At 67.9% G+C, this 114,491-nt stretch carries 112 protein-coding genes and 1 tRNA gene (1 of these 113 only partly in view); 54 read left to right on the top strand and 59 right to left on the bottom strand.

Going from position 1 to position 114,491, the window contains the following annotated elements; translation table 11 throughout:
* Positions 1-31 precede the first annotated feature (31 nt).
* Positions 32-526: a MarR family winged helix-turn-helix transcriptional regulator gene (locus tag LQD00_RS05155; RefSeq protein WP_232715966.1), complete on the top strand. Its 495-nt coding sequence runs from the start codon at positions 32-34 to the stop codon at positions 524-526.
* Positions 527-587: 61 nt separating this feature from the next.
* Positions 588-2,135: a DHA2 family efflux MFS transporter permease subunit gene (locus LQD00_RS05160; protein ID WP_232715967.1), complete on the top strand. Its 1,548-nt coding sequence runs from the start codon at positions 588-590 to the stop codon at positions 2,133-2,135.
* A 66-nt stretch (positions 2,136-2,201) separates the two neighbouring features.
* Here LQD00_RS05160 and LQD00_RS05165 read toward each other — a convergent pair whose 3' ends face one another.
* Positions 2,202-4,349, bottom strand: a complete 2,148-nt coding sequence (locus tag LQD00_RS05165) for a S9 family peptidase (protein ID WP_232715968.1) — start codon at positions 4,347-4,349, stop codon at positions 2,202-2,204.
* On the bottom strand, positions 4,346-5,245 hold the full coding sequence (locus LQD00_RS05170; RefSeq protein ID WP_232715969.1) for a phosphoribosylaminoimidazolesuccinocarboxamide synthase: 900 nt from the start codon (positions 5,243-5,245) through the stop codon (positions 4,346-4,348). The genes LQD00_RS05165 and LQD00_RS05170 overlap by 4 nt, the downstream gene beginning before the upstream one ends.
* 61 nt (positions 5,246-5,306) lie before the next feature.
* Between LQD00_RS05170 and LQD00_RS05175 the strand changes: the two genes are divergently transcribed.
* The gene (locus tag LQD00_RS05175; protein ID WP_006358387.1) at positions 5,307-5,594 is read left to right on the top strand and encodes a SelT/SelW/SelH family protein; all 288 of its coding nucleotides are present in this window, start codon (positions 5,307-5,309) and stop codon (positions 5,592-5,594) included.
* Between the two features lie 200 nt (positions 5,595-5,794).
* Here LQD00_RS05175 and purB read toward each other — a convergent pair whose 3' ends face one another.
* The 3 genes from purB to LQD00_RS05190 all read right to left on the bottom strand — a co-directional run bounded on the left by purB (position 5,795) and on the right by LQD00_RS05190 (position 8,324).
* Complete coding sequence (gene purB / locus LQD00_RS05180) at positions 5,795-7,222, bottom strand: adenylosuccinate lyase (RefSeq protein WP_232715970.1); 1,428 nt, start codon at positions 7,220-7,222, stop codon at positions 5,795-5,797.
* A 63-nt stretch (positions 7,223-7,285) separates the two neighbouring features.
* A complete protein-coding gene (locus LQD00_RS05185) occupies positions 7,286-7,687 on the bottom strand; it encodes a hypothetical protein (RefSeq protein WP_232715971.1) in 402 nt (133 codons plus the stop codon).
* A gap of 43 nt (positions 7,688-7,730) precedes the next feature.
* A complete protein-coding gene (locus LQD00_RS05190) occupies positions 7,731-8,324 on the bottom strand; it encodes a TetR/AcrR family transcriptional regulator (protein ID WP_232716083.1) in 594 nt (197 codons plus the stop codon).
* Between the two features lie 235 nt (positions 8,325-8,559).
* Between LQD00_RS05190 and LQD00_RS22725 the strand changes: the two genes are divergently transcribed.
* The 4 genes from LQD00_RS22725 to LQD00_RS05205 all read left to right on the top strand — a co-directional run bounded on the left by LQD00_RS22725 (position 8,560) and on the right by LQD00_RS05205 (position 10,519).
* A complete protein-coding gene (locus tag LQD00_RS22725; protein ID WP_269784665.1) occupies positions 8,560-8,685 on the top strand; it encodes a hypothetical protein in 126 nt (41 codons plus the stop codon).
* Between the two features lie 95 nt (positions 8,686-8,780).
* Positions 8,781-9,050 (top strand): metal-sensitive transcriptional regulator, encoded by a 270-nt coding sequence (locus LQD00_RS05195; protein WP_154884638.1) that lies wholly within the window; start codon positions 8,781-8,783, stop codon positions 9,048-9,050.
* A gap of 31 nt (positions 9,051-9,081) precedes the next feature.
* Positions 9,082-9,477: a DUF302 domain-containing protein gene (locus LQD00_RS05200; RefSeq protein ID WP_006867209.1), complete on the top strand. Its 396-nt coding sequence runs from the start codon at positions 9,082-9,084 to the stop codon at positions 9,475-9,477.
* Between the two features lie 94 nt (positions 9,478-9,571).
* Entirely contained in the window at positions 9,572-10,519 is a 948-nt protein-coding gene (locus LQD00_RS05205; protein ID WP_232715972.1) for an alpha/beta hydrolase, read from the top strand.
* An 87-nt stretch (positions 10,520-10,606) separates the two neighbouring features.
* Here the strand turns inward: LQD00_RS05205 and purD are convergent, their stop codons facing one another.
* Entirely contained in the window at positions 10,607-11,860 is a 1,254-nt protein-coding gene (gene purD, locus LQD00_RS05210; protein ID WP_232715973.1) for a phosphoribosylamine--glycine ligase, read from the bottom strand.
* Positions 11,861-11,926: 66 nt separating this feature from the next.
* On the opposite strand from purD, the gene LQD00_RS05215 reads away from it, so the two are divergent.
* Positions 11,927-14,038 (top strand): RecQ family ATP-dependent DNA helicase, encoded by a 2,112-nt coding sequence (locus tag LQD00_RS05215; protein ID WP_232715974.1) that lies wholly within the window; start codon positions 11,927-11,929, stop codon positions 14,036-14,038.
* A 47-nt stretch (positions 14,039-14,085) separates the two neighbouring features.
* On the opposite strand, the gene LQD00_RS05220 is transcribed toward LQD00_RS05215, so the two are convergent.
* Entirely contained in the window at positions 14,086-14,511 is a 426-nt protein-coding gene (locus LQD00_RS05220; protein WP_232715975.1) for an HIT family protein, read from the bottom strand.
* 90 nt (positions 14,512-14,601) lie between these two features.
* Between LQD00_RS05220 and LQD00_RS05225 the strand changes: the two genes are divergently transcribed.
* Positions 14,602-15,702 (top strand): DNA adenine methylase, encoded by a 1,101-nt coding sequence (locus LQD00_RS05225; RefSeq protein ID WP_454771245.1) that lies wholly within the window; start codon positions 14,602-14,604, stop codon positions 15,700-15,702.
* 10 nt (positions 15,703-15,712) lie between these two features.
* Complete coding sequence (locus tag LQD00_RS05230; protein ID WP_232715976.1) at positions 15,713-16,552, top strand: hypothetical protein; 840 nt, start codon at positions 15,713-15,715, stop codon at positions 16,550-16,552.
* 251 nt (positions 16,553-16,803) lie between these two features.
* Here LQD00_RS05230 and LQD00_RS05235 read toward each other — a convergent pair whose 3' ends face one another.
* The 4 genes from LQD00_RS05235 to LQD00_RS05250 form a co-directional block, all read right to left on the bottom strand.
* Positions 16,804-18,252, bottom strand: coding sequence for a sensor histidine kinase (locus LQD00_RS05235; protein ID WP_232715977.1), 1,449 nt, complete (start codon positions 18,250-18,252; stop codon positions 16,804-16,806).
* On the bottom strand, positions 18,252-18,974 hold the full coding sequence (locus tag LQD00_RS05240; protein ID WP_232715978.1) for a response regulator transcription factor: 723 nt from the start codon (positions 18,972-18,974) through the stop codon (positions 18,252-18,254). Before LQD00_RS05240 ends, LQD00_RS05235 begins: the two co-directional genes overlap by 1 nt.
* Positions 18,975-19,065: 91 nt before the next feature.
* Positions 19,066-19,752, bottom strand: coding sequence for a DUF899 domain-containing protein (locus LQD00_RS05245; RefSeq protein WP_232715979.1), 687 nt, complete (start codon positions 19,750-19,752; stop codon positions 19,066-19,068).
* A 75-nt stretch (positions 19,753-19,827) separates the two neighbouring features.
* A complete protein-coding gene (locus tag LQD00_RS05250; RefSeq protein ID WP_232715980.1) occupies positions 19,828-21,009 on the bottom strand; it encodes a winged helix DNA-binding domain-containing protein in 1,182 nt (393 codons plus the stop codon).
* Between the two features lie 492 nt (positions 21,010-21,501).
* Here LQD00_RS05250 and LQD00_RS05255 point away from each other — a divergent pair, with 492 nt between their 5' ends.
* Positions 21,502-25,254, top strand: a complete 3,753-nt coding sequence (locus LQD00_RS05255) for an nSTAND1 domain-containing NTPase (protein ID WP_232715981.1) — start codon at positions 21,502-21,504, stop codon at positions 25,252-25,254.
* Between the two features lie 3 nt (positions 25,255-25,257).
* Here LQD00_RS05255 and LQD00_RS05260 read toward each other — a convergent pair whose 3' ends face one another.
* Positions 25,258-26,889 (bottom strand): carboxylesterase/lipase family protein, encoded by a 1,632-nt coding sequence (locus LQD00_RS05260; protein ID WP_232715982.1) that lies wholly within the window; start codon positions 26,887-26,889, stop codon positions 25,258-25,260.
* Positions 26,890-26,975: 86 nt separating this feature from the next.
* Between LQD00_RS05260 and LQD00_RS05265 the strand changes: the two genes are divergently transcribed.
* A complete protein-coding gene (locus LQD00_RS05265; RefSeq protein ID WP_006867225.1) occupies positions 26,976-27,329 on the top strand; it encodes a hypothetical protein in 354 nt (117 codons plus the stop codon).
* Here the strand turns inward: LQD00_RS05265 and LQD00_RS05270 are convergent.
* The 3 genes from LQD00_RS05270 to LQD00_RS05280 all read right to left on the bottom strand — a co-directional run bounded on the left by LQD00_RS05270 (position 27,319) and on the right by LQD00_RS05280 (position 28,433).
* Positions 27,319-27,771, bottom strand: a complete 453-nt coding sequence (locus tag LQD00_RS05270; RefSeq protein WP_232715983.1) for a hypothetical protein — start codon at positions 27,769-27,771, stop codon at positions 27,319-27,321. The two genes, LQD00_RS05265 and LQD00_RS05270, sit on opposite strands and share 11 nt — an antisense overlap.
* Positions 27,772-27,920: 149 nt before the next feature.
* Positions 27,921-27,995, bottom strand: a tRNA-Thr gene (locus tag LQD00_RS05275).
* Between the two features lie 51 nt (positions 27,996-28,046).
* Positions 28,047-28,433, bottom strand: coding sequence for a RidA family protein (locus LQD00_RS05280; protein WP_232715984.1), 387 nt, complete (start codon positions 28,431-28,433; stop codon positions 28,047-28,049).
* A 167-nt stretch (positions 28,434-28,600) separates the two neighbouring features.
* On the opposite strand from LQD00_RS05280, the gene LQD00_RS05285 reads away from it, so the two are divergent.
* The 4 genes from LQD00_RS05285 to otsB all read left to right on the top strand — a co-directional run bounded on the left by LQD00_RS05285 (position 28,601) and on the right by otsB (position 32,698).
* Positions 28,601-30,082 carry a threonine/serine exporter family protein gene (locus tag LQD00_RS05285; protein WP_232715985.1) on the top strand — a complete coding sequence of 494 codons (1,482 nt, stop codon included), beginning with the start codon at positions 28,601-28,603 and terminating at the stop codon, positions 30,080-30,082.
* 108 nt (positions 30,083-30,190) lie between these two features.
* Positions 30,191-30,352 (top strand): hypothetical protein, encoded by a 162-nt coding sequence (locus tag LQD00_RS05290; RefSeq protein ID WP_005200235.1) that lies wholly within the window; start codon positions 30,191-30,193, stop codon positions 30,350-30,352.
* A gap of 4 nt (positions 30,353-30,356) precedes the next feature.
* Positions 30,357-31,916, top strand: coding sequence for an alpha,alpha-trehalose-phosphate synthase (UDP-forming) (locus tag LQD00_RS05295; protein WP_308195925.1), 1,560 nt, complete (start codon positions 30,357-30,359; stop codon positions 31,914-31,916).
* Complete coding sequence (gene otsB / locus LQD00_RS05300) at positions 31,913-32,698, top strand: trehalose-phosphatase (RefSeq protein WP_232715986.1); 786 nt, start codon at positions 31,913-31,915, stop codon at positions 32,696-32,698. The genes LQD00_RS05295 and otsB overlap by 4 nt, the downstream gene beginning before the upstream one ends.
* Before the next feature lie 6 nt (positions 32,699-32,704).
* On the opposite strand, the gene LQD00_RS05305 is transcribed toward otsB, so the two are convergent.
* Positions 32,705-33,514: a transglutaminase-like domain-containing protein gene (locus tag LQD00_RS05305; protein ID WP_232715987.1), complete on the bottom strand. Its 810-nt coding sequence runs from the start codon at positions 33,512-33,514 to the stop codon at positions 32,705-32,707.
* A 68-nt stretch (positions 33,515-33,582) separates the two neighbouring features.
* Positions 33,583-34,710, bottom strand: a complete 1,128-nt coding sequence (locus LQD00_RS05310) for an ROK family transcriptional regulator (protein ID WP_232715988.1) — start codon at positions 34,708-34,710, stop codon at positions 33,583-33,585.
* An 86-nt stretch (positions 34,711-34,796) separates the two neighbouring features.
* Between LQD00_RS05310 and LQD00_RS05315 the strand changes: the two genes are divergently transcribed.
* On the top strand, positions 34,797-35,561 hold the full coding sequence (locus LQD00_RS05315; RefSeq protein ID WP_232715989.1) for an SDR family NAD(P)-dependent oxidoreductase: 765 nt from the start codon (positions 34,797-34,799) through the stop codon (positions 35,559-35,561).
* Here the strand turns inward: LQD00_RS05315 and LQD00_RS05320 are convergent.
* Both LQD00_RS05320 and LQD00_RS05325 read right to left on the bottom strand, forming a co-directional pair.
* Complete coding sequence (locus LQD00_RS05320) at positions 35,558-36,817, bottom strand: L,D-transpeptidase (RefSeq protein WP_232716086.1); 1,260 nt, start codon at positions 36,815-36,817, stop codon at positions 35,558-35,560. The two genes, LQD00_RS05315 and LQD00_RS05320, sit on opposite strands and share 4 nt — an antisense overlap.
* Positions 36,818-36,867: 50 nt before the next feature.
* Positions 36,868-37,455, bottom strand: coding sequence for a helix-turn-helix domain-containing protein (locus LQD00_RS05325; protein WP_232715990.1), 588 nt, complete (start codon positions 37,453-37,455; stop codon positions 36,868-36,870).
* A gap of 48 nt (positions 37,456-37,503) precedes the next feature.
* Here LQD00_RS05325 and LQD00_RS22865 point away from each other — a divergent pair, with 48 nt between their 5' ends.
* A complete protein-coding gene (locus LQD00_RS22865; RefSeq protein ID WP_406566960.1) occupies positions 37,504-39,291 on the top strand; it encodes an FAD-dependent oxidoreductase in 1,788 nt (595 codons plus the stop codon).
* Here the strand turns inward: LQD00_RS22865 and deoC are convergent.
* On the bottom strand, positions 39,256-40,002 hold the full coding sequence (deoC, locus tag LQD00_RS05340; protein WP_269784667.1) for a deoxyribose-phosphate aldolase: 747 nt from the start codon (positions 40,000-40,002) through the stop codon (positions 39,256-39,258). The two genes, LQD00_RS22865 and deoC, sit on opposite strands and share 36 nt — an antisense overlap.
* Here deoC and purU point away from each other — a divergent pair.
* Positions 39,961-40,854, top strand: a complete 894-nt coding sequence (purU, locus tag LQD00_RS05345) for a formyltetrahydrofolate deformylase (RefSeq protein WP_232715992.1) — start codon at positions 39,961-39,963, stop codon at positions 40,852-40,854. The two genes, deoC and purU, sit on opposite strands and share 42 nt — an antisense overlap.
* On the opposite strand, the gene LQD00_RS05350 is transcribed toward purU, so the two are convergent.
* The 3 genes from LQD00_RS05350 to LQD00_RS05360 all read right to left on the bottom strand — a co-directional run bounded on the left by LQD00_RS05350 (position 40,851) and on the right by LQD00_RS05360 (position 46,128).
* On the bottom strand, positions 40,851-41,843 hold the full coding sequence (locus LQD00_RS05350) for an alpha/beta hydrolase (RefSeq protein WP_232715993.1): 993 nt from the start codon (positions 41,841-41,843) through the stop codon (positions 40,851-40,853). The genes purU and LQD00_RS05350 overlap by 4 nt on opposite strands.
* A 744-nt stretch (positions 41,844-42,587) precedes the next feature.
* Entirely contained in the window at positions 42,588-44,372 is a 1,785-nt protein-coding gene (locus LQD00_RS05355) for an ABC transporter ATP-binding protein (RefSeq protein WP_232715994.1), read from the bottom strand.
* Positions 44,365-46,128: an ABC transporter ATP-binding protein gene (locus LQD00_RS05360; RefSeq protein WP_232715995.1), complete on the bottom strand. Its 1,764-nt coding sequence runs from the start codon at positions 46,126-46,128 to the stop codon at positions 44,365-44,367. The genes LQD00_RS05355 and LQD00_RS05360 overlap by 8 nt, the downstream gene beginning before the upstream one ends.
* A gap of 198 nt (positions 46,129-46,326) precedes the next feature.
* Here LQD00_RS05360 and LQD00_RS05365 point away from each other — a divergent pair, with 198 nt between their 5' ends.
* Positions 46,327-46,917 (top strand): hypothetical protein, encoded by a 591-nt coding sequence (locus LQD00_RS05365; RefSeq protein WP_232715996.1) that lies wholly within the window; start codon positions 46,327-46,329, stop codon positions 46,915-46,917.
* 37 nt (positions 46,918-46,954) lie between these two features.
* On the opposite strand, the gene LQD00_RS05370 is transcribed toward LQD00_RS05365, so the two are convergent.
* The 5 genes from LQD00_RS05370 to LQD00_RS05390 are packed head-to-tail and all read right to left on the bottom strand — an operon-like array spanning position 46,955 to position 50,886.
* Entirely contained in the window at positions 46,955-48,130 is a 1,176-nt protein-coding gene (locus LQD00_RS05370; RefSeq protein ID WP_232715997.1) for a hypothetical protein, read from the bottom strand.
* Positions 48,127-49,002 carry a carbon-nitrogen hydrolase family protein gene (locus tag LQD00_RS05375; RefSeq protein ID WP_232715998.1) on the bottom strand — a complete coding sequence of 292 codons (876 nt, stop codon included), beginning with the start codon at positions 49,000-49,002 and terminating at the stop codon, positions 48,127-48,129. The genes LQD00_RS05370 and LQD00_RS05375 overlap by 4 nt, the downstream gene beginning before the upstream one ends.
* Positions 49,003-49,053: 51 nt before the next feature.
* Positions 49,054-49,803, bottom strand: a complete 750-nt coding sequence (locus tag LQD00_RS05380) for a class I SAM-dependent methyltransferase (protein WP_232715999.1) — start codon at positions 49,801-49,803, stop codon at positions 49,054-49,056.
* A 56-nt stretch (positions 49,804-49,859) separates the two neighbouring features.
* Entirely contained in the window at positions 49,860-50,369 is a 510-nt protein-coding gene (locus tag LQD00_RS05385) for a DUF2505 domain-containing protein (RefSeq protein WP_232716000.1), read from the bottom strand.
* A gap of 10 nt (positions 50,370-50,379) precedes the next feature.
* Positions 50,380-50,886, bottom strand: coding sequence for a DUF2505 domain-containing protein (locus LQD00_RS05390; RefSeq protein ID WP_232716001.1), 507 nt, complete (start codon positions 50,884-50,886; stop codon positions 50,380-50,382).
* Positions 50,887-50,924: 38 nt separating this feature from the next.
* Here LQD00_RS05390 and LQD00_RS05395 point away from each other — a divergent pair, with 38 nt between their 5' ends.
* On the top strand, positions 50,925-52,037 hold the full coding sequence (locus LQD00_RS05395; RefSeq protein ID WP_232716002.1) for a UDP-N-acetylmuramate dehydrogenase: 1,113 nt from the start codon (positions 50,925-50,927) through the stop codon (positions 52,035-52,037).
* 21 nt (positions 52,038-52,058) lie between these two features.
* On the opposite strand, the gene LQD00_RS05400 is transcribed toward LQD00_RS05395, so the two are convergent.
* From LQD00_RS05400 to LQD00_RS05425, 6 genes are all read right to left on the bottom strand, one after another.
* Entirely contained in the window at positions 52,059-53,150 is a 1,092-nt protein-coding gene (locus tag LQD00_RS05400) for an alpha/beta fold hydrolase (RefSeq protein WP_232716003.1), read from the bottom strand.
* Positions 53,151-53,208: 58 nt separating this feature from the next.
* A complete protein-coding gene (locus LQD00_RS05405; protein ID WP_232716004.1) occupies positions 53,209-54,036 on the bottom strand; it encodes a MerR family transcriptional regulator in 828 nt (275 codons plus the stop codon).
* A 6-nt stretch (positions 54,037-54,042) separates the two neighbouring features.
* Positions 54,043-54,366, bottom strand: a complete 324-nt coding sequence (locus tag LQD00_RS05410) for a DUF2516 family protein (protein ID WP_005200278.1) — start codon at positions 54,364-54,366, stop codon at positions 54,043-54,045.
* Between the two features lie 71 nt (positions 54,367-54,437).
* Positions 54,438-55,553 carry a heparin-binding hemagglutinin gene (locus tag LQD00_RS05415; RefSeq protein ID WP_232716005.1) on the bottom strand — a complete coding sequence of 372 codons (1,116 nt, stop codon included), beginning with the start codon at positions 55,551-55,553 and terminating at the stop codon, positions 54,438-54,440.
* 14 nt (positions 55,554-55,567) lie between these two features.
* Positions 55,568-56,101, bottom strand: coding sequence for a helix-turn-helix domain-containing protein (locus LQD00_RS05420; protein WP_269784668.1), 534 nt, complete (start codon positions 56,099-56,101; stop codon positions 55,568-55,570).
* 115 nt (positions 56,102-56,216) lie between these two features.
* Positions 56,217-57,557: a DUF445 domain-containing protein gene (locus LQD00_RS05425; RefSeq protein WP_232716006.1), complete on the bottom strand. Its 1,341-nt coding sequence runs from the start codon at positions 57,555-57,557 to the stop codon at positions 56,217-56,219.
* Positions 57,558-57,598: 41 nt separating this feature from the next.
* Between LQD00_RS05425 and LQD00_RS05430 the strand changes: the two genes are divergently transcribed.
* From LQD00_RS05430 to LQD00_RS05440, 3 genes are read left to right on the top strand one after another with little or no spacing between them, the layout of a single operon-like run.
* The gene (locus LQD00_RS05430) at positions 57,599-58,399 is read left to right on the top strand and encodes a TetR/AcrR family transcriptional regulator (protein WP_232716088.1); all 801 of its coding nucleotides are present in this window, start codon (positions 57,599-57,601) and stop codon (positions 58,397-58,399) included.
* A complete protein-coding gene (locus LQD00_RS05435; RefSeq protein ID WP_232716007.1) occupies positions 58,396-59,223 on the top strand; it encodes an SDR family NAD(P)-dependent oxidoreductase in 828 nt (275 codons plus the stop codon). Before LQD00_RS05430 ends, LQD00_RS05435 begins: the two co-directional genes overlap by 4 nt.
* Positions 59,220-60,071, top strand: a complete 852-nt coding sequence (locus LQD00_RS05440) for a polyphosphate kinase 2 family protein (RefSeq protein WP_232716008.1) — start codon at positions 59,220-59,222, stop codon at positions 60,069-60,071. The genes LQD00_RS05435 and LQD00_RS05440 overlap by 4 nt, the downstream gene beginning before the upstream one ends.
* Before the next feature lie 47 nt (positions 60,072-60,118).
* Here LQD00_RS05440 and LQD00_RS05445 read toward each other — a convergent pair whose 3' ends face one another.
* Complete coding sequence (locus LQD00_RS05445; RefSeq protein WP_232716009.1) at positions 60,119-61,318, bottom strand: benzoate/H(+) symporter BenE family transporter; 1,200 nt, start codon at positions 61,316-61,318, stop codon at positions 60,119-60,121.
* A 61-nt stretch (positions 61,319-61,379) separates the two neighbouring features.
* Between LQD00_RS05445 and LQD00_RS05450 the strand changes: the two genes are divergently transcribed.
* Positions 61,380-61,910, top strand: a complete 531-nt coding sequence (locus tag LQD00_RS05450; RefSeq protein WP_232716010.1) for a helix-turn-helix domain-containing protein — start codon at positions 61,380-61,382, stop codon at positions 61,908-61,910.
* A gap of 148 nt (positions 61,911-62,058) precedes the next feature.
* Positions 62,059-63,012, top strand: coding sequence for a type IV toxin-antitoxin system AbiEi family antitoxin domain-containing protein (locus LQD00_RS05455; RefSeq protein ID WP_232716011.1), 954 nt, complete (start codon positions 62,059-62,061; stop codon positions 63,010-63,012).
* Positions 63,013-63,161: 149 nt separating this feature from the next.
* Here LQD00_RS05455 and LQD00_RS05460 read toward each other — a convergent pair whose 3' ends face one another.
* From LQD00_RS05460 to LQD00_RS05475, 4 genes are all read right to left on the bottom strand, one after another.
* Positions 63,162-63,923: a heparin-binding hemagglutinin gene (locus LQD00_RS05460; RefSeq protein ID WP_232716012.1), complete on the bottom strand. Its 762-nt coding sequence runs from the start codon at positions 63,921-63,923 to the stop codon at positions 63,162-63,164.
* A gap of 245 nt (positions 63,924-64,168) precedes the next feature.
* Positions 64,169-65,056: a 3-hydroxybutyryl-CoA dehydrogenase gene (locus LQD00_RS05465; protein WP_232716013.1), complete on the bottom strand. Its 888-nt coding sequence runs from the start codon at positions 65,054-65,056 to the stop codon at positions 64,169-64,171.
* Positions 65,057-65,218: 162 nt separating this feature from the next.
* Positions 65,219-66,514, bottom strand: a complete 1,296-nt coding sequence (aceA, locus tag LQD00_RS05470) for an isocitrate lyase (protein ID WP_119031200.1) — start codon at positions 66,512-66,514, stop codon at positions 65,219-65,221.
* A gap of 472 nt (positions 66,515-66,986) precedes the next feature.
* A complete protein-coding gene (locus LQD00_RS05475) occupies positions 66,987-67,763 on the bottom strand; it encodes a hypothetical protein (protein WP_232716014.1) in 777 nt (258 codons plus the stop codon).
* Positions 67,764-67,823: 60 nt separating this feature from the next.
* Between LQD00_RS05475 and ramB the strand changes: the two genes are divergently transcribed.
* Entirely contained in the window at positions 67,824-69,254 is a 1,431-nt protein-coding gene (gene ramB / locus LQD00_RS05480; protein ID WP_232716015.1) for an acetate metabolism transcriptional regulator RamB, read from the top strand.
* A 3-nt stretch (positions 69,255-69,257) separates the two neighbouring features.
* On the opposite strand, the gene LQD00_RS05485 is transcribed toward ramB, so the two are convergent.
* A complete protein-coding gene (locus tag LQD00_RS05485) occupies positions 69,258-70,667 on the bottom strand; it encodes a lipase family protein (RefSeq protein WP_232716089.1) in 1,410 nt (469 codons plus the stop codon).
* A gap of 404 nt (positions 70,668-71,071) precedes the next feature.
* Here LQD00_RS05485 and LQD00_RS05490 point away from each other — a divergent pair, with 404 nt between their 5' ends.
* Positions 71,072-72,361, top strand: coding sequence for a lipase family protein (locus tag LQD00_RS05490; RefSeq protein ID WP_308195928.1), 1,290 nt, complete (start codon positions 71,072-71,074; stop codon positions 72,359-72,361).
* Between the two features lie 31 nt (positions 72,362-72,392).
* Here LQD00_RS05490 and LQD00_RS05495 read toward each other — a convergent pair whose 3' ends face one another.
* On the bottom strand, positions 72,393-72,857 hold the full coding sequence (locus LQD00_RS05495; protein WP_005200306.1) for a MaoC family dehydratase: 465 nt from the start codon (positions 72,855-72,857) through the stop codon (positions 72,393-72,395).
* Between the two features lie 25 nt (positions 72,858-72,882).
* Between LQD00_RS05495 and LQD00_RS05500 the strand changes: the two genes are divergently transcribed.
* The 8 genes from LQD00_RS05500 to LQD00_RS05535 all read left to right on the top strand — a co-directional run bounded on the left by LQD00_RS05500 (position 72,883) and on the right by LQD00_RS05535 (position 78,154).
* Positions 72,883-73,419 carry a carboxymuconolactone decarboxylase family protein gene (locus tag LQD00_RS05500; protein ID WP_232716016.1) on the top strand — a complete coding sequence of 179 codons (537 nt, stop codon included), beginning with the start codon at positions 72,883-72,885 and terminating at the stop codon, positions 73,417-73,419.
* A gap of 13 nt (positions 73,420-73,432) precedes the next feature.
* Positions 73,433-74,101 carry a class I SAM-dependent methyltransferase gene (locus LQD00_RS05505; protein WP_232716017.1) on the top strand — a complete coding sequence of 223 codons (669 nt, stop codon included), beginning with the start codon at positions 73,433-73,435 and terminating at the stop codon, positions 74,099-74,101.
* A gap of 28 nt (positions 74,102-74,129) precedes the next feature.
* A complete protein-coding gene (locus LQD00_RS05510) occupies positions 74,130-74,948 on the top strand; it encodes a class I SAM-dependent methyltransferase (protein WP_232716018.1) in 819 nt (272 codons plus the stop codon).
* On the top strand, positions 74,945-75,289 hold the full coding sequence (locus LQD00_RS05515) for a cupin domain-containing protein (RefSeq protein WP_232716019.1): 345 nt from the start codon (positions 74,945-74,947) through the stop codon (positions 75,287-75,289). The genes LQD00_RS05510 and LQD00_RS05515 overlap by 4 nt, the downstream gene beginning before the upstream one ends.
* Positions 75,290-75,325: 36 nt before the next feature.
* A complete protein-coding gene (locus LQD00_RS05520; RefSeq protein ID WP_232716020.1) occupies positions 75,326-75,991 on the top strand; it encodes an ArsR family transcriptional regulator in 666 nt (221 codons plus the stop codon).
* A gap of 83 nt (positions 75,992-76,074) precedes the next feature.
* Positions 76,075-76,554, top strand: coding sequence for a hypothetical protein (locus LQD00_RS05525; RefSeq protein ID WP_232716021.1), 480 nt, complete (start codon positions 76,075-76,077; stop codon positions 76,552-76,554).
* 8 nt (positions 76,555-76,562) lie between these two features.
* A complete protein-coding gene (locus tag LQD00_RS05530; RefSeq protein WP_232716022.1) occupies positions 76,563-77,282 on the top strand; it encodes an ABC transporter ATP-binding protein in 720 nt (239 codons plus the stop codon).
* On the top strand, positions 77,279-78,154 hold the full coding sequence (locus tag LQD00_RS05535) for an ABC transporter permease (protein WP_232716023.1): 876 nt from the start codon (positions 77,279-77,281) through the stop codon (positions 78,152-78,154). Before LQD00_RS05530 ends, LQD00_RS05535 begins: the two co-directional genes overlap by 4 nt.
* Here the strand turns inward: LQD00_RS05535 and LQD00_RS05540 are convergent.
* From LQD00_RS05540 to lpdA, 3 genes are all read right to left on the bottom strand, one after another.
* The gene (locus LQD00_RS05540) at positions 78,075-78,959 is read right to left on the bottom strand and encodes a DNA-3-methyladenine glycosylase family protein (RefSeq protein ID WP_232716024.1); all 885 of its coding nucleotides are present in this window, start codon (positions 78,957-78,959) and stop codon (positions 78,075-78,077) included. The genes LQD00_RS05535 and LQD00_RS05540 overlap by 80 nt on opposite strands.
* A gap of 197 nt (positions 78,960-79,156) precedes the next feature.
* Positions 79,157-80,395 (bottom strand): metal-dependent hydrolase family protein, encoded by a 1,239-nt coding sequence (locus tag LQD00_RS05545; RefSeq protein WP_232716025.1) that lies wholly within the window; start codon positions 80,393-80,395, stop codon positions 79,157-79,159.
* Positions 80,396-80,584: 189 nt separating this feature from the next.
* Positions 80,585-81,970, bottom strand: coding sequence for a dihydrolipoyl dehydrogenase (lpdA, locus tag LQD00_RS05550; RefSeq protein WP_232716026.1), 1,386 nt, complete (start codon positions 81,968-81,970; stop codon positions 80,585-80,587).
* Positions 81,971-82,090: 120 nt separating this feature from the next.
* Here lpdA and LQD00_RS05555 point away from each other — a divergent pair, with 120 nt between their 5' ends.
* Both LQD00_RS05555 and LQD00_RS05560 read left to right on the top strand, forming a co-directional pair.
* On the top strand, positions 82,091-82,684 hold the full coding sequence (locus LQD00_RS05555) for a TetR/AcrR family transcriptional regulator (RefSeq protein WP_232716027.1): 594 nt from the start codon (positions 82,091-82,093) through the stop codon (positions 82,682-82,684).
* A gap of 79 nt (positions 82,685-82,763) precedes the next feature.
* Entirely contained in the window at positions 82,764-84,044 is a 1,281-nt protein-coding gene (locus LQD00_RS05560; RefSeq protein WP_308195926.1) for an NADH:flavin oxidoreductase, read from the top strand.
* A gap of 58 nt (positions 84,045-84,102) precedes the next feature.
* On the opposite strand, the gene LQD00_RS05565 is transcribed toward LQD00_RS05560, so the two are convergent.
* On the bottom strand, positions 84,103-85,695 hold the full coding sequence (locus LQD00_RS05565; RefSeq protein WP_232716091.1) for a serine hydrolase: 1,593 nt from the start codon (positions 85,693-85,695) through the stop codon (positions 84,103-84,105).
* A gap of 253 nt (positions 85,696-85,948) precedes the next feature.
* Here LQD00_RS05565 and LQD00_RS05570 point away from each other — a divergent pair, with 253 nt between their 5' ends.
* From LQD00_RS05570 to LQD00_RS05585, 4 genes are all read left to right on the top strand, one after another.
* Positions 85,949-88,006 (top strand): prolyl oligopeptidase family serine peptidase, encoded by a 2,058-nt coding sequence (locus LQD00_RS05570; RefSeq protein ID WP_232716029.1) that lies wholly within the window; start codon positions 85,949-85,951, stop codon positions 88,004-88,006.
* 77 nt (positions 88,007-88,083) lie between these two features.
* Complete coding sequence (locus tag LQD00_RS05575) at positions 88,084-88,767, top strand: TerD family protein (RefSeq protein WP_006867280.1); 684 nt, start codon at positions 88,084-88,086, stop codon at positions 88,765-88,767.
* Positions 88,768-88,831: 64 nt separating this feature from the next.
* On the top strand, positions 88,832-89,611 hold the full coding sequence (locus tag LQD00_RS05580) for a cyclase family protein (RefSeq protein ID WP_006867281.1): 780 nt from the start codon (positions 88,832-88,834) through the stop codon (positions 89,609-89,611).
* 5 nt (positions 89,612-89,616) lie between these two features.
* Positions 89,617-91,293, top strand: coding sequence for a thiamine pyrophosphate-binding protein (locus tag LQD00_RS05585; RefSeq protein WP_232716030.1), 1,677 nt, complete (start codon positions 89,617-89,619; stop codon positions 91,291-91,293).
* Positions 91,294-91,304: 11 nt separating this feature from the next.
* Here LQD00_RS05585 and LQD00_RS05590 read toward each other — a convergent pair whose 3' ends face one another.
* The 7 genes from LQD00_RS05590 to LQD00_RS05620 form a co-directional block, all read right to left on the bottom strand.
* The gene (locus tag LQD00_RS05590) at positions 91,305-92,405 is read right to left on the bottom strand and encodes an LLM class flavin-dependent oxidoreductase (protein ID WP_232716031.1); all 1,101 of its coding nucleotides are present in this window, start codon (positions 92,403-92,405) and stop codon (positions 91,305-91,307) included.
* A 42-nt stretch (positions 92,406-92,447) separates the two neighbouring features.
* Positions 92,448-93,242, bottom strand: coding sequence for a hypothetical protein (locus tag LQD00_RS05595; RefSeq protein WP_232716092.1), 795 nt, complete (start codon positions 93,240-93,242; stop codon positions 92,448-92,450).
* 65 nt (positions 93,243-93,307) lie between these two features.
* Positions 93,308-94,258, bottom strand: a complete 951-nt coding sequence (ppk2, locus tag LQD00_RS05600; protein ID WP_040536449.1) for a polyphosphate kinase 2 — start codon at positions 94,256-94,258, stop codon at positions 93,308-93,310.
* A 103-nt stretch (positions 94,259-94,361) separates the two neighbouring features.
* Positions 94,362-94,880 carry a DUF6764 family protein gene (locus LQD00_RS05605; RefSeq protein ID WP_006867286.1) on the bottom strand — a complete coding sequence of 173 codons (519 nt, stop codon included), beginning with the start codon at positions 94,878-94,880 and terminating at the stop codon, positions 94,362-94,364.
* Between the two features lie 133 nt (positions 94,881-95,013).
* Positions 95,014-95,454 (bottom strand): SRPBCC family protein, encoded by a 441-nt coding sequence (locus tag LQD00_RS05610; RefSeq protein ID WP_006867287.1) that lies wholly within the window; start codon positions 95,452-95,454, stop codon positions 95,014-95,016.
* Between the two features lie 109 nt (positions 95,455-95,563).
* Complete coding sequence (locus LQD00_RS05615) at positions 95,564-96,241, bottom strand: DUF4166 domain-containing protein (RefSeq protein ID WP_154884575.1); 678 nt, start codon at positions 96,239-96,241, stop codon at positions 95,564-95,566.
* Positions 96,242-96,360: 119 nt separating this feature from the next.
* Positions 96,361-96,966 carry a TetR/AcrR family transcriptional regulator gene (locus tag LQD00_RS05620; protein ID WP_154884576.1) on the bottom strand — a complete coding sequence of 202 codons (606 nt, stop codon included), beginning with the start codon at positions 96,964-96,966 and terminating at the stop codon, positions 96,361-96,363.
* Between the two features lie 108 nt (positions 96,967-97,074).
* Here LQD00_RS05620 and LQD00_RS05625 point away from each other — a divergent pair, with 108 nt between their 5' ends.
* Positions 97,075-97,554: a PaaI family thioesterase gene (locus tag LQD00_RS05625; protein WP_232716032.1), complete on the top strand. Its 480-nt coding sequence runs from the start codon at positions 97,075-97,077 to the stop codon at positions 97,552-97,554.
* A 6-nt stretch (positions 97,555-97,560) separates the two neighbouring features.
* On the opposite strand, the gene LQD00_RS05630 is transcribed toward LQD00_RS05625, so the two are convergent.
* The 5 genes from LQD00_RS05630 to groL form a co-directional block, all read right to left on the bottom strand.
* Positions 97,561-98,373 (bottom strand): tyrosine-protein phosphatase, encoded by an 813-nt coding sequence (locus LQD00_RS05630; RefSeq protein ID WP_232716033.1) that lies wholly within the window; start codon positions 98,371-98,373, stop codon positions 97,561-97,563.
* A 50-nt stretch (positions 98,374-98,423) separates the two neighbouring features.
* Positions 98,424-99,443 (bottom strand): alpha/beta hydrolase, encoded by a 1,020-nt coding sequence (locus tag LQD00_RS05635; protein WP_232716034.1) that lies wholly within the window; start codon positions 99,441-99,443, stop codon positions 98,424-98,426.
* Between the two features lie 350 nt (positions 99,444-99,793).
* Positions 99,794-100,696, bottom strand: a complete 903-nt coding sequence (locus LQD00_RS05640) for an MSMEG_6728 family protein (RefSeq protein ID WP_232716035.1) — start codon at positions 100,694-100,696, stop codon at positions 99,794-99,796.
* 41 nt (positions 100,697-100,737) lie between these two features.
* On the bottom strand, positions 100,738-101,382 hold the full coding sequence (locus LQD00_RS05645) for a DsbA family oxidoreductase (RefSeq protein ID WP_154884580.1): 645 nt from the start codon (positions 101,380-101,382) through the stop codon (positions 100,738-100,740).
* A 133-nt stretch (positions 101,383-101,515) separates the two neighbouring features.
* Positions 101,516-103,141 carry a chaperonin GroEL gene (gene groL / locus LQD00_RS05650; protein WP_006867295.1) on the bottom strand — a complete coding sequence of 542 codons (1,626 nt, stop codon included), beginning with the start codon at positions 103,139-103,141 and terminating at the stop codon, positions 101,516-101,518.
* 236 nt (positions 103,142-103,377) lie between these two features.
* Here groL and LQD00_RS05655 point away from each other — a divergent pair, with 236 nt between their 5' ends.
* From LQD00_RS05655 to LQD00_RS05685, 7 genes are all read left to right on the top strand, one after another.
* Positions 103,378-104,286, top strand: coding sequence for a TIGR03621 family F420-dependent LLM class oxidoreductase (locus LQD00_RS05655; RefSeq protein ID WP_232716036.1), 909 nt, complete (start codon positions 103,378-103,380; stop codon positions 104,284-104,286).
* Between the two features lie 64 nt (positions 104,287-104,350).
* A complete protein-coding gene (locus LQD00_RS05660; protein WP_006867297.1) occupies positions 104,351-104,986 on the top strand; it encodes a DUF4178 domain-containing protein in 636 nt (211 codons plus the stop codon).
* 22 nt (positions 104,987-105,008) lie between these two features.
* Positions 105,009-105,545, top strand: coding sequence for a DUF2617 family protein (locus tag LQD00_RS05665; RefSeq protein ID WP_232716037.1), 537 nt, complete (start codon positions 105,009-105,011; stop codon positions 105,543-105,545).
* The gene (locus LQD00_RS05670) at positions 105,542-106,075 is read left to right on the top strand and encodes a DUF4247 domain-containing protein (protein ID WP_232716038.1); all 534 of its coding nucleotides are present in this window, start codon (positions 105,542-105,544) and stop codon (positions 106,073-106,075) included. Before LQD00_RS05665 ends, LQD00_RS05670 begins: the two co-directional genes overlap by 4 nt.
* A gap of 69 nt (positions 106,076-106,144) precedes the next feature.
* Positions 106,145-106,570 carry a DUF350 domain-containing protein gene (locus tag LQD00_RS05675; RefSeq protein ID WP_006867300.1) on the top strand — a complete coding sequence of 142 codons (426 nt, stop codon included), beginning with the start codon at positions 106,145-106,147 and terminating at the stop codon, positions 106,568-106,570.
* 29 nt (positions 106,571-106,599) lie between these two features.
* Positions 106,600-108,165 (top strand): polyamine aminopropyltransferase, encoded by a 1,566-nt coding sequence (locus LQD00_RS05680; RefSeq protein ID WP_232716039.1) that lies wholly within the window; start codon positions 106,600-106,602, stop codon positions 108,163-108,165.
* Positions 108,166-108,289: 124 nt separating this feature from the next.
* A complete protein-coding gene (locus LQD00_RS05685) occupies positions 108,290-109,480 on the top strand; it encodes a sensor histidine kinase (RefSeq protein ID WP_232716040.1) in 1,191 nt (396 codons plus the stop codon).
* A gap of 3 nt (positions 109,481-109,483) precedes the next feature.
* On the opposite strand, the gene LQD00_RS05690 is transcribed toward LQD00_RS05685, so the two are convergent.
* Together LQD00_RS05690 and LQD00_RS05695 are read right to left on the bottom strand one after the other, a co-directional pair.
* Positions 109,484-110,470, bottom strand: coding sequence for an inorganic phosphate transporter (locus LQD00_RS05690; RefSeq protein WP_006867303.1), 987 nt, complete (start codon positions 110,468-110,470; stop codon positions 109,484-109,486).
* 7 nt (positions 110,471-110,477) lie between these two features.
* Positions 110,478-111,095, bottom strand: coding sequence for a DUF47 domain-containing protein (locus tag LQD00_RS05695; protein WP_232716041.1), 618 nt, complete (start codon positions 111,093-111,095; stop codon positions 110,478-110,480).
* A 289-nt stretch (positions 111,096-111,384) separates the two neighbouring features.
* On the opposite strand from LQD00_RS05695, the gene LQD00_RS05700 reads away from it, so the two are divergent.
* The 4 genes from LQD00_RS05700 to LQD00_RS05715 form a co-directional block, all read left to right on the top strand.
* Positions 111,385-112,203, top strand: a complete 819-nt coding sequence (locus LQD00_RS05700) for a LytR/AlgR family response regulator transcription factor (RefSeq protein WP_232716042.1) — start codon at positions 111,385-111,387, stop codon at positions 112,201-112,203.
* Positions 112,196-112,585, top strand: coding sequence for a DUF485 domain-containing protein (locus tag LQD00_RS05705; RefSeq protein WP_232716043.1), 390 nt, complete (start codon positions 112,196-112,198; stop codon positions 112,583-112,585). Before LQD00_RS05700 ends, LQD00_RS05705 begins: the two co-directional genes overlap by 8 nt.
* Positions 112,582-114,321, top strand: a complete 1,740-nt coding sequence (locus LQD00_RS05710) for a sodium/solute symporter (RefSeq protein ID WP_232716044.1) — start codon at positions 112,582-112,584, stop codon at positions 114,319-114,321. Before LQD00_RS05705 ends, LQD00_RS05710 begins: the two co-directional genes overlap by 4 nt.
* A gap of 169 nt (positions 114,322-114,490) precedes the next feature.
* Position 114,491: a 1-nt sliver of a DUF485 domain-containing protein gene (locus LQD00_RS05715; protein ID WP_006867308.1), read on the top strand. It continues 359 nt past the right edge of the window; a 1-nt sliver of its 360-nt coding sequence is all that appears in the window; only part of the start codon is in view: it crosses the right edge, with 1 base visible at position 114,491; its stop codon lies off the right edge, out of view.

A 114,491-nucleotide genomic window follows, 5' to 3' on the forward strand; every position in this document is an offset into this window, starting at 1 on the left:
GCAATAGTTGCGCCGGAGTTACTATTTCCGGGTGTCTGAGGAAACCCCGTGCGCAACGAGCGCCGACAAGTCGATCGAGTCCGCTTCGGCGGCCCTCGTCGCATTCCTCGACCGGCTCATCGAGATCGGGCGCCCCGAGACCATGGAGAGTCTCGCGGCCACCGAGGTCACCTTTTCGCAGCTCCGGGTGCTGTGCGCGCTCGGCAGCCACGACGGGCCGATGCCGGTCAACGCCATCGCCGACCAGGTCCAGCTGTCCCTCGCGGCCGCGGGCCGGACGGTCGACAAACTGGTCAGCCTCGGTCTCGCCGATCGCCGTGAGGACTCGACGGACCGTCGCATCAAGCGCGTCTCGCTCACCGAGGACGGCATGCGCTACCTCGAGACGCACCTGGCACTGCAGCACGACACCGTACGACGGTTCGTGGCCGGCCTCCCCGCCGAACTCCGGGACAACCTGTGTTCGGCGCTGCAACCCATCGTCGACGACGCCGTCGACCATTTCTGCAATCTGGTCACCCGTTGACCGCGAACACCTACCGACACCTACTTCTCAGTCGCATTTCGACCGATAGGAAAAACACCGCATGACACCCTCCACCGGAGGCCATCTCCACGAAGGTCCACCCGACACCAAGCTGGACAAGAACGTTCTGCTGGTCGCCGGTGTGGTCGTGCTCGGCGCGATCATGTCGATCCTCGACGTCACCGTGGTCGGCGTCGCCCAGAACACCTTCCAGCAGGAGTTCAACACCGACGCCGCGGGTGCCGCGTGGACCGCGACCGGTTACACCCTCGCTCTCGCCGCGGTGATCCCGCTGGCCAGCTGGGCCGCATCGCGCTTCGGCACCAAGCGGGTCTACCTGACCTCGCTGGTGCTGTTCACCCTCGGTTCGATCCTCTGCGCCTTCGCCCCGAACATCGGCATGCTGGTCGCATTCCGCGTGGTCCAGGGCCTCGGCGGTGGTCTGCTGATGCCCATCGGCATGATGATGCTGACCAAGGCGGCCGGTCCCGAACGCGTCGGCTCGGTCATGGCCGTCCTCGGTATCCCGATGCTCCTCGGCCCGATCTCGGGTCCGATCCTCGGCGGCGTGCTCATCGAGCAGCTCAGCTGGCACTGGATCTTCCTGATCAACGTCCCGATCGGCATCATCGCCTTCATCTACGCGTGGATCGTCCTGCGTGACGACGCCGAGACCAAGAAGTCGTCCATCGACGTCATCGGCCTCCTGCTGCTGTCGCCGGGTCTCGCGCTGTTCCTGTTCGGTATCTCCTCGAGCGCCGAACACCGCACCTTCGTCACCGGTTCGGTGCTGATCCCGACGATCATCGGTGCGCTTCTCATCGCCGCGTTCATCTTCCATGCGCTGCGAGCGAAGAAGCCGCTGCTCGACCTGCGTCTGTTCAAGAACAAGACGCTGAGCGTCGCGGTGGCCACGATGGTGCTGTTCATGATCGCGTTCTTCGGTGCCGCGCTGCTGTTCCCGCAGTACTTCATCGGCGTCCGCGGTGAGTCCACGCTGACCGCCGGTCTGCTGCTCGCTCCGCAGGGCCTGGGCGCGATGCTGACCATGCCGATCGCCGGCAAGCTCACCGACAAGATGGGGCCCGGAAAGTTCGTGCTCGGCGGCATCGTGCTGATCCTGATCGGCCTGTCGACGTTCACGATGCTCGGTGCGGACACCTCGTACTGGCTGATCTGCGGCTCGCTGTTCGTCCAGGGCCTCGGTATGGGCATGACGATGATGCCGATCATGTCCGCTGCCCTCGCCACCTTGAGCAACCCCCAGGTGCCGGACGGTTCGACGCTGATGAACGCCATCCAGCAGGCGGCGACCTCGATCGGCACCGCGGTCATCTCGGTGATCCTGGCCAGCAGCCTGGCGAGCAAGCCGGAGGCCGGTCTCGCGATCATGGCGAACACCTCCGACAAGCCGCTGCCCCCGGGTGTCCCGGACCCGTTGCCGGAATCGTTCTTCGAGACCGCCGCCGACGTGTTCTCCAACACCTTCGTGGTCTCGGTCGTGCTGATCTGCCTCACCGTGATCCCGGCGTTCTTCCTGCCGCGCAAGAAGATCGCCTCGCCTCTCGTCGAAGAGGACATGGATCGCGGCCCGATCATGATGCACTGATCGACCCGGCTCGAAAACAAAGAGCCCCACCGCCCGCGAGGGTGGTGGGGCTCTTCGGTTTCGAGGTCAGCTCTCCAACGCGCCGGACTGTTGCAGAATCCAGGCGATCTCAAAAGCGACTTCCTCCCACTGCTTGTAGCGTCCGCTGACGCCGCCGTGGCCGGCCGTCATCTCCGTCTTCAGCAGGATCGGGTTGCCCGAGGTCGACTTCTCCTGGAGCCGCGCGACCCATTTCGCCGCCTCGGTGTACAGCACCCGGGTGTCGTTGAGCGAGGTCAACGCGAGGATCGGCGGATACGGCTTCGCGTCGACGTTCTCGTACGGCGTGTAGGTCTTCATGTACTCGTAGACCTTCGGGTCGTGCAGCGGGTCGCCCCACTCGTCCCACTCGATGACCGTCAGCGGCAGCGACGGGTCGAGGATCGAGTTCAGTGCGTCGACGAACGGCACCGACGCCAGGATGCCGTTGAACAGTTCCGGCGCGAGGTTGGCCACCGCACCCATCAGGAGTCCGCCGGCCGAGCCGCCCTCGGCGACCATCTGCTGCGGCGTCGTCCATCCCGTCTCGACGAGATGGCGTCCGGCCGCGACGAAGTCGGTGAAGGTGTTCTTCTTGCTGAGTTCCTTGCCGTTCTCGTACCAGTAGCGGCCCATCTCGCCACCGCCGCGGATGTGGGCGAGGACGAAGACCATGCCGCGATCGAGCATGGACAGCCGGGACACCGAGAAGTAGGGGTCGATGCTGGCCTCGTACGAGCCGTACCCGTACAGCAGCAGCGGGGCCGGCCTCGCGGCGTCGGTCTCCTTGCGGCGCACCACCGACAGCGGGATCCGGGTGCCGTCGTCGGCCACCGCCCATTCACGGGACTGGACGTAGTCGGCGGGGTCGTAGCCGCCGAGCACCGGCTGCCGCTTCAGCAGGGTGCGTTCGCCGGTGGCGACGTCGAGTTCGAACAACTCCGCGGGTTCGATGAAGCTGCCGTAACCGATGCGCAGCTTCGGCGACCACCATTCGGGGTTGCCGCCGAGTCCGGCCGCACTCAGTTCCTGATCGAATTCGACCTCGTGGAAGTCTGATTCGGCCGGGATTCCGTCGATCCGGCGGAGATCTGCGATGGCCAGCCGCGGCAACGCCTCTCGCCGGTAAGACAGCACCAGGTAGTCGGCGAATGCGTCGAGATCCTCGATGCGGCGGGCCGGATCGTGCGCGATCAGCGGACGTCGGTCCGACGGGTTGTCCACCGGCGCGATGTCGATGGCGAAGTTCTCCGCCTTCTCGCCGTCGACGACCTCGTTGTGCACGATGACGAAGTGGTCGTCCCCGCCGATGACGGCATGCTCGACGCTGTACTCGACGCCGTCGACGCGCGGTACGACGCTGCGGAACTCACCGGTCGGGTTGTCGGCCTCGAGAACGTAGCTCTCCGAGGTGATCTTGGAGCCGACACCGATGACGAGGTACTTGTCGCTGCGGGTGGTGCCCATGCCGACCCAGAACCGCTCGTCGGGTTCGTGGAAGACCTTGACGTCCTCGGTGCCCGCACCGATGTCGTGACGCCACACCGTGTCCGGACGCCACGCGGCGTCGACCGTCGAATAGAAGACGTGGCGGGCGTTGGCCGACCACACCGCACTGCCCGAGGTGTCGGTGACGACGTCGTCGAGGACCTCACCGGTACGAAGGTCCTTGATGCGCAGCGTGTATCGCTCGTCGCCGACGACGTCGGTGCTGTAGGCCAGCCAGTTGCCGTCGTCGCTGACGGTCAGCGCGCCGAGACTGAAGAAGTCGTGTCCCTCGGCCTCGACGTTGCTGTCGAGCAGGACCTCCTCGCCGGGCAACTCGACACCGTCGTCGACCTTCGGCGCCGTCCAGTCGTCGTCGCCGGCGATCGGGCACCGGCAGGACGTCGAATACTGCTTGCCCTCTTGTGTTCTGGCGTAATACCAGAAGCGTCCGCGCCGGACCGGCACCGACATGTCGGTTTCCTTGGTGCGGCGCTTGATCTCGTCGAAGATCTGCTTGCGCAGATCCGCCAGGTGACCGGTGTGCGCCTCGGTGAACGCGTTCTGCGCCTCGAGGTAGGCGGTCACCTCCGGATCGTCCTTGTCGCGCAACCACTCGTAGTCGTCGACGAAGGTGTCGCCGTGGTGGGTGCGTTCCTTCGGGACCTTCTTGGCGACCGGCGGTGTCGCCGCGTTGCGCTCGTCGGTCACGAGGACACCTCCGCGGTGGGCCAGTCGGCGAAGGACTTGCGCGAGATCCATTCGTAGGCATCGATGTAGCGCTGACGAGTCTTCTCGACGACGTCGTCGGGCAGTGACGGCGGGGCGACATCGGAGGCCCGGTCCCAGCCGGATTCGGCGCTGGTGAGCCAGTTCCGGACGATCTGCTTGTCGAAGCTCGGCTGGACCTTGCCCGGTTCGTAGGTCGCGGCCTCCCAGTACCGGGACGAGTCGGGGGTCAGGACCTCGTCGGCGAGCACCAGCTCACCGTCGGGGCCGCGACCGAACTCGAACTTGGTGTCCGCCAGAATGATTCCACGGTCGGCAGCAACCGCTGCACCGCGTCCGTAGATGTCGAGGGTCGCCGACCGCAGCGCCTCGGCCAGCTCCGCGCCTTCCTGCTCGACGACGCGCTCGAAGCTGATGTTCTCGTCGTGCTCACCCTGCTCGGCCTTCGTGGCCGGGGTGAAGATCGGCTCCGGCAGCTTGGACGCCTCGGACAGGCCGGCGGGCAGTTCGACACCGCACACCGCACCGGTCGCCTGGTAGTCGAGCAGACCCGAACCGGTCAGGTACCCGCGCGCGACACATTCGACCTGCACCATCGGCAGGCGCTTGACCACCATCGACCGACCGACGACCTCACCCGGGATGCGCTCGTCGGTCGGACCGCCGGCGAGATGGTTGGGGACGCCGAGCTCGTCGAACCAGAAGAAACTCATCGCCGTCAGGATGCGTCCCTTGTCGGGGATCGCGGGACTCAGGATGTGATCGTAGGCCGAGATCCGGTCGGAGGCCACCAACAGCAGGGTGTCGGCGTCGATCTCGTAGATCTCACGGACCTTTCCCGACGCCAGATGCCGGTAGGACTGCAGTTCAGGACGCATGGACTCGACCCTAGAGGTTCGGCGTGCGACACGGGACGGCAGGCTCTGACATTCTTTACCGATGACCGCACCCCACATCACCATCACCTACTGCACCCAGTGCAACTGGCTGCTGCGGGCGTCGTGGATGGCGTCGGAGCTGCTGAACACCTTCGGCACCGAGATCGGTTCGGTGACGCTCGTCCCCGGGACCGGTGGCGTGTTCCACATCGACGTCGACGGCACGCAGATCTGGGAACGCAAACGCGACGGCGGGTTCCCCGGGGCACCCGAACTCAAGCGTCTCGTGCGCGACGTCGCGTTGCCCGACTGGAAGCTCGGACACGCCGACGCCTCCGCTCCGGAGTGACCTCGATACGCGCGGTCCTCGCTGCGCTCGGTCCTCGCTACTCGGCCAGCGGACATCCGCCCGTCGATCCGCTCGGCCAGCGGACATCCGCCCGTCGATCCGCTCGGCCAGCGGACATCCGCCCGTCGATCCGCTCGGTTAACGGAAATCCGCTGGTTGAGTAGGCGAGGAGCTTGCGACGAGCCGTATCGAAACCAGCCCTAGAGGATCGGGGCGGGTGTGTAGGCCGCGGCCTCCGGGTACTGGCCGATGATCTTCTCCGCGGCGGCGATGACATCGGCCACCTGCTGTTCGGCGGCACCGACGAAGACCGACTTGTCGGCGAGCAGCCCCTCGAGCTGGGCCCGGTCGAGCGGGATGCGGTCGTCGGCGGCGAGACGGTCGAGCAGGTCCGGCTCGCGACCCTCCTCACGCATCGCCAGGGCCACCGCGACGGCGTTCTCCTTGATCGCCTCGTGCGCGGTCTCGCGACCGACACCCGCACGCACCGACGCCATCAGCACCTTGGTGGTCGCGAGGAACGGCAGGTAGCGGTCGAGCTCGTTGGCGATGACCGCGGGGTACGCGCCGAACTCGGCGAGAACGGTCAGGAAGGTCTCCATCAGACCGTCGATGGCGAAGAAGGCATCGGGCAATGCGACGCGGCGGACCACCGAGCAGAAGACGTCGCCCTCGTTCCACTGGGCGCCGGCGAGTTCGGCGGCCATCGAGCCGTAGCCCCGCAGGACCACGGCGAGACCGTTGACGCGCTCGCAGCTTCGGGTATTCATCTTGTGCGGCATCGCCGAGCTGCCGACCTGGCCGGGCTGGAAGCCCTCGGTCACCAGCTCGTGGCCGGCCATCAACCGGATGGTGTGGGCCAGCGACGACGGCGCGGCGGCGACCTGCACCAGCGCGGACACGACGTCGTGGTCCAGCGACCGCGGGTAGATCTGGCCAACGGAGGTGAACGACCGCGCGAAACCGAGGTGGTCGGCGACGCGCGCCTCGAGGTCGGCGAGCTTGGTGGCGTCGCCGCCGAGGAGGTCGAGCATGTCCTGCGAGGTGCCCATCGGGCCCTTGATGCCGCGCAGCGGGTAGCGGTCGATCAGCTCACGAAGCCGGGTGAGCGCGATCATGAGTTCGTCGGCGGCCGAGGCGAAACGCTTGCCGAGCGTCGTGGCCTGCGCGGCGACGTTGTGGCTGCGGCCGGCCATGACGACCGAGGAGTACTGGGCGGCACGTTCGACGATGCGGGCCAGGACGGCGACACCGTGGGCGTGCACATGCTCGAGAGAACGGAGGATCTGCAGCTGCTCGACGTTCTCGGTGAGATCACGGCTGGTCATGCCCTTGTGGATCTGCTCGTGACCGGCGAGGGCGTTGAACTCCTCGATGCGGGCCTTGACGTCGTGGCGGGTGACGCGCTCACGGTCGGCGATCGAGGCGAGGTCGACCTGGTCGACGACGCGCTCGTAGTCGGCGATGGCCTCGGCCGGGACGTCGATCCCGAGGTCGGCCTGTGCCTTCAGCACCGCGATCCACAGTCGCCGTTCGAGGGCGATCTTGGTGGTGGCCGACCACAGCTCGGCGAGGTCGGTGGAGGCATAGCGGCTGGCCAGGACGTTGGCAATGGCGGGCTTCGACACCCGCTCAGTGTAGGTCGATCGCGAGCGGATCCCGAATTCCTCTGGTGCCGGCCCTCGCGCCGCTCAGAACGCGAAGCAGGTCCCGTTGGACCCGTAGCCCTGGCGCACCTTGACGAGGGTGGGCTGCGAGGCCTTGCCGTTCTGGACGGCGTAGAGGTACTTGTCGCCGATGCGACGGGGTACCCAGGTGACCGAGGCGAGTGCACCCGAGGGGAGATCGCGGCCGATGAAACGAGCCGGCAGACCCGGCTTGACCTCCCAGAACTCGACCCAGCCGGACGAGTTGACCGGGACGGTCACGGGGTAGGTACACCCGGTTCCGTAGACCACCGACGACAACGGGACACCGGCGTCCACGCGACCGGCCGGAGCGGCCTGCGCACCGGGGGCGACGAACATCGTGACCCCGAAGACCATGGACAGGAACGCGGCGGCGACACCCATGCGGGTACGGCGCCTGCTCATCGAATCCCCCGACATCCGATCCCTTCTCTCTCTTCCGCTGCGATCACGCCCGCGGTGCCAGGACGTCGATCACCTCGAGCAGGGCGTCGCGCACCGCGTCGATGGGCCGGACGCCGTTCTGTCCGAGGGCGCCGACGATGGCGCCGTCCTCGATCCCGATCAATTGGGCGATGTGGGCGGGGTCGGCGACCCGGCCGGATTTGGTGAGGACATCGAGATGGCACATGGACAGCGCCTGCCACCGGTCGCTGACCACCTCGCGCAGCATCGGGTACCGCGCCGACAACGCGATCATCTCGTAGCGGGCCGACAGCTGCTGGATCGTCGTGTCCTCCCCGACGATCACCTCGGCGAGGGCGGTCGACGTCGCGGTCTTCCCGCGGCGTCGACGCGGAAGTGCGTTGCAGCGCTCGGTGACTGCCTCCGCATCGTGGCTGCAGAGACTGGCCGCCGCCTCGGCCATCAGGTCGTCGAGAGAGGCGAAGTAATACGTCGTCGACGCCAGCGGCAGCTGGGCACGTTCGGCCACTGCACGATGACGGACGGCGTCGAAGCCGCCTTCGAGCAGCAGCTCGCCGGCGGCCTCGATCAAGCGAGACCGCCGTCGCGCACCCTTGGGTGTCGCCGCCGACGTCATCATGTGGTTCATGCTGCCAAAGCCGTCCGTACCGCCGTATTGCTTTTGACCAAAGCGGTACAAGCACAGTCGATTTCCCGTATAAGAGGAGGACAACGGCGGTGAACGCCCGGTTCACGTCGACGGCGGTCGATCATCGGACGGCAGAATCTTCTCCGCTCAGGCCCATGACCGTGATCGCACGCAGTTCGACGGCCTCCACGCTGTCGCCGATTACGCGGCGCTCTACACCGCATTGAGACAGTCCGCGTTCGCCGACTTCCTGCGTGAGAGGCTGGGCGCCCGTCTCAGCATCGACGACCTCACCTCCCCGCGAGTGTCACTGCCGCCCAAGCCGTCCACGGCGACCGACCGCGAGTGATTCGACTCCTGCATCACGAGACCGGACCTGATACCCCTAGGGGTATAGTCGAACCGGTCGGGTGAATCCTCGCGTTCGACCACAAGGAGGTCGTCATGGTCGGTGACGAAGAATCGATCGGCGTCGTACTCAACCGGCTGCGCCGCGCCCACGGGCAGCTCGCCGGCGTGATCTCGATGATCGAACAGGGACGTGACTGCAAGGACGTCGTGACCCAACTCGCCGCGGTGTCGAGTGCACTGGACCGTGCCGGCTTCAAGATCGTCGCGACCGGCCTCCGCGAATGCATGACCGGCGAACAGTCGAAGGACTCGGAGCCGATGACGATCGACCAACTGGAAAAGCTGTTCCTGGCGCTCGCCTGACGCAGCGGGAGCACCCACGAGAGGAATGATCATGAAACTCGGTTACCGGACGACCCTGCAGACCGACTTCGACGACGCGGTCGCGCGGACGCGGGAAGCCCTCGGCGATGTCGGCTTCGGCGTGCTCACCGAGATCGACGTGAAGGCGACGCTCAAGAAGAAGCTCGACGAGGACATGGAGAACTACCTCATCCTCGGCGCCTGCAATCCGCAGTTCGCCCATCGCGCACTCGGGATCGAGCGGCAGATCGGTCTGCTGCTCCCCTGCAACGTCGTGGTGCGCGACGACACCGACAACCCGGGGACCGTCATCGTCGAGGCGATGAACCCCGACATCATGGTCGCGGTGACCGACGCCCCCGGCCTCCCCGAAGTGGCATCCGGCGCGGCCGAACTTCTGCAGAAGGCCATCGCGGCGCTCGACTGAGCGTCAAGTCAGAGACAGATTTCTCACAGCGTCGGCGCGTCGGCCGATTCGACGTTGCACCGGGCCCGGGTTCCCCGATTACCCTGTTGCTTCGATGACCAGCCTGCGATCCCGATTCTCCGACGCCGCCGACCGCGACCTCCCGCGCGTGGGCCGTCGTGCCGTGCTCGCCGCCGGCGTCGGGGCCGCCGCCCTCGGACTGGCCGCATGCTCGGACAAGGCGCCGTCGGCATCGGTGCAGCCGCGCAACCTCGAAGGCCGCGCAGCCGACGACGAACTGCCGGTCGAGACCTCACCGCCGCCGGTCACCAGCGGTCCCCCGCTGATCACCGGCAGCTTCAAGTCCGCCCGCATGGGCGGTCGCGACACCCGCTGGGCGGTCGCCCGACCCAACGGTGTGACGGGCAAGCTGCCCGTCGTCGTCGTGCTGCACGCGCTGAACACGAACGAGAAGACCATCTTCGGGTCGAAGCTCGAGATGCAGACCGTGATGCAGCAATACGTGGACAACGGCAACACCCCGTTCGCGCTGGCCGCGGCCGACGTGGGTCGCAACTACTACCACCGGCGGGCCGACGGCACCGACGGTGGCGCGATGATCCTCGACGAGTTCCTGCCGATGCTCGCGAACAACCCGCAGCTCAACCTGTCCACCGATCGCATCGGCCTCTTCGGCTGGTCGATGGGCGGATACGGCGCGTTGCGTCTGGCATCGATGCTCGGTGCGCCGCGGGTCGCCGCCGTGGCGGTCAGCTCGCCGGCGATGTGGGCCGACCCGCGCAACTTCCCGCCGCGCGCCTTCGACGGCCTCGCCGACTACCAGGCCAACTCGCTGTTCGGCGCGCAGCCGAGTTTCGCGAAGATCCCGCTGCTGATCAACATCGGTTCGAGCGATCAGTTCTACACCTACACCCGCCAGTGGGCCGCGGGTCTTCACCCGCCGGCCGCCTTCGGCACCGCCGCCGGCGGTCACACCAACCGGTACTGGCGCAGCGTGCTCCCCGAGCAGATCGAGTTCCTCGGCCGCAACCTCGCGGACTGAACCCGGTTCCGCGAGTTTCGCTCACTCATTCCGTTCCCGCTCACGCAAATCCGGTGAGCGGGAACGGAGAATGTGAGCGATGGTTCGCTAGATGCTGATCTTGCCCTCGAGGGCGTTGCGTCCGATGTCGGTGCGGAAGTGCGAACCCGGCAGCTTGATCTTCTCGATCCGGGCGTAGGCCTGGGCGCGGGCCTCGGCGAGGTCGGCGCCGGTGCCCACGACCGCGAGCACGCGACCTCCGGCGGAGACGATCGCACCGTCGGCGTTCTTGGACGTACCCGCGTGCAGCACACCCTCGGCGTCGGCGCCGGTGATGATGTCACCGGTGCGCGGCTTGCCGGGGTAGTTCTCGGCGGCGACGACCACGGTGACCGCGGCGCCGTCGTGCCATTCGAGCGCCGGCAGGTCGGCGAGCGTCCCGGTGGCGGTCGCGTTGAGCGCCGCGCCGAGCGGCGACTTCAGCAGCGCGAGGACCGCCTGGGTCTCGGGATCGCCGAAGCGGCAGTTGAATTCGACGACCGCGGGGCCGTCCGCGCCGATCGCGAGACCGGCGTAAAGGAGACCCGAGAACGGAATTCCGCGCTTGACCATCTCGGCCGCAACGGGTTTCACGACCTCGTCGACGATGCGCCCGGTCATCTCGGCGGGCAGCCACGGCAGCGGCGTGTAGGCGCCCATGCCGCCGGTGTTGGGTCCGGCGTCGTTGTCGCCGACACGCTTGTGGTCCTGCGCGGGCAGCAGCGGCACCACGGTCTCGCCGTCGACGAGGCAGAACAGCGAGACCTCGGGTCCGTCGAGGAAGCTCTCCAGCAGGACGGGGTGTCCGCTCTCCAGGCATTCGGCGGCGTGGTCGCGGGCGACGTCGCGATCGGGGGTGACGACGACGCCCTTGCCCGCGGCGAGACCGTCGTCCTTGACGACCCAGGTGGGTCCGAAGCGGTCGAGGGCGGCGTCGAGATGGGCCGGGTTGTCGACGATCTCCGCATGCGCGGTCTTCACGCCGGCAGCTGCCATCACGTCCTTGGCGAAGGCCTTGGAACCCTCGATCTGCGCGGCCTGGGCGCTGGGACCGAAGGTCGCGATGCCGGCCTCGCGCAGGGCGTCGGCGACACCGAGGACCAGGGGGACCTCGGGCCCGATGACCACGAGGTCGGCTTCCAGCTTCTCCGCCAGCGCGACAACTGCCTCGCCCGAGACCACGTCGACGGCGTGATTGGTGGCGATCGCCGAGGTTCCGGCGTTGCCGGGAGCGACATGCAGGTCGGTGACCGACGGATCGTTCTTGAGGCCGATGAGAAGGGCATGTTCGCGGCCGCCCGAGCCGATCACGAGTACTCGCACGACCATGACTCTAAACCGTCGGACGTGGCGGGTCAGGTGTCGGGCATCGCCACTACATTGGGGCCCATGACCGCCACCCTCTCCCCTGACCAGCTGACCGCCGCCAACCGCGTCATCACCAGCCTGGCCGGTGAGGGCGCCACGCTGCGCGAGGACCAGCTCCGGGCTGTGACAGCACTGGCCGGGGGCGAACCCGGCACACCCGGCGCACGGGTCCTCGTGGTCCAGGCGACCGGCTGGGGAAAGTCCGCGGTCTACTGGTCGGCCACCGCGATCATCCGTGCCGGCGGCGGCGGACCGACGCTGATCGTCTCCCCGCTGCTGTCACTCATGCGCGACCAGGTGGCCGCCGCGGCTCGCGGCGGCCTGTCCGCGGCGACGCTGAACTCGTCGAACGTCGACGAGTGGTCGGCCATCGAGGCGCAGCTGCGGGCTGGCGACCTCGACGTCCTGCTCGTCTCACCGGAACGTCTGGCGAATCCCGGCTTCGGACGCCGTGTGCTCGACGCACTGGCCGGCAACCTCGGGCTCCTGGTGATCGACGAGGCACATGCCGTTTCGGACTGGGGCCACGATTTCCGGCCCGACTACCGCCGCGTGGCCGACGTGCTCCGCTCGGTCAACCCGACCACGCCGGTCCTGGCGACCACCGCGACCGCCAACGCACGTGTCACCGAGGACGTCGCCGCGCAGCTCGATTCCGGTTCCGACGCACCGACTCTCGTCCTCCGCGGTCCGCTCGCCCGGAAGTCGTTGCATCTCAACGTCCTCGACGGACTCTCCCCCGTGCAGCGCTACGGCTGGGTGGCACAGGCCCTCCCCCACCTCCCGGGTTCGGGCATCGTCTACGTCCTCACCGTCGCCGATGCCGACCGGCTCGTCGAGGCCATCCGCGCTGTGCACGGTGATTCGGTCGAGGTCGCCGCCTATACCGGACAACTCGACGCCGATCGTCGGCACGAACTCGAAGATGCGTTGCTGCACAACAAGGTCAAGGCACTCGTCGCGACGTCGGCGCTGGGGATGGGCTACGACAAGCCGGACCTCGGCTTCGTCGTGCACGTCGGATCACCGCCGTCGCCGGTGTCCTACTACCAGCAGGTGGGTCGTGCCGGGCGCGCGCTAGACGACGCCGTGGTGATGCTGCTGGCGTCGCAGACCGACGACCGGATCTGGGATCACTTCGCCACCGCGACGATCCCCGACCCCGACAAGATGCGTGACCTGCTGGCCGCGTTGGAGGCTGCCGACGAACCGCAGTCGCCCATCCAGCTCGAGGCCGCCACCCGCTTCCGTCGCACGCGAATCGAGTTGATGCTCAAGCAACTCGCCGTCGACGGCATCACCGACCGCACCCCCGACGGTTGGGTCGCCACCGGCAAACCGTGGACCTACGACGCCGCACACTACGACGGGGTACTCGCCGTCCGTCGCCGTGAGGCCGACATCATGCGCTCCTACATCGCCGGCCGCACCTGCCTGATGCGTCTGCTGACCGAATCGCTCGACGACCCGCAGGCCGCCGACTGCGGTCGCTGCTCGGCCTGCCGCGGCAGACTGAGCGAGGGACTCCCCGACACCGTCGACGCCGAGGTGGTCCGCACCGTCACGTCGACGCTGCGCCGCAAGGCGTCGACCCTCGACCCGCGGAAGATGTGGCCGGGCGGCGAATTCGGCCGTCGCGGAAGGATCCCCGCCGACCTGCTCGCCCAGCCCGGACGCGTCCTCGCTCATGCCGACGCCCCCGAGTGGGTCGAGGTGCTGGCCGCCGCCCGCAACGGCGACGAGCGCGCCCTCGCCGAACTGGGCGACGCCGCCGTCGCCACGCTCTCGGCCTGGGTCCGCGATACCGGTGTCCGCGCAGACGTCATCGTGTCGCTTCGTCTGACCGGTACAAACCTGGCCGAGGCGCTCGCCGAGCACCTGCGCACGGTCGGGAAGCGCGGCGGCGGAACGTTCCCGGTCCGCATGGGCGATCCGCCGACCGACGCGACCGGCGCGGTCGAGGCCGCCTACTGGCGCGACCACCTGGGAGATCCGCCCGAGGTAACGGGCCAGAACGTGATGCTCGTCGTCGACGCCAACAGCTCCGGCTGGCCGATCACCCTGGCCGCCGCTGCGTTGCGGGAGGCCGGGGCGGGTGCGGTCCTGCCGCTGCTGATCCACCGGACCGTCTGACCCTTCGAGACGCTCGCAAGCTCGCTCCTCAGGGAGCACGAGAGGGGTCAGTCGGCGACGTACTCGCCGTACCCGAGCGAGCGCAGGCTCGCGCGGATCTTCTCGGCCGCGGCGTCGAGCTCCTCGGGGCTGGCGTTCTTGTCGGCGTTGGCGAGGTCGAAGGTCTCCAAGGAGAGCCCCTGGAAGACGTGGATGTGCACGTGGGGAACCTCGAGGCCGGCGATGAGCAGACCGATGCGCGGAGCGTCGAAGGCATCCTTGACGGCCTGGCCGACCTTCTGCGCGACACCGCTGAGGTGAGCGAACAGCGAGCTGTCGATCTGCTCCCAGTGGTCGACCTCGTTGCGCGGCACCACCAGAACGTGGCCGGGGGTGACCGGCTCGATGGTCAGGAACGCGACGGCTTCGCCGTCCTTCCAGACGAATCGACCCGGGATGTCGCCGTTGATGATCATGCTGAAGACCGATGCCATGGGCCGAGTCTAGATGTTGTGGGGTTCGGCACCACCGGACGCGACGTGTTCTCCACGGCGCTGTCGGGGGTCCATGACATTCTTTTCGGTGTGAGTGGGCCAGAATCCTCCCGATCGGGACGCAGCACCGGCAGAGCCGTCGGCTCCAGTGACGTCCTGGCCCGCGCACAGCGGTTCCCGCGGCTTCGGTACATGGGGTCGAAGTACCGGCTGCTCCCCCATCTCGAACGCACCTTCGCCGAGATCGGCGGGTCGACGGCGGTCGACGCCTTCTCCGGGTCGGGCGTGGTCTCGTACCTGCTGAAGGCGCAGGGTTTCGAGGTCCTCAGTAATGACTTCCTCCACTTCCCGCACGTCATCACACGCGCCTCGGTGGCGAATTCGAGCGTCCGCCTCGAACAGGAACTCGTCGAACAGATCTGCGGGCCGGCCGCCGACGACCGCGACTACATCTCCAGCACCTTCGACGGCCTGTATTTCACCGCGGAGGACCGCGCGTTCCTCGACTCGGCGTGGTCCCACATCGACGCACTGCGCGGATACCGTCGCGACCTGGCCATCTCCGCGCTCGTTCTCTCCGCTGCCCGCAAGCAGCCGCGCGGGGTGTTCACCTTCACCGACTCCACCCGCTATGCCGACGGGCGCCGCGACCTCACGATGTCCCTGCGCGACCACTTCCGGCTGCGCGCGGCGGCCGACTACAACGGCACTGTGTTCAGCAACGGCTGCAGCAACCGAAGCGTCCAGGGCGACATCTTCGACCTCGACCTGCCGTGGTCGGCGCCGCCGGACCTCGTCTACCTCGACCCTCCGTACGCGCCGCCCACCGACGACAACGACTACATCAAGCGCTATCACTTCCTCGAAGGTCTCTCCGCGTACTGGCGCGGCATGACCATCATGGAGAACACCAAAACCAAGAAGCTGCCCAAGCGTTTCACGCCGTTCGCCTACAAACGGACCATCGAGGACGCACTGCTGCGGACGTTCGAACATTTCGAGGACGCAGGCGCGATCGTGTTGTCGTATTCGTCGAATGCGTTGCCGGGCAAGGACCGCATCGTCGACCTGCTCGGCAAGGTCAAGCCCTCGGTCGAGGTGATCGCCATCGACCACAAGTACAGCTTCGGCACGCACGCTGCCGCCACCCGTCGTGACGTCAGCGAGTTCCTGTTCATCGGACGGGACTGACGCCGAGCGCATGAGTGACGCAGTTGATTTCGAGGACTACCTGAAGTCCTTGGGACGCTTGACCTCCCACGTCGACCCCACCGCCTCCACACCGGAGGCCGAGCGGATCGTCGAGGCCACCGGGAGTCTCGGTGGGCTCCTCGACACCGACATCACCGGACTCGCCGCCTGGGTGCGCGACAACCCCAACGACGTGCCGGTGCTCGGGCTCGCGGTCGGGTTGTCGCAGGAGAAACTCAAGAACGCACTGCGCGACCGGTTCGACACCAGCGGCTGGCACGGACTTGCGCGCACCCAGCCCGTCGACCTGGTGACCTGGCTCGACACGGAGTTCGACCTCGTCCGGATGTTGCGGGCCCAGATGGAACGCACCTACACCTTCGCCGACATCCTCGTGGCGCGCGCCGGCACCCGCGCCACCGCGACCCGGGCCGGTGCGTCCGGCCGTCGCATCGAGGACGAGATCGAGGACATCGCACGCGATCTCGGATTGGACTACACGACGCGATCGCGGTTCGTCGGCCGCAACGGCCGTACCGCCCCCGCCGACCTCATCGTGGGCGATCCCAACTCCGCCGACATCGTGGTGGCCGCGAAGGGTTTCGACTCGACCGGCTCGAAACTCACCGACGCGGTGCGCGAGATCGAGGAGATGGCCGAGGTCCGTCTCCCCACCCAGCTCGTGCTCGCGGTGATCGACGGAATCGGCTGGAAGTCACGGCAATCCGACCTCCGACGCATCCACCAGCTCTGGGCCACCCGCCAGATCGACGGCATGTACACCCTCGTCACGCTCGACCAATTCCGCACCGACGTGGCCGAGTTCGCGAGGTTACGGCGGCTGATCTGACCCTTCGATACGCCCCTCCGCAAGCTCCGGGGCTACTCAGGGAGCAGGAACTGACGGCCTTCGCAAGCTCCGGGGCTACTCAGGGAGCAGGAACTGACGGCCTCCGCAAGCTCCGGGGCTACTCAGGGAGCAGGAACTGACGGCCTCCGCAAGCTCCGGGGCTACTCAGGGAGCAGGAACTGACGGCCTCCGCAAGCTCCGGGGCTACTCAGGGAGCAGGAACTGACGGCCTCCGCAAGCTCCGGGGCTACTCAGGGAGCGGTGGACAGCGGGAGTCGCACCCAGAAGGTCGCGCCCTCACCGGGTGTCGACTCGACGCCGACCCGGCCGCCGTGCGCTTCGACGAGCGCGGCGACGATGGAGAGCCCCAAGCCGTTTCCGCCGCCCGAACCCCGGTGGCGTGACTGGTCGCCGCGGTAGAACCGCTCGAAGACGTGTTCCGCGTCCTCCGGGGTCAATCCCTGACCGGTGTCGGCAACCGTCAGCACCGCCTCCGACGTGCCGTCGACGCCGGTCTCGACCGAGACCCCGACCGTGATCGACGCGTCGGCCGGCGTGTGGTTGATCGCGTTGCCGATCAGGTTGCGCAGCACCTGCAGGAGTCGCGGCCCGTCCCCCGAGACCAGCGGGGGCCGGTCGCCGGTCGTCACCTCGAGCTCGATATCGCGCTCTGGGGCAACGACGCGCGCCGACTGGACGGCGTCGGTAGCCAGGCTCAGCAGGTCGACGGGCGCCGTGGCGATGGGGCGTTGGACGTCGAGGCGCGCCAACATCAGCAGGTCCTCGACGAGCACGTTCATACGGGCGGCCTCGTCGTTGATCCGGCGCATCGCGTCGGTGACGTCGGGAACGCCGCCCTGCGAATAGAGTTCGGCGAAGCCCTTGATCGATGTCAGGGGTGTTCGCAGTTCGTGACTGGCGTCGGCGACGAAGCGCCGCATCTCCTCCTCGGAGGCGCGGGCCTGCCGCTCGGACGCCGCTGTGGTCGCGAAGGCCTGCTGGATCTGTCCGAGCATCGTGTTCAGCGAATCCGACAGACTGCCGACCTCGGTGTCGGGTGCGGCCAGCGGAACCCGTCGTGTGAGGTCGCCCGCCGCGATCGCGTGCGCCGTCTCCTCGACCCGGCGCAGAGGGCGGAGACTGGTTCGCACCAGCAGGTAACTGAGCACTCCGATGAGCACGACGACGACGGCACCGATGGCGAACTGCAGCCAGACCAACCGGCTGATGGTGGCATCGATGTCGGACATCGGGGTGGCGACGATCGATGTGCCGAACTGGTTGCTGCGCTTGATCACCCGCCATTTCGGGCCATGCGGCTCCACCGATCCGACGGTGACCGGAACGACGTTGTCGGCGGTGAGGCCGTCGACGTCCGGGGCGTGGTCGAACTGGTTGTAGACGTTGACCGTCGAGATACCGGCCGGGCCGTGGAGAATCGACTCCACGTAATAGGGCGACGGCGGACGGCGCGGCCCCGGCGGGCCGGAGCGCGGTTCGTCGGCCGGCGATCGCGGATCGGCCCACGTGCGGGTGGCATTGACCAGCCCGTCGTCGGCGCGCGAGATGAGGTCCTGCCGCATCGACGACGTGACCGCCACCCCGGAGGCCAGCAACCCGACGACCACGAGCGCGAGCGTGAGCGCAACCAGGGAAAACCGGAGTGGTACACCGCGCCTGCGGGCCTCGGGGGTGGCCATCAGTCGCGCGGCTCGCGCATCACATAGCCCACACCGCGCAGGGTGTGGATGAGACGCTTGTCGCCGTTGTCGAGTTTGCGACGCAGGTAGGAGACATAGGACTCGACGACGTTGACCTCGCCGCCGAAGTCGTAGTTCCAGACGTGGTCGAGGATGCGGGGTTTGGACAGCACCGTGCCGGCGTTGACCATGAAGTAACGCAGCAGGGTGAACTCGGTCGGCGAGAGCTGGACCGGCTTGCCGGCCTTGAAGACCTCGTGGGTCTCGTCGTCGAGTTCGATGTCGGCGAAGGTGATCCGGGACGAGGCCTGCTGCTCCTCACCGAAACCGCTGCGGCGCAGCAACACCTGCAGGCGGGCGACGACCTCTTCGAGGCTGAACGGCTTGGTGACGTAGTCGTCGCCGCCGATCGTCAGACCGTTGACCTTGTCCTCCACCGAGTCGCGCGCCGACAGGAACAGGGCGGGCGCCTCGACCCCGTCCGCGCGCAGACGACGCAACAGTCCGAAGCCGTCCATGCCCGGCATCATCACGTCGAGGATCAGGATGTCGGGTTTGCTGCTGCGGCACTTGTCGATCGCGGCCGGTCCGTCTGCGGCCGTGTCGACGTCGTACCCCTGGAACTTCAGCGACACCGACAGCAGCTGGCGGATGTTCTCCTCGTCGTCGACGACGAGAACCTTCGCGCCGCGCGCGTCGTCGTTCCTGGTCGGTCCGGTCACACTCCTACTGTGGCAGAGCCCGCTGGCACCTCACTGGTCGGATGCTGGGAGGTTGCTGTGAGCTCTGACCTGCGAAGGCGTCACCCGCGGGTCACGCACCGGTGTCGCCGTAGGCTGCGGCGATGGTCTCCGATTCACGCCACCGCGAGTACGTGGGGCTCTGGGGCCAGCCGTCGGGCGAGTCCTGCCACTCTTCCTGCCTTCCCCACGGCAGTACATCGATGAGCGAGAAGGTGTACCCGAGTTGCTCGACACCGCGGCCGGTCGTGTGCCAGGTGCGGTATACCCTGTCGCCGTCGCGGAGGAAGACGTTGACGGCAAACCCCTCCCCCGGCCCCGCGCCGACGTCGGCGGAGAAGGTCGTGCCCGCCGACGAGTACCAGTCCATGCGGTTGCCGACGCGCTTCTTGTAGGCGAGGGCCTCGTCGATGGGACCGTGGGTGATGATCACGAACCGGGCGTCGTAGTCGCCGAGGAAGTCGAGCCGGTCGAACTGCATGGTGAATCCGGTGCACCCCGAACACTGGTAGGTCTCACCGGGAAACCACATGTGGTTGTAGACGATCAGTTGGGAGTGCCCGTCGAAGACGTCGACCAGTCGGATCGGGCCGTCGGGTCCGGTCAGCGTGTAGTCGGGCATCTCGACCATCGGCAGCCGCCGCCGCTGCGCCGCGATCGCGTCGAGTTCGCGCGTGGCCGCCTTCTCGCGGACCCGCAGTTCCTCGAGGGCCTTCGCCCAGGTGTCCTGGTCGGTCACGGGTGGTAGTTGATCGCTCATCGCGGTGCCTTTCGCTCGACGCGGGGTTCTCGCAGAGGCAGACCGCGGCTCGGGGCTCGACTCATCGCTCTCGACTCATCTCTTCCGCATGTACGGCGCGGCGTAACCGATCTTCATGGAGCCGTCGCCGAGCCATGCCGCGAGCTCCTCGGCCCGCACGTCGAGTTTCCGCCGGGCGTCGGCGGGCAGGGCCTCGAGCGGGTGGATCGCGATCGAATTGTCGTCGCGGCGATACCAGCCGCCGACGATCCGGCCACCCCACCATGCGGTCTGTCCGCCGTTGCCGACGGAGTCGAAGACTTCGGGGCCGTGATCGCCAAGGTAGAAGCCGCGCTCTTTGAAGCCCATCGTCGTGGGGTCGAGTTCGGGGAGCAGCACGGCTTGCGGCTCGCAGTTCTCGTCGGTGTCCAGATCGTCGGGCAGCACATGTCCGATGCCGCCCCCGTCCAGATCGACCTCGACGGTGCCGAGATCGGCGAGGGCAGCCCGCACCGCGGTCTTGGTGGAGCCGAGCCACCACACGAGATCGGTCTCGGTTCCCGGCCCGTAGGTGCGCAGCCAGCGTTCGACGAGCGCCCGGTGGCCGTCGTGCACGTTCGGCGCGTCCGGGGTCTCGCCCAGCCACACCTTCATCGACGTCCATGCCGGACGGGACAGGTGCCAGCCGAGTCGGTTGGGTCCGCGCACGATGGCTCCGGATGCGTCGAGCATGTTGAGCACCCGCGGACCGAAATGACTCTTTCCCGCCCACGACGTGCCCTCACCGAACGTGATCGCGCCCTCGAGGATGGGCAACCGGGAGCGCAGTTCGGTCGACGTGAGCGACTCACCGCCGGCGAGTTCGGCGAGGACCGCGTCGCGCGCGGTCTCGATCCAGCCCTCCGGGTCGTCGACGTCGGGACTGCGGCGGAGATCGCGGAGCATGTTGGTGCGCTCGGAGGCGGTGATCCGGGGCCCGAGCGCACCGATCGCCTCGGCGAGGACGTCACGGGGGAAGGCGAAGAGTGTCCGGCGCATCGCGAGGTGTTTGACGAGGGTCCGGTCGTCGTAGAGCGCGGTGTCGATGTGGCTGCGGGTCAGACCGTCGACCCGCGCCCACGCGGACAGGTAGACCGTCGAGGGGGTGGTGGCGTGGAGACCGACCATCGTCGCCGCCGCCTCCACGACGGTCCCGGCCCGCGACGCGGCGTCGAGGTGCATGCGGCGCATCAGCCGGGATCGGCGCGCGGTGTCGGTGATCCGGGGGCGCACTGGCATGCCGCGATCCTAGTGAGCCGACACGACGACCCGGGAACAAGCGGCGAGCCGGGAGAAGAAGAGGGGAAGCGGGTGCCGGAGACCGGCCGACCCCCATCGACCCGGTGTCCGGCACCCGCCCGGTTGCGTGGGCCGGACGACACACAGCCCCCGACGGGCAGTGCCTGAGAACACCTCCGTGTGTCCTGCGACCAACGCATCCTTGCGCTCCCGACCCCCGTCAGGAACGCCCACCAAGGAGACCCCACCCCGCCACTGGAGTACAGCCCCGGTCCGGAACGACGAGCGAAGAACGAGGTCAGAGGGCAAACGGACTATCCGGTCCGGACACGGCCGAATCCGGTTCCGGAGGCGTTCAGGTCAGATGACCTGATGACTCGACCCCGACGTGGCCGTCGCCACCATCACCCCTCCGACGGTGGCGCGCCGGGGTCGCCTGTCGCATGATGGACCGGTCGATCAGTCGTGCGGTCAGAGCGTGGAGTCGGGTGAGTGGATTTTGGTGAAGCGCTCGCGCGCCTTTTCGTGCAAGCGGGACGCCCCACCCTCCGAGCGGCGGCGGCCCGGGCAAAGGTCTCCGCGCAGCGGATCAGCGACTGGCGAAACGGCCGGCATCTCCCCCGCGACTTCGCGACCGTCGAACCGCTCCTCGTCTGGCTGACGTCCCGCGCGGTGGCGGCAGGCGTCGCCGAGGTCCTCACGATCCCCCAGTGGAGAGAACTGTGGGACCGACACCTGAACCAGGAGGCACCGGGCACCCCGGAGCCGCCCACCCGGCACTCCCGCCCCTACGCCGGACTGGCGCCCCTCACCGCCGCCGACAGCGAGCTGTTTTTCGGACGCGACGACCTCGTCGGCACGCTCGTCGACACGATTCTCACCGCCGGCTCGCAGCCCGCGCCGCTGTCCCCGTCCTCCCGGCTGGTCGTCGTCACCGGGGTGTCGGGCTCGGGGAAGTCGTCGTTGCTGCGCGCCGGCCTGGCCCGCGACCCGCGGATCTCGACCCCGCGCCTCGCCGAGGTCACCCCGGACGGTCTGTCCATCGCCCCACCCGTCGACGGCGAGGCCGACGCAGTCGTCGTCATCGACCAGTTCGAAAACATCTTCTCGCTCCCCGACGAGCCGCGCTCGACCACGATGCGCGAGGTCGAGGAACTCGCCGTCGACACCGTCGTGGTGGTCGGCATCCGCGCAGACTTCTTCAGCCAGTGCGTGGAGTACCCCGTCCTGGCAGATGCCTGGCAGCACCGCTGCGTGATCGTCTCGGAGATGACGCGCACGCAGCTCCGCGAGGTCATCACCGCCCCGGTCCGCCTCGCCGGCGGGCGCATCGAGGCCGGCCTCGCCGACGTGATGATCACCGACCTCTACGAGGCGTCGACGGTCGGGGATCGCGCCGGGCGGCTTCCGTTGCTGGCCCACGTCCTGCAGGCCACTTGGGCACGACGCTCCGGCAACCGCATGACGCTGTCCGGGTATCGCGCGACCGGCGGCATCGCACGCGCAGTCGCGGACACCGCGGAGGCCGCCTGGGAGGCCATCGCCCCCGAACATCGCGACCTCGCCCGCGCGGTCCTGCTGTCGATGGTCCACGTCGGTCCGGCCGGGATCGCGCTGCGGGTGCCGCTGTCCACCTCGACCCTCAGCAGCCGCTTCCCGCCGGAGGTCTCGACCGTCATCGACGAGTTCGCGCAGGCCCGCCTGCTGACGGTGTCCGCGGAGTCGGTGATGCTCGTGCACGACGTGGTGCTGACCGCGTGGCCGCGTCTCGCCACCTGGATCGCCGACGACTCCGACACCCACGTCTGGTGGCAGCAACTCGACGCCGACACCCGGTCGTGGGTGGCCAATGGCCGTAGCCGCTCATTCCTCTACACCGGATCGCGACTCGACGACGCCAAGAGCCACCGCGAAGCGCTGCGCAGCAACTACGAACACCTGCTGAGCACGGAGAACGACGAGTTCCTGGACTCCGCGGTCGCGATGCAACGACGCCGCCGGCTGCTGCAGCTGGGTGCCGTCGCGGTGATCGTGATCCTCGCGATCTCGGCGTCGATCATCGCGGTTTTCGGGTTCCGGCAGGCGCACGACCTCCGGCAACAGCGCAACGCCGCGGAACGGGCGGCCCTGCTGTCCCACATCGACAGCATGGAGCACTCCAACCCGTCGCTGGCCGCTCGCCTGCTGCTCGTCGCCCATCAGCTCTACCCCGACGACCCGATGATCGTGGGTCATCTGCGCGGCGCGGCCACCAGCCCGCTCGCGACGCAGGTCACCGGCCACACCGGACCGGTCTACGACCTGGCCTTCGACCGGACGGGCCGCCATCTCGCCTCGGCGAGCGGCGACCGCACGGTCCGCATCTGGGAGAGCACCGACGCCACCCCGAGGTATCGCGAGGTGGCAATCCTGCGCGGCTTCGGCAACTACGTCACCTCCACCGCCTTTCACCCCACCCGACCATTGCTCGTCACCTCGAGCGGCGACGGCGCGGTCCGGATGTGGGACCTCTCCGATCCCGGCCGGCCGGCGCTGCGCGAGACGGCGTCGCTGCGCCGCGGCACCGTCTACATGGCCCGCTTCTCCGCGGACGGCCGGACACTCGCCGCCTCGTCGGACGACGGTTCCATCACCGTGTTCGCGGTGTCCCCGACGGGGACCCTGCGCGAGACCGCCGTGCTCCTGGGACACGACGCCGCCGCACGCACACTGTCCTTCAGCCCCGACGGACGGCTGCTCGCGAGTGGCGGGGACGACCGCGCCGTTCGTCTGTGGACCACCGGCGAGAAACCCGCACCCGTCGGCGAACCGATCTCCGGATTCCCCAGCATCACACACGCGGTCGCCTTCAGCCCGGACAGCCGTTCCCTGGCCGTCACCGGAGACAGCCCGAACGCCCAACTCTGGGACGTGACCGAACCGGAGTCCCCGCTGCCGCTCAGCACGTCGCTCCCGACCGCGACCGCGGGCTCCTGGTCCATCGCCTTCGACCCGACCGGTTCACAGATCGCCTCGGCCCGCGCCGACGGCATGGTGCGGGTGTGGAACACGACCAACCGGGCTTCGCCGACGGCCCAGTGGGCGCTGCAGACCGCGTCTGAGCAGGGTTCGGTCCGTACTTTCTCGGCCGCTTTCGACCCGACCGGTGAGCACCTGGTGTCCGGGCGTTCCGACGGGACGATCGACGTCTGGTCTCTGCCCGACCGCTCGGTCCCCGACCGCGGCGGCACGATCAGCGGGGTGGCCACCGACCCGGCGCAGCGCATCCTGGCGACCGTCGGCTCGGACACCACCCTGAACGTGTGGACCCTGGCCGACGGCGAGATGTCGTTGCGTTCGCGCACTCCCATCCAGCGTCGGGTCAACGACCACCCGCGCGTCTCTGTGAACGATCGCGGCACCCTCGCGGCGACGGCGAACAACAACGGCGGTCTCGTCGAACTGTGGGACATCGGCGACCCGGACACGCCACGGGCCGCGGCCCGGTTGCCCGTCTCGACGCGGTACTCCTTCCCGGTCGCCTTCGCACCCACCGGCGACGTCCTCGCCACCGGTGACACCGACACCACGATCGCGCTGTGGGACACCTCCGATCCGACCTCGCCGAGTCGGATCGGCGCTCCCCTGCGCGGCCCCGTCGACCTCATCCGCAGCGTCGCCTTCAGTCCCGACGGCACCCGCGCCGCGGTCACCTCCGACGACAAGCGGGTTTATCTCTACGACCTGGACTCCGGCAACCCCGACCCGGTGGCGGTGATCTCCGACGACACCCCCGTCACCCAGGCGGCCTTCGACGACGACGGAGAGGTCCTCGTCGTCGCGGCCCGCGACCTGTCCACCTGGCGACTACCGACCACAGACACCGACGGCGGGCCCGAACTGATCGATCGCCACGAGGACATGTTCGCCAACACACTGTCCATGTCGCCCAACCGGATCGCCGTCGGCACATCCACGCACGAGCTGATCAGTTTCGCACTCGCCGACGACGGCACTCTCGATGACCGACAGTCGGTGGGGACGCTGCTCAACTCCACCGACACCACCACGACGTGGCAGGTCCCGGTCCGGTTGCCCGCGGACGACGAGATCATCGCCGGCGGCGACACGACAGGCAGCGTCTACGTGCACACCCTCGACGTTCCCGAGGCCCGCGAATGGGTCTGTGCGAACACGGTTCCCATGACCGAGGCGCAGCGTGCGGCGTATCTGCCCCACGCCTACCTCAAAGGCGACTGCGACTGACGCTCAGCGGAAGCTGAGCACCTCGTCGCCCCAGGCCTCCCAGAGATCGCCGTCGAGGTTCTGCACCACCCGGTCCTCGGCGTCGATGCGCAGCACGGGACGGCGGCCGGTGTCGTAGGTGGGCCATTCGTCCCCGGGTGACCCGGTGTCGGGTGCGCGACCGTGCGCGAACGAGGTCCAGCGGCGGATCAGCCTCTGCGACACGGCTTCTCCGTGTTTGCGGCCGCCCAGGAGGAAGGTGATGTCGCGCGGACCCGCACCCAGGTTCCCCCACACGTAGGGCACCTCGGTGGCGTGTGCGGCACCGAGACCCAGCAGCCGGAACATCCTGGTGGTCCAGTCGTAGCGGTACACGTAGACGGGGGCCCGGCGCGCATGGGCGTCGGCGAGCCACAGCGTCGGCATCCGGAAGGCGACGTCGCGGGCCACACCGAGCCCGGTGACCTTCGGCCGCAGCCCCGAGTACGCCGAGAGCACCTGCGCGCGTTCGGGTAACACGATGTCGGGATACTCCTCGCGCATGCCGGCGAACATCCGCTCGATCTCCTCGGCGGTGATCGGCATGAGCGGCGACTTCATGTACTTGAAGAGATTCGCCTCGTCGCGGTTGGTCCCGATGATCAGCGGCACCGGCAGGGCGCGACCGTTCCGGTAGACGTCGAGAGGATGGTCGGGCAGCAGGTCGCCGTCGACCACCGGGGCGAAGGCGATGGTGCCGGGCGACTCGGTGGGCACCTTCGCGAACAGTTCGGTGGTGAGCATCGAACACCTTGTGGCGTCCAGGGATTCGAGCTGTTCCACCACCTCCGCCGAGTCACCCGTGTCCTCGATCCCGGCGGCGTCGAGCAGCATGCGCGCGACGCGGGCGGCCCGGTCGGCGCCGTACATCGAGGTCACCGGCGAACTCTGGGCGATCGCCCGGCCGAACAACCCCTCGGCCGCGGGCATCGTCAGCAGCGCGGTGACGAGGCCGGCGCCCGCCGACTCGCCGAACACGGTCACCTTGTCAGGGTCCCCGCCGAAGGCCGCGATGTGGTCGCGAACCCACGCCAGCGCGGTGAGGACGTCGCTGAGCCCGGCGTTGGACTCGAAGCGCGGATCGATCGACGACAGGTCGGCGAACCCGAGGACGCCCAGCCGGTAGTTCAGCGTCACGATCACCACGTCACCGGCGGAGGCGAGCGCCGCACCGTCGTAGTACGGCTGGCTACCCGACCCCAGGACGTACGCCCCGCCGTGCAGCCAGACCATGACCGGCAGCGCGACGGCGTCGTGGGCATGGGTCGAGGCCCCCGGCGGCGTCCACACGTTGAGGTAGAGGCAGTCCTCGTCCATCACGACATCCGGGCCGAGCCGGACCGCGGGATTGAGTTCCTGCGGGCAGACGGCCCCGAACGAGACGGCGTCGACGACGGCATCTCGACTCCCGTCCTCGTCGGGCGTGAGCGGCCGGGCGCGACGCCATCTGAGTTCGCCCAGCGGAGGTCTCGCATACCGGATTCCGCGCCAGACGTCGGCGCGGTCGCCGGCGACCCCGCGGTAGGTACCGAGTGCGGTACGCGCGAGCGGCTCCGCGCCGGTGGGAGTCGGGGTCGTCTCGGCCACGGCAGAGGTACCCGGTTCATCGTGCTCCATCCGTACATCCTGCACCGACAGTTCGTTTCCGGGCACACGTTCCCGCGTGACGGGAATGTCGAGGACCTGCTGGGTAGAGTACGAGCATGGATGTACTACGCCACGTCGTAATTCTGTTCCACATCGTCGGCTTCGCCGTGACCTTCGGTGCCTGGTTCTCACAGGTGGCCGCCCGCGAGTTCCGCTTCACCCGGGTCATGGACTACGGCATCGGGCTGTCGCTGCTCACCGGTCTGGCACTGGCCGCACCGTGGCCCGCCGGAATCGAACTCAACTACCCGAAGATCGCCATCAAGCTGGTGATCCTGCTCGTGCTGGGCGCGATCCTGGGTATCGGCAGCGCTCGTCAGAAGCGCACCGGGGAACCCGTTCCGCGGGCGCTGTTCTGGACGGCGGGCGCACTGTCGCTGCTCGCCGCCGGACTCGCCGTCATCTGGTGACCATCTCCAGGCGATAGACACACATCGTCGGTTCGGGCCGGACGGTGACCAGGTCGTGGTTCGTCTTCTCCGCGGGACGGCCGAACGCACCCACATGCGTGATGATCCGAAAGGACACCACCCGGTCACCGTCCGGGGTGTGCGCGACGATCTGACCGATCGACGATTCCCTGACCTCGGACCCGGCGCCCGAGTTCCGCAGCTGCTCGACGAGCCCCGCTGCGGAACGGGCGTCGGGCGAGTCGTCGCACAACCGGTCCAGTGCCGATTCGACGCGCGTGGTGTCCGTGGGCGAATAGCTCAGGAGATCGACGATCATCCGGCGGGCGTACTCGACGACGGCTGCGTCGTCGACCGGCGTCTCCTCCTCCGGCTCGTCCGGACGCACCGCGAAGACGACCATCTCGGCGACCAGCAGGGCCACTGCCGCGGCGAAACCCACCAGCCACCACGGGGTGCGGCGGCGGTGTGGAGAGGAGGGCGGAACGGGCCCGGAGACGACAGAGGCCCCGGCCCGCGGCGAGGGCCATCGACTCTCGGGTCTGGTGTGACCGTTCGTCATCTGGCTCCCCCCGCGGGCCGAGGCCCTCGTGGAGCCCCCTGTCAGGATTGAACTGACGACCGCTCGCTTACAAGGCGAGTGCTCTACCACTGAGCTAAGGAGGCGTGCGTGCGCGAGTATATCCACCGCGCATGCGACGGTCCCAGCGGACCCGGTCAGGCCGGGATCGCGGCGACCGCCTCGATCTCCACCAACTGGTCGTCGTAGGCCAGTACCGAGACCCCGAGCAGGCTGCCGGCCGGCTTGTGATCGCCGAAGGCCGCCGTCACCGCTTCCCAGGCGACCACGAGGTCGGCCTGCAGGTGTTCGGCGACGAAGACGGTCACCTTGGCGACGTCGGACAGCGATGCACCGGCCTCGGCCAGCGCCGCCTCGAGGTTCGCCATGCACTGCCGTGCCTGTTCGCTGACGTTCCCCGGGGCGACGGTGACGCCCTGCTCGTCGATCGGCGCGGCGCCCGCGGTGAAGACGAGACTGCCGGGGGCCACTGTCGCACTGCGGGTGTGACCGTCGAGGGGACCGTTGATCTTCACTGATGACATGCCGCGATCCTAGAGGGCGACGGAGTACCTACAACGCCGCGTGACATCGGCCGTGTCTGGGTAGTTCACATGTGAGATCGATTCGGTGCCAAGATCGAAGCGGCAGTCACTGATGACCCACGACTTCCGACCGAACGCGAATGCTCGACTGACACAAGGAGGCTTGCGTGCGCGAACAGATCGGCCGCGCGCTTCGTCGACTCACCGGAACCCGGCAGGCGACGATCGACACGATCGAACCCGGCAGCATCATGGTGTCGCCGCGCAAGCCGATCGAACCGTTCGACGTCGCGGCGATCACCGAGGTCCTCGACCTCGCCACCAAGATCGGGGCCGTGCTGCTCGACTCGGGTACCGGCGCGATCGACACGCAGACCCAGATCAAGTTCGTCGCAGGTGTTTACGGCCTCGAGGACGTGGACGTCGACGTCACCTACAACACGATCGTCGTCAGCGCGCGACGCGGCGCGACGCTCCCGCCGATCACCACGATGGAGCAGGTCTACTACCGCTCGATGGACTTCACCCGGCTCGCCCAGGTGGATCGGCTCGTCCGGCGCATCCGCGACTCCGGCATCACCCCGTCGACCGCGCACCGCATGGTCGACGAGATCATCACGGCCCCACACCCGTACCCGCACTGGGTCGCGACGGTCGCCTGGGGCGCGATGGCGTCGGGCATCTCCGTGCTGCTCGGTGGTCAGTACCTCGTCGCCGCACTGGCATTCGTGACCACGGTCGCGATCGTCGTCATCAACCGGAACCTGAACCGGATCGGTACACCGATCTTCTTCCAGCAGCTCACCGGCGGATTCATCGCCGTCGTCCCGGCGGCCCTCGTCTTCGGCGCGGCCGAGACACTGGGTATTCAGATCGCGCCCTCGCAGGTCATCGCGGCGGGCATCGTCGTCCTGCTCTCGGGACTCTCGCTGGTGGGGTCGGTGCAGGACGCCATCACCGGTGCCCCGATCACCGGCGTCGCCCGCTTCTTCGAACTCCTGCTCATGACCGGCGGCATCATCGCCGGTGTCGGTGTCGCGATCCGGCTGCTCGAGGCCGGCGGCATCTTCCTGCCCACGATCACCACCTCGACCAGCTTCGAGGCCGTCGAGTTGCCGGTGAGGGTGATCGCGGGCGCCTTCGCCGCCTGTGCCTACGCCGTCGCCAGCTATGCCGAGACCCGTGCGCTCGGCGTCGCCTTCCTGGGCGGCCTCATCGGCACCGCGGTCGCGGCGTCGGCGACCTTCACCACCGTCGGCGACGTGATCGCGAACGGTCTCGCCGCGGCCTTCGTCGGTCTGGTCGGCGGTCTCCTGGCCCGGCGCGCGTTGACGCCGCCGCTCGTCGTCGCGGTCGCCGGCATCACCCCGCTGCTCCCGGGTCTCGCGGTCTACCGCGGCCTGTACGGAATACTCAGCGAGCAGACACTCAGCGGCTTCACCTGGATCGCGAACGCCCTCGCCATCGGCTGCGCGCTCGCCGCCGGCGTCACCCTCGGTGAGTTCGTCGCCCGGTCGCTGCGCCGCCCCCAGCTACCACCGCGACCCGACTGGAGTCTGCGTCGTCGCCTCCTCGCCCAGCGTGAGGCACGGGAGGGCCGCACGATCCGCCAGAACCGTCGGTGGCCGCCCCCACCGCGGCGGTTCTGAGCACCCCCGCGACCCGGGTAGAATGGCGAATCGGGCGCGCCGCCCATCGGCCGCTCCAGCCCGTACGGAGCCACACCGCGACACCGCACGCACTACGAGGGGACTCACATGCCCGCGAAGACCACCGACATCGCCGACGAAGAACTGGAACCGGTAGCCGACGAGACCGCCAATTCGGCGCGCCGCGTCGTGGCCGCCTACGCCACCGACGCCGACGAGTGCCGGATGCTGCTCGCAATGCTGGGGATCGCGCCGGGCGAGAACGCCTGATCCGGTGACGCCGCGACCGGCTGGAACCGGGACCACCCCCGCCCACGACAACGAGTCCGGCGAGGGGCCGAACCGGGCTGCTCCGCACCACGGCGCAGAGTTCGTCGTCGTCGCCAACCGTCTGCCCGTCGACAAGGAGATCCTGCCCGACGGCACCGTCAACTGGAAGCGGAGCCCTGGCGGCCTCGTGACCGCGCTCGAGCCGATCCTGCGAGCCAACACCGGCGCCTGGGTCGGATGGTCGGGCATCCCTGATTCCGACGACAATCCCCCGGACATCGAGGGCATCGACATCCATGCGGTGCCGCTGTCCACCCAGGAGATCGCCGAGTACTACGAGGGCTTCTCCAACGGCACCCTGTGGCCGCTGTATCACGACGTCATCGTCAAACCGGAGTACCACCGCGAATGGTGGAACACCTATGTCGAGGTGAACCGCCGGTTCGCCGAGGCCGCGTCGCGGGCGGCCGGCGAGGGTGCCGTCGTGTGGGTGCAGGACTATCAGCTGCAGCTGGTCCCCAAGATGCTGCGCATGCTGCGGCCGGACGTGAAGATCGGCTTCTTCCTGCACATCCCGTTCCCGCCGGTGGAACTGTTCATGCAGATGCCGTGGCGCACCGAGATCGTCGAGGGCCTCCTGGGCGCCGACCTGATCGGGTTCCACCTCCCTGGCGGCGCACAGAACTTCCTCTTCCTCGCCCGCCGCCTGGCCGGCCAGGCCACCAGCAAGGGCACCGTCGGCGTCCGCTCCCGCTTCGGCGTGGTGCAGGTCGGTTTCCGCACGGTGCGCGTCGGTGCGTTCCCCATCTCGATCGACTCCGGTGAACTGGCCGCGCTGGCCAAGACCAAGAAGATCCGGGATCGTGCCGCCGAGATCCGTCGCGAACTCGGCAATCCCAAGACGATCATGCTCGGCGTCGACCGCCTCGACTACACCAAGGGCATCGACGTCCGTCTCAAGGCGATCTCGGAGTTGCTGGCCGAGGAACGGCTCGATTCGTCCGAGACGGTGATGATCCAGCTCGCCACACCCAGCCGGGAACGCGTCGAGAGTTACAAGCGTATGCGTGCCGGCATCGAGCAGTTGGTCGGAAACATCAATGGCAACTACAGCCACACCGTCAGCCGACCGGTCGTCCAGTATCTCCACCGTCCGGTGCCGCGCGACGAGCTTATCGCCTTCTTCGTCGCCGCCGACGTCATGCTGGTGACACCGCTGCGCGACGGCATGAACCTCGTGGCCAAGGAGTACGTGGCCTGCCGCAGCGATCTCGGCGGCGCTCTGGTGCTCAGCGAGTTCACCGGTGCCGCAGCAGAACTGCGCTCGGCCTACCAGGCCAACCCCTACGACCTCGACGGGGTCAAGGACGCCATCGAGGCCGCGGTGAACCAGAGCGAACACGAGGGACGCCGCCGTATGCGGGCGTTGCGTCGCCAGGTACTCGCCCACGACGTCGACAAGTGGGCACGCAGCTTCCTCGGCACGCTCGGGGAGAACTCGGAGACCGAGTTGGAACCGAACCGCGGTGTGCACCTGGTCGAAGATTCCCTCGACAACACATGAGCGACACCGGGATTCCCGCGGACCTGCGGGCCGCCCTCGGCGTGGCCGCGCGTGCACGCCGACTGCTCGTCGCGTCGGATTACGACGGATGCGTGTCGCCGATCGTGTCGCGCCCGGAGGATGCTGTCCCGAACCCGGCGTCGATCACCGCACTCGAGGCGGCCGCAGCACTGGCCGACACCGAGGTCGCGGTCATCTCGGGTCGCGAACTCGCCGTCCTCGCAGACCTTTCCGGCCTGGGTGCACCGGTGACGCTGGTCGGGAGTCACGGTAGCGAGTTCGACACCGGGTTCGCGGTCGAGGTGACCGACGCAGCACGCGCCCTGCTCGTCCGGCTCATCGACGAATTGCGGGGCATCTCAGCACGTTTCCCGGGTTCGACGGTCGAGACCAAGCCGGCGAGCACCGTGTTGCATGTACGCAACGCCGATCCCGATGACGCCGTGGCGGCACTCGAGTGCGCCCGGTCCGGTCCCGGCTCCTGGGAGGGTGTGCATTCCACCGAGGGGAAGAGCGTGCTCGAACTCGCGGTCATCGAGACCAGCAAGGGGCACGCGCTCGACACCCTGCGGGAGCGGCTCGACTGCGACGTCGTCATCTACCTCGGCGACGACGTGACCGACGAGAAGGCCTTCGCGCACCTGCGGCCCGAGGCCGGCGACATCGGTATCAAGGTCGGCGACGGTGCCACCGCGGCCGGATTCCGGATCGAGGACACCGACGACGTCGCCGCCGTCCTCGATCACGTGGCCGCCGAACGCCGAGCCGCGCTCGACGCGTGAACCGGCTCAGCCGATCATTACCCGGGCGGTCGCGTCGTCGTAGGGCAGTTCACCGCGAACGGTCGCGGTCACCTCGTACTTGTTGAGCGTGATCGTGCCGCGGTGGTTGTCGAGGAATGCGGTGTCCGCGGCGTCGCGCCCGGTGGCGATACGCACCAGCGATTGTCGCGGGGCCAGGCGCGTGCTGTCGACGACCACCCATTCGCCGTCGATGATCGCCTCGGCAACAGCGTGGAAGTCCATCGGCGAACATCCGGGTGCATAGACGGCGACGAGCCGCGCCGGGATGTTCAACGCACGCAACAGCGCCACGACGAGGTGTGCGTAGTCGCGGCACACACCCGCCCCGGCGAGCAGGGTGTCGGCAGCTCCGTCGATGGGATCGCTGGCACCCGGGATGTAGTTCAGCCGCTGCTCGACGAACGTCGCCACCTGATTGAGGAGTTCCCCCTCCGGCAACGACAGGTCGAACTGGCCGGCCACGAAGCCGAAGAACTTGTCGCACTCGGCATATCGGCTGGGGCGCAGGTATCGCGACCGGTCGGTGCTCTCCACCGGGATCGGGTTCGCGGCGGTGAGGACCTCGGCGGTGTAGTCGATGGTCAGCAGTCCACGGCCGAGCTGCATCCGGTGGATGCGCGACCCGTGGTCGGCGACGAGCTCCTCCACGTCGACCGGACTGCCGTCCAGCTCGATCCTGAGTTCCTCGGCCAGTTGTAGGCCGGGCAGCTTCGCCACCGTGATCTGCATCTCGAGTTCGGTCGGGTCGTCGATGCTCACCTCGAGGCGTGCGGCAACATCGCGGGGCAAGGTCATGCCCCCACCGTAGGTGATGAATCCCGGCACGGCACACGGGGCGGTCCAGCCCGGAGACGGTCTGCCCGTCAGAGGGTGGCGACGGCGGCGATCGGATCGGCGTAGATGACACTCAGCGCCACCACGACCGCGGCGCTCTCCTGAACGTGCACACCGAATCTCGACGGCGCGATCTCCAGCGGCCGGTCGAGCGTCGAGGCCTCGTCGAAGGCCGCCTGTACCGGTGCGAGGCCGTGCGGGTGCGCCGCGAACGCGTCGCCGGCGACGACGATCGTGTCCGGGTTGATCACGTCGCGGATCATCGCGACCGCCTCCCCGAGCACCCGCGCGCGTTCGTCGACGATGCGCGACGAGTCCGGATCGATGCCGAGGCGATGGGCGGCCGCCAGTGCGGCGTCGTCGCCGATGACGTTCTGCAACCGGACGCGGGTATGTCCCGGGGCGAGCACCGGCGCGGAGACGGGCAGGTGCGCGATGGTCCCGGCGCCTCGCTCGGGGACGTGCACCCGGCCCTCGAGAGTCATTGCCATGCCAGCGGTTTCGCGGGCGTAGAAGAACAGCCCGGTGCCGGTCGCGTCCCGCGGGCCGCCGAGCAACAGTTCTGCGGCGGCCATCGCCTCGACGTGCTCGCACACCGACACCGGGGTGCCGAGCCGGTCCGCAAGGGTTTCGCCCACCGGGAGTTGACGCCACCCGAGAACCCGGTGATCCACGACACCCGCCTCCGCGTCGACCGCACCGCCGAGCGCCACCCCGCCCCACAGCAGACGGCGCCCGCTGAACCGACCGGCGAGCTCGGCGAGTTGCGCACACAGTTGCTCGATCGCCTCCTGCTGATCACCCGACGGGGTGAGCACGGCATGGCTGTGCAGCGTGCGTCCACCGAGATCCGCGATGACCAGAACCGAGCGTCGCGCACCGATGTGCAGGCCGGCGACGCACAGCGAATCCCGGTCGATGGTCAACGGGTTCTTGGGCCTGCCAATGGTTTTCGGTCCCGCGAGATCGGGGCGTTCGGCGACGAGACCGTGGGCGGCGAGCGCATGGACCTGACGGTTGATCGTCGCGGCGGACAACCCCGTCGTCGAGGCGAGCTGATCCCTGGTCACCGGCCCACCGACCCGGATCGCGTGCAACACCGCGGCCGCCGGAGTGGACGTCAGTTGCAGCGCCGCCGGGATCACTCCCCCACGCATGGGACGAATGTAGCAGTGCGCGAGTGCACGCCGGCGCTTCCGGCGGTCTCATGGGCGAGGTGCGGTACGCGTCGTAAGGTGGGCCCATGAGCCCTGACACCGCCACCCAGACCACCGACCAGCGACCGATCGCCGTCGTCACCGGCGCGAGTTCCGGGATCGGTGCCGCCACTGCTCGTCAACTGGCGAAGCAGGGTTACCACGTGGTGCTCGGCGCACGGCGCGTCGATCGCGTCGAGGCGCTCGCCGCCGAGATCGGCGGAACCGGAAAGCAGCTCGACGTCACCGACGAGGACTCGGTCGCCGCGTTCGTCGAGGGCCTGGACCGCGTGAACGTGCTCGTGAACAACGCCGGCGGCGCCAAGGGCCTCGACCCGGTGTCCAACGCGAACCTCGACGACTGGCGCTGGATGTGGGAGACCAACGTCATGGGGAGCCTGCGGATCACCAAGGCCCTGATCCCCGCGCTGATCGCATCCGGGGACGGACTGATCGTCGCGATCACCTCCGTCGCCGCGCTCGAGGCCTACGACAACGGCGCCGGCTACACCTCGGCCAAGCATGCCCAGGCGATCACCCACCGCACCCTGCGGTACGAACTGCTCGGCGAGCCGGTGCGACTCACCGAGATCTGCCCGGGCATGGTCGAGACCGACTTCTCACTCGTGCGTTTCGAGGGCGACCAGGAACGCGCCGACGCGGTCTACGAGGGCCTCACCCCGCTGACGGCCGACGACGTCGCCGAGGTCATCGGCTTCGTCGCGTCCCGCCCGCCGCATGTGAACCTCGACCAGATCGTGCTCAAGCCGCGCGATCAGGCGTCGGCACGACGGAACATCAAGACCGGCTAGCGGGGTGCGGGGACGTTGGAGGTCGGGGCGCCGCTCGGCGTCGCCGGCACCGACGACTCCGTCACCTCGCCCTTGATCGCCGACATCCCCTGCCAGGTCTCCCAGTCGAAGATCCAGTCGTAGATGTCACCGTCGGCCTCCGACAACGGGATTCGCGTACCCGAGACCTCGACCGGGTCGCCGTAGACGGCCACCCGGAAATAGCGTTCGGCGTCGGCCTCGGACAGGTTGATGCACCCGTTGGTGACGTTGGCCGTGCCCTGCACGTTGACCGTCTCGGGATTCGCGTGGATGAACTCGCCGTTGTTGGAGATGCGCACCGCCCAGCGTTCCCGGATGTTGAAGTAACCGGCGGCCGGGTTGCTCATGAAGAACTCGTCGTACTTCTCGGTGACCACGTGGATACCGGAACGGGTGACGTTGCGGTCGAGGTCGCCGCCGCCGTAGCTGCAGGGCAACGACATCAACTCGGCGCCGTCGCGGATCACGACGATCCGGTGCGAGGACTCCACGGCCTTCACGACCTGGGCGCGCCCGATCGAGAAGTCGCTGGTCACGTCGGCCGCACCGTAGGCGCCGTCGCCGTGGTCGAGGCCGTACAACTTGGCGTCCATGTGCACCTTGGTGCCGGGAGCCCAGTACTCACGGGGACGCCAGTGAACGCGTGAGCCGTTGTCCTCGCCGAGCCACGCCCACGAACCCTCGGTGGGCGGCGTCGTCGTGACGGTGAGCGCCCGCTCCACCGCCTCCTTGTCCTCGACGGTGCCGTTGAACTTCAGGATGATCGGCGCGGCGATGCCGACCTCCTGGCCGTCGCCGATGTTGACCACGACGTTCAGCTGACTCGACGGTTCGAGGGTGGTGAAGCTGCCGGTGACCGGCACGGTCTTCCCGTCGGTCCCGAGAGCCGTTCCGCTCCAGGTGTATTCAGTGCCGTATCCCAGCGGCTCGGCGATGGTGTAGCTCGTGCGGTCCTCCGACAGCCGCCCGTTGACCACCCGCCCGCGCGGGTTCGTCAGCTTCACGTCGGGGTTGAGCGTGCCGTCCTCGGCCTGCACCGAGATCTCGGCGATCGGGCTGGGCGCCTCCCCGTCGAGCGGAGGGGTGAAGGTCAGACGGACCTTCGGTTCGTCTGGTTTGCCGCCGCCGCCCGGGCCGGCATCGGAACCCGTACACGCCGCGATCGCGACACCGAGTACGCCGACCCCGGCCGCGGCGAGCACAGCGCGTCGGTTCACCGGGGCCTGAGAAGTCATCACCCGCACAAGCCTACCGATCTGCGGTGATCGTTCACGGAGCTGACGACTCACGGTCGCGGGTCGTCGCCGACGGCCGCCGCGGACGGCATGTGGGCGCGCTCGCCCGCATGGTCCATGATCGACAGCACCTCGGCGGGACCGTCGTGTGCGCAGATCGCATGCGGGATCATGGTCGAGAACTCCGCGGCGTCTCCCTCCGGGACGAGGATCGCGCGGTCGCCGAGGAGTAGCCGGACCGTGCCGGCGAGCACCGTGAACCACTCACGCCCGGGATGAACCCGCAGGTCACCGAGCGGCTGTTCGCGTTCGAAGCGCATCTTCGCGACCGTCACCCCCTGCGGGCTGTTCTCCCGGGAGAGCAGCCACATCGTCATCCCCTCGGCGGCGTGCGCCTGGGGACGGATCACGACGTCGGTGTCGTCGGCGGCTTCGACGAGCTGATCCAGCGTCGTCCCCAGGGCCCGCGCGATGGGGACCAACTGGTCCAGCGCGACCCGGCGGTGCCCGGTCTCTATTCGGCTCAGCGTCGACGGGGACAGGTAGCACCGTGCGGCCAGCGCATCGAGGGTCCAGCCCTTGGCCAGTCGGAGTCCACGTATGCGCTGCCGGACCACCGCATCGAGTTCTTGCGTCATAGGCAAGATGGTATGCCGTATAGGCATAGGCGCGCTACCGTCGATCTCATGACCCTTTCCCACGATCACAACGGGCACCACCACGACCACCACCACGACCAGGTGCATCTGGCTTCGGTGCTCGACCTGGACGCCGAGCTCGTCGGCGGTTACGTCGACGACGCCGCCGCGGCCATCAGCCGCAGCCTCGGACGCGCACCGCAGCGGATCGTCGATCTCGGAGCGGGGACCGGCACCGGCACCGAGGCGCTCGCACGCAACTTCGCCGATGCGCAGCTCCTCGCGGTGGACAGTTCCACCGAGATGGCCGCGCTCGTCGAGCAACGAGCCGCCGCGGGCGGTTTCGCCGGGCGGACGGCCACCATGGTCGCCGACCTCGACGACGGTCTGCCTCCGCTCGGCTCCCCCGACGTCATCTGGGCCGCGATGTCGTTGCACCACGTCGCCGACCCCGCGGCGCTGCTGCGCGAGGCCGCGTCCGCGCTGGCGCCGCAGGGGGTCGTGGCGATCGTCGAGATGGATGGTCTTCCGCGGTTCTCCCCCGACGCCGACTCCGCCCTGGGCACGCTCGAGGACCGCTGCCACGCGGCCGCTGCCCGTGCCGGGTGGGAGGCGCTCGCCGATTGGACCGAAACCCTCGGCCCGGCAGGTTACGACGTCCTCCACCGGGACACGATCCGCATCGCACGGACCGGACCGAACGAGACCATCGCCCGGTACGCGGTCCACTGGTTCAGCCAGTTCCGGCACCGGCTGGCCGATGTGCTCGCCGAATCCGATCTGGCACTTCTCGATTCCCTGATCGACCCCGCCGACCCCGCGTCGCTCCATCGACGGGCCGACCTCACCCTCACCGCCGGGCGCCGGCTGTGGGTCGCGCGACCGGCCGCCGACCACGACGTCGCCATCGTCGGCGGCGGCTCCGCGGGGTTGAGCGCCGCGACGACGCTCGCCCGGTCACTGCGGTCCGTCGTCGTCATCGACAGCGGTGAACCCCGCAACGCACCCGCCGAGGGCGCCCACAACGTGCTCGGCCAGGAGGGCATCGCCCCACTCGAGCTGCTGTCACGGGGACGCGACGAGGTCCGCGGCTACGGCGGAGAAGTCCGCTCCGACACCGTCGTCGACGCCCGCCGGGAGGGCGACCGGTTCGTCCTGTCGCTGGCGTCGGGCGCCACGATGAGGGCGCGACGCCTCCTGCTGGCGACTGGTCTCGTCGACGAACTCCCCGAGATCCCCGGCGTCGCCGAGCTCTGGGGGCGCGACGCCCTGCACTGCCCGTACTGCCACGGTTACGAGGTGCGTGGTTCGCGGGTCGTGGTTCTGGCCACCAGCCCCATGTCGGCCCACCAGGCACTGCTGTTCGCTCAGCTCACCGACGACATCACCCTCGTCGCGCACGCTGCGGGTGCCGTCGGCGACGAGGACCGCGCGAACCTGGCCGCCGCCGGGGTGTCGATCGTCGACGAGACCGTCGAGCGGCTCCTGACCCGCGACGACGCCGGCACCGCGCGTCTCGACGGCGTCGAACTGTCCGACGGCACCGTTCTGCAGGCCGACGCCGTCGTCGTCGCACCCCGATTCGCGGTGCGCGGCGACCTCTACGAACGACTCGGCGGGACCCTGTCGCAGACTCCGGTGGGCGAGGTCGTCGAGACCGGACCGATGGGCGCGACCGCGATTCCCGGCATCTGGGCGGCGGGCAACAACACCACGCTGAATGCGGTGGTGACCGTCGCGATGGGCGAAGGGGTGTCGGCCGGTGCGGCGATCAACGCCGACCTTGTGATGGACGATCTGCTAATCGGGAAAGCCGTCGAGCACAGTCGCCGATGACGACAGGCCCAGGCGGGTCGCGCCCGCCGCGATGAGTTCGGCGGCGAACTCGGCCGTCCGGATGCCACCGCTCGCCTTGACCCCGACGCGGGCGCCGACGGCGGCGCGCATCAGCCGCACCGCCTCGACACTCGCGCCGCCGGCGGGATGGAAGCCGGTCGAGGTCTTCACCATTCCCGCGCCGGCCTGCTCGGCACGGCGACACACCTCGGTGACCGTCTCGGGACCGGCGAGCTGCAGGAGCGCCGCGGACTCGATGATCACCTTGAGCAGCGTCGAATCCCCGACCGCCTCACGCACGGTCAGGACGTCGGCGAACACCTCGTCGAACCGGCCGTCGACCGCGGCGCCGACATCGATCACCATGTCGACCTCATGCGCCCCGGAGTCCACCGCCAGGCGGGCTTCGGCAGCCTTGACCAGGGAGTGGTGCTTACCCGAGGGAAAGCCGGCGACCACGCAGGTCCGCTGGTCACCGGTGTCGATCGGGAGCATCGACGGCGACAGGCACACCGCGAAGACGCCGAGGCGGGCGGCCTCGGCGACAGTGGCCTCGGCGTCGGCGCGGGTGGCCTCGGGCTTGAGGAGTGTGTGGTCGATGATGGCGGCGACGTCGCTACGCCGCAGGTCCGTGTTCGTCACATCGACGAGCTTGGCACACTGAGGGTCGTGACAAGCGGACAGCTGACCCCCACCGACCAGACCGAGCATCGTTACGTGCTGACGCTCGGCTGCCCCGACCGCACGGGCATCGTCGCCCGCATCTCGACCTTCCTGACCGATGTCGGGGGTTGGATCACCGAGGCCGCGTACCACTCCGACGACGACACCGGCTGGTTCTTCACCCGGCAGGCCATCCGCGCCGACGAGGTGGCGTTCACCGCCGACGAACTCCGCGCGCGGTTCGCCGCCGAGGTCGCCGACGAACTCGGCCCCGAGACCGAGTGGCGCCTCACCGACACCCGTGACACCAAGTCCGTGGTGCTGCTGGTGAGCAAGGAAACGCACTGCCTCATCGACCTTCTGGGTCGCGCGCACCGCGGCGAGCTACCGGCGACCATCCGGGCTGTCGTCGGCAACCATCCCCAACTCGAGGAGCTGGCAACACGTTTCGAGATCCCGTTCCACCACGTCCCGTTCGGTGAGCGCAAGGCCGAGGCCTTCGCCGAACTCGCCCGGATCGTCGACGGCTACCAGCCCGACGCCGTGGTCCTCGCACGGTTCATGCAGATCTTGCCGCCGAAACTGTGCGAAGCCTGGGCCGGCCGCGCGATCAACATCCACCACAGCTTCCTGCCGAGCTTCATCGGCGCCCGCCCGTACCACCAGGCCTTCGCCCGGGGAGTCAAGCTGATCGGCGCGACGTGCCATTACGTCACCGCCGATCTCGACGCCGGACCGATCATCGAACAGGACGTGATCCGGGTCGATCACGGCGACTCGGTGACCGACATGGTGCGTCAGGGACGCGACATCGAGACGCTTGTCCTGTCCCGCGGACTGCGCTGGCACCTCGAGGACCGCGTCCTGGTGCACGGCCGGAAGACCGTGATCTTCAACTAGTTCAGCGCCCGCTCGTAGAACGACCACGAGCGGTGCAGCTGGTCTTCCCAGTAGCCCCAGGAATGGGTGCCGGTTGCGGGGAGGTCGACCGTAGCCGGGATGTTCAACTGCCGCAGGCGGTTCACCAGCTGCAGGGTGCACGCCATGGTGCCGCCCTCGATGATGCCGCCGACCACGATCTGATCGGCGAGCTTGTCGGTCTTCTTGACGTACGCCGGGTTGTCGTACTCCCCGGGCAGACCGGTCGCGTTGGAGATGTACAGCTTGGTGCCGCGCAGCTTGTGGGCGTTGATGACCGGATCGTGCTTGCGCCATCCGGGCCCGTTGTACGGCCCCCACATGTTCGTGGCGTCGCCGCCGCCGCGCGCTTCGACCACCAGCCGGATGCTGTTCTGGCCGAACGGGTCGGCGGTTGTCGGGCACCCGCTGTAGGCCCCGACAGCCTTGTACAGGCCGGGGTGCTCGATCGCGAGGTTCAGCACCGAGGTTCCCGACGAGGAGATACCGCCGATCGCATTGCGCCCGGAGGTGTTGAAGTTGGCGTCGAAGACCGGCGGCAATTCCTTACCGAGGAAGGTCGACCATTTGAACAGACCGAGCTCGGGATCCGGCTTCTCCCAGTCGGTGTAATAGCTGAACCGCCCCTGGTTCGGGATGACCACGTAGAGGTTCTTGTTCTTGGTGAACTCGACGATGTCGGTCTTCGCGAGCCAGTTCGCGCCGTCCTCACCGCCGCCCGCACCGTTGAGGAGGTAGAGGACACCGCGCGGCTTGGACTCGTCGGCCGGCTTGATGACCGTCAGCGGGATGTCCCTGTTCATCGCATCGGAATGCACGACGATGTCGGTGACCCGTTCGGTGGGCGAACCCGCCGTCACCAGACTCGGTGCCGCCGACGCAACGCCTGCCGTACCGGTGGCCGACATCGTGAGCCCGATGCCCAGAGCGACCGCGATCGCGGCGCCGCACCTGCGCAGACGCTGGTTCATACATTCCTCCTCGTCGAGTCCCGCTTGGCCCCGGGCGGGCGTGGTTCTGTCAGATGGACCGTATCGTGTCGGGCCACCGGGCGGACCCGCACGGCGGATCATTCACCTGCCCGGACCCTCATCCGCCGGCAGATCGGGCCCTTTCAATACGAATCGCCTCACAGCCGAGGCCGTGAGGCGATTCGAGCAGATCGTCGAACTACGACTCGGAGGAACCCTCGATCGAGCCGGTCACCAGTTCCACGAGCAAACCTTCGACGATGTCGCCAATTGCGCCTTCGATCGCGTCAGCCATGATGCTCCTTTGTCCATTGGGGGAAAGTTTCGAATCGACCCGCCTACTCCCACCTTCGCGGCGGCTCGAGACAGAGATTACATATCCGTCTCGGAGATGTCTCCATTATTTCTGGGGACTTGTCACGAATATTCCTTTCCGCCATCGCTCGATGTCATAAAAGCCCAGCTCAGTGGCCCCCACTAATACGAACAATTGAATACAGTTGGACGAGCGTCCATTAAACCTCGGAAAAGAATGACCATTAGCAACGTCGATGCAACGTTTCGGTGGCGTATCGACAAAAATGTGCCCCAACCTCCGTTACCGTAACTTTCCGCTCGGTAAGTTTCGATTCCGCGCTTCTCGTCGAAGTGGGTCAAACGATTATTCGAAACGAGACGAATTCTTCAATTCGTTTCACGAAACGTGATCATTACTCCTGCAAAAGTCCTCTGACCTGTGGTGATTCATTCGGCACGCGATGCCGAATCGACGCCGCAGCGTCGTGCGTAGACCCCACCGGCACCGACGAGTTCGTCGTGAGCCCCCGATTCGACGATCGTCCCCTTCTCTAGGACGACGATCTGGTCCGCGAGTGCGGCGGTGGCCATCCGGTGGGTGATCAGGAGGGTTGTCGTGCCGGCGCGCAGCCGTTGCAGCGCCCGCTGCACGAGCAACTCCGTGCGGGGATCGGCCGCGCTGGTCGCCTCGTCGAGGATGAGGATGCGGGGCGAGGCCGCGATGGCCCGGGCGACGGTGACCAGCTGCTTCTCCCCCGCGCTGAGGTTCTCCGATTCCTGCCCGATGACGGTGTCGAGGCCCTGGGGCAGCGTCGCGACGATCTGGTCGAGATGACCGTCGTGGACCGCACGGTCCACCGCGGCGTCGTCGGACATCCCGTAGGCGATGTTGTCGCGCACGGTCCCGGTGAACAGCCACGGCTCCTGGGTCACGACCGCCATGCCCTCGCGCAGCCCGTGCGGGCCGAGGTCGGCGGTGTCGTCACCGTCGATCGTGATCACCCCTGCGGTCGGACGGTAGAAGCCCTGCAGCAGATTGGTGATGGTGGTCTTGCCCGCCCCGGTCGAGCCGACGATCGCCGTCGTCGTCCCCGGCTCCATCCGGAAACTCACCGAACCGAGGACCGGCGTGCTCTCCTCGTAGGCGAAAGCGACGTCGTCGAAGACGATCTCCGGCGGTCGGCGATGACGCCCGGGCGCATCCGTCGCCTCACCGATCGCCGCGTGGGTCTCCGAGTCGCCGTCCTCCGGCTCGTCGAGCACCTCGCGCACCTTGCCCGCCGAGACCGTGCCCGATTGCACCTTGGTGACGAAACCGGCGAGTTCCCGCACGGCCGAGGACAATTGCTGCGCGAAGAGGATGGCCACCTGGGCGGCGCCGAGACTCAGGGTGCCGTCGACGACCATGACGCCGCCGAGGACCGCCAGGATCAGGAACACCACGGCGTTGATCGCGGTGAGGATCGGTGCCAGTGTGCCGGCAGCCCATTGGGCAGAGCGTGTCGAACCGAACAGCTTCTCGTTGAGGGCATCGAAGCGGCGCCGGGCAAGGGGTTCGGCGTTGTACGCCTGCAGCATGCGCCGCGCGCTCAGCTCCTCCTCGAGGTGACCGGTGAGGGCGGCCGTGGTGGTCCACCTGGTTTCCAGGAACGGTCGAGCCCGGCGCGCGATGACGACCGACACCGCCGCCGACACCGGTGCCGCGACGAGCGCGACGATCGCCAGCAGCGGCGAGACGACGAACAGGACGACGGTGACCACGAGGAGCGTCAGCGCGTTTGTGGGGACGGTGACCAGCACCGGAGCGATCACGGTGGCGGCATTGTCGGTGTGCGCGGTGAGCTTGCTGACGAGCACGCCGCGATTGTTCGACTCGAAGTAGCGCAGCGGCAGCCGGTGGACTTTGTCCTCGATCCGCGTGCGCAGACCCGCGACGGATCGTTGCACCGCGATGGTCAGCATCTGCCCCTGCGTGAACGTCAGACCGGCTACGAGCAGATAGACGGCCGCCTGCACGCCGAGCACCGTCCAGAGGAGCCGCCAGTCCATGCCGCCGGCACCGGTCGTCCCGTCGACGATCACATTGGTGACCACACCGAACAGGATCGGTCCGACGACCGCGCCCAGCGACGCCACGATCGCGCACAGCGAGATCGCGACGGCGCGTCCCCGGGTCAGGTGAAGCTGCCGCAGCAGCCATCGGAGCGAGTCGTCTCGCCGGACGTCAGACATTGGTGACCGCCTGTGCGTAGGCGATCTCGCGGTAGATCTCGCTGTCGACGCGGAGGGTCTCGTCGGTGCCGACGGCGACGAGACGGCCGTCCTCCAGGACACCGATGGTGTCGGCGTGCCGGACCGACGAGACCCGCTGTGCCGCGATCAGCACCGTCGCCTCCGGGTGTGCGCGCCGCAGATTGGCGATGACCTGCTGCTCGGTGTCGACGTCGAGGGCGCTGAAGGGATCGTCGAGCACGTACAGGGCAGGACGTCGTAGGACTGCGCGGGCCAGCGCCAGGCGCTGTCGCTGGCCCCCGGAGAAGTTGCGGCCCTCCTGCGCGACGCGCGCCCCGAGACCCTCGGGCCGCGCCTCGACGAAGTCCCGTGCCGCGGCCACCTCGAGAGCGTCCCACATCTGGTCGACGGTGGCGTCGGAACGGCCGATCCGCAGGTTGTCGGCGATCGTGCCGGTCACCAGCGCGGCGCCCTGCCCGACGAAGGCGGTCCGCGCGCGTACCCACGCCGGCGCCAGGCCGGTCACGTCGGCGCCGTTCCACCGCACCCGGCCCGAATCGGGATCGGAGAACCGCAGCGGCAACGACAGCAGCGTCGACTTGCCGCTGCCGGTTCCGCCGAGGAAACCGGTCACCGTGCCGGCTACACACGTCAGCGAGACGGCGTCGACCGCGGGGGCGTCGGCGCCGGGAAAACCGACGGATACGGAGTCGAAGACCACGACGGGTGCCGACGACGTCGCCCCGCCCTCGGCGTCGCCGGGTTCGAGGACCTCGGTGTCGAGGACCTCGGTGATGCGACCCGCGCTGGTGACCGCGCGCGGGATGACGCCGGCGATCACCGTCAGCAACGATACGGCGAGCAGGATCTGGCCGAGATACCCGACCGCCGCCGCGATCTGACCTATCTGCATCTCGCCCCTGTCGACGAAGATCGCACCCAGCCCCGCCACCGCGACCCCGGCGAGATTGGACACCACGGTCACGGTCGGGAGCAGCAGCACCTGAGTCCGTCCCAGCCGCAGGGCGACGTCGGTGAGGTCGTCGTTCTCCACCGCGAAGCGCGCGCGCTCGCGGGCCTCCTGCCGAAACGTCCTGATCACCGGTATGCCGCGCAACTGTTCGCGCAGCACACGGTTGATCGCGTCGAGCCGACGCTGCAGGCGTGCAGCCCACGGGACGATGCGCCGCACGAGCACCCCGACCAGCACGACGAGGATCAGCCCCGCCACGAAGATCACCGGCGACATCTGCCACGCCTGCGACAGGGAGAGCACCAGCGCACCGAACAGCATGAGCGGCGCGGTCACGACGATCGTGAGGAAGATGAAGAGGAAGCCCTGGATCTGTCCCACGTCGCCGGTGGATCTGGTCAGCAGGCTGGACAGACCCAGCCGGGCGACCTGTTGGTCGGTGAAGGTGCCGATCCGACCATTGACCCGGCCGCGCAGATCTCGGGCGGAACTCGCCGACAGGTGCGAGGCGAGGTAGGTGGCACCGAGAGAGACCCCGAGATTGACCACGGCCACCGCGACCATCAGCAGTCCCACGAACTTGATGGTCCCCACGTCTCCGCGCAGGATTCCGTCGTCGATGATCGCGGCGTTCAACGCCGGCTGCGCCAGTGAGGTGAACACGCTCACGAACTGGAAGACGACGAACCCCGCGAGCACCCAGGGAGAGGCCTTCAGTGCGGTGCCGACGACGCTGATGAGGGCTCGTACCTCGTCTCGGCTCATCGAGGGGGCTACGCGCATTGGGCGAGACTACTCCGAGCTGTTCGAGAACCCGGGCAACGTCCTCGGCTGAGTCACGCTCTGCCCCAGGGCGCGTCGCGGCGGGCGCAGACCGTCTGCCGCCGGACGCACATTCGAGGGGAGTGGCTCACCCCGGGGGCTGCGGTGTGCTGATATTGCGGTGTGAACACGCGCGCCCCGATAACGCACACCCGGCCGTTGACCGCTGCCGACCGCGGCCAGGCACTCGACCTGCTGGAGAGCGGCTTGCGAGAGGTGCCGATGTACGCATGGCTTCTCGGACGGAGCGCCGAGGTCGATGCCTACCGGTGGTTCGGCGATGTGCTGTTCACCGACTACCTTCCCGGCTTGTACGGCCAGTTCACCCAGACGGGTGAACTGATGGCCATGGTCGCAGCGTCCGAGCCGGACCACGAGACGCAACCGGTGGATGACGACCTGAGAGCTCGCACACGGCATTTCGTCACCACCCTCGACGGATTCCTGGAACGGTTCACCGAACTCCGGGAGAAGACCAGGAACTCCATGCTGCCGGGCACTGTCAGTCTGGTGTTCGGCTTGGTTCACCCGGACCATCGACTGAGTAGAGCTCTGTCGAATCTGCTCCAGCCGATCGTGGACGACGCCGGCCGCCGAGGCCTGTTGGTGACTCTCGGCACCGGCGATCCAGACCTGCGGGAGGTGTCCCGCCGCAGTTGGGGCGGTGAGGTGTACGCCGAGTTCGACCTCACCGACGGACCCACCGTGTGGTTACTCAAGGTCGAACCGCCGACACGCGAACAGCATTAGGCGGCGTCGAGCGAGACGGCGAGGGGTCGCCCACCGATCAGACCGAGCATCCCGACTGTTGTTCGTTGCCGGTCATCTCGTTGGTCAGCTGGACGTCCGAGCCGCTGATCGCGAACTCCAGACCCGTGTCGGTGACCTTGAGCTGATCGACCTGGACCTCGTCGAAGAACGGGCCGAGTGCCGACGTGGTGACCTGGTCGACGATCTGCTGTGCGAAGTCCGGCGGGATGCCGAACACCAGTGCGCTGGCCTTGACGACCTCGAACTCGACCCGGCCGCCCTTGAGTACGGGCTTGATCGTCGCCGAGACGGGGACGGAGAAGAACATGACCGGGAAACCGGCCTGGACCTCGAAGGTGCCGTCGGCCGCATTGCCGGTGATCTCCTCGACGGAGCCGACCGGGCTCGCGCCGTTGCCGGTGCTCTGGCCGCCGGCCCCGGCGGGAGCGCCCTCCTTGCTGAGTTCGACGATCCGCTCGAAGGGGATGAAGCCGTCGCCCTTGAGGCTGCGGATGTCGGTGGTGCTGTTGTCACCGGAGATACCGTCGGCGCGCATGTGCAGACGCACGCCGTCGGCGTCGGAGCCGTCCTTGGTGTCGACCTGGACGTACGGAACGTCGCCACTGCCCTGCAGGATGATCGGCTTGCGGCTCAACGACACCGAGGTGGGGACGCCCGTGAGACCGCTGAACGACTCCTCGAGGCAGTTCGTCACCTTGTTACGGAGATAGAGCTCGCTGCCGACCGCACCGATGACCACCAGTAGCAGCACCGCGATGGTGCTCAGCGCCACGATCTTCTTGGTGCTGCGTCGTTTCCGCGGCGAGGTCAGCACCGGACCGCTGCCCGGCGTCTGCAGGGGTTCGCTCGAGTCGTCGCCATAGGGGGTCTCCCCGGGCGCGAACTGAGCGGTGCCCGGCTGACCGAGCCCACCGCTCAGGTCGGTGGTGTCGGCCTCCGAGGGCGGCACGCTCGAATATGCCTGTGCCCCGGGCGCAATCGGGGTCGTCGGGAACTGTTCGGTCTCCCCCGTCTCGGGACTGCCTGTACCCGCCTCGGCGGGATCGACGTCCTCGACCGGACGCCAGTCGTCACCGGCCGGTTCGGCGGCTCCGGTGTTGCCGGTGGGCTCGGTGGGTCCTGCGGATTCGATGGGATCGTGCGACTCACCCTGGTCTCGGGGGTCATCACCGGGAGTCTTGTTGTCGCTCATGGGTTCCGTCCTCGGTCGTCGGACTCTCGAAGCCGTTCGCCGGTGGGTGCGACCATCCTGGGCACCGCACCGCCGGCAGGCAGCTCTCGCTCGTTGGCGAGGACCGCCAATTGTTTACGAGCCTTCTCGACCAGGGCCAGGTCGAGGTCGTGGACATCGACACCGACCGTCTCCGGGTACGCGGCGACCACGGTACCGAAAGGGTCTGTGATTTGGCTGTGTCCGATCCCGGTCGGCGCACCCGAACCGGCGACCGCCTCGTCCGGGGGAAGTGCCTGCCCCACGGCGACGACGAACGTCGTCGAATCCAGCGCCCTTGCCGTCGCGAGCACCTGCCACTGATGGATCTTGCCGGGGCCGGCGCCCCAGGACGTCGGCACGACGACGAGCTGCGCGCCGCGTCGTGCAAGGTTCGTGAACAGGGCGGGGAACCTGATGTCGTAGCAGGTGGCCACCCCGACGGTGACGCCGTCGACCTCGAAGGTCAGCGGTTCCGAACCGGCTGCGACGGTCTTGGATTCCCGGAACCCGAAGGCGTCGTACAGGTGCAGCTTGTCGTATCCCTGCCGCGACCCGTCGGGGTGCGCGACGAGCACCGTGTTGAACACGCGCCCGTCGTTGGACGGGGTGAACATCCCGGCCACGACGGTCACACCCGCCGACACCGCGACCTCCGACACCGCACTGGCCCACGGCCCGTCGAGATCCTCCGCCACCGGTCTCAGCGGGACACCGAACCGGCACATGGTCGCCTCCGGGAACACGACCAGGCGCGCCCCGCGCGATGCCGCGTCCTGCGTCGCCGCACGTAGGGTCTCCAGGTTCTCGCCCGGATCGTCGGTCGAACTGATCTGAGCCATCGCCACACGCATAGCCGCCACAGTAGTGCCCGACGCCGCCGGCACCGCCGACTTCCTCCGCGGTTACTCCGACGGGGCGACGGCCTCCCACGGGACGGTCAGCACGTTGTCCGACGTCCGACGACGGGTGACGACGCAGTCGACGCCACGTTCGCGCAGCAGGTCCAGGGCATGACGCCAGCGGATGCGCGGCCCGTACGGCGCCAGCGGGGCGGCGATGTCCCAGCACTGGTCCGCGAGTGCGAGCAGGTCGTGGATCTTCTCACCGGGCACATTGCGGTGGATGAGCGCTTTGGGCAGACGCTCGGCGAGATCGGAGGGGCGTTCGGAATGTCCCGGCGCCCAGCAGAGCGTCAGACTGACCGGCCCCGCGTCGTCGAGCAGCACCCACGTGCAGCGCCGCCCGATCTCGTCGCAGGTGCCCTCGACGATCACCCCGCCCGGCGACAGGGCCGCACGCAGCCGGGCCCATGCGTCGTCGACCTCGGTCTCGTCGTACTGGCGTAGGACGTTGAAGGCGCGCACCACCCGGGGACGCAGACCCGCCATCTCGAAACCGCCGACCGCGAACCGGACACCGTCGCGCGGGTCGACGACGCGTGCCGGGTCGATCTCGAGTCCGACCATCTCCAGGTCGGGGGCGACACGGCGGAGCCGGCCGGCCATCTCGACGGTGGTGTCGGGGCGTGCGCCGTAACCGAGGTCGACGACCAGCGGACGGGCAACATCGAGAGCCGCGATCACGGCCGGTTCATGCGCCATCCACCGATCCACCCGGCGCAGACGGTTGATGTTGGTCGTCCCGCGCGTCACCCGGCCGATCGGACTGTTCGACAGCCGTCGCCCGGACTGCTGCCCGGGGGTTCGACTCACAAGTTCTTGTCGATCCAGTCCTTGGCGTACTCGGCCTCGGCTCGGAACAGATCGACCAGGTTGATGAGGATCATCTGCTCGAGCTTGCCGTTGACGAACGGGACGAAGACCTTCGCCTCACTGGTCCGGCGGATCGTGCAGCCCTCGTCGGTGGGGAACAGTTCCTGCCAGCCGTTGAGGCTGCCCGGACCCGCGGGGATCGACGCGTTGTAGGTGCCCTTGGTGTTGTCCGGGTCGAACGGACCGAGGGTCTCCTCACGCGTGATGACCATGTCCTTCATCATCACCGTCTGCGCGAGCGGGGGCAGCTGGTCGCGACCGATCGTCTGCTTGAGAACGACCTTGATCCCGGTCTCGTCGGAGGTGAAGGAGGCGACCTCGCAGTGTGGCGAGATCATCTGGAATCCCGCCATCATGTCGTCCCAGTACTGCTTGATGCTCTGCGCCTGGTAGAGCTTCTCCGCAGGGTGGGTGTAGCGAGCGGAGTAGCTGAGCCGTCGTGCCATGACGACCAGGCTACGTCAGCGGATTTTCCGACTCCCAATCGACGGTGTGCCCACGCTCGTGATCGAGCAGGCCGACCAGCTCGCTGACCACGGCCTTCTCGATTTTCCCGCCGAACATCGGCAGGTTCACCGACACCTCTGCGGAGCAGTCGCTGGCGGCGGGATCGCCTGCGGTGGTGATGGTCCCGTTCACGTTCACCGGCACCGGGGCACCCTCGACCGTGGCGTGGATCTCGCCCTCGATCCGGCCCCCGACCAGCCGATATGTGTTCTTCCGGGGAATCCGGAGGTCGCCGGGCATGATCTTGGTGACCGCCGACGGGAGCTTCTCCGCGGGGATGCCCTGATTCATCTCGACGGTCACGGTGTCGCCCGCGATGTCCACCTTCTCGACGTGGCCGTGACCGGAGTTCATCCGCTCCACCAGATCGTGCCAGTACTGCTCGGTGATGTAGAGCGCCCAGAGCCGTTCGGTGGAGAACGGATAGGACACCGAGTGCTGAAGCTTGCTCGCCATGAAGAGAACGCTACCGGTCGCCGGTTAACGTTTAACGCGTGACCGACACGCAGACGCCGCTGAGCGCGCCCCTCGCCGAGCTGACCACCCTGCGTCTGGGCGGCCCCGCCCGCGAGATCGTGCGCTGCCCGGACACGCGCAGCATCGTCGAGACCATTCAGGAGCTCGACGAACGATCCGAACCCGTGCTGGTGATCGGCGGCGGGTCCAACCTCGTCATCGGCGACGCGGGCTTCGACGGCACCGCCGTGGTGCTTGCGAGCAGCCGCATCGAGTTCGGCTCGGGCCGCGAGTCGGGCCGCTCGCACGTCGTCGCCGACGCCGGCGTGGGCTGGGACGACCTGGTCGGCGCGACCGTCGAGGCGGGATTCGGCGGACTGGAGTGCCTGTCGGGGATTCCCGGCGCGGCCGGGGCGACGCCGGTGCAGAACGTCGGGGCATACGGAGTCGAGGTCGCCGACATCCTGCGGTCGGTCCAGGTCCTCGACCGCCGGTCGGGCAACCTACGCTGGGTCACCCCCACCGAGCTCGGACTCGGCTACCGCACCAGTAATCTCAAGCACCGCAACGACTTCGTGGTGGTCGCGGTGTCCTTCTGGCTCAACGAGGACCGCACGAGCCAGCCGATCCGGTACCGAGAACTGGCCACGACGGTCGGCGTCGAGCCCGGCGATCGCGTCGACGCCGCCACCGCCCGCGAGGCGGTACTCGGCCTGCGTCGCGGCAAGGGCATGGTCCTCGACTCCGATGACTTCGACACGTGGAGTGCCGGTTCGTTCTTCACCAATCCGATCGTCGACGGCGAGGATGCCCCGGCAATCCTCGAACGGATCGCGGCGAGGGTCGGCGCCGACGTGGCGATCCCGTCCTATCCCGCAGGCCCGCAACCGAACCCCTCGGACGCCGACGCCCCCACCGCGATCAAACTGTCGGCGGGCTGGCTGATCGAACGGGCCGGTTTCGGCCGCGGCTACCCGTCGGCCGACGCCCCGGTCCGCTTGTCGACGAAACACACTCTGGCGCTGACCAATCGGGGTTCGGCAACCACCGAACAGCTACTGACGCTGGCGCGCGAGGTCCGTGACGGCGTCCTCGACTCCTTCGGCGTCACCCTGCGACCCGAGCCGGTCTTCGTCAACTGCGTGCTCTGACGACCGGCCGGTCGGCCCGATTCAACTGACCGGCTGCTCCGTCCGTGACACGTCGGCGACCAGCTCGTCGAGCATCTCGTTGAAGCGCTCTGCCGCTTCGATGCTCGACATGTGCCCGACGCCCTCGTAGACGACCAGATCGCGCAGAGAACCGTTGCGACGCAAAACCTCTGCCATCTGCTCGGCGTGCCGGGGCGGGGTGAGCCGATCCTCGGTGCCGACGACCACCACCGTGGGCACCGTCAGCGCCTCCAGTCCTGCGGTGACATCGAGTTTGCCCATCGCCGAACCCCACCCGGCCCGCGCCCGCGGCGGACAGGAGCCGACCATCTCGTCGACGAAGTCGACATGCGACTTGCGCGCGTTCGGTCCGAGGGCGATGTAGTGCGAGAACTTCACGCCGTACTGGGTTTTCGGGATCGGAACCGGAACCGAAGTGATCGCCTTGGTGACGAACGGCGTGAACGGCCGCGCGTAGGCGGGCAGATCGACGGGTACGAGTCCGTGGTTCTCCATGACGGCGTTGGCCGCGGTCGACACGAGCACCGCGGCGGACACCTTGGTGCCGACCTTCTCCGGGAACTGAGCGGCCCACGACATGATGGTCATCCCACCCATGCTGTGCCCCACCAGAATTGCGCGACGACCACTCGGGACTGCCGCCTCGAGCACCGCGTCGAGATCCTGTCCGAGCATCGCCACCGTCGGGCGGGCACGTCCCCGTTCCGAGCGTCCGTGCCCACGCTGGTCATAGACGACGACGCGACGGTCACCGGCGTCGGGCGTGATGAGGTGGTTGATCTGCGGGTACCAGTAGGCCGTGTTGCAGGTCCAGCCGTGGACCATCACGATGACATCCCCCTCGGGATCGTCGTCGTCGGCACCGTAGATCTCGACGTTCAGTGCGGTGCCGTCGGGCGTCCGCACCGTCTGACGCAGGGGGGCCGCCTCGGGCTCGCAGAGCAGATCGTCGGGGCCGTCGTCGACCGCGGTCGAGGTGCGCAGCGCTTCCCGGGTGATCCCCGCGAGCACCGTGCCGACTCCGAGGCCGATCACGCCCGCACCGACGGCGGTCGCGATCCCGCCGACATTCACCAATGATTTCCGCTTCACCGGCACTCCTCGCTACGTGGAACCCCTCAGGTCGGGGCTCCGTGCGGGGGCGCCTCGTTCAGCGCCCCGTCTCGGTGTTCAATGTACCAATATCCGTTGTCTCATAGCCGGCGCCCGGCTGGTCACCGGTCGATTCCGGCGTCGCTGGGTCCGGTTCTTCGTCCCCGGTGGCGGCATCGAAGTAGGTCGCTGCGCGTCCGATCGCCTGCGAGATCTGCTCGTCGAGAGCCCGGCGGAACGTCGTCTCGACGATCTCGTGGGCCATCGGCCGAACGGTCTGGATGAGGTCCGCCATCTTGCTGACGCCCTGCTCACCGAGGTCGGGCAGGTTCTCGTCGAAGTAGGTGTCGGTGATGATCGAGACGAAGCTCTTGGCGACGTCCTCGAGATCGTCCTGGACCCGCACCCAGCGGTCGAGCAGGAACTCCAGGTCGACACCGGCCTTCACCAGGACCTCGGCGCCCTCGAGGAGCTCGGGGTTGCGGATCGCATAATGCGTGCCGTCCTTGGCCAGCAGGCCCAGCTTCTGGCTGAGAGCGATGGACCTATCCGACGCGTTGAGCGTCTTCTTCAACTCGGCGATGGTGATCGTCGCGGCGCGCTTGAAGTTGCGGAACCGGCCGCCCTTCGGCGACCCCCGCAGGATCTGTTCGACGCGCATGCCGTGGTGGGCGGCGTGCAGCAGCTCGCTGATCGTCGCGAAGGTGTACCCGCGTTCGAGCATGCGGGAGATGAGGTTCAGGCGAACCAGGTGCTGGTCGGAGTACCAGCCCGCACGGCCCCGGATGGTGGGCGGCGGAAGCAGTCCGCGGTCCTGGTAGACCCGGATGTTGCGAACGCTGACCCCCGACGCCTCGGCGAGGTCGTTGATCCGATACTCCGCCACGATGCATCAGGCCTTTTTGCTGAACCAGGATTTGCCCTGGATGTCGTCCACACGTTTGCGCACGTCGACCAGGTACACGAGCATCGCGACCACGCCGATGATGCCCAGGAAGCTCACCGCACCGAAGAACCAGATGAACAGCGACGCGGCGGCCAGGATCGCCACCCAGATCACCTTGCTCTGCCGGTCGACCGCAGGGAAGGCGTCGGGCCGCTGGATGGCCGCGTGGATCAGCGCGACGACCGCCGCGATCCCTGCGACCACAGTCAGGACCAACATGATCAGACTCTGCCCATAGGCCAACACGCTGAAGACGTCCACGCCGAACACTCTAGTCCCGTGCGCCCCGATTGCCGCAGCAGCCCACGACGCCACGCACGGGCGGAACGTGCGGGCAGCGATCAGTCGGCGCGCGGAGCGGCCTTCTTGGCAGGCGTTTTCTTGGCCGGGGCCTTCTTCGCGGTCGCCTTCTTGGCTGTGGTCGCGTTGTTCGCCGCGGCGGCCTTCTTCGCGGCCGGCGTCTTCTTGGCGGCCGCCTTGGTCGGCGTGGCCTTCGTCGCCTTGGCGGGGGCGGCCTTGCGGGCCGGGGCCTTCTTGGCCGCGGCCCGTTCGGCGGCACCCTTCACCGCGGCGGCCTTCTTGGCCGGTGCAGTCTTCGCGGGGGCCTTTTTGGCCGCCGCTTTCTTGGTCGGTGTCTTTTCGGCGGGGGCCTTCGCGGCCGGGGCCTTCTTCGCGGGAGCCTTCTTCGCGGGAGCCTTGTCCGCCGGAGCCTTGTTTGCAGGAGCCTTGTTTGCAGGAGCCTTGGTGGCCGGGGTCGCCTTGGCGGGGGCCTTGGTCGCCGGGGGCGGAGCCGGGGCCGCAACGGCCCGCACCGGTGCGTCGGCGCTGGCGTCGCGGACCGTCCCGTCCGGAGCGCTGCCGTCGGCCAGCCCGGCCAGCCGCAGCGCCCGCTCACCCACCGCGCGCGTCTGCTCGGAGATCGTCCCCAGCGCCTCTTCGGTGAGGCCGACGGCGTCGCTGTAGACCTTCTCCAGCTTCGGCAGGTTCTCCCCGACGACCGGCTGCGACAACAGCTTTCCGACGGCCTCGTCGCGTCGCTCCGACAGCGACGTCAGCAGCCCGGCCGCGACGGCGAGATAGGCCTCGGCGACCTTACGGAGTTCGTCCGGCGAGAACCGGGTGCGCAATTCCTCGATCTCGGTGGGCAATTCGACCGGCAGCGTCGACAGCTTCGACTTGGCCTCCTCGAAGAGCGCCAGCGCGGTCGCGAGTGCCTCGTCGATCCTCGCCTGCGCGTCGTCCCGGGAACCCGAGATCCTCGCCTGCGTCGAGCCGACTGTCTCGACCAACTTCGACTGGGTGTTCTCGACGGTCTCCGCGAGCTTCGACTGGGTGTTCCCGACGGTCTCGACGAGCTTGGACTGGGCCTGTTCGCTCGCCGCCTCCCCGCGCTCCCGGACCTCGGCCAGCAAGGCGGCCACCTGTCCCACGGCTGTCGTCAACGGGTTCTCGCTCATTCAGGTCTCCTGCCTCAGTTTTCTCGGAACTCGTCTTTCTCGGAACCAGTCGAGGAGATCGCGTTCTCCTTGCGAAAGGACTCGTAGATCTCCAGCAACATCTGTTTCTGACGCTCGTTGATCGAGTCATCTGCGATGAGAGCATCACGGACCGGGCTCGCGGGGCGTTCTTCGAGAATTCCGGCGCGCACGTACAACACTTCTGCCGACACCCGCAACCCCTTGGCGATCTGGGCGAGGACGTCGGCGGAGGGTTTCCGGAGTCCTCGCTCGATCTGACTGAGGTACGGATTGCTGACCCCGGCACGTTCGGCGAGCTGCCGGAGCGACACCTTGGCGGCCACCCGCTGGGACCGGATGAAGGCGCCGATGTCCTGCGCCGCATTCGCCACCGCGTCCTGCGCGGCCGTCGCGACGGCCTCCACGGCCTCGACCGCCATCGTCGTCGTGCCCTCACCGTCATCGGACGGATGATCCGCGGAGTCGTCGGACTCGGCCTCACCGTCCACGACGGCGTCGAGGGCAGCCTCGTCCTTGTCGCGCTTCATCACGCTCCGTTCCAGGGTCGATCGTCTTCCCCAAGTATCGGCTTCACTGCTAGCACGTGCAAGCACACAGCTAATCCAGGATGTCTGATCACGGACGGATCACCGGGATTCGACGTCAATGGAAGATCAGCACCGACGTCGTGTGGATGGCCAGACCGGCGAGCGCACCGACCACGGTGCCGTTGATCCGGATGAACTGGAGGTCGCGTCCCACTTGCAGTTCGATCTTGCGACTCGTGTCGTCGGCGTCCCAGCCGCGCACGGTCTCGGTGATGACCGAGATGATCTCCTGCGAGTAGTTCGCGGCGATGTGGTGTGCGACCCGCGCGACCCAGCCGTTCATCTTCTCCTGCAGCGGACGGTCGTCGCGAATCCTGGTGGCGAGCTGGATGATCGAGTCCGACAACGTGTTGCGCAGTGTGCTGTTGGGGTCGTCGAGCATCTGCTCGATGACGGCCTTGCCGGTCTTCCACGCGGTCGACGCCGCTCCGGTGACCTCGTCGCGACCCACCAGTTCCAGCTTGATGGCCTCGAACTTGGCGATCATCTCGGGATCGTTCTGCAGGTCGTTCGCGAACTTCTCCACGAATTCGTGCATCGCCCGGCGCATCTCGTGGTCGGGGTCGGAGCGCACCTTGTAGGTGAACTCGACGAGTTCGCGGTGGATCTTGTCGCCGACGAGGGAGTTGACGAACTTCGGCGTCCACTGCGGGCCGTCCCGGTCGAGCACGCGATCGATGAGGTCCTGGCTGCCGATCGCCCATTCGTGCGCGCGATCGCAGAGCATCTGGAAGACCGGTTCGAGTCGATCCTCGGCGATGAGCTGTTCCAGGATGCGGCCGGTCGGCGGCGCCCACTGCGGCTCGGCGACCCACTTCAGCGCGGCCTGGATGAGTTGCTCGACGTCCTCGTCGCGCAACATCTCCGACGCCAGCTGGATCGCGCGGGCCGCTTCGCCGGAGATCCGCGGGGCGTTGCGCGGGTCGGCGACCCACGTCGACAACCGTCGCGGCAGATCGATCTGCTGCGCACGGTAGACCACGACCTCGGGCGTCATGAAGTTCTCTTCGATGAAGCCGCCGAGCTGGTCGCCGATGTCGTCCTTCTTCTTGCGGATCAGGGCGGTGTGCGGGATCGGGATACCCAGCGGATGCCGGAAGAGCGCCGTGACCGCGAACCAGTCGGCCAGCGCGCCGACCATGCCGGCCTCCGACGCGGCCTGCACATAGCCGACCCACGCGGCGACGTCGGCACCATCGCGATGCTCGAGGTAGCGGGTGAAGAGGTAGACGACCGCCGCGAAGATCAGGAAGCCGGTCGCGACCGCCTTCATCCTGCGGAGATCCCTGCGTCGGCCGGCGTCCCCGGCGCTGTCCCCTCCGAATCCCGGAGCGGACGGCGCATCGGGCTTGCCCTCGGGCTGCCCGGCGACTCCTTCGATCACTGTCGATGCCATGGCACCAGTGTCACCCATCAACCGACTACGCTGGCGTCGTGATGGCCAACCGCCCCAATCCCGCAGCTGCGGCGCGTGCCGCGATGGCGGCTGCGGCCAACGTGACGCGCGGCCTCGAACAAGTCCTGACCACTGTCACCGAGACCGGCGCCAAACCGGACGGCCGCAAGCAGCGCTGGGAGAAGCACAAACTCGCCCGCCGCACCGAACTGACCGACGGTGTGATCGCCGCGGTCCGCGAGCTCGGCGCCGATGTCGGCATGGACGAGATCGCCGCACACATCGGTGTCTCCAAGACCGTTCTCTACCGGTACTTCACCGACAAGAGCGACCTCGGCGTCGCGACCACCGTGCGCTTCTTCGAGAACACCATCTGGCCGCGGCTGACGGAAGCGATCTCCGACGACGTCGACGAGTACACGCTGACCCACACGATCATCGGTGTGTACGTCCATGCGGTCGACGACGAACCCAACCTGTACCGCTTCGCTCTCGCCAGCTCGCCCACATCGTCGCCGGCACCCGCCGACTCGGTCCGTCTGGTCGCCCAGCTGGTCATGAGCAGCATCGTGATGCGCATGACCGAGCGAGGCGCAGACACCACCGGCGCCGAGCTGTGGTCGCACGCCCTCGTCGGCGGCATCCAGCACGTCGTCGACTGGTGGATGACCAGCCGCACACTCGACGCCGACCAGGTCGTCGACTACCTCACGATGATGGTGTGGAGCGCGGTCGTGGGCGTCGCCGCCGTCGACGGCTCGCGTGAGGCCTTCCTCGCCTCTCCCCCGCCGCTGACCGAACCCGCGCGCGAGGCACCGTCCGACGCGGCAGGCGGCTCATGAGCCGGGTCGCACTCGTGACCGGGGGCAGCCGGGGCGTCGGCCAGGGGGTTGCCCGTGCGCTCGTCGAGGACGGCTGGACCACCTTCGTCACCTCCCGGCACGGCACCGGACCCGACGGGGCCATCGCCCTCGCGTGCGACCACACCGACGATGCCGCGGTGGCCGCGGTGTTCGACGAGATCGCCTCCGCCGGCGGTCGACTCGACCTTCTCGTCAACAACGCGTGGGCCGCGCCCAAGGGGTTCGGCGGGTTCTCGGATCCGTTCTGGAAGCGCCCGGTCGACGACTGGGACACCCTGATCGGCGTAGGCCTGCGTGCGCACTACGTCGCGTCGGTGCATGCGGCCCGCATGATGACCGAGGCCGGCCGGGGGCTGATCACGAACATCTCGTCGTTCGGTTCCCGCGGCCATCTGCATTCGGTGCTGTACGGGATGAGCAAGGCCGCGCTGGACAAGATGGCCGCGGACATGGCCGTCGAGCTGCAGGGCACCGGGGTCAGCGCGATCTCGTTGTGGCTGGGACTGATCCGCACCGAGCTGTTGCTGTCGCTCGGAATCGACGAGTTCGCCGGTTTCTCGCTGCAACGAGCCGAGGACCCGGAATTCGTGGGTCGCGTGATCTCCCGCCTCGCACAGGACCCCGACCTCGCCGCGCACAACGGCCACACCCTCGTCACCGCCGAACTGGGCGCCCGCTACGGGATCGTCAACAACGATGGCACACCACCGGATTCGCATCGCAGCGCATTCGGCGGCGGGCCGCTGTTCCCACCGGCGACCGAGACCGACGCTGCAGCGGGGTCACGAGAGGACGTGTCATGAGCAACCGTTGGTCCACCCCCGCCGCCGAGGCCCTACGCGCGAGTGCCGTCGGGCCGATCGCCTCCTTCGACCCCGAGTCGACGCCGGGCTTCGACGGCGACAAGGAGTCCGGTTCCGAGCTTCTCGCCTCTCGCGGAAAGGATCTCGCCGACCTCCAGGAGTTGTTGTACGCCAACGGCCGTTCCGGTGATCACCGCTCGGTTCTGCTGGTCCTGCAGGGCATGGACACGGCCGGCAAGGGCGGGATCGTCCGGCACGTGGGTGGTCTCGTCGACCCACAGGGGTTGAGCATCAAGGGCTTCGGCAAGCCGACCCCCGAGGAGCTTCAGCACGACTTCCTGTGGCGCATCCACAAGGCCCTGCCGCCAGCCGGCCGGATCGGGATCTTCGACCGGTCCCACTACGAGGACGTCCTGCCCGTCCGGGTGCACAACCTCGTCCCGAAGGCGGAGTGGGAGAAGCGCTACGACATCATCAACCAGTTCGAATCCGAGCTGGTCGCCAGCGGGACCACGATCATCAAGTGCTGCCTGGTGGTTTCGAAGGACGAGCAGAAGGCACGTCTCGCCGAACGTCTCGACCGTCCGGACAAGTACTGGAAGTTCAACCCGGGCGACATCGACGAGCGCGCCCACTGGGACGCCTACCTCGAGGCCTACCAGGACATCTTCGACCTGACCGACAAGGACTCGGCGCCCTGGTTCGTGATCCCCGCCAACCGGAAATGGTTCGCACGGCTCGCCGTCTGCGAATTGCTCACCACCACCCTCGCCGGCCTCGAACTCGACTGGCCGAAAGCCGATTTCGACGTCGAGGCCGAGAAGAAGCGGCTGGCCGCGAGCGACTGACCTCGATACGCGGCCACCGGAACTGCTGGTTGAGTAGGTGAGGAGCGTTAGCGACGAGCCGTATCGAAACCGCCTCGCCGAAGCGCTCCCCACGACACCAGGCCCACGACGAGCGCCCAGAACGCGCCGCCGATCCCGGCGAAGGTCACACCCGATGCGGCGGTGACGAACGTGAGCGCAGCCGGTATCCGGAACTCGATCTGCTCGAACGCACCCATGATCGCCGCCACGAAGGTCGCGAGAAGAGCCAGTCCGGCAACGGCTTCCAACAACCCCTCCGGCGAGATGGCGGTGATGACCACCAGCGCGCCGGAGAGCGCCGCGAGGACGAGGCTCGTCGACCCGGTGGCGACACCGGCGATCCAGCGTCGTGAGCGATCGGAACCCGCTTCGGGCCCCGCGGCGAGGGCGGCCGACAACGCGGCCAGGTTGATCGCGTGCCCACCGAACGGTGCACCGATGACCGTCCCCGCGCCCGTCACGAACATCGCCGGACGCCAGGGCGTTTCGTAACCGAAGGACTTGAGCACGGCGACGCCGGGCACGTTCTGCGAGGCCATCGTGACGATGTAGAGCGGGATCGCGATGCCGATGACGGCAGCGACGTCGAAAGTCGGGGTGGTCCAGGCCAACCGCGGCCACCACGTCTCACCCGCCCAGCCGTCGTAACCGTCGACGACGAGGTTCACGCCGATCACGATCAACGCGGTCACCAGCGCGAGAGGGAGCGCCCACCGCGTCAGCCAGCGCATGGCGAGCAACCACACCACGAGGATCGGGATCGTCGACCAGGGTTGATCCCCCAGCGACTGCATCGGCGCGAGACACAGCGTGAGGAGCACACCGGCGAGCATCGCCTGGGCGATCGGCGTCGGGATACGCCCGATCAGGTCACCGAGCGCCGGAACCAGTCCGGTGGCGAACACCAGCAGTCCGACGATCAGAAAGGCGCCGACCGCCGACGACCAGCTGCCCTCATAGGAGGCGGCCATCGACGCGAGCAGTGCGGCGCCCGGCGTCGACCAGGCAAGGGTGACCGGCCGCCGGGTCCGCCAGGACAGCAGGATCGTTCCGAGCGCGAACATCACGGTCAGCACGAGCAGACCCGACGCCGCCTGCACCGGCGTGGCGCCGACGGCCCGTAGACCGGTGACCACTACGACAAACGACGAGGTGAACCCGACCAGCGAGGTCACGACACCGGCGATGATCGGCTCGGTACGAGTCGACGGCGCGGTACTGGTCATGGGGCGAGCATAGCGGTATCGTTCCGTAAACAGAACACCCACGGAGTGCGGAGGCGACCGGATGACGGCAGGCGACGAGCGTCGACGTGCGGTCGGCGCCCGGATCTCCGCGTTGCGCGAGCAGCGCGGCCTGAGCCTGTCCGCACTGGCCCGCGAGGCCGCCATCGGCAAGGGATCGCTGTCCGAACTCGAAGCCGGACAGCGCAATCCGACCCTCGACACCCTCTACGCGGTGGCCGGCCCACTCGGCGTCCCACTCACCGCGCTGCTCGGCGAGGAGACCGGGGTCGAGGGCACGAGCCCGCACCTCGCCGCCCGACTCCTCCACGTCGAGCATCACGCCGACGGCTCCACCTCCGAGGTGTTCTGGCTGCACGTCACGCCCGGCGGCGTCCGCGAATCCCCCGCCCACGGCCCCGGCGTCATCGAGCACATCCTCGTCGCCAGCGGACATCTCGTCGCCGGGCGCGTCGGCGAGGAGCACTCCGCCGGACCCGGCGAGTCCCTCGAGTGGATCTCCGACGCGCCCCACACCTACCGCTCCGACGACGGCGCGCTCGCGGTCCTGACAATCCGCTCACCCTCCCGCTGAGCTCTTTCCCTCCCGCCTGATGAATTCCCTCCCGCGGGCGCTAGCCGATAAGCGGGAGGGAAGGCGTCCTGCGGGACGGAAAGGCTCACGCGGGAAGGCGATGAATCGACGGGAGCCTAAAGGCGCTCCAGTGCGTCAAAGAAGGGTGATGGCCTTTCCACTCGATCAGTACGGTCTCCTCAGGAGAGCCGCCGCGCTCGACGCCACTATCTCCGACAACGAGCTCGCGGCCGCCGTCCGCCGCCGCGATCTCATACGTCTCGTCCCGGGCGTGTTCGTACCGGCATCGGCACGATTCGTCGGACATGAGGGCGCCCAGCAGCTACACCGGCTCAAAGCGATCGCGGTGGCGACCGTCGGCGACACCGAGGCGCAGGCGATGCCCCTGAGTCATGCGTCGGCTGCCACCGTCCACGGCCTCCCGCTCCTGAAACCGAACATCGAGTCCGTGCACGTCGCGAACGGGAAGAAGTCGGGGGGATTCATCCAGGGGCACCGCCACGTCCACGCAGCTCCATTCGGTGACGACGAGATTGTCGAGGTGGACGGCATTCTGGTGACGACCCTCGAACGCACCGCGGTCGACGTCGCGACGTGCGGCACCTTCGCCCAGGCGTTGGCCGCATTCGACCAGGCGCTGCGAACCGGCGCGAGCCCGGAGAGGATCGCACAGATCCTGGCGGATCGTCGACGCCGCGGTGTGCGCGTTGCGCGACGGGCATTGACGCTCGCCGACCCCCTGTCCGAGACGGTGGCCGAATCCTGGAGTCGCGCACAGATGATCGAAGCGGGTCTGCCGATCCCGCGACTCCAGCACGAGTTCCGCGGACGCCGCGGCACCTACTATTCCGACTTCGACTGGGACGAGCAGCTCATCGGCGAGTTCGACGGGATGGTCAAATACGGTCGCCTGCGCGAACCGGGGACCACCATCGAAGACAGCGTGATGCGGGAGAAGCGTCGTGAAGATGATCTGCGCGCTCTCGGTGCCGTCGTCGTCCGATGGACGTGGACGGATTTGGAGAAGGGCGCCGTCGTGGGGCTGCTGCGACCCTGGCTCGAGAAGCTGAATCTGTTGCCGTCGAGGCCCATTCCCGCGTGAATGTTTTCCTGCGGCGGGACCGATTCCCTCGCGCTTATTGGCTGGCACCCGCGGGAAGGAACCCAGCCCGCGGGAAAGAAATCCTCCCGCGCGAACACGACGACGCCCCCGCCGGAGAGCGGGGGCGTCGTATCGAGTTGCGCGAGTGCTTACTTCGCGGTGGTCGCCTTCTTGGCCGGAGCCTTCTTGGCGGGCGACTTCTTGGCCGGAGCCTTCTTCACGGCGGGAACCGGCTCGTCCTTGGCCTCGGCGACCTTCTTGGCCGGCGATGCCTCGGCGGTGCGGGTCTTGGCCTCGACAGTGCCTGCAGCGCCGTCGATCTCCTTGGCGGCCTCATCGGCCTGGTCCTTGATGTCGCCGCCGATCTCCTCGATGGCAACGGCGACGTCCTCGACGTCTTCGCTCACGCGACCGGCCAGCTTGGCGGCGCGCTCACCGACGAGGCGGGTCTGCGAGGACACGACGCCGAGAGCGTCTTCGGTGAGGTCGACTGCGTCGTTGTAGACCTTCTCCACGCGGGTCAGGTTCTCCTGGACGACCGGCTTCTTGCGCAGGCGCTCGAGGGTGGCCTCGCCACGCTCGGCGAGCGTGTTGTAGAAGTCGGTGGCCTTCTCGACGTACGGGTCGGCGATCTTCTTGAGCTCGTCGGCGGTCAGCTTGCCGCGGAGTTCGTCGATCTCGGACGGAACTTCCTCGGAGAGCGTCTCGATGCGGGTCTTGGCCGTCTCGGGCAGCTCGGTGATGAGGGCCTTGGTCTCGGTGTAGCGGGCCTCGAGACGCGTCTGGGCGGTCTCGGCGGCGGCCTCGGTGCGCTCACGGAGCTCGGTGAGCTTCTCGGTGACCTGCGCGAAGGCGTAGTCACCGGCGCCGACTGCGGCGTAGAGCGGGGCGTAATTACGGGTGGTGGTCACTGGTGACTCCTTCTGTTGGCACCAATCGCGCTGCAGCACATGCGGTCTCGCTGATCTCGGCATCATTGCCGGGTGCATGTCGGTTTGTCGTCGGTTCGACGCGATGTCGCAAGCCGCCATGATCTTCCGGCTCGTCACCGCGCGAGATTAGGGAACCGCGGCGCCATCGGTATTGGTGTGTCCGTAGTCCAGTATCCACGCTGTGCTAGCAAATGCAAGCATTCTGCTAACACCTGTGGTTCAGCTCACCTCTTGCCGGCGAGAACTCGCTCGTATTCGTAGAAGCCGTGCCCGGCTTTCTTGCCGAGACGCCCCGAGGTGACCATCTGCACCAGCAGCGGGGGCGGCGCATAGAGCGGCTCGTCGAACTCCTCGACCATCTTCTCGGCGATGGCCTTGACGGTGTCGAGGCCCACCAGGTCGGCGAGCTTGAGCGGCCCCATCGGATGAGCGCACCCGAGCATCATGGCCTTGTCGATGTCCTCGACCGTCGAGAAGCCGCTCTCCACCATGCGAATCGCGGAGAGCAGGTACGGAACGAGCAGGGCGTTGACGACGAAACCCGAGCGGTCGGCGGAACGGATCACCTGCTTGCCGAGGACGTCGTGCGCGAACGCTTCCGCCCGAGCGGTCACCTCGGGAGCGGTCTCCGGTGTGGTGACCAGCTCGACCAGAGGGAGCACGGGTACGGGATTGAAGAAGTGGAGGCCGATCACGCGGCCGGGGTTCTGAGTCGCCACGGCCAGCTTCATGATCGCGATGGAGGAGGTGTTCGACGCGAGGACCGCGTGCGGATCGTCGACGATCTTGTCGAGGTCGGTGAAGATCGCGGTCTTGACGGCCTCGTCCTCGACGACGGCCTCACAGACCAGCTGCCGGTCGGCGAAGTCGTGGAGATCCGAGGTGAACGAGAGGCGATCGGCCGCCTGGTCGCGTTCGCGTTCGGTGAGTTTGCCGCTCGACACCCCGCGGTCGAGTGAGTCGAGGATGCGGGCACGCCCCGCCGAGAGCAGATCCCGGGTGGATTCGTAGACCAGTACGTCCGCCTGGGCGCGGGCGCACACCTCGGCGATCCCGGCACCCATCTGTCCGGCTCCGACGACGCCGACTCGGCAGATCTTCTCGCTTGTCATGTCGGATCCTCCGGGAAACGTCTACGTGGCAACTGATCTCGCAAGAACATGGGTGACTCCCGGGGTACTGATCAAGCCCTACACAGACCAGCAGGCGGCCCGCAGCGAAAGCCGCGGACCGCCTGACTGGTTCGCCGAAATCCCGGGGAGGCGGGAAAGTTCCTAGTGGAACTGGCCCTCTTCGGTCGAGCCCTTGAGGGCTGCGGTCGAGGTGTTCGGGTCGACGGTGGTGGCGATGCTGTCGAAGTAGCCGGCGCCGACCTCACGCTGGTGCTTGACGGCGGTGAAGCCACGCTCGTCGGCTGCCTTGAACTCGCGGTTCTGCAGGTCGACGAAAGCGGTCATCTGCTCGCGGGCGTAACCGTAGGCCAGGTCGAACATGCCGTAGTTCAGCGAGTGGAAGCCGGCCAGCGTGATGAACTGGAAGGTGAAGCCCATGGCGCCCAGCTCGTTCTGGAACTTGGCGATGGTGCTGTCGTCGAGGTGCTTGCTCCAGTTGAACGACGGGCTGCAGTTGTAGGACAGCAGCTGGTCCGGGAACTCGGCCTTGACCGACTCGGCGAACTTGCGAGCCAGCTCGAGATCGGGGGTACCGGTCTCCATCCAGATCATGTCGGCGTAGGGAGCGTAGGACTTCGCACGCTCGATGCACGGCTCGATGCCGTTCTTCACGTGGTAGTAGCCCTCGGCGGTGCGCTCACCGGTGACAAACTGCTTGTCGCGGTCGTCCACATCGGAGGTGATGAGGGTCGCGGCCTCGGCGTCGGTACGGGCGATGACGACGGTGGGGACACCGGCGACGTCGGCAGCGAGGCGGGCCGAGTTCAGGGTGCGGATGTGCTGCTGGGTCGGGATGAGCACCTTGCCACCGAGGTGGCCGCACTTCTTCTCCGAGGCGAGCTGATCCTCCCAGTGGGTACCGGCGGCACCCGCGGCGATCATGGCCTTCTGGAGCTCGTAGACGTTGAGGGCGCCACCGAAGCCGGCCTCACCGTCGGCGACGATCGGGACGACCCAGTTGTCGACCGAGTCGTCGCCCTCGACGCGGGCGATCTCGTCGGCGCGGAGCAGCGCGTTGTTGATGCGACGAACAACGTTCGGGACCGAGTTCGCCGGGTACAGCGACTGGTCGGGGTAGGTGTGGCCGGACAGGTTGGCGTCGCCGGCGACCTGCCAACCCGACAGGTAGACGGCCTTCAGGCCGGCGCGGACCTGCTGCACGGCCTGGTTACCGGTGAGGGCACCCAGAGCGTTGATGTAGGAACCGTCACCCTTGGTCACGCCGTCCCACAGGATCTCGGCGCCACGGCGGGCGAGGGTGTGCTCCTCGACGACCGAACCCTGGAGCTGAGCGACCTGCTCGGCGGTGTAGTCGCGCTTGATGCCCTTCCAGCGGGGGTTGGTGTCCCAGTCCTGCTGGATTTCCGCGGCGGTGCGGGGCTTTCCGACGTTGCTCATTGGCTGCTTCGCTTTCGTTGTCCTGCTCGTCTCGACCGGGTCGGATCGGGACGACCGGCCCGGCGCGCCGCCGAGGCCTGGAGTGCTGACAGACATCCGACTTCGTTCCCGAGAGCGTCGTACTCGCGTGTCCAGCATCGGTGTCGGCCGGACTTTGCGAACCCTTGGGCTTTCGTCTGTGGTGTCTGAAGCAAGAGTGCCACAGGACAAACCTGCAGGTCCAACCCCCGACGACTGTAAATCCGGGCTATTTTTTGACGACGCTTTGCAAAGTTTGCAAATCTTCTCCTGTGAAGACCGAGGCTGTTCGTCGTAAAAAGTACGCGCGTACTGGGATTTCCTACTGCCGAGTACAGCAGACTTTTGCGGAGCCGCGCACGGAATTCCGGGTTCCTCGACTGGCGACGACGGAGCCCATAGTGACCACACTCACACCGGACAGACAGCCGCTCAGGTCCGCCGGGGTGCCGGATCAGGGAGCGGTGACCCGACCGACGGCCGTGTCGAAGAGTGCCGCGAAGGCCGCGGAGTCGACCGGTTCGGTCGGTTCCGAAGGCGGATCGGCGGCCGGGGTCGCAGCGCCCGACACCGTCAACTGGACGGTGACCGGACCGGACGACGGACGGTCCAGAGCGGCGTATCCGGCGAAGCCGACCTGGCGGCGGACCCCGCCGTCGGGCAGCGTGGTGGTGACCTCGGACCGTGTCAGCAGCATCTGCTCACCGGCCCCGAGGGCGCCGTCGACCCCGGGTGGCGGGATCTCGGTGTACTCGGTGACGACACGACTGCCGGCGAGGTTGCCGCTGGTGATCTCGGTGGTGGTGCGCGCACAGCGCCCGGTGGTGACGAGCCGGTCCGCGTCGATGTCGCGTCGCGCCCTGGTGACCAGTTCGACGAGCACCCCGCTACCACCTCGAGCCGCGAGCACCGCCGAGTTGTCCGCGGTCAGCTCCCCGTTGAGGTCCGCGTCGGCCGTGGGGGCGCAGTACCCGGGAGAGACGCGGGTGGTGCGCGCGGCGTCGATGCCCGCTCGGTTCCCCGCGACCAGGTCGTCGATGGACAGTGTCTCGGCGGTGAATCCCGGGGGCAGGTCGGATGTCGGGAGCAGCAGGTCGGCCGGGGTGCGCGGGGCCGGCGCCTCGGCGGACCCGGTCGAACACCCGGCGGCCGCCATCAACCCGATCACCAGCGCGAACGCCCCGGCCGTCACCCGGATCGGGGTGCGGAGTCGGCCGTGGGGTGAGCGCACGCGGTCACCGTACCCTGTAGAGGATCATCGATCTGGCATCACCTGTTCTGGAGGTGGCGAGTGAGCAGGACCTACGTCGGCTCCCGGCTGCGCCAGTTGCGCTCCGAGCGCGGGCTGTCGCAGGTGGCCCTCGCACAGACGCTGTCGATCTCCGCGTCGTACCTCAACCAGATCGAGCACGACGCCCGGCCGCTGACGCCCTCGGTGTTGCGCAAGATCACCGAGGCGTTCGGCGTCGACGCCGGGTTCTTCGACTCCCAGGACGACCTACGACTCGTCGCCGAACTGCGTGAGGTGCTGCTCGACGACGACATCGAGGCGGGCCCGGGCGCGCACGACGCCTCACAGATCAGCACCATGGTCGCGACCCATCCCGAGATCGCGCAGGCGATGGTCAACCTCCACCGGCGCTACCGGATCGCGACCGATCAGCTCGCCGCGGCCACCGACGAACGCGGCGACCGCAGCATGCGCGGCACGATCAGCGCGCCGCACGAAGAAGTGCGCGACTACTTCTATCAGCGCCGCAACTACATCCACGAGCTCGACATCGCCGCCGAGGAGATGACGAACCGGATGCGCATGCACTCGGCGGACATCCGCCGCGAGATCATGAACCGCATCGAGAACGTGCACGGCATCAGCATCGTGCGCCGCGTCGACCTCGGCGACTACACCCTGCACCGTCTGAACGCCGAGGAGCGCAGGCTCGAGTTCTCCGCCGCGCTCTCCGCGGGGCAGCGGACCTTCAAACTCGCCAGCGAGCTCTGCTACCTCGAATACCACGACCTGCTCGACGAACTCGTCGACCAGGGCAACTTCACCAGTGAGGACGCCCGATCGCTGGCGCTGCTCGGACTGGCGAACTACTTCGCGGCGGCGGTCGTCCTCCCCTACAGCCAGTTCCATGGCGCCGCTGAGGATTTCCGCTACGACATCGAGCGACTGTCCGCGTTCTACGCGGTGTCCTACGAGACGATCTGCCACCGGCTCTCGACTCTGCAACGCCCCAACCTGCGCGGCATCCCCTGGTCGTTCGTGCGCGTCGATCGTGCCGGGAACATGTCGAAACGGCAGTCCGCCACCGGTTTCCACTTCTCCTCCAGCGGCGGCACCTGTCCGCTGTGGAACGTCTACGAGACATTCGCCTCGCCGGGAAAGATCCTCACCCAGATCGCCGAGATGCCCGACGGCCGCAACTACTTCTGGGTCGCGCGGACCGTCGAACGACGGGCCGCGCGCTACGGACAACCCGGCAAGACCTTCGCCATCGGCATGGGATGCGAACTCCGCCATGCCGGCCGGGTGATCTACTCCGACGGCCTCGAGATCGGCCCGCAGGCGCATGTGACCCCGATCGGTGCGGGTTGCCGGGTCTGCGAGCGCACCAACTGTGCGCAGCGCGCGTTCCCGGCGCTGGGCGCCACGCTGCGCGTCAACGAGCACTCCTCCACGGTGTCGCCGTACATGGCGATCACCGAGAATCGTTGATGCTCAGCGACACTCGTTCGGGGCAGGGATTCCCTGGAGCCGACGGTCGAGCCAGGTGGCCACGTCGCCGAACGAGGTGAACACCGCGGTGATGTGCTCGGCCGGGTACTCCCGGTAGATCGCGGTCGCACCGAGCTTGCACTGTTCGGCGAACAGCGCCCGCGCCTGCGACGCGGGAATCCACCATTCGTAGGTTCCGTGGTAGATCAGCAGCGGCATGGTCGCCTTCATCCCCGACATCGAGGTGACGTCGAAGATGTGTTCGGCGACCGGCGAGTGGAACGGGTCCGGGTCGGCGGAGAGCAACTGGGTGGGCATGTGTGACACGCCCAGCTTGCCCATGTCACCCGTGCACAGATCGCGCAGGGGCGACGTCGCGAGCCAACGGGCGGCATGGTTGGACATCTCCAGGATCTCGGGACGCTCCCGGGCCACGCCCAGCATCGCGGAGTGGTAGACCCCGGAGGCCAGGTTGGCGTTCATCGCGCCGGCCAGGGCCCGGTAGTCCGCCGGCACGCCGCCGATGGCCGCGCCGACGATGCGTTCGGCCTGATCGGGTGCATACGACGAGGCGAGTCTCGACGCCGCGTTGGTTGCGACGGCGCCACCGGAGTACCCGTTCATGACGATCGGCCCCCGGCCGAACTCCTTCGGGTCCAGTTTGGCGGCGGCCCGGACGGAATCGAGGACGACATGGGCGCCCACATACGGTTCGGCGTAGGCCATCCGGGCGCCGGTGTGGTCGGGCACGATCACCGCGTATCCCCGGTCGAGTGCCAGCTGCGTCAACGGCGGGAAGAGGTCGGTGCTGTTGGTGTCGTCGTTGTAGCCGTGGGAGAACGTGTAGCCCGGCGTGCAGGTGGTTCCCAGTGCGACGATCGGCGTGTTGTTGACGACGACCGGTCGCGGTCCCGGCCCCTTCCACTGCTTGCGCGGGACGAACAGCGTCGCGGTGCCGAACAGCGGTCCGCCGGTGGCGTCGGTGGTGCGGAACTTGACCTGCCGGGCAGAACGAAGGGGCACCGTGACGAGGAAGCCGGCCACCGGCGTCACGTCCCGGGTCGCGATCAGGTCGCCGGGCTTGCGTCCGGCGAGGTCGGCGGGCCAGTGATCGAAGAACCGGTCACCGACCGGCGACGGCATGACGGCCTCGCGCAGTTCCTGCAGCTCGCGGGAACCGCCCTCGATCTTCGACCTCTGCGGGATGCGCTCGAGCTTCTTGATCGGGGGCGGCGGTACGACCTCGTCGATCTCGCCCGGGATGTTCGGCGGGATGGCGGTCAGGTTCGGGGGCTCGGCGCTCGCCACGGTGTCGGTTCCGACTCCCCCGAGACCGGACACCAGCACGGCCGCGGCGACGCCGACGATCACCGTCGCGCGCGTCAGGGGGCGCCACCTGCCCATCGAATGCATCGCCAACACCCCTGTCATGCGGGCGATTCCGGGTGAGCTCACCCCCAGTGGTCAGCCCGACTCGCTCCTCCGGTCCGGATTCCGTCATGCTAAACGGCCGCGCGGACATCGGCAGGACACACCCCGATCAATGCCGGAGAATCCGATCGCCCGAGCCAATCCGGATCACGGTTCGATCTCGAAGGAACGACCTTCGGGGCGCCCGACATCGACACCTGGTCGCTTGTCCTAGTGTCGTGAGGCGACGAGGCTTTCACACGCTGCGGAGGCACCCGATGGCGACAACCGCGAACGGTCGACGACACCGGACCGGTCGCCGGAAGCTGATCACTCCGATCGCCACCGGGCTCGTGGCCGCCTGGTGCGCGATGGCACCGGGCTCCGCCTCCGGTGAACCGCCGAACATGATGCCCGTCCCGCCACCGGTCGCCGAGGCCGTCGACGCGGCCGTGCCACCTCCGCCGATCCCGCGCCTGCGCGACATCCCGCCGCGGGCATGGGCAGCTGGATTCGACCACCGCACACTGGAGTTGCGGGAGGCGCTACTGCCCTCGCCCACCGGTGACCCGCTGTTCGACCGTTGGCCTGCGGACCTGTCGACGATGCGGCCGGGACAGGTCGTCGCGGTCCGCGACGTCAGGGCCACCGCGGGCCCGGTCGTCACCGTTCCCCTCCGGTCGGCCACCCTGATCAAGTTCGCCACCACCGATGCGACCGGCGCGCCGATCTTCGGCACCGCGACACTACTGATCCCGAATCGGCCCGCCCGCGGACCCCGACCCCTGCTGGTCAACAACCTCCCCATCGACTCGCTCGGCGCCGCCTGCACCCCCGGATACACGCTGGCGCACGGCTTCTCGATCGCGACGAACCCCACCGACCTGATCCCGCCGACCACCCAGCTCGCCCTGAACGACGGTCATGCAGTCCTCGTCCCCGACCATCAGGGGCCGCGGATGGCCTACGCCGAACCCGTGCTGGCCGGGCACGTCGTCCTCGACGCGATCCGCGCCGGCCTGGCAGTGAGTCCGGAAGGGTTGCAGCACAGTCGCATCGCCATGGCGGGTTACTCGGGCGGCGCGATAGCGACGCACGGGGCGTCGAAGCTGGTCGGCGACTACGCCCCCGAACTGTCGGGGCGGATCGTCGGCGCCGCGCTCGGCGGGGTTCCGGCGGACTTCCGCATGCTGGTCGGGAGCATGAACGCGAACCTCGCCACCGGGCTGTTCCACGCGGCGACCTTCGGCATCGCCCGCGAACGCACCGAGATCCTCGCGCTGGCCAATCGCCCTGCACGGTGGCTGGCCACCTCGCCGCTGAAGAACGTCTGCGTCATCCCCGAGGCACTGGGCGGCGGGACCTTCGTGCCGATGCAGCTGATGTCGAGCGACCCGGACCCGTTCCACTCGCCCGTCGCCGAACGCATCTATCGGCTCACCGCGATGGCGGACCGGAAATCGGTGGTGCCCTTGCTGATCTACCACGGCACCCACGAGTGGTGGATTCCCGCGGCGGGCGCACGCGCGCTCTACCGGCAGCAGTGCGGATACGGCGCCACCGTCGCCTACCGGGAGATCTTCGGCGAACACCTGACCGGCGCGCTCCTCGGTTTCCCGGTCGCGCTCGACTGGCTGAACAAGCGACTGGCCGGCCGCCCGGGACCGAACGAATGCGCGCGGCGCCCGGCCGGTTGAGGCCGAGCGCCGCGAGACGGTCAGGGGTGGATCAGTAGACGAGGACGCGCAGGTTCTCCGCGACGCATGCGGGCTTGGACTCCCCCTCGATCTCGACCGTGTTGGTCACGACCATGTTGACGCCCTTGGGGGTCTCCTCGATCGAGGTGATCACCGCGTTGGAACGGATACGCGCACCCACCTTCACCGGGTTCGGGAAGCGCAGCTTGTTCATGCCGTAGTTGAGGAAGAGCTTGGGGCCCTCGATGGTGAAGATCTGGCCGGCGAGCATCGGGAGCAGCGACACGGTGAGGTAGCCGTGCGCGATCGTGGTGCCGAACGGACCCGACTTGGCACGCTCGGGATCGGTGTGGATCCACTGGTGGTCACCGGTGGCGTCGGCGAATGCATCGATCCGCTCCTGCGTGATCTCCAGCCACTCGCCCGATCCGAGGTCTTCGCCGATCGCCGCCTTGAGCTCCTCGACACTTGTGAACGTCCGTGTGCTGTTAGTCATAGTGGCTGTAGTCTACCGTGGCCCCATGAGCGCACCGCGAGTCTCACCGGGTGGTCTCCGAGATCTCGGACCCTTCAATTTCGCCTTCGCGCGTGGGGCCGCGCGCGTCATCGGCGTCGACGACGCACACATCTTCTCCACGCTCGGCCGGGCGAAGGGACTGTTCCGCGGCTGGCTGCACTACAGCGGCCGGTTGATGCCCTTCGGAACGTTGCCGCGCAAGGACTCCGAGATGATCATCATCCGGGTCGCGCATCTACGCGGCTGCGAGTACGAGCTCGATCATCACCGACGACTGGGGCGCCGTGCGGGCATCGGTGACGCCGAGTTCGAGCGCATTCTCGAAGGTCCCGACGCCGGGTGGGGCGACCGCGAGCGGGCCATCCTCCGCGCGGTCGACGAACTGGTCGAGAGCAAAGACGTTTCCGACATCGCCTGGGCCGCACTGTCACGGCATCTCGACGATCGCCGGTTGATCGAGTTCACCTTGCTCGTCGGCCAATACGACAGCCTGGCCACGACGATCCACACGCTGCGCATCCAGCGCGATCACCACACCTGACGACGGATGAATGATGGAGTCGATCAGCCAGCGCCTGATGCGCAACGCCGCGTTCGCCGAGATCTACGAGAACCTCTGGCGGCCGACGTTCACGAGGCTGTTCAGTCTCGGCGGGCGTGCCACCGAGGACTACGACCGCGCGCTCCGCGCCTACCTGTCGCGCCCCGGTGACCGCCTCGTCCTCGACGTAGCCTGTGGCCCAGGCAATTACACGCGGCTCATCGCCGACGGCCTGACCGGCGACGGACGCTGCATCGGGATCGACTTCTCCGCCCCGATGCTCGCCCGTGCGGCCCGCACCAACGCCGTCGAGCGCGCCGCCTTCCTCCGCGCCGACGCCCACGCGATCCCGTTCGACGACAACACCTTCGACGTCGTCAGCTGCCTGGCCGCCCTGTACCTCATCCCCGACCCGCTCCCCGTCGTCGACGAGCTGGTGCGGGTCACCCGGCCGGGCGGTGAGATCGTCATCTTCACCTCCGTCGCGACCGAGGTGACATCACTGCCCGGCGTCCAGCGGGTCGTCGGACTGACCGGCTTCCGCATCTTCGACGAACACACGATCACCGACCGCCTGCGCGCTGCGGGCGCGGTGGACGTCGAGCAGACGATCACCGGCCACGGACAGTACGTCCTGGGCGTCAAACCGGGGCCCGTGAGCACTCCCGGGGATTTGCAGTAAAGTCCTCCTCGAAATAGGGAGGTTAGGTATGACTAACGAAACCACGTCCGGGGATCAGCTGCCGTTCGGCCAGCGCAAGACCGAGGACATGCCGGGCCACTGGCTCCTCGCCCGACTCGGCAAACGCGTACTGCGTCCGGGCGGACTCGAGCTCACCGAGAGCCTGCTCGACGACGCCCGCATCAGCGGCTCCGACGTCCTCGAGATCGCCCCCGGCCTGGGCAAGACGGCCACCGCGATCCTCGAGCGATCACCGAAGAGCTATGTCGGCGTAGACGACGATCCGGACGCCGTCGTCCTCACCAAGGGCGTCATCGGTGAACGCGGCCGGGTCGTCGCGGGTGACGCCTCGGCCACCGGACTCGACGACGCGAGCACCGACGTCGCCGTCGGCGAGGCGATGCTGACGATGCAGTCCGACCGCAACAAGGCCAAGATCGTCGAGGAGGCCTTCCGTGTGCTGCGTCCCGGCGGCCGGTACGCGATCCATGAGCTCGCGATCAATCCCGACACCCTTCCCGACGAGGAGAAGACCGAGATCCGCAAGTCGCTGGCGCGGTCGATCAAGGTCAACGCCCGTCCGCTGACCGAGGCCGAGTGGCGCAAGCTGCTGACCGACGCCGGCTTCGAGGTCACCACGGTCAAGTTCGCCAAGATGGCACTGCTCGAGCCACGTCGCATGATCGCCGACGAGGGACTCGTCGGGGCACTGAAGTTCGTCGGCAACGTGCTCCGCGACGGCGACGCACGCAAGCGCGTCCTCGCCATGCGGTCGACGTTCACCAAGTACAAGTCGCACATGGCCGCCATCGAGGTCATCGCCACCAAGCCGGAGGCCGCGAAGTGAGCGACTCGACCGTGATCACCGGCCTCGCCGAGAACACCGGCAAGGCGGGCGACCGTCCCGACATCTCCGTTCTCTCCCGCAACGACGGCGGCAACGTCATCCGCCTGTCGTTCCTCTCCGGTCAGACGATGCCCGACCATTGCGCCGGCCGTCCGATCCTGGTCATCGGCCAGACCGGCGAGATCGACTTCACCGTCGGGGAGACCACCACGCGCCTCGAGAGCGGCGTCGCGATCCACGTGAACGCAAACATCCCCCACGCGCTCGAAGCACGGACCGACGCGGTCGTCACACTGGTGGTGTTGGAGAATCCCACAGGAGAGCAACCCTCCGGGAGCTGATGCACGCGGGGCGCGTCGAGATCGAGAGGACCAGCCATGGCGACCAAGCAGCGCGACAAGATCATGGCCCTGCTGTCGGAATCGGTCGAACCGATGGTCGCCGGGGAGATCTCGACGCGCCTCGACCTGCACGTGACCACGGCCCGGTTCCACCTCGCCAAGCTGATCGAGGACGGGCGGGTCGAGACCACGACCGTTCCGACGCCGGGCGTCGGCCGTCCGCGCGTCGGCTATCAAGTGGTCCGCCGGCCACCCACCGACGCGCTGCTGGGCCATCTCCTGGGTCAGTTGGGCAGCACGCAGGCCACCCGTGAACATGCCGGCGCCGAGGCCGGCCGCCTGTGGGCCGAGGAGCATGCGCACCCGGTGTCGGCGGCCGATCTGCCCGATCCGGTGACCGTCGCCTCGGACATCCTCGGCACGTTGGGTTTCCAGGTCTCGAACATCATGAGCGCCTTCGGCTCTCACGAACTGCGGCTCTGCTCGTGCCCGCTGCAGGACATCGCCCGGACGCACCCCGAGGTCGCCCGCGGTGTCGCCCGCGGCGTCATCGAGCAGGCACTCGCCGCCAGCTCCCCCGCGCTCAGTTCGCAGTATGCCGTCACCGTCGCCCCGGACCCGGCAGGCGGCGACTGCGAGATCGTGCTGCGGCTGGCGCCGTTGCGGCGCACCGCAACCCACACCGAGTCTCCACTCAGGTGAGGCTTGCCTTAATTAATTTGAAGGATTAAGTTTCTCCAAAGGCGTTGGCGAACGACCATCGCCGAACAGGAGGGACCCTCGTCATGCATCTCATCCGCAGGATGACCATTACGCTGCTCGCGACGCTCGTGGCCGTCGTCGGGCTCGTCGCGGCCACCGGCGGTGCCTCGGCCGCCAAGACCTTCCCGCCGAACTTCAAGGTCACCACCGACCGCCCGACGCTCGCCGATCTCAACGACATCGTCGAGTTCCTCGTGGAGACCCCGGCGTCGGACCAGGCCAAGGCCGCCAATGTGGAGGGCGGTATGAACGCGGTGATCGTCCCCAAGACGGTGTACTCGCTCGGCCTCTTCCGCGCTCCCCGCGGCTGGAACGATGTGACCGGTCCGCTGGTCCAGAAGGGCAACAGCGTAACCGCCACGCTCAACAGCGGCTCGGCCGGACGTCCCACGATCCGCATGACCATCGAGTTCAAGAAGCTCGACGGCAACTGGAAGCTCGCGGCCAGTTCGCTGTGCCAGGGCGTCAAGACCGTCGGCCTGAACATCTACTGCAACTCCTAGTAGTAGACGTGCTCGACATCAGCGGCCTGTCCGTCCGAATGGGCGGGCAGGCCGTTCTCGACGACATCACCACCCGCGTCGACGACGGTGAGCTGGTCTATCTGCTCGGACGCAACGGCACCGGCAAGACGACGCTGCTACGGACCATCTGCGGTGTCATACGTCCTGCGGCGGGCCGAATCCTGATCGACGGCAAGCGATTCAGCGAACTCGATGCGCCACCCACGGTGATCGGTATGCACCTGGGCACCGACGCCGCACACCCCGGCCACAGCGCGCGGCGCCACCTGACCTGGCTGGCCCGGGCCGGCGGCATCCCGACCGGCCGGGTCGCCGAGGTCCTCGATCTCGTCGGACTCACCGACGTGGCCGGCCGCCGCGTCGTCGACTACTCCCTCGGCATGCGTCAGCGGCTCGGGATCGCCGCCGCCCTCCTGGGCGATGCGCGCACCCTCGTCCTCGACGAGCCGGTCAACGGCCTCGACATCGACGGCATCCGTTGGCTACGAGGACTTCTCCGAGATCTCGCCGACGACGGCCGGCGTCTCCTCATCGCCTCGCACCACCTCGACGAGGTGGCCCGCACCGCCGACCGCGTCGTCGTGCTGAACTCCGGCCGTATCGCCGCCGACGCGCCGCTGGCCGAATTCGTCGGTGGACACGCCGATCTCGAGGAGGCCTATCTCGCCGCAGTCGATGGGCAGACCCCCGCAGGAGTCACCGCATGACCGCCACCCTCACGGCTGTCGCCGGACAGATCGGACGCGGCACACGCGCCGAACTCACCCGCGTCGGCGGTGCACGCAGCATTCTGCTCTATGGATTGATCCCGGGTGCGGTCCTGCTGCCCCTCGTCATCACCCTCGGTGTGGCCACCGTCGCCGAACGGTTCGCGTCGATCTCGGGAAGTATCCAGGTAACCTCGGTCACCACGACCAACTCGGTCTACTGGGTCATCACGTTCACCGTGATGATCTGGGCCGTCGTCGCGGCCTACGCCCAGGCGACCGCCGAGCGCGGCCCGCTGGGGGAACTCGCCCGCCACCTCTACCCGCACCGCTGGACCGGCCTGGTGTCCCGGTGGATCGCCTACGGCGTGGGTGCCGCGTTGTGCAGCGCCGCCCTGGTCGCGCTGGTGATGGCGGTCCTGCCGACCTTCTTCCCGAAGGTGTACAGCGGCGTCGACATCGGTTCGCCCGAGGGCGTCCGGTTCCTGATCGCGGTGCCGGTCTTCGCGGTGTTCACCGTCGGGATCGGCATCGGACTCGCGGCGATCATCGGACATCCGGCGGGAACCGTTGTGGCACTGCTCGGTTGGACGTATGTGATCGAGAACGCGATCAGCCTGGTGCCTGACGGTTACACGCTGCAGCAGTACATGCCCTTCCTCAACGGAACCTTCGGCACCGGACAGGAACTCGCCTTCATGCCCCCGTGGGGGCCCACCGGCGGGCTGCTCTACTGCGGCGCGATCGCGCTGGCCCTCTTCACACTCGGCTGTCTCGCACTGACGTTCCGGGTCAGAAGGACCGGTAGTCGCGCACCGTCATCCGCGGTCCGCGCCGTTCTCGCCGGACGCCGTGCAGCTCGACCATCCTGATGATCCGGCGCCGTTGCCCGGCATAGGGTTCCAGTAGTTCGAGCATGCCCGCGTCGTCGACCGGTTCGCCGATGAGGGTCAGGCCCACCAGCGTGGGGATGTGATAGTCGCCGACCGACACCGCATCGGTGTCGCCGACGGCCCGGGCCCGTGTCTCCGCCTCGGTCCACCGCCCCACTCCCCGAAGGAGCCGGAGACGGTCGTGATGACGTTCGACGTCCATCGCGGTCGCCCCGCGGATCGTGCGCATCCGCACCGGTTCGATGCCGCTGCGATGCCATTCCCACGAGGGGATGTCCGCCCAAGCGGCACGCGGCGGCGGAACACGCATCGTGCCGGGCACCGGGCCCGGCGCAGGCTCGCCGAAGCGTCGCACCAGGTAGCGCCACGCGCGGAAGGCCTCCGCCCCGACCACCTTCTGCTCGAGGATCGCCGGCACCAGCGCCTCCCACACCCGGTCGGTGCGACCGATGCGCAGGCCCACCGACCGGCGGACGAGGCCGGCGACCACGTCGTCGTGCACCGCCATCGCCGCCGGCTCGTCGGAGGCGCCGAGGAAGTCCGGCAACTGCTCGAGCAACCAGTCGCCGCCGGGTCCCCAGGCGCGCCCCAGCACGCGCGAACCGTCGATGCGCAGGGTGACGGTGCCCGGCCCGTCGGGGGTCTGCACAGCGCGCCAGATCGACCCGTCGTTGCCGTAGACGAACGTGGGGTCACCGGCACCCCGCCGGAGATGGCCGACCGTGCCCCGGACGTCGAGCTGCCACGGCAACTCCCATTCCCGGACCCGTTCGTCGGCGCTCACCGTTCCGAGCGTAGCCCGCTCGACGGTGTTCGTTTCCCGTCGAATTCGCCAAGAATGGCCGGAACAAAGGGCCGAACCCATTCGCAGGGACATTCCGATCGCCGACGAACAAAGGGGAACAGGTGTTTATCGGATACGGAAAGAGCCGGTGACCAACAGGTCACCGACTCTTGCCGAGGTGTCAGGCAACGCCTGGATCAGAGTGCGTATCCGCCGCGGTTGGAGGCGGTCTTGCCCTCCTTGAGGACCAGCAGGATGTTGTCGTGGTCGGTCAGCGAATCGATGTCGGCGAGCGGATCGCCCTTGACGACGACGACGTCGGCGAGCTTGCCGGCCTCGAGGGTGCCCAGCTTGTCGGCCACGTCGCAGAGCTCGGCGGAGGTCTTGGTGCCGGCGACGATCGCCTGCATCGGGGTCATGCCGCCGAACTTGACCAGGCAGCCGAGCTCGCCGAGGGTGGCGCCGTGGTCGGGAACCAGACCGGCGTCGGTGCCGACGGCGACCTTGATACCGGCCTCGATCGACGCCGCGATGGACTCGTGGGCCAGCTTGTGCCACTTCTCGGACTTGGCGACCGCCTGCGGCGTCGCGGTGTCCGGCTTCAGGGTCTCGATCAGGGTGGGGACCAGGAACTGGCCGCGTTCGACCATCTCCGTACGGAGTTCGTCGGTGAGCGCATATCCGTGCTCGATGGAGTGCGCGCCGCCCTGGACGGCGGCCTGGATGCCGAGGAAACCGATCGCGTGCGCGGCGACCTTGCGTCCGCCGTAGTTATTGGCCTCCTCGACCAGCGCGGCGACGATCTCGGTGCGGGCGCCCAGCCAGTCCGGGTCGTCGCTGGGCGACGAGACACCGCCGCTGGAGGCGACCTTGATGACGTCGACGCCGCTGCGGAGCAGCTCGCGGACCGCCTTGCGCGCCTCGTCGACGGTGTCGACCAGTTCGCCGCCGATCAGGCCGGTTCCGCTGAGGCCCGACGGGATGTGGAAGTCGGCGTGTCCACCGGTCTGGCTGAGCATCTTGTCGGCGACCAGCAGGCGCGGGCCGGCGACCAGACCGTGGGCGACGGCGTCGCGGACGCCCACGTCGACGCCCATGAGGTCACGGACGGTGGTGACACCGGCTTCGATAGTGGTCTTGAGCCGGTCGACGAGCTCGAAGAAGCGGTAGGAGGGCGGCACCATCGCGGCCATGATCGGCGAGCCCTTGGTTCCGGGCAGCGAGAGGTGCACGTGGCAGTCGAAGAATCCGGGGGTCACGGTGTTGCCACCGACATCCACCTTCACGGGCTTCGTCGACTCGTCGACCTGCGGGGCGCCGTCGGCTGCTCCCGCGTAGGTGATCTTGCCGTCGTCGATCACGACGACAGCGTCGGCGATCGGATCGGCACCCGTCCCGTCGATCAGGCGAGCATTGTGAAGGATGGTTGTCGTCATAGCCTTTGTTTATACCGTGTATTCATTGTTTTTCCGGCATTCGACAGCGAACGTCACAGCAGGTCGCGAGGTCGTGCGCAGATTTGCGCCTCGGAAATGGCACGAAATTGTCATGCTCCGGAGGGGCACAAAGAAAATGAGGGATTCGTACCGAATTACGGTACGAATCCCTCACTTCGAGAACAGGGCCTACAGGTTGATCATGTGCCCGATCGCGCCATGGAACGTTTCCTGCAGTGCCTCCGACATCGTCGGGTGGGTGTGCACGTTGCGGGCAAGTTCCTTGGCGGTCAGGTCCCACTTGTGGGCCAGGGTCATCTCCGGGAGCATCTCGGAGACGTTGTCACCCACCAGGTGTCCGCCGAGCAGTTCGTCGGTGTCGGCGTTGGTGACCAGTTTGGCGAAGCCGGCGGTCTCGCCGAGGCCCTGCGCCTTGCCGTTGGCGCTGAACGGGAACGTGGTGGCCTTCACGTTGTAGCCCTCGTCCTTGGCCTGCGCCTCGGTGAGGCCGAACGAGGCGACCTGCGGCTGGCAGAAGGTGGCGCGCGGCATGAAGCGGTAGTCGCCCAGCGTCATGGTCTCCTCGCCCGCGATGGTCTCCGCAGCGACGACACCCTGAGCCTCGGCGACGTGCGCCAGCTGCAGCTTGGCGGTCACGTCACCGATGGCGTAAATGCCCTCGACGTTGGTCCGCATATAGTCGTCGATAGCGATGGCGCCGCGGTCGGTGAGCTCGACACCGGTCTTCTCCAGACCGAAGCCCTCGACGCGCGGGGCGAAGCCCACGGACATGAGGACCTTGTCGACGGTCAGCTCGCCTTCCTTGTCCTTGGCGTCCTTGTAGGTGACCGTGACGCTGTCGCCGTTGTCGGTGACCGACTGGACCCTCGTGGAGGTCAGCAGCTTGACGCCGAGCTTCTTGTATTCCTTGGCGACGGCCTTGGACGAGTCGGCGTCCTCGTTGGGCAGGACACGGTCGAGGAACTCGACGATGGTGACGTCGACGCCGTAGTTGGCGAGCACGTAGCCGAACTCCATGCCGATGGCGCCCGCGCCGACGATCACGATGGACTCGGGCAGCTCACGGGTGAGAATCTGGGTCTCGTAGGTGACCACGTTCTCCGACAGTTCGACGCCCGGGAGCAACTTCACGGTCGAGCCGGTGTCGATGATGACGTTGTCGAAGGTGATCTCGCGGTCGCCGACCTTGATGGTCTTGGCGTCGGTGAACACGCCGTAGCCGTCGATCTCGGTGATCTTGTTCTTCTTCATCAGGTAGTGGACGCCCTTGACGATGCCGTCCGACACCTTGCGGCTGCGGTCGAACGCCGCGCCGAAGTCGAAGGACACGTCACCACTCATGCCGAAGGTCTTGGCCTGGTGGTTGAAGATGTGCGCGAGTTCCGCGTTCCGCAGCAACGCCTTGGACGGGATACATCCGACGTTGAGACACACACCGCCCCAGTACTTCTCCTCGATGACGGCGGTTTTCATGCCCAGTTGAGCCGACCGGATCGCGGCTACGTACCCACCTGGACCTGCACCCAATACAACTGTTTGAAAGTGTTCAGCCACGACAGCCACCCTACGTCTCCTCTGTTGATCGCCGCAGTCCGTCCCACTACTCTTCGGTAACTTCCCGACGGATTCAATCACTGTTTGAAACGCTGTTTGATCTGTGGTTTCATCCCACCTGTGACCCAGACCACCGACTCGACGCCGTCCGGGGCCGGGTCGACCGGCACCCGAGAGGCCCTGCTCGCCGTCGCGGAGCGCCTCTTCCTGGCCGACGGCTACGACAAGGTGTCCGTCCGCGCGATCTGCGCCGCCGCCGACGCCAACCCCGCCGCCGTGCACTATCACTTCGGGACCAAGGACGACCTGACCATCGCGCTGCTGGAATCACGACTGGCTCCGTGCTGGTCCGATGCCATGTCCTCGATCGATCCCGGGACCGATTCGGTGCGGCACATCGTGGACGTGCTGCTCGCCCCCTTCGTCGAACTCCAGACCGATCCGACCGGCCACCTGCACCTACGCCTGCTGTCGCGGTTCGTGCTCAGCCATCCGAACGTCAATTGGACCGCCCGGTGGTTCGGACTCGACCCGTTCGCCGACATCCTGCTCGACGCCATTCCCGGACTGCCCGCCCGCGCGGCACGCCGCCGCTGGGCACTCGCCTTCCAGGTGATCCTCCTGCGCTTCGGCAGCACCGAGCCGCTCGACGCCCAGGCCGTCGACGCCCTCGCGGGGTTCGTCACCGCGGGATTGTCGGCACCGCCTTCGTGACAACCCTCCGCAAGCTCCGGGCTCCCTCAGGGAGCAGCAACATCCCGTCCGAGAAACACAACGAATGAGAGGAACCGACGTGGACAGCCCCGACGCCGGACCGTTCAGCCCGGCCAAGCTCGGCCCGCTCACCCTGCGGAACCGACTGATCAAGTGCGCCACCTTCGAGGGCATGACGCCCGACGCGCTCGTCACCGACGAACTCGTCGAGTTCCACCGCGAGGTCGCAGCCGGTGGCGTCGCGATGAGCACGGTCGCCTACTGCGCGGTCTCGCCGGAGGGTCGCACCGACCGCCACCAGATCTGGATGCGTCCCGAGGCGATGCCCGGTCTGCGCAAGCTGACCGACGCCATCCACTCCGAGGGCGCACTAGCCGCCGCACAGCTCGGCCACGCCGGCGCGGTTGCGAACTCGGTGTCGAACCGTGCGAAGGCCTGGGGGCCCGGCCGCATCCCCGCGCCGATGGGGATGTCGTTGACCCACAAGGCGAGTGTCTCCGACATCGCCGAGCTGCGGGTGAAGTTCCGGCAGGCTGCCCGCATCGCCGTCGACTCCGGCTTCGACGGACTCGAGATCCATTGCGGGCACAACTATCTCATCTCCAGCTTCCTGTCTCCCCTGCTCAACCACCGCCGCGACGGTTACGGCGGCAGCCTGGTCAACCGCGCGCGCATGGCCCGCGAGGTCGTCGAGAGCGTGCGCGAGGAGGTCGGCGACGAGGCCGCGATCTGGGTGAAGCTCAACACCTACGACGGCGTCGGCAAGCCCGACATCGAACGGTCGCCGGAGGCGCGTGCGAAGGGCCGCGCCAAGCTGAGCAGCTTCAACGTCGACGAGGCCTGCCAGGTGGCGCAGCTGCTGGAGTCCGACGGCCATCTCGACGCCATCGAGCCCACCGCGGGCAGCTCGCTGCTCAACCCGATGTACCTGTTCCACGGGGATGCCCCGCGCAAGGAGTTCGCCGCCGCCTTCTCCGGTCCGATGAAGTACGGGCTCAAGGCTTTCGCACCGATCTTCCTCAAGCGCTACCAGTACCACGACGGCTATCTGCTGCCGCTCGCGCGCGAACTGCGGAAGGCCGTCGACCTCCCGATGATCCTGCTCGGCGGCGTCACCGACCGGGCGTCGATGGACACCGCGATGGCCGAGGGCTTCGAGTTCATGGCGATGGGCCGCGCGATCCTGCGGGAGCCGGATCTGCCGCTGCGGATCGCCGCGGACCCGACGACGACGTCGAAGTGCGTGCACTGCAACCTCTGCATGCCGACGATCTACTCGCACACGCGCTGCCCGATCCGCACCGGCGAGGTGCCCGATCCGCTGGCGGTCTCACCGACGGTGAGCGGTTCGGCGAGCTGACGCCCGCGGTAGCTGTCGCGTGTCGTGGCGCTCACCGCCCCGATACGCGACAGCTGCCTCAGCTGCGTAGGAAGACCCCGTCGCTCTCTTCGTCGTCGTAGTACTCGATCGTCATCTTCGGACCGTCGAAGGTGACCTTCGAGACGGTGCCGATCTGGGCGTTCTCGTTGTGCAGCGGGAACGTGAAGGTGTTGGCATCCCAGTGCGTCAGTTCATGTTTGCGGACGCCGCCGGGGCCCATCTCGAGGACGAGCTTGCCGTCGCGCTCGACGATCTCGGCCGGCCCGTACACGGTGTTGGCGTAGGTGCCCACGAAGGTCGGCAGCGGCTGAGGCGGAGCCGCATTCGCCGGCGCCTGTTTGCCGACGAGTTCGCCGTTGGGCTGACTCATCTCGGCGTAGGCCTTGCCGTAGAGCTCGCGCCAGTCACTGCGGATCTCGCCGTACTGCACCAGATCCATGAACTCCGCCGCCAGCGCATCGGCCGCACCGATCGGGGCGGCGTTGGTGAGCACGATGATCGCGGTGTCCGCCGACGGCAGGATGGAGAAGGCAGTGCCGGCGCCCGACGCGAACGCGCCGGCGTGGCTGAACTGGGTACGCGCGTCGGTGGTCACGCCGACGTTGAACCCGTAACCGTAGAAACCGGCGCGAGCGTTCGGGTTCGCCGGCGGGTTCGACACGATCTGCGGCGAGGTCGCAGGCAGCAGCGCGTCCGGGGCGACGATCTCCGCGCCTTCGTGCTTGCCCTGCGCCAGAACCATCTTCAGCCAGGTGGCCATGTCGTTGACCGTCGAACTGACACCGCCGGCCGGCGTCTGCGCGTCGGGATCACGGGGGATGTCGGTCTTGGCCCACTTCCCGTCGATCTTGATGTGCCCGACGGCCCGGTCGGCCCGCTTCTCGAAGTCGGCGAAGCGGGAACTGGTGCTGGTCATGCCCAGCGGCCCGTAGATGAGGTCCTGCGACAGCGTCGGCCAGTCCTTGCCCGCCTTCGCGGCGACCGCCTCACCGCCGGTCGTCACACCGAAGTTGGTGTACGCGTAGCTGATCCGGAACGGGTCGAGGGGCATGAACCGGAGCCGCTGGAGGATCTCGGTCCGCGAATAACCCATGTCCTCGAGTTTGTCGCCGGCGTGATCGGGCAGACCGGATCGGTGCGAGTACATGTCCGCGACGGTCACCGTGCGGGTGACGTACGGGTCGGACAGCGCGAACCAGGGCAGCCCCTCGACGATCGGCATGTCCCAGGCGACGGCCTTGTCGGTCACCGCGGCACCGACCACCGTGGACCCGACCGACTTCGACACGGACGCCAGCTGGAACACCGTGTTGGGGTCGACCTTCTGACCAGTGGTCAGATCCTTGACCCCGAACCCCTTCGCGTACTTGGTCTCTCCGCCCGACACCACGGCCACCGCCATACCGGGCAGCCCCGTCGACGACATCAACGACCCGACGAGTCCGTCGAGTTGTCCGACGGCCTTGTCCACCGAACCCTCGGGCAACGGCACCGCGTCCACGGCATTGGGGTTCACCAGCGCCGACGCCCCGGACGGTTCGGTCGGCGGGTTGCCGGTACCCGACGAGGCGGTGTCGCAGGCCGCGACGAGGGCGACGACCGAGAGGGCCGAGCAGGCCGCGAGTGACACGCGCCCCCATCTCGGACCGTGGTGTCGTGGGCGTCGTCCTGCGGTGGAGCCGGCGGAGCGTCGGACAGGGACCGAATCGAAAGTGGGCATGCGGATCTCCTCATCCTCGCGGGAGAAAGATACCGCGAAGGACGCCCTGACATGGACGTTCCGTGGTTCACCGGCACGATTTCGGCCAGGACGGGCACAGACGTGACGTGAGCGGGGCCTGCATCCTCGGTGACCGGCAGCCGTCCCGCGTAAGTTGGACGCCATGACCGAGCAGGCCGACGGCATCTCCACCAGCACCGACACCGACGATCCGTTCCTCTGGCTCGAGGACGTCACCGGCGACGATGCGCTGGCCTGGGTACGCTCCCACAACGAACCGACCGTCGAGACGCTGTCGTCGGACCGCTTCCGCGACATGGAGGCATCAGCTCTGGCGATCCTCGACACCGACGACCGGATCCCGTTCGTCCGACGCCGCGGCGGGTTCCTCTACAACTTCTGGCGCGATGCGGCCAATCCCCGCGGGCTCTGGCGGCGGACGACGCTGGAGTCCTACGTGACCGATACACCCGATTGGGAGATCATCCTCGACGTCGACGAACTCGCGCGCACCGAGGACGAGAACTGGGTGTGGTCGGGGGCCACGGTGCTCCGTCCCGAGTACGAACGAGCGCTGGTCTCGCTGTCCCGGGGCGGCGCCGACGCGAGTGTGATCCGCGAGTTCGACATCCCGACACGGCAGTGGATCACCGACGGTTTCACGCTGCCGGAGAACAAGTCGAGCGTGCGCTGGATCGACCGCGACACCGTCTATGTCGGAACCGATTTCGGCGAACAACCGGACGGTGTCGGATCGTTGACCGACTCCGGTTACCCCCGCGTGGTGAAACGCTGGTCGAGGGGCACCCCGCTGGAGGCCGCGACCACCGTCTTCGCCGGTGAGAAGAGCGATGTCTCGGTGCACGCGATCTACGACGACACCCCCGGGTTCGAGCGACACTTCATCTCGCGCTCGACGGATTTCTTCAACTCGCTGATGTACGAATTGCGCGACGGCGAACCGGAACTCGTCGACGTCCCGACCGATGCCCATGCGGGTGTGCGGATGAATTGGCTGCTGGTGATGACGCGGTCGGAGTGGACGGTCGGCGGCACGACCCACGAACCGGGCACCCTGCTGGCCTTCGACTACGACGACTACCGCGCCGGCGGCCGCGATGCGACCGTGCTGTTCACCCCGGACGCCCACACGAGCCTCGTCGACTATGCCTACACGCGTTCGCAACTGATCATCGTGACGCTGCACGACGTGCACACCAGGGTCGAGGTGCGCGAGCTGGGCAGTTGGGACGTCATCGACTTCCCCGGCCTCCCCGACCTCGCCACCGTGTCGGTGCTGGACACCGACCCGGACGAGAGCGACGAGGTGTTCTGGATGGCCACCTCGTTCACCGACCCGCCGAGCCTGCTGCACAGCAACGGCTCCACGCCGCAGGTCATCAAGCGGAGCCCGACGTACTTCGACTCCGAATCGGTCGTCGCCGAGCAGCATTTCGCGACCTCGGACGACGGGACGCAGATCCCCTATTTCGTGATCCGCCGTCGGGACGTGACCAGCGGCCCCACCCTGCTCTACGGCTACGGCGGGTTCGAGAACTCGCTGACCCCCGGTTACCTGTCGTTGTCGGGCAAGAACTGGATCGAACGCGGCGGCATCTACGTCATCGCCAACATCCGCGGCGGCGGAGAGTACGGTCCGTCGTGGCACACCCAGGCGCAGAAGGCCGGACGCCACAAGGTGTACGAGGACTTCGCCGCCGTGGCCCGTGCCCTCGTCGATGCCGGACTCACCACCCCGGAACAGTTGGGCGCACAAGGCGGTTCGAACGGCGGCCTCCTCATGGGTGTCATGCTCACCCGCTACCCGGAGTTGTTCGGCGCGTTGGTGTGTCAGGTCCCGCTGATCGACATGAAGCGCTATCACCTGCTCCTCGCCGGCGCGTCGTGGGTGGCCGAGTACGGCGACCCCGACGATCCCGAACAGTGGGAGTTCATGAAGCCGTTCTCGCCGTACCAGAACATCGAACCGGACGCCGCATACCCGCCGATCCTGGTCACCACCTCCACCCGCGACGACCGCGTCCATCCCGGCCACGCCCGCAAACTCGTTGCGCGGCTGGAGGAAACGGGCCACGACGTCCTCTATTACGAGAACATCGAGGGTGGTCACGGCGGTGCCGCGGACAACAAGCAGGCCGCGTTCAAGTCCGCGCTCGCATTCGAGTTCCTGTGGCGGACGCTCGCTCCCGAGACGGATTGAGGACGCTGCTCTACTACCCTGGACAGCAGATCACGCGACCGACGACGATGCCGCGCACGACGAGATGAGGAAACCCGATGGGGATCGACTACACCAAGCGCCCGAAAGCCCAACCTCCGCAACCTCCGACCCCGCCTGCATCCACCCCGCCGGCCCAGCCGGTGTCACTCTCCAAGATCACGCTGACAAAGTCGGCGCCGAGCATCTCGCTGAGCAAGCAGGGCGCGGCGACCGGCCAGGTGCGCGTGAACCTCAGCTGGACCGCGAACTCCTCCGGCGGCGGCTTCTTCCGCAAGCCCAAGGGCATCGACCTCGACCTCGCCTGCCTGTGGGAGTTCACCGACGGCAGCAAGGGAATTGTCCAGGCGCTGGGCAATTCGTTCCAGGCTCCCCGCGACGGACAGCCGATCATCTACCTCGACGGCGATGACCGTAGCGGCTCCGGCGGCGAGAACATGTACATCGACCTCGCCGCGACCAACCGGATCCGTCGAATCCTGATCTTCGCCTACATCTACGAGGGCACGCCGAACTGGGCCAGTGCCAACGGCGTCGTCACGTTGTCACCGGTCAGCGGCCCGCAGATCGAGGTCCGCCTCGACGAGGCCGACCAGTCCGCCATCTCGTGCGCCATCGCGCTGCTGGAGAACCGCGGCGGCGAACTCGTCATCAACCGCGAGGTGCGCTACATCCGCGGTGCGCAGGACAAGGTCGACGAGGCCTACGGCTGGGGCATGAACTGGCGGGGTGCCCGCAAGTAGCGCCACGGCGGTCGTAGCATCAGTCGCAGTCCGTGAAAAGGACAATCGCGAAAGGACCCCCGCCATGACCGCCACCGCTCTGTCCGGTTTCCTCACCGGCCTCGCCGACGGATCCCTCCGGGTGATCGACCTGACCACCCCGCTGTCCAGCTCGACCCCGGCCCTGCGGTTGCCGGCCCCGTTCGCGAATCTGATCGACTTCAGCCTCGAAGAGGTCAGCGCCTACAACGAACCCGGACCGTACTGGCGGCACAACAACATCCACACCGGTGAGCACATCGGTACCCACCTCGACGCACCGATCCACTGGATCAGCGGTCGCGACGGTGACGACGTCTCGCAGATCCCGGTGCAGCGGCTGATCGGTCCGGCAGCCGTCCTCGACCTGACCGCGAAGGTCGCCGACAACCCCGACTACCTCCTCGAGGTCTCCGACGTCGAGGCCTGGGAGGCCGAGCACGGTGAACTGTTGCCGGGGGCCTGGCTGCTGCTGCGCACCGGTTGGGAGTCACGCGGCGGGTCGGAGGCCGAGTTCCTCAACACCGACGAGACCGGTTCGCACACCCCCGGCGTCTCGGTCGAATGCGCCGAGTGGCTGGCCACGCAGCGGCAGATCACCGGGCTCGGTGTCGAGACCGTCGGCGTCGACGCCGGTCTCGCAGGCGGTTTCGACCCTGCCTTCCCCGTCCACTACCACTTCCTCGGCAACGACAAGTACGGCCTGACCTCGCTGCGAAACCTCGGTTCGCTGCCCGCCACCGGCGCCGTGGTCGTCGTCAGCCCGCTCCCGATCGTCGGCGGCACCGGCAGCCCGTCGCGGGTCCTCGCCATCGTCGAGAGCTGACCGGCGTGACGAACACAGCGACCACGTACGGCCCCACGGTCGCCGACGTCGTGGGCCGTGTTCTCGCCGACCTGGGGGTCGGCCATGCCTTCGGGGTTGTCGGAAGCGGCAACTTCGTGATGACCAACGCGCTGCGTGCCGGCGGGGTCGGGTTCACCGCAGCACGTCACGAGGGTGGCGCGGCATCCATGGCGGACGCCTACTCCCGCATGTCGGGACGGGTCGGCGTCCTCACCGTGCATCAGGGCTGCGGGCTGACCAACGCGGTCACCGGTATCGGCGAGGCGGCGAAGAGTCGTACTCCGATGATCGTGCTGAGCGCCGACGCCCCGGCTTCCGCACTGCAGTCGAACTTCCGGATCAACCAGGAAGCGCTGGTGACCAGCGTCGGCGCGGTCAGCGACCGCGTCTACGGTCCGACCACCGTCGTCGCGGATGTGACCCGGGCCTACCGGACCGCGGTGACCCGGCGCCGGACCGTCGTCCTCAACGTCGCGATCGACGTGGCCGCAGCGCCCGCCGAGATCACCGGTCCGATCGTCGCTTCGACTGCGGCGCCGCGTGTCCGGCCGGACGCCGCGTCGGTGGCGGCGCTCGTCGACGCCATCCGCGCGGCCCGCCGACCGGTGTTCGTCGCGGGGCGAGGTGGCCGCGATGCGGGTCGGCAGATCGCGGAGCTGGCCGAAGCGAGCGGTGCACTCCTCGCCACGTCGGCCGTGGCCAACGGACTGTTCGAAGGAAAGCCCTTCTCGCTGGGCATCTCCGGCGGTTTCTCGTCGCCGACGGTCGCCGAGCTCATCGGCGATGCGGATCTCATCGTCGGCTGGGGTTGCGCACTCAACATGTGGACCATGCGGCACGGCCGGCTCATCGGCGATCAGACCGTGGTGGCCCAGGTCGATGTCGAGGTCGAGGCGATCGGCGCGCATCGCCCGGCCGACGTCGGCGTGGTCGGCGACTGTGCGGCCACCGCCGCCGATGCCCTCACTGCCCTCTCGTCAAACCCACTGCCGCACAACGGATACCGCACCGCCGAGGTGGCCGACCGGATCGCCCGGTCGGCGCGGTGGCAGGACGTCCCGGTCACCGACGACCCCGTCGACGGCCGGATCGACCCGCGAGCGTTGAGCATCGCCCTCGACGAGATCCTGCCCGCTGACCGCGTTCTGTCGATCGATTCGGGCAACTTCATGGGTTATCCGTCGACGCATCTGTCGGTGCCCGACGAGTTCGGCTTCTGCTTCACGCAGGCCTTCCAGTCGGTCGGCCTCGGACTGGGCACGGCCATCGGCGCGGCGATCGCCCAACCCACCCGGTTACCCGTCCTCGGTACCGGCGACGGCGGGTTCCTCATGGCGATCTCCGAACTGGAAACCGCTGTCCGCCTGGCGCTCCCGCTCGTCGTCATCGTCTACAACGACTCCGCGTACGGCGCCGAGGTGCACCACTTCGGCGATGCCGACATGACGACCGTGACCTTCCCGGAGGTCGACATCGCCGCCATCGCCCGTGGCCACGGCGCGACCGGGGTGACCGTCGCCGGGTTCGACGACCTCGACGAGGTCCGACGCTGGGTCGCCTCACTGGACTCCCCCGAACCGTCCGGGCCGCTCGTCATCGACGCCAAGATCACCAACGACGGCGGATCCTGGTGGCTCGCCGAGGCGTTCGCGGGGCACTGACCCCTCGGGGCTCAGGGAGCGGGTGTGTTCACCCGGATGCCGCGGCTCTCGAGTCGCGGCATCACCTCGGCGGCGAAGTACTCCAGTTCACCTGCGTAGTCGACGAAAGACATGGTGATGCCGTCGAATCCGGCGGCGGCGAACTTGGCGATCTCGTCGGCGACGTCGTCGGGTGTGCCGATCATGGGGCAGGTGCCGTGGCCCGCGGCGAAGCGACTGCGGAAGGTCGCGAGCATCTCCTTGGTGAACGACTGGGCGTGCATGCCCTGCAAGGTCATCAGGTTGTCGACGGCCTCCCAGTCGGCGTTCTCCTCGGCGTAATAGTGCAAGAATTCCTGCGCCTCCGCGCGAGTCGGGCGGCACACCACATGGGTGGGTGAGACGACGCCGGCGGTGCGGCCGAGTGCCGCGGAGTCCGCGCGGATCGCCTTGACGACGTCGGCGCCCTCCTCCGGACTACCGACGATGGTGAACACCAGGTCCGCGTTGCGGGCCGCGAAAGCCTTTCCCTGCGCACTGGAACCGGCATTGAGAACCGGGACCCGGCGACCGCCCGGCTTGGGCGCACCCTCGAGCCCGCGCAGCTTCCAGAACCTGCCCTCGTGGTCCCAGCGTCCCTCACGCGACCAGAGGTCGGCGACGATGTCGAACCACTCCTGGGCCATCTCGTATCGCGCGTCGTGGTCGGTGGGCAACTCCGAACCCATCGCCTCGTACTCGGGCTGGTTCCAGCCCGCCACCACGTTGAGGCCGGCGCGCCCGGGGGCCACCTGGTCCATCGTCGCGATCTGCTTGGCGGTCACGACCGGATGGTTGAACGCGGTGTGCACGGTGGCGAAGGCCCGCAGTCGCGTCGTCGTGGCGAGGATGGCGGTGGCCCACGGAATCGGCTCCAGCACGCTCTCGTGGAAGTTCGTCTCGCCGCCGTAGCCAATCCACCGGGCGATCGGCAGCATGAAGTCGATACCGACCTCGTCGGCGATCCGCGCGAGCCGCAGGTTGTCCTCCCAGGACGCCGACCATCGCTCGGGAATCCTGGTGACGGCGAGACCGCCGGAACAGTTGGCGGAGAACAGTCCCAGCTGGAAACGCTCGGTACCGGTCGTCGACATGGGGAGCACTCTTTCCTGTTCGGGGAGTTGCGCGACCGGAGTCTATCGCCGGCCCGCGAAGATCATCCGGCCGATGAACCCGACGACGATCATCGCGACGCCCACCCCGCCGACGATCAACGCGACCTGGGTGAGATCGGAGTAGGCCCCGTCGATGATCAGCTCGGCCACCTGCCGACCGGAGGATTCGGCGCCGGCGACCTCCTGCTTGGCGCGGTCGGCGAAGAACAGGCCGATGGCCCAGCTCGCCACCGCGGCCGCGACGGCGCCAAACCCGAGCCAGGCGAAGACCGTGCCACGGCGGTGGGCGAGCAGGAGGGCGAGGAGTCCCGCGATGACCGCGACCGCTGCCGAACCCCGGGCGAGCACGGTGATCTGGTTGCCGACCTCGGCGTATCTACCGGCCTCCAGACCCGAAGCGCCGTTGGTCAATTCGACGACGACCGGGCCCGAGATCGCGTTCGGGGTGCCGGTCAGGTTGAGGGCCCGGTTGATCATCGCGGTGATGTCGAGTTGCATGACCGACGTGTCCTCGCCCGGTGCGGGTTCGGTGAACAGCCAGGCGTGCTGCTGGCCGACGACGTCGGCGAAGTCGAGGCGGAACTGCTCGCTGTCGGTGTACTGCGCGGCCAGCGGACGCACCAGCGCACCCGCGATCGGGAGATCGGTGCGAGCGGTGGCCTGGGCGGCGATCTCGTCGGCGAGGTAGTCCTTCACCTTCTGGTTCTCGGCCATCGGCGCGACGGTCGAGACGAATCCGTCCTGGTCGACGATGCGCAGGTCCAGCCACAGGGCCGGGACCGCGAGCACGGTCGCCGCCATCGCGACGAGCGTCATCAGAGCACTGAGAAAGCTTCGCACCCCACGAGGCTACCGAGCCCCCGACCGCTGCTTCCTGCCCGCTACTCCCCGACGACGTCGGCGGCACGTCCGACGATCAGCGGGTCCGGCCGGCCGACGAAGTCGTGGTTCTTGCCGTCGTACTCGAAGAGGCTGAGCACGTGTCGCATCGCGTTGATGCGGGCGCGCTTCTTGTCGTTGGACTTCACCACCGTCCACGGCGCGTGGTCGGTGTCGGTGGCGGCGAACATCGCCTCCTTGGCCTCGGTGTAGGAGTCCCACTTGTCGAGCGAGGCGAGGTCCATCGGCGAGAGCTTCCACTGCCGGACGGGATCGATCTGGCGGATGGCGAACCGGGTGCGCTGTTCGAGCGGGGTCACCGAGAACCAGAACTTGACCAGGTTGATGCCGTCGTCGACGAGCATCTTCTCGAAGGCCGGGACCTGCGACATGAACTGCGTGTACTGCTGCGGATTGCAGAAACCCATGACGCGTTCGACGCCGGCCCGGTTGTACCAGGAGCGGTCGAAGAAGACCATCTCGCCGCCGGCCGGGAGGTGCTGGACGTAGCGCTGGAAGTACCACTCGGTCGCCTCGCGCTCGCTCGGCTTCTCCAGGGCGACCACGCGTGCTCCGCGCGGGTTGAGGTGTTCGTTGAAGCGTTTGATCGTGCCGCCCTTGCCGGCGGCGTCGCGACCCTCGAAGACCAGCAGATGCCGTTGCCCGGTCTGCTTGGACCACTTCTGGAGCTTGAGCAACTCGATCTGAAGGCGACGTTTGGTGACCTCGTACTCGCGCCGGCTCATGCGCTCTTCGTACGGATAGTCCTGACGCCACGTGTCGACCACGTTGCGATGCGGCAGCGTCAGCAGGACCGGGTCGTCGTCATCGTCGTCGTTCACGGTGAACTGCGTGACGTCGTGCAGGTCGACGAGTTGCTGGAGCGCCTCTCGTCCGTTCAGGACACTGAAGTCCGGGCCGACGTGGGAGTCTGCGTCGTGGAGGTCGGTCACGATCCCCACGATACGACGGCCGGGTGGACCACGCCCGACGCGCCGGTGAACGACGCGCCGCGTCGGGCGGGATCGGTCTCAGATCGGCGGACGAACCGACCGGTCAGTTGCGCAGATCGATGGAACCCGAGTGCAGGCAGGCTTTTCCGGTGGTCGAATCGACAGCCGCCGCGAAGCCGCCGCTGCACACCGCGCCGTCGGGTCCGGCGTAGGCCTGACCTCCCCAGCCGCCGATCGCGACGGTGGTACCGCCACGCCGTGCCTGCGCGATCGACAGCGCCTTGGGACCGGTGGTCACCGAGTACGCCACGCCGCGCGAGTTGGCTCCCGCCAGGGCCGACGATCCCGGCTGGAGGTTGTACGACGAGGCGTTGCCGCCGTTGTCCGACACGGAGATCGCGGTGCCGTTGCCACTGCGGTCCTCAGCGGTCGCCCGGCTACCCGGTCCGGCCTTGGCGCCACAACCGCTCGCACCCACGACCCGTTCGATCTGGTGCCCGTTCGACACCGTGCACTGAACAGCCGACGCAACCCCTTCACCGGACAACCCGGCGAATGCGACACAACCGGCGCCGCCCGCCAGGAAGACCAACGCCCGGACGGCAAATTTGTTCATTTTCAAGGGATTTGGCCTCCATGATGCAACGGCTCGGCTGATGACGATCCCAGGGTACCCGCGGCCTGCGCGGGCCACCCGCGGGATCGGCGGGTCTACACGTTCGGATGACGCCGGCCCGGTTCTGACGCGGTTCGGATCAGCCGGCAGCGCGCTTCTCCGCCTCGGCGGTGAGCCCCTTGCGGGCGGTGTCGACGGCCATCTTCTGCGCCCGCTTCACGATCAGCCCGGGGAGTTTGATCTTGAGGTCCACGGCCAGGTCGAAATGCACACGCGAGCCCTTGTCGGTGGCGGTGACGGTGTACTTCCCGTGTTGTTCGCTGAGCTGATTCGATTCGAGCAGGTGCCACTCGCAGGTCGTGTCGGTCCACTCGTAGGTGCAGGTCTGCTCGTCGGAGATGCCGGCCGCGGTGACCACCATGCGCACCGTCTTCGGAGTGCCGTCGTCGTACTCGTCGACGATCTCGGCCTCCTTGTGGGGACCCGACCAATCCGGGAGGGACTCGATGTCCATGAGTACTTCCATCACCACCGAGGCCGGGGCGGATACGTCGAATTCGATGTTCGCGGAGACTGCCATGGGGGTGAACCTACCGTCCGGCTTCCGCGGGCACACACCGAACCGCACTCCGGCGAGATCCGTGCTGGTCGGGCGACCCGGGACGCCCCCACAGGGACGCGGAGGGGTGTCAGCTCTCCCGGTCGACGAGATTCACCGGCCACGCCTCGTCGGGGATGTCGCGCAGTGTGCACGCCTGGTCCACGGCGGTGAACCATCCACGGAAATGCATGATCTCGCCGATGACCGGGTTCCGTACCGTCATGTCGCAACGGAAGCGTTCGCGCTTTTCGTCCCATCCCTCGATGTACTTCATCTGCGCGGTGAAGAGGCCCTTCATGCCCACCTTCGGTCCACGTCCCAGCCACCGCATCGGCCCGCTCTCGAGGAGCAGCTCGCCGGCCGGGGTCACCGACGGCTGGATCGGATAGAGGAACTCGGGTCCGTCGCCGAAGTAGTCGACGAGGCCGGTGTGTCCCGCGACGAGGAGGGAGTTGAGCTTGCGCGGACCGGTCGTGTACTGGAAGGTCCGCAGCACCGCCAGGGATTCGCGCTCGAGTTCGTCGACGTAGCAGTAGTAGGCCTGGGTGAACGGGACCATCCGACTGGTCTTGGACGGCAGGGCGTTCCGCTTGGCGTAATGCCAGAGAGCCGGCGGGGGCATCGCCGACGACACGTACACCGACTCGTACATCCCGTGGCAGATCTGGGCGACTCCGGAGGTGGAGTCGATGCCGTAACGCCAGGCGACGTTGGGATGGAGGCGGTCGAAGTCCGAGCCCAGCACATGCCGGAAGACCGGCGTCATCGCGTCCCCTCCCGAACTCGGCCCAGCGTCGTTTTCACGGCGTACTGCCACCGAGGTGGCGCCACCGTGAACCTACTACGGAGCTCGCCACAAGCCAACGGCGTAAGGGCGACAAGCGCCTACCGGTAGACCGCCGCATCGCAGAGCGCGGCCAGTTCGGCGATCACACGATCGAGCGGGTCGACGCTGCGTTGCGTCTGGCACAGTGCAACCGCTCCCTCGATGGCGGCCACGATCAGATTCGCCAGCGAATCGGCGCGTTCACTGTCCACGCCGTCGACGACGAGCCGGGCGGTGATGAGATCGGACCAGCGACGGAGGATCTCGGCTGCGGCGTCGGCCACCTCGGGCTCGCCCCTCCGTGCCAGGCCGCCGGCGATGACCGGGCAGCCGAACTGAAAGTCGGTGTTGACCAGCATGCGCCGCCAGACGCCGCCTATCTCGCGAACCGTCTCAGCAGGGGTGAGGGTGGCCCGCCGCGCGAGCCGCTCGGCGATGAAGTCTCCCGCGTACTGGACCGCCTCGGTCATGAGCTGCGTCTTGCCGCCGGGGAAATGGTGGTAGATGGACCCGCGGGGCGCGGCGCTCGCGGAGATGACGTCGCCGATAGAGGTCGCGGCGACGCCGTCGCGGCCGATCAGATCAGCGGCGTGGACGATCATCCGTTCCCGGGGGCCACGCTCATCCGATCCGGAGATGACGGATTCGGCGGAATGCGGCGCCATGACCTGCTCCTTCATCTCGTTCCGGGTGGTCTATGCAACTATACATAGCCACGCGGCTCCGAACGCGCGACCAAGCAAGTATGCAGGTCTTCATAATTGTCGGTTTCTATGCAACCATGCATAGTCATGACGACTTTCACCGAATCCACCGATCCGACCGCCATGTCCGGCCTGGAACTGCTGCGCGCCTGGCAGGAGGGCGGGGCCGGTACCGACAGGCCGAGCATCGGCCGACTCCTGGGCATGGTCCCCAAACAGATCGAGGAGGGCACGGTGACCTTCGCGGTGACCCCGCAGCCCGATTTCGCCAATCCGCTCGGCACCGTCCACGGCGGAATCTGCGCGACCCTGCTCGACTCGGTCATGGGCTGTGCGGTCCACACGACGCTTCCGGCCGGCGTCGGCTACACCACGCTCGAACTGAAGGTGAACTACATCCGTACCGTCGCCGTCGACGCCGGTGAGCTGACCGGCGTCGGCACCGTCATCCACGCCGGACGCACCACGGCCACGGCCGAGGGAAAGGTGTACTCCGACGACGGGAAACTGGTCGCGCACGGCACGACCACATGCATCGTCTTCCGGTAGACCCGATCAGCCCTCGACGAGGAAACGCTCGCGGATCTTGTCCTGCTCGCGGGTACCGATGCCGAGCGCCTCGCTGAAATACCCCTCGATGCCCCCGAACCGGGTCCGGACCTCGTCGAAGGCCGCGTCGAGGTAACCCGCGTCGACACCGAGCACCCCGACGAGGAGCTGCGGGTCGCCGCCCGCAGCCGCGAAACCGTCGAAGATGTGTTTCAGCGCCGGGATGAGCCGCTCGTTGGTGAGCAGGTAGTCGCGGTAGACGTCCTCCTTCCCCACCCCGACGAGGGTGAGGAATGCGGCGGCGGCCCAGCCGGTGCGGTCTTTGCCGGTCGTGCAGTGGAAGAGGATCGGGCTCGGTGCATCGCCGAGAAGTCCGCGATAGAACTCCGAATAGGCGGCCGTCGCGCTCGGCAAGGTGATCATCTCGCGGTAGGTGCCCGAGATCATCTCCCGCGCCTTACCACCGGCCAGGACCTTGTCGGCCTGGGCGACCACGGCCGGATCCGCGAGTACGGCACCGATGTTGGCCGGGATCGACATCTGCGCATCGGCCAGCACATCGAGCCCGATCTCGGTGACATCGGGCAGGGACGGGTCCGGGATGGCCTCCCTCTCGTGCACCGACCGGAGGTCGTACACCGTGCGGAGGCCGAGCGCCTCGAGCGCGGCGACGTCGGAGTCGGCGAGCGACGAGAAGTCCGTCGACCGGAACAGCAGCCCGGACCGCACCACTCGCCCGTCGGCGGTCCGCCAGCCGCCGAGGTCACGCAGATTCGGGAGGCTGCCGATCGGGCTCGACGCACCGGGTGTCACAGTCACGCGACACATCGTTGCAGATGAGCACGCCTCATCAGAGCCCAGCCGGTCGATCAGCGGGTCAGAGCGCGTTCGAGCATCGGCCACGACTTTGCCAGCTGGTCCTGCCAATACGGCCAGGAATGCGTCCCGGGCTCGTAGTCGAAGGTGGCAGGGATGCGCAGTTGCTTGAGCCTCTTGTCGAGGTTCTGCGTGCAATAATAGGTCGCCGCCTCGAGTGGGCCGCCCACACCGACGATCCTGGCGTACTCGACCACGTCGCCGTCGATCGCCTCGTTCGCCAAGCGATCGTGCCTCCCGGGCAGGCCGGTGCCGCTGCTGACATAGATCGCCTTGCCACGGAGTTTGTGAGCGTTGATCACGGGGTCGTGATCACGCCAGCCCGGACCACCGACCGGCCCCCACATGTTCCTGACGTCTCCCCTTTCGCCGACCACCGCCTGGACGGCCAACTGACCGAGCCGGGTGGAAGTCTCGGCGCATCCGCTGTACGCAGCCACCGCGCGGTAGAGATCCGGCGCACTCTCGGCCAGAGCGAGCACCGATGTTCCTGCCATGGAGATCCCGGCAATGCCGTTGGCCCCGCTACCGTTCACCTTCTGGTCGATGACCGGAGGCAGCTCCCTGGTGAGGAACGTCGTCCATTTGTTGATACCGAAGTTGGGATCGACCTTCACCCAATCCGTGTAATAGCTGTAGCCGCCGCTCATCGGCACCACGATGTTCACGTTCTTGTCGGCCGCGAACTTGACGATGTCGGTCTGTACGAACCAGTGCGCGTCACCCTCCCCGCCACCGGAGCCGTTGAGCAGGTAGAGCGTCGGACGGGGCACCGACGTGTCCGCCGCGACGAGCACGCGAACCGGCACATCACGGTTCATCGACGGTGAGTGCACGGTCAGGTCAAGGGCCCGTCCTTCCGCCATCGCTCGGGCGAGCAGGTCGGCCCGCTCCGCTTTCACCCCGGTATCTGCCACCGCGGTGGCAGAAATCGCCAGCGAGAGAACGACTACGATGACTGCGGCAAAAGCCCGAACCGTTCGCCGCTGGAGGTTTCCGCGCGTCACGGACATCTCCGTCCCTTCATATGTCGTAAAACGTCGTATCTGCCCGACAACAGATTCCCAACGCTCAGGTATCGATCCGAATACTTCGCGACGATACTCACCCGCAACGACAACAACGGTTTCTTCCGCGTTCTCGACACGATTCTCCGGTCTGTCATCGCGAAATAACGTTCGACAATCATGAATTCGCGATCATTAGGACAATTGTCCATCTCCGACGAAATCGTTGTGACCGGGGATTCTGCTAATCAGCCGGTCAACGCTGAGATCGATTCCACAGAAATGTCTCACCGTTCCCGGCGCGTGCCGGCGAAGAAATTTCGACCGATCGGACGACCCCACGGTGTGTCGCCTTTCTAGGCGTTCACCGGGACCGGGAACATCCTTCGTGGATTCTGCAGGAGTGCAGGCGGGATCACCGACGACCGTGCCACCGTGCCGGTCCACCGAACACGCCGTCGATGGGGAGCGAGAGTCTTTCCACGCCTGGTGAACTCGTACTCGCTCTCGACGACCCCGAGCGGGAGCACCGTCGGGTCGTCGGCATCGACGACTGCCACCTCGTCGCCGGGAGTCAGGTCGTCGACGAAGGACGCCAGTACGCGGAGGTCCTTGCCCGGTCGCCGTCCCGGGCTGCACTCCTTGAGCAGGGCGCGCAGCCCGTCGGCAGTGGCCGTCGCGGCGTCGACGTCGACACCGGACTCGGTTCCGAGGCCGACGATGTCGCGCCGACGGAACTCGTCGAACTGCTCCTTCGATGACGGCCGGATGATCCACACCGTGCGATCACGGTCATTCCGGTCCGGCGCCGCTTCCGGCGGTTCGGGCCAGAAATACGGGAGATCGTCGGCGACGTCGCCGAACTCAGCGACGTAGAAGTCGGGATCCTTGCGCAGCAACGCCGACCGATGGCTCCGATGGAGGCGGTCGTCGCCCAGCCACGGCGGCATCAGACCGGCGTCGGCGAGATCCGACTGGGAGGCGCCCACCACCTCCGGTGCGAACTCGGCGATCATCGCAGCGGTGGTGTCCGCGCGTCCCTCACGACGCCAGACGTCGACGAAGGCCAGGCCATAGGAGACGAGAGCGGGAGTGTGCCCGCGCCACATCGTGACCGCCGGGTGGTTGCCCCAGCCGTAGTCGAACAGCTCCAGGGCACGCAGGATCTGCAGGGTCTCCACCCGCTGCTTGCCCAGCCGCGCGGGATCGAGGGCCTCGGCGGACCGCCGGAAGTCCGGGTAGGGCAGGAACGTCTGCATCGAAGGTGCCTTACCCAAACCCGGCAGTTCGCACACGAGGATCAGTCGGCGTGCACCTTCTCCAGGACCTGGGTGAAGGTCTCGGCGGGCTGCGCGCCGGACACGCCGTATCTGCCGTTGAAGACGAAGAACGGGACGCCGCTGATCCCGTAGGCGCGCGCCTGGTCGATGTCGGCGGCGACCGCCTCGGCATGGTCGCCGGATTCGAGCGCCGCGAGCACGGCGTCGCGGTCCAACCCGACCTCTGCGGCCAGGTCGGCGAGATCGGCGGGCCTGCCGACGTGCCGCCCCTGCTCGAAGTACGCCTGGAACAGCCGTTCCGCCAACTCCGGCTGCTTGCCGTGGGCGCGCGCGAAGTGCAGCGCCTCGTGAGCCTTGAGGGTCTTGGTGTGCCGGAGGTTGTCGAAGTCGTAGTCGAGGCCGACGTCGGCCGCGATCCCGCGGACCTGCTCGAGCATCCCCTCGACCTGGGCGGCGGGCATTCCCTTGTGCCGGACCAGGAAGTCGATCTCCGAGCCCTCGAAGTCGACCGGCGTGTCCGGTGCGAGTTCGTAGCTGCGGTAGGTCACCTCGACGTCGTCACGTCCGGCGAACTCGGCGAGACCCGCCTCGAAGCGGCGCTTCCCGATGAAGCACCAGGGGCAGGCGATGTCGGACCAGATGTCGACGGTGATGGGAGAAGCCATGTGGTCTTCAACCCCCTTCTGTCGCGCGCCATTCCGGCCGACGACTCGAACACGGACAGACGAAACCGGCCCACTCCGCGAGGGAGTGGGCCGGTTCGTGTGCTGTAGAGCTGGTGGAGCTAGGGGTTCTGGATCAGAAGCCCATGCCGCCCATCTCGTCGGCGCCCGGCATGGCCGGTGCGGCGTTCTTCTCCGGCTTGTCGGCGACGACGGCCTCGGTGGTGAGGAACAGAGCCGCGATCGAGGCTGCGTTCTGCAGCGCCGAGCGGGTGACCTTCACCGGGTCGTTGATGCCGGCGGCCAGCAGGTCCTCGTACTCACCGGTCGCGGCGTTGAGGCCGGTGCCGGTGGGCGAGTTCAGGACCTTGTCGGCGACGACGCCCGGCTCGAGGCCGGCGTTGACGGCGATCTGCTTGGCCGGAGCCGAGAGAGCGACGCGGACGATGTTGGCGCCGGTGGCCTCGTCACCCTCGAGCGAGAGTGCGTCGATGGCCGGCTCCGACTGGAGCAGGGCCACGCCACCACCGGCGACGATGCCCTCTTCGACGGCAGCCTTGGCGTTGCGCACGGCATCTTCGATGCGGTGCTTGCGCTCCTTGAGCTCGACCTCGGTGGCCGCGCCCGCCTTGATGACCGCAACACCACCGGCCAGCTTGGCCAGGCGCTCCTGCAGCTTCTCACGGTCGTAGTCGGAGTCGCTGTTCTCGATCTCGCCACGGATCTGGGCCACGCGACCGGCGATGGCGTCGGGATCGCCCGCGCCCTCGACGATGGTGGTCTCGTCCTTGGTGACGACGACCTTGCGAGCGGTACCGAGGAGCTCGATGCCGGCGCCCTCGAGGGACAGGCCGACCTCTTCGCTGATGACCTCGCCACCGGTGAGGATGGCGATGTCGGCCAGCATGGCCTTGCGGCGGTCACCGAAGCCCGGAGCCTTGACGGCGACGGACTTGAAGGTGCCCTTGAGCTTGTTGACGACCAGGGTCGAGAGGGCTTCGCCCTCGACGTCCTCGGCGATGATCAGCAGCGGCTTGCCGGCCTGGATGACCTTCTCCAGCAGCGGCAGCAGGTCCTTGATGGTCGAGACCTTGCCCGAGACGAGCAGGATGTACGGGTCGTCGAGGACGGCTTCCTGACGGTCGGCGTCGGTGACGAAGTACCCCGAGATGTAGCCCTTGTCGAAGCGCATGCCCTCGGTGAGCTCGAGCTGCAGGCCGAAGGTGTTGGACTCCTCGACCGTGATGACGCCTTCCTTGCCGACCTTGTCCATCGCCTCGGCGATGAGCTCGCCGATCGAGGGGTCGCCGGCCGAGATGCCCGCGGTGGCAGCGATCTGCTCCTTGGTCTCGACCTCCTTGGCGCTCTTCAGCAGCGACTCGGTGACAGCCTCGACGGCCTTCTCGATGCCGCGCTTCAGACCCAGCGGGTTGGCGCCGGCAGCGACGTTGCGCAGACCCTCACGGACGAGAGCCTGTGCCAGGACGGTGGCGGTGGTGGTTCCGTCGCCCGCGACATCGTCGGTCTTCTTGGCGACTTCCTTGACCAGCTCGGCGCCGATCTTCTCGTAGGGATCCTCCAGCTCGATCTCCTTGGCGATGGAAACACCATCGTTGGTGATCGTGGGGGCGCCCCACTTCTTCTCCAGAACGACGTTGCGACCCTTGGGTCCCAACGTCACCTTGACGGCGTCGGCGAGGCTGTTGAGGCCCCGCTCGAGGCCGCGACGGGCCTCTTCGTCGAACGCGATTTGCTTGGCCATGGGTAAGTGATCCTCCGAAGGGGGTGACACTAGGTTCGTATGGCCGGAACTCGGTGCCCGCGACGGACGACCGGTGTGTCATTCGGTACCGATCTCACCGTCCCGACCTGGCACTCACAGCTCGCGAGTGCCAACGTCCGTTTTAGCACTCGCCCCTGGCGAGTGCAAGGTCGCACCGGCCCGGACTCCACCGCATCCACCTGGCCGGCCGCCGAGCCCCTGGCTAGGTTGTGGACATGTCTCTCGCGAACAGGCCGTTCCGGTTCGGGGTCAACATGCTCGCCGTGGACACCAGCTCGTCCTGGAAAGAGCGCGCGCGGCACGTCGAACAGCTCGGCTTCGACGTCCTGCTGGTCCCGGACCACCTCGGCATCCCGAGCCCCTGGCCTGCACTCGCGACGGCGGCCGCCGCGACCGAACGACTCCGCGTGGGCCCGTTCGTCCTCAACGCGGCGTTCACCAACCCGGCGCTGCTCGCCCGCGATGTGGCGACCGTCGACCAGCTCTCCGACGGTCGCGTCGAGCTCGGACTGGGCACCGGCTACGTCAAAGAGGAGTTCGAGTCGGCCGGAATCGAATTCCGGCCGGCGGGCCGCCGGGTCGATCACCTGGGTGACACGGTCACCCGGGTGGCGTCCCTGCTGAACGACCCCGAACACACGCCGCGCCCCGTGCAGGAGCGCGTGCCACTGCTCCTCGGCGGGAACGGCGACCGCGTGCTCCGGATGGCCGCCGAGCACGCCGACATCGTCGGGTTCACCGCGGCGCGCACCGGTCGCGACGGCGACCTCGAGCCGCTCTCCGCAGACGATTTCGCCGAACGCGTCGCATTCGCCCGGTCCGCGGCCGGCGACCGGGTAGACGACATCGAATGGAATCTGCTGATGCAGATCGTCGTGGTGACCGACGAGGCGACACGCATCGCCGAGGAGAACATCGAGAAGTGGCAGTTGTCGATGAGTCCGCAGGAGTTCCTCGACCTGCCCTCGATCCTCATCGGCTCCGCCGCCGACATCGCCGACCAGCTCGTCACGATGCGCGAGCGCACCGGGATCAGTTACATCACGGTCCTCGAACCAGTGCTCGAGCAGTTCGCACCGGTGATCGAACTGCTGCGCGACGTCGACGCCCGGGCGGACTGGTAGCGGGCGTCATTCGGCTCGCCGAACCGAGCTGACGGGACCCCGGTCTCCGGATAGTGTCGGCGAGGTGGAGTTCCTGCTGATCATCGTCGTGGCCCTGCTCGCGATCATCGCGGTGGTCGCCATCTTCAACTACCTGGGCAACCGCAAGGCCCGCCAAGCCGAGGCGGACGCCCTCCGCAACCGCACGTACCGGCCCGGGGACCCGTTCTCCTCTGCCGACGACGACTCCGTCTACGGCGACCCACGCCAACTCAAGCCGGGCGACCTCGTCGAGCTGCGCGGCGAGACCTATGCGGTCCGCGGCACCGTGCGGCTGACCCAGGACGGATACACCTGGACAGAGAACTTCCTCGACACGGGACTCGGCAGCAAGGCCTGGATCTCGGTCGAAGACGATCCCGACCTCGAGGTCGTGCTGTGGCATGAACTGTCCGGCGTCGTCGTCGAGCCCGGACCCGGCACGGTCGAGGTCGACGGCCGCCGCTACCACTCCGAGGAGGCCGGCACCGCCCGGTTCACCTCGGCGGGCACCACCGGCGTCGCAGCGTCGGGCCGGATGGCCTACCACGACTATCAGGCCGGCAACGAGCGGTTGTCGTTCGAGGACTACGGCAGCGGTTGGGAATGTGCGCGCGGCGAACTCCTCACCCGCGCCGACTACCGCATCTTCCCCAGCAACCCCTCCGACCAGAACATCTGAGCGGCGAAGGACTGCGAGACACATGTCAGAACAGCCCGGCGCAACTGTCGCCCACCTTCCCGTCGCATACGCGGACACGAGCGCCGACCAGCTCGGTTTCTCGCTCGACGCCCCGCTGCAGGAGCCGCTCGCCCGGGAGGACGGGGAGATCGACGGCATCACGGTGTCGGTCCGCCTACTGGGCGCGAGCCATCAGGTCGTCGTCGACGACGGCGCCCGGCGCATCTGCGAGACCGTCGCATGCCTGCCCGACGTGAGCTCGGCGCTGCCGGAGACCTTCCAGCAGAGCGGTTATCTCTTCAGCTCCCGCATCGAGCGGGCCACTGACGATCAGATGGCCGCGCTCGTCGAACAACTCGGAGTCCGCGTCTCCGAACAGATGGCTTCGGGGAACCCGAGCGTGATGGGTGTGTTCCCCGGCGACCCCCACGCGGTGACCGCGATCGTCTCCGAATCGACGGCCGAACAGATCTCGTGGCACACCTGGCACACCTATCCGCAGGCCGGTGACGTGGTCATCACGACCAGCGTGATCCACCGCGGAGCGATGCGCGCATGACATATCCGCCCCCGCCCGGGCAACCGCAGCCCGACCCGCGCCGCCGGATCAACCGCATCCGCAACATCATCATCGGCGTCATCGTGGTGATCACGATCTTCGCGCTGCTCGGCGCGTGCGGCGCCCGTGCCCTGCGTGGCGGGCTGGGCGGGTCGGCGCGCGACTTCATCTCCCAGAACTACGAACGCAATACCACCCTGGACGAGGGGGACGTGGACGCCTACGTCGCCGAGGGCACCCCCACCGAGGTCGCCGAGGACATCCGTGACGCCGAACGCCCCACCGATCAGCGCGCCGGCGCATCGGGGACGGGCAATGTCGCGGGCACCCAGTTCCTCCAGTACCGCGACTACATGGTCGCCCTGTTCCCCTACGCCGCCAACCAGACCCGCGTGATGCTGAGCCGTGACTACCGGTCGGGTTACAACCGGTACCACAACTACGTCGGCGCCTTCTGGGTTCCGACGCCGGGTTATTCCGGCAGCGGCAGCAGCAATCGCGGTGGCGGCAGTGGAGGTGGCGGCAAGTGACGCCCGGACCCCAGTTCTCGCGACCGATCCCCCAGACCGAAACCACGGCCCGAACCCACGGAGATGACCATGCTCGCTGACATGACCGAGAACGCCTACGCCGCAGGTGCCTACGCGGGTGTCGGGGTGATCGTGATGATCGTGTCGTTCGCGATCGTCGACCTGCTGACCCCGGGCAAGTTGCGTCACCAGCTCTGGGCCGAACGCAACCGCAACGCCGGAATCCTGGTGGGATCCAACCTCTTGGCGGTGGCGATCATCGTGACCGCCGCAATCGTCGCCAGCGAGGGTCGCCTGCTCGAGGGCCTCACCTACACGGTGGTCTACTCCGCGATCGGCCTGATCGTGATGGGCGTGACCTTCCTGGTCATCGACGCTCTGACCCCCGGCAAGCTCGGCGAGATCCTCGTCCACCCGGAAAGCCACCCGGCGGTATGGGTGCAGGGCATCGCCCACATCGGGGTCGCGGTCATCATCGCCGCCTCCATCCTGTGAGCACGCGCTCCTGTGAGAGCTGACTTTCCGTGACGCTCACCGACACCTCGACCGAACCGCTGTCCGCGCGACCACGTTTCGCGCGGTCCGCCCTGTTGGCCGTGGTGTTCGTCTGCGCCGCCTGCGGTCTCGTGTACGAGTTGGCGCTGGTGTCGCTGGGTTCCTTCCTGATCGGCAACACCGCGACGCAGGCGTCGATCGTCCTCGCGGTGATGGTGTTCGCGATGGGTGTCGGATCCCTGGCCGCGAAACCGCTCCAACCGCACTCGGTGGCCGCATTCGCGGTCATCGAGTTGCTGCTCGCCCTCCTCGGCGGACTGTCGGTGATGGCCCTCTACGCCGCCTTCGCCTACCTGGAGCTGTACACGCCGGCGCTCATCGTGGTGGCCTTCGTCCTCGGCGTCCTGATCGGGGCCGAGATCCCGTTGTTGATGGTGCTGCTGCAACGGATTCGACGCCAGGAGCCGGGCGCGGCGGTCGCGGACATGTTCGCCGTCGACTACATCGGCGCGCTGATCGGCGGTCTCTGCTTCCCTTTCCTGTTGCTGCCGTTGTTCGGTCAGCTGCGCGGGGCGCTCGTGGTCGGACTCGTCAACGCGGCCGCGGGTTGCTTCCTGGTGTTCGTCATCTTCCGGAAGTCGTTGGGCCGCGGCCAACTCGCCCTGCTGTCCGCCGGGGCGCTGGCGGTGGTCGCGGCTCTCGTGGCCGGCCTGATGCTGTCCGCCCGGTTCGAGGTGACCGCCCGGCAGGCCCTCTACCGCGACCCGATCGTGGCCGCCGCCCGCAGCGCCTACCAGGACATCGTGATCACCGAGAGGTCCACCGGCGCAGGCCCGGACATCCGCCTCTTCCTGAACGGCGACCTCCAGTTCTCCTCGATCGACGAGCACCGGTATCACGAGGCACTCGTCCATCCGGCGATGTCGGGTGACCGGTCCTCGGTGCTCGTGCTCGGTGGCGGCGACGGTCTGGCGCTGCGTGAGGTGCTCCGCTACCCGGATGCGCAGGACGTGACGCTCGTCGAACTCGACCCGGAGATGATCCGGCTGGCACGCACCGACTCCCGCCTGACCTCGCTCAACCGGGGGTCGATGACCGATAGTCGGGCCGAGGTGGTGACCGCCGACGCCTTCAGCTGGTTGCGGCAGACGAACCGCCGTTTCGACGTGATCATCGTCGACATGCCCGATCCCGACGACTCCGCCACCGCCAAGTTGTACTCCACCGAGTTCTACGCACTCGTGCGCGCACGCCTCGCAGCGCACGGTCGCGCCGTCGTGCAGGCAGGTTCGCCGTACTTCGCGCCGAAGTCGTTCTGGTGCATCGCCTCCACCATGAGGGAGGCCGGGCTCCCGGCCACGCCGTACCACGTCGACGTCCCGGCATTCGGCGACTGGGGTTTCCACCTCGCGGGTGCCGACGGGCCGATCAGCCCGACCGTCGACGCCCCCGGGCCGCTGCGGTTCCTGAGTGCGGAACAGCTCACCGCGGCGACCGTTTTCCCGCTCGACCGGCAACCACTCGACCTTCCCCCGTCGACCCTGATGGACCCGCGCATCCTGCGGTACGCGCAGGGCGAGTGGGCCATCTACTGAACGGGTCCCGACGCAGGAGTCGCGTATCGTCGCGCGCCCCAACACGATTCGCGACACCGGTCACACCGATGCACGGCGGCCGAACGCGCCGTCTCTGACCTGCGATGTCAACTAGGGTGACACCATGTCGAGCGAAGTGGCCATCGTCGGGTCGATCCTGCTGCTGATCATGGTGCTCGGCCTCGTCGCGCTGGTCCGGACGCGGCGTCAGGTCACCACACCGACCGAACGCGCCGTGCACATGGCGCTGCACACCGCGTCTCTGGCGGCGCGATCGCTACGCACCGGGCTCTCCGAGGAATCGGCGGCCGAGGCACTCCCCCACCTGCGCACGCTGACCTCCGCCGAGGCCGTCGCCCTGTTCGACGACGAGCCGCGGCGCCTCGCCTACGAGCCGAACGACGACGAGATCTGGGACCCCGACATGCTGCACGAGGCCGCCAAGGCAGCGGCGTCGGCGACCGGTGACCAGCGACGTGTCCTGGTGTCCGACCCGTGCGGCGCGGAGTCGCCGGTACGGGCCCTCATCGCGCAGCCACTCGTCGCCAGCGACGTCAACGTCGGCGTTCTCGTCGTCGCCACGACCCGCCGTCCGGGGCCGGGCATGCTCGGCGCCGTCGCCGAGGTCGCCCGCTATGTGTCGAGCCAGATCGAGTTGGCCGAACTCGATGCCTCCCGCGCGCGCCTGGACCGTGCCGAGGTGCTCGCGCTCCGCGCGCAGATCAGTCCGCACTTCATCTACAACGCCCTCAACACGATCGCCTCGTTCGTCCGCACCGACCCCGACCGTGCACGCGAACTCGTCCTCGACTTCGCCGATTTCACGCGCTACTCGTTCCGCGCGAGCGGCGAGTACACCGTGCTGGCCGACGAGCTGCGCAACATCGACCGCTACCTCACCCTCGAACGGGCCCGCTTCGGCAACTCCCTCGACGTGAAGCTGCACGTCGCGCCGGAGGTCCTGAACGTCGTCGTACCGTTCCTCGCATTGCAACCGCTCGTGGAGAACGCGGTCCGGCACGGACTCGCGTCGAAGGGCGGCGGCACCATCATCATCACCGCGGCCGACGAGGGCACCGACTGCGTCATCACCGTCGAGGACGACGGCGTCGGAATGGACCCCGAACTCCTGCGCAGCGGCGCACTCGACGCCCTCGACCACAGCGAGGGCGCTCACGTCGGGCTCACCAACGTCGACCATCGCCTCCGCGCGGCGTTCGGCAACGATTACGGGCTGGTGGTCGAGACCGCGGTGGGCGCCGGGACCAAGGTGGGCATGCGGGTGCCGAAGTTCCGGGCGGGTATCCGGGCGTGAGAGCTAGAAGACCATCTTCGCGAGCAGGAACGTGGCAGCGGCGAAAGCGGCGGCCGCGGGGAAGGTGGTCACCCACGCGGCGGCCATGTTGCCGGCGGTGCCCCACCGGACGGCGCTCGTGCGCTTGGTCGAACCCACGCCCATGATCGCCGAGGAGATCACGTGGGTGGTCGAGATGGGTGCACCCAGGCCGGCCGAGGCGACGTAGAGCACCGAGGCGGCGGTGGCCTCGGCGGCGAAGCCCTGCGGCGGGTCGAGCTCGATGATCTTGCGGCCGAGCGTGCGCATGATGCGCATGCCGCCGGTGGCCGTACCGACGGCCAGGACCACAGCCGTCAGCAGGAAGCACCACAGCGGGATCGAGTAGTCGTCCTGGTATCCGGCGACGACGAGTGCGAGCACCACGATGCCCATCGTCTTGGCCGCGTCCTGCATGCCGTGACCGAACGCCATCATCGCGGCCGAGACGGTCTGTGCGTGCCGGAAGCGCCGTCCGGTGATGGCCGGCGAGGCGTTGCGGAACAGCCACATGATCGCCAGCATCGCCGCGGCGCCCAGCACGAAGCCGGCGAGCGGCGAGAGCACCATCGGCAGCAGGATCTTCTCCACGACGCCGGCCCAGAGCACGGTGACCCCGGCGACCAGGGCCGCGCCCACCATGCCGCCGATCAGCGCGTGCGATGACGATGACGGCAGGCCGAACCACCAGGTGATGAGGTTCCAGGTGATGGCACCGACGAGGGCGCACCCGACGAGCATCAGCGCGTCCGGCCCCTCCTTGAGGTCGATGATGCCCGAGCCGACCGTGCTGGCCACCTTGGCACCGAAGAAGGAGCCGACCAGGTTGCCGACGGCGGCCATCGCCAGCGCCGCGCGGAGCGTGAGGGCGCGGGTTGACACGGAGGTCGCGATCGCGTTGGCAGAGTCGTGGAAACCGTTGGTGAACGTGAAGGCCATGGCTAGACCGATCACCACGAGAAGTGCGAACACGGGTGTGTCACGACTCCTTGAGGACGATGGTCTCGACGATGTTGGCGACCTTCTCGAAGGAATCGGCCGCATCCTCGAGCTCGTCGGCGACGTCCTTCAGTTTCATCACGCTCAGCGCGTCGAGGTGGCCGTCGAACAGGTAGGCCAGGAAGGTCCGGTAGGTGTGGTCGGCGCGGTTTTCGAGGGCGTTGATCTCGATCCAGTACCGCTCGAGGTCCTTCATGCCGGCCAGCCGCGGCATCGCGTCAGCGGTCACGCTCGCCGAGGTGTCGAGGATCTCGACCATCTCGCGCAGGTGCTGCGGGAGTTCGGTGACGCCGTAGAGGGCCATGAGGTGGGTCGCGGCCTCGATGTGGTCCATGACGTCGTCCAGGCTCGAACCGAGGACATAGATGTCGGAGCGGTCGAACGGCGTGATGAAGCTCGAGTTGACCGTGCGGAACATCTCGTGGGTGATGCGGTCGCAGTCGTGTTCGAGGTCGACCATCCGACGCGCGATCTCCTCGAAGTCCGGTTCGGGCTCCAGCAGGCCGGTGAGGGTCTTGGTCCCCTCGGCCAGGCACTGGGCCGAGGACGTGAACAACCCGTAGAAGAGATCGTTCTTGGGTTTGAACCGGGAGAACACAGTGACTTTCTTCCTATCTTGCGTCCAACGCATCGAGGCGACGCTGTGCAGCGACTTCCTCGGTGAGTCCGTCTGACGTCGGGATGGCCGTGCACAGAGTATCGAGCCCGCTCAACGGCGTACCCATGTGACCGGACTTTTCGCCGAATCTGAGAATCGGCTGTCAATCGCGGCGGCCGGTTGCGATCTGTGATGCGGCCCACGCGGTACGATCCTCGTGTCCGTCGTCGCGCGTCAGCGCAGCGGTCGGGAGGAGTCGCGCGTCAGCGCAGCAGTCGGGAGGAGATGGATGTCCGGGCTGGTGGTGCTCGCCGTCGACGACGAACCCCCTGCTCTCGACGAACTCCGCTACCTCCTGGACCGGCAGGACGGTGTCGCCGAGGTTGCCGCCGCGACGGATGCGACCGGCGCTCTTCGCGAGCTCAACTCCCGCCGGGTCGACGCGATCTTCCTCGACATCAACATGCCGGGCCTGTCCGGTCTCGAGCTCGCCGGCGTCCTCGCCAAGTACGCGGAGCCTCCCGCGATCGTCTTCGTCACCGCACACGAGGACAAGGCGGTCGACGCCTTCGAGGTCGGCGCCGTCGACTATCTGCTGAAACCGCTCCGCGAGGAACGACTCGCCCAGGCGCTCGGACGGGTCCGCGCGAGCCTCGACGCCCGTGCCAAGCCCGCCGAGGGCACTCCGGCCCCGACGCCTCCGGGTGAGCCGCGAGCCACCTCCGACGAGGTGATCCCGGTCGAGATGAGCGGGGTGACCTCGCTGGTCCGGCGCGATTCGATCTCGTGGGTCGAGGCCGTCGGCGACTACGCCCGGCTCCACGCAGATTCCGGTGCCCACCTGGTCCGCATCCCGTTGTCGACTCTCGAATCACGGTGGCAGAACAAGGGTTTCGCCCGGGTTCACCGGTCCTACCTGGTGGCCCTGCCGATGGTCACCGGCCTGCGGACAACCGGGGGCGGAACCGTCGTCAGTGTGCGCGCGAACGGGGCATCGGAAGCGGTGGAACTCCCCGTCAGCCGTCGTCAGGTCCGCGACCTGAAGGACCGGCTCATCCGGGACCCGTTGCGCCAGTACCGTTCCCCCGCCGGTCGCGGCGATGTCTGAGAATCCGCCGCAACGCGAGCGGGTCGTTCTCGCCTCCCGGCGTGGCGCCCGGATGGTGCGCACCCGCGTGGAGGTCCAGGAGCAGACCGAGGTCGGCGACGCACTGGTGCGCGGCCTGATGCGCGCCCAGCTCGGGTTGGCGTTGCGTCTCGGCGGAAGCCTGCTCGTCGTCGTGGTGGCGATCCCCCTGCTCGCCGTGCTGCTCCCGAGCGTGGCCGAGACGACCGTCTTCGGCATCCGGATCACCTGGCTCGTCCTCGGACTCCTCGCCTATCCGGTGCTGTACCTGACCGGCCTGCTGTACGTACGCCTGGCCGAGCACGCCGAACACGACTTCATGAGTCTCGTCGACGACGACGCCGGCGATCCGGGCGGCACGTGAGCGGCGTCGACGTGCTGACCGCCGTGGGGTTGTTCGCCGCGGCGGTCGCCACGATCGTGGTCGGGGCCTGGGGCGGTCGCTTCTCCCGCACGACGTCGGATTTCCTGGTGGCCTCACGCGCCGTCGGGTCGCGATGGAACGCCGCTGCGGTGTCGGGTGAGTACCTGTCGGCGGCGTCGTTCCTCGGTGTCGCCGGGCTCGTCGCGAAGTACGGCGCCGACGCGCTCTGGTACCCGGTCGGGTTCACCGCCGGGTATCTCGGCCTACTGCTGTTCGTCGCTGCACCACTGCGTCGTTCGGGCGCCTACACCGTGCCCGACTTCGCCGAGTTCCGGCTCTCCTCGACGGTCGTGCGAAAGACCGCGATGGTGGTCGTGGTCGTGGTCTGCGTGCTGTACCTCATCCCCCAGTTCCAGGGCGCGGGACTCACGCTCAACATCCTGCTCGGCGCACCCGTCTGGACGGGCGTGGTCGGCGTCGGGCTGATCGTGATCGTCAACGTCGTCGGCGGCGGGATGCGGTCGATCACCTTCGTACAGGCATTCCAGTACTGGCTCAAGCTGACCGCCATCGCGATCCCCACCCTCGTGCTGATCGGGGTGTTCGCGAACGATCCGGCGCGGGTCGGCGAACCCGCACCGCCGCGGGTCACGACCGCCACCACCGTCGACGTCACCACCGACGTCTCGGTGACCGTCGCCGAGACCAAGGGAGTACGTGTCACCGGCACGCTCGACGGTTCGCCGGTGGTCGACGCCCCGATCCCGTCCCCCGGTGGTCATGTCATCTCCGCCGACTCCGTCATCTTCCTCGACGCCGGCGCGGCCACCCCGGTCGTGGCGGGAGCCCCGGTCCACGGGTCGGACTGGGTGGCGCCCGGGGGCGGTCTCGGCGGGCGCCATCCGCTGTTCGGGGTGCTCTCCCTGATCCTCGCGACGTTCCTCGGCGTGATGGGTCTGCCTCACGTCCTCGTGCGCTTCTACACCAATCCGGACGGCCGCACGGCGCGTCGAACGGCGCTCGCCGCGATCGCACTGCTGTCGCTGTTCTACCTGTTCCCCGTCCTCCTCGGGGTGTTCGCGCGTCTCTACGTGCCCGAGCTGCTGATCACCGGTACATCCGACGCCGCGGTCCTCCTGCTGCCGAGCGCCGCCATCGGAGGCCTGGCCGGGCAGATCCTGGCCGCGCTGGTGGCGGCCGGCGCGATCGCAGCGTTCCTGGCCACGTCGTCGGGTCTCCTGGTGTCCGTGGCGGGGGCGCTGGCGACCGATGTCTTCCGCGGACGCGTCCGCGACTTCCGTATCGCCGCGGTCATCGGCGGGGCCATCCCCATCGCGCTCTCGCTGGCGGCGGGTTCACTGGAACTGTCCCGGACCGTCGGGCTGGTGTTCGCCGTCGCCGCGTCGACGCTGTGTCCTCTGCTCGTCCTCGGCATCTGGTGGCGGGGGCTGACATCCACCGGTGCGATCGCCGGGCTGATCGTCGGCGGGGTGTCGTCGGGTTCGGCCACCTCCCTCGCGATCGCCGGGGTGATCGACGACGACGTGCTGGGCGGTTGGCCGGCCGCACTGGTCGGTTATCCGGGCGCGGTCACCGTGCCGCTCGCCTTCGGCACGATGGTGCTGGTCAGCCTCGCGACCCGACGACGGCTGCCCGGCGATCTCGCCCGCACGTTCGCGCGGATGCACGTCCCCGAACGTGTCGGGATGGGCGTCGACCGCCTTCCCGGCGCCTGACCGTTCGCCGTTCGTCGGATCTGATCGACCGCCCGTCGCACAGTCGACGGCCTTCGGCGTGTGACCCACGACACCGATTGCGGTGTGATCTGCGCCTCATCCAGGCTGTTCCCCGAAGTGCCATCACAGCGGTCTCCACCGCCGTGGCCCCATCGACTTGGAGGACAGCG

The organism is Gordonia metallireducens (genome assembly GCF_021245825.1).
GTDB classification, from domain to species: Bacteria; Actinomycetota; Actinomycetes; order Mycobacteriales; family Mycobacteriaceae; genus Gordonia; species Gordonia namibiensis.

Excerpts from the sequence above, each read along its gene's own strand:
- LQD00_RS05160 (WP_232715967.1), top strand. The coding sequence starts at position 588 with ATGACACCCTCCACCGGAGGCCATCTCCACGAAGGTCCACCCGACACC.
- LQD00_RS05170 (WP_232715969.1), bottom strand. The coding sequence starts at position 5,245 with ATGCGTCCTGAACTGCAGTCCTACCGGCATCTGGCGTCGGGAAAGGTC.
- LQD00_RS05175 (WP_006358387.1), top strand. The coding sequence starts at position 5,307 with ATGACCGCACCCCACATCACCATCACCTACTGCACCCAGTGCAACTGG.
- LQD00_RS05185 (WP_232715971.1), bottom strand. The coding sequence starts at position 7,687 with ATGAGCAGGCGCCGTACCCGCATGGGTGTCGCCGCCGCGTTCCTGTCC.
- LQD00_RS05190 (WP_232716083.1), bottom strand. The coding sequence starts at position 8,324 with ATGACGTCGGCGGCGACACCCAAGGGTGCGCGACGGCGGTCTCGCTTG.
- LQD00_RS05195 (WP_154884638.1), top strand. The coding sequence starts at position 8,781 with ATGGTCGGTGACGAAGAATCGATCGGCGTCGTACTCAACCGGCTGCGC.
- LQD00_RS05200 (WP_006867209.1), top strand. The coding sequence starts at position 9,082 with ATGAAACTCGGTTACCGGACGACCCTGCAGACCGACTTCGACGACGCG.
- LQD00_RS05205 (WP_232715972.1), top strand. The coding sequence starts at position 9,572 with ATGACCAGCCTGCGATCCCGATTCTCCGACGCCGCCGACCGCGACCTC.
- LQD00_RS05215 (WP_232715974.1), top strand. The coding sequence starts at position 11,927 with ATGACCGCCACCCTCTCCCCTGACCAGCTGACCGCCGCCAACCGCGTC.
- LQD00_RS05220 (WP_232715975.1), bottom strand. The coding sequence starts at position 14,511 with ATGGCATCGGTCTTCAGCATGATCATCAACGGCGACATCCCGGGTCGA.
- LQD00_RS05230 (WP_232715976.1), top strand. The coding sequence starts at position 15,713 with ATGAGTGACGCAGTTGATTTCGAGGACTACCTGAAGTCCTTGGGACGC.
- LQD00_RS05235 (WP_232715977.1), bottom strand. The coding sequence starts at position 18,252 with ATGGCCACCCCCGAGGCCCGCAGGCGCGGTGTACCACTCCGGTTTTCC.
- LQD00_RS05245 (WP_232715979.1), bottom strand. The coding sequence starts at position 19,752 with ATGAGCGATCAACTACCACCCGTGACCGACCAGGACACCTGGGCGAAG.
- LQD00_RS05250 (WP_232715980.1), bottom strand. The coding sequence starts at position 21,009 with ATGCCAGTGCGCCCCCGGATCACCGACACCGCGCGCCGATCCCGGCTG.
- LQD00_RS05260 (WP_232715982.1), bottom strand. The coding sequence starts at position 26,889 with ATGGAGCACGATGAACCGGGTACCTCTGCCGTGGCCGAGACGACCCCG.
- LQD00_RS05265 (WP_006867225.1), top strand. The coding sequence starts at position 26,976 with ATGGATGTACTACGCCACGTCGTAATTCTGTTCCACATCGTCGGCTTC.
- LQD00_RS05280 (WP_232715984.1), bottom strand. The coding sequence starts at position 28,433 with ATGTCATCAGTGAAGATCAACGGTCCCCTCGACGGTCACACCCGCAGT.
- LQD00_RS05290 (WP_005200235.1), top strand. The coding sequence starts at position 30,191 with ATGCCCGCGAAGACCACCGACATCGCCGACGAAGAACTGGAACCGGTA.
- otsB (WP_232715986.1), top strand. The coding sequence starts at position 31,913 with ATGAGCGACACCGGGATTCCCGCGGACCTGCGGGCCGCCCTCGGCGTG.
- LQD00_RS05305 (WP_232715987.1), bottom strand. The coding sequence starts at position 33,514 with ATGACCTTGCCCCGCGATGTTGCCGCACGCCTCGAGGTGAGCATCGAC.
- LQD00_RS05310 (WP_232715988.1), bottom strand. The coding sequence starts at position 34,710 with ATGCGTGGGGGAGTGATCCCGGCGGCGCTGCAACTGACGTCCACTCCG.
- LQD00_RS05315 (WP_232715989.1), top strand. The coding sequence starts at position 34,797 with ATGAGCCCTGACACCGCCACCCAGACCACCGACCAGCGACCGATCGCC.
- LQD00_RS05320 (WP_232716086.1), bottom strand. The coding sequence starts at position 36,817 with ATGACTTCTCAGGCCCCGGTGAACCGACGCGCTGTGCTCGCCGCGGCC.
- LQD00_RS05325 (WP_232715990.1), bottom strand. The coding sequence starts at position 37,455 with ATGACGCAAGAACTCGATGCGGTGGTCCGGCAGCGCATACGTGGACTC.
- LQD00_RS22865 (WP_406566960.1), top strand. The coding sequence starts at position 37,504 with ATGACCCTTTCCCACGATCACAACGGGCACCACCACGACCACCACCAC.
- deoC (WP_269784667.1), bottom strand. The coding sequence starts at position 40,002 with ATGCTCGGTCTGGTCGGTGGGGGTCAGCTGTCCGCTTGTCACGACCCT.
- LQD00_RS05350 (WP_232715993.1), bottom strand. The coding sequence starts at position 41,843 with ATGAACCAGCGTCTGCGCAGGTGCGGCGCCGCGATCGCGGTCGCTCTG.
- LQD00_RS05355 (WP_232715994.1), bottom strand. The coding sequence starts at position 44,372 with ATGTCTGACGTCCGGCGAGACGACTCGCTCCGATGGCTGCTGCGGCAG.
- LQD00_RS05360 (WP_232715995.1), bottom strand. The coding sequence starts at position 46,128 with ATGCGCGTAGCCCCCTCGATGAGCCGAGACGAGGTACGAGCCCTCATC.
- LQD00_RS05370 (WP_232715997.1), bottom strand. The coding sequence starts at position 48,130 with ATGAGCGACAACAAGACTCCCGGTGATGACCCCCGAGACCAGGGTGAG.
- LQD00_RS05375 (WP_232715998.1), bottom strand. The coding sequence starts at position 49,002 with ATGCGTGTGGCGATGGCTCAGATCAGTTCGACCGACGATCCGGGCGAG.
- LQD00_RS05385 (WP_232716000.1), bottom strand. The coding sequence starts at position 50,369 with ATGGCACGACGGCTCAGCTACTCCGCTCGCTACACCCACCCTGCGGAG.
- LQD00_RS05390 (WP_232716001.1), bottom strand. The coding sequence starts at position 50,886 with ATGGCGAGCAAGCTTCAGCACTCGGTGTCCTATCCGTTCTCCACCGAA.
- LQD00_RS05415 (WP_232716005.1), bottom strand. The coding sequence starts at position 55,553 with ATGAGCGAGAACCCGTTGACGACAGCCGTGGGACAGGTGGCCGCCTTG.
- LQD00_RS05420 (WP_269784668.1), bottom strand. The coding sequence starts at position 56,101 with ATGAAGCGCGACAAGGACGAGGCTGCCCTCGACGCCGTCGTGGACGGT.
- LQD00_RS05425 (WP_232716006.1), bottom strand. The coding sequence starts at position 57,557 with ATGGCATCGACAGTGATCGAAGGAGTCGCCGGGCAGCCCGAGGGCAAG.
- LQD00_RS05430 (WP_232716088.1), top strand. The coding sequence starts at position 57,599 with ATGGCCAACCGCCCCAATCCCGCAGCTGCGGCGCGTGCCGCGATGGCG.
- LQD00_RS05435 (WP_232716007.1), top strand. The coding sequence starts at position 58,396 with ATGAGCCGGGTCGCACTCGTGACCGGGGGCAGCCGGGGCGTCGGCCAG.
- LQD00_RS05440 (WP_232716008.1), top strand. The coding sequence starts at position 59,220 with ATGAGCAACCGTTGGTCCACCCCCGCCGCCGAGGCCCTACGCGCGAGT.
- LQD00_RS05445 (WP_232716009.1), bottom strand. The coding sequence starts at position 61,318 with ATGACCAGTACCGCGCCGTCGACTCGTACCGAGCCGATCATCGCCGGT.
- LQD00_RS05450 (WP_232716010.1), top strand. The coding sequence starts at position 61,380 with ATGACGGCAGGCGACGAGCGTCGACGTGCGGTCGGCGCCCGGATCTCC.
- LQD00_RS05455 (WP_232716011.1), top strand. The coding sequence starts at position 62,059 with ATGGCCTTTCCACTCGATCAGTACGGTCTCCTCAGGAGAGCCGCCGCG.
- LQD00_RS05465 (WP_232716013.1), bottom strand. The coding sequence starts at position 65,056 with ATGACAAGCGAGAAGATCTGCCGAGTCGGCGTCGTCGGAGCCGGACAG.
- aceA (WP_119031200.1), bottom strand. The coding sequence starts at position 66,514 with ATGAGCAACGTCGGAAAGCCCCGCACCGCCGCGGAAATCCAGCAGGAC.
- LQD00_RS05485 (WP_232716089.1), bottom strand. The coding sequence starts at position 70,667 with ATGCATTCGATGGGCAGGTGGCGCCCCCTGACGCGCGCGACGGTGATC.
- LQD00_RS05490 (WP_308195928.1), top strand. The coding sequence starts at position 71,072 with ATGATGCCCGTCCCGCCACCGGTCGCCGAGGCCGTCGACGCGGCCGTG.
- LQD00_RS05495 (WP_005200306.1), bottom strand. The coding sequence starts at position 72,857 with ATGACTAACAGCACACGGACGTTCACAAGTGTCGAGGAGCTCAAGGCG.
- LQD00_RS05500 (WP_232716016.1), top strand. The coding sequence starts at position 72,883 with ATGAGCGCACCGCGAGTCTCACCGGGTGGTCTCCGAGATCTCGGACCC.
- LQD00_RS05505 (WP_232716017.1), top strand. The coding sequence starts at position 73,433 with ATGGAGTCGATCAGCCAGCGCCTGATGCGCAACGCCGCGTTCGCCGAG.
- LQD00_RS05510 (WP_232716018.1), top strand. The coding sequence starts at position 74,130 with ATGACTAACGAAACCACGTCCGGGGATCAGCTGCCGTTCGGCCAGCGC.
- LQD00_RS05520 (WP_232716020.1), top strand. The coding sequence starts at position 75,326 with ATGGCGACCAAGCAGCGCGACAAGATCATGGCCCTGCTGTCGGAATCG.
- LQD00_RS05525 (WP_232716021.1), top strand. The coding sequence starts at position 76,075 with ATGCATCTCATCCGCAGGATGACCATTACGCTGCTCGCGACGCTCGTG.
- LQD00_RS05535 (WP_232716023.1), top strand. The coding sequence starts at position 77,279 with ATGACCGCCACCCTCACGGCTGTCGCCGGACAGATCGGACGCGGCACA.
- LQD00_RS05545 (WP_232716025.1), bottom strand. The coding sequence starts at position 80,395 with ATGACGACAACCATCCTTCACAATGCTCGCCTGATCGACGGGACGGGT.
- LQD00_RS05570 (WP_232716029.1), top strand. The coding sequence starts at position 85,949 with ATGACCGAGCAGGCCGACGGCATCTCCACCAGCACCGACACCGACGAT.
- LQD00_RS05575 (WP_006867280.1), top strand. The coding sequence starts at position 88,084 with ATGGGGATCGACTACACCAAGCGCCCGAAAGCCCAACCTCCGCAACCT.
- LQD00_RS05580 (WP_006867281.1), top strand. The coding sequence starts at position 88,832 with ATGACCGCCACCGCTCTGTCCGGTTTCCTCACCGGCCTCGCCGACGGA.
- LQD00_RS05590 (WP_232716031.1), bottom strand. The coding sequence starts at position 92,405 with ATGTCGACGACCGGTACCGAGCGTTTCCAGCTGGGACTGTTCTCCGCC.
- LQD00_RS05595 (WP_232716092.1), bottom strand. The coding sequence starts at position 93,242 with ATGACGCTCGTCGCGATGGCGGCGACCGTGCTCGCGGTCCCGGCCCTG.
- LQD00_RS05610 (WP_006867287.1), bottom strand. The coding sequence starts at position 95,454 with ATGGCAGTCTCCGCGAACATCGAATTCGACGTATCCGCCCCGGCCTCG.
- LQD00_RS05615 (WP_154884575.1), bottom strand. The coding sequence starts at position 96,241 with ATGACGCCGGTCTTCCGGCATGTGCTGGGCTCGGACTTCGACCGCCTC.
- LQD00_RS05620 (WP_154884576.1), bottom strand. The coding sequence starts at position 96,966 with ATGGCGCCGCATTCCGCCGAATCCGTCATCTCCGGATCGGATGAGCGT.
- LQD00_RS05625 (WP_232716032.1), top strand. The coding sequence starts at position 97,075 with ATGCAACCATGCATAGTCATGACGACTTTCACCGAATCCACCGATCCG.
- LQD00_RS05635 (WP_232716034.1), bottom strand. The coding sequence starts at position 99,443 with ATGTCCGTGACGCGCGGAAACCTCCAGCGGCGAACGGTTCGGGCTTTT.
- LQD00_RS05640 (WP_232716035.1), bottom strand. The coding sequence starts at position 100,696 with ATGCAGACGTTCCTGCCCTACCCGGACTTCCGGCGGTCCGCCGAGGCC.
- LQD00_RS05645 (WP_154884580.1), bottom strand. The coding sequence starts at position 101,382 with ATGGCTTCTCCCATCACCGTCGACATCTGGTCCGACATCGCCTGCCCC.
- groL (WP_006867295.1), bottom strand. The coding sequence starts at position 103,141 with ATGGCCAAGCAAATCGCGTTCGACGAAGAGGCCCGTCGCGGCCTCGAG.
- LQD00_RS05655 (WP_232716036.1), top strand. The coding sequence starts at position 103,378 with ATGTCTCTCGCGAACAGGCCGTTCCGGTTCGGGGTCAACATGCTCGCC.
- LQD00_RS05665 (WP_232716037.1), top strand. The coding sequence starts at position 105,009 with ATGTCAGAACAGCCCGGCGCAACTGTCGCCCACCTTCCCGTCGCATAC.
- LQD00_RS05670 (WP_232716038.1), top strand. The coding sequence starts at position 105,542 with ATGACATATCCGCCCCCGCCCGGGCAACCGCAGCCCGACCCGCGCCGC.
- LQD00_RS05675 (WP_006867300.1), top strand. The coding sequence starts at position 106,145 with ATGCTCGCTGACATGACCGAGAACGCCTACGCCGCAGGTGCCTACGCG.
- LQD00_RS05685 (WP_232716040.1), top strand. The coding sequence starts at position 108,290 with ATGTCGAGCGAAGTGGCCATCGTCGGGTCGATCCTGCTGCTGATCATG.
- LQD00_RS05700 (WP_232716042.1), top strand. The coding sequence starts at position 111,385 with ATGTCCGGGCTGGTGGTGCTCGCCGTCGACGACGAACCCCCTGCTCTC.
- LQD00_RS05705 (WP_232716043.1), top strand. The coding sequence starts at position 112,196 with ATGTCTGAGAATCCGCCGCAACGCGAGCGGGTCGTTCTCGCCTCCCGG.